Here is a 113,485-nt window from a genome sequence, read left to right on the forward strand (position 1 = left end):
TTCTGTTCGCTCGACTTGCATGTATTAGGCACGCCGCCAGCGTTCGTCCTGAGCCAGGATCAAACTCTCCGAAAAAGTACAAAACCGAAGTTTTGCTTTTCGCCAGTTTGACTGACTACCTATGAAGTATCATAGGATTTTTTTATAAAAACTCGAATTAACAGGTACGTTTTGTCTTGTTTAGTTTTCAAAGATCATGTTCAAAAATGGAGCGGGTGATGAGAATCGAACTCACGACATCAGCTTGGAAGGCTGAGGTTTTACCACTAAACTACACCCGCGTGGTTTGTATTGGCGCGCCCGAGAGGAGTCGAACCCCTAACCTTTTGATCCGTAGTCAAACGCTCTATCCAATTGAGCTACGGGCGCTTAATCAGGCGACTTAATTATCTTAACATATCGTTTTTATTAAGTCAACATCTTTTTAAAATTTGTTTGCCGCATGCGTGTGAACGTCTGTGTTTCAAATACGTCATCAGCGACGAATAAAAATATACCATGAATTATATAAAAGGGTCAATACATTTTTCTAAAAAAGTTTCATGTTTTTTAAAATTGATTTTTTCTTAGATCAATAGACATGTAATAGCCCTATTTTCTTTTCTTTCTTCATAATTCTAATGATTCTTAAATAAAATCTTTCTAAATACAAAGGAGGACAAAACATGACCACATAGAATTTTTATTTATTGGAAAATTCTTAATATTTTTCCAATCAATTAAAGGAGGTAGGAGATGATGAAAAAGTTTATCGCTTTTCAAATCATGATCGCTTTGGTGATAGGAGCTCTTATCGGCCATTTCTTCCCTGACTTCGGAATGGCGCTCAGGCCAATTGGAGATGGATTCATCAGGCTGATTAAAATGATCGTTGTTCCAATCGTGTTCTCTACCATTGTTATTGGTGCAGCCGGCAGCGGCGGCATGAAGAAAATGGGCAGCCTTGGATTAAAGACAATCATTTGGTTTGAGGTCATCACAACCATCGTTCTTGGGATCGGGCTATTATTGGCAAATGGGCTAAAGCCTGGCGTTGGCCTCGATTTCTCTAAATTAGCTAAGAAAGATATTGGGGAATTAGATGGTTATACGGAGAAGGTCGTTGACTTTAAACAAATGGTATTAGATATCATTCCAACCAATATCGTCGATGTTATGGCTCAGAATGATTTACTTGCTGTCATTTTCTTCGCCATCTTATTTGGTGTAGCGGCAAGCGGCATCGGTAAAGCTTCTGCTCCTGTTCTCACCTTCTTTGAATCAGTGGCACAAATCATGTTTAAGCTCACACAGATGGTGATGGTGACAGCACCTATTGGGGTTCTTGCATTAATGGCTGCTTCTGTCGGTCAATATGGCATTGTTTTATTAATCCCAATGATGAAGCTTGTCGGGACTGTATTTTTAGGATTATTCATTATTCTCTTTGCTTTATTCCCTCTGGTCGCACTGATCTTCCGTTTTAACTACTTCGAAGTATTAAAAATGATTTGGGATTTGTTCCTTGTTGCCTTCTCTACTACGAGCACTGAAACTGTCCTTCCTCAATTGATGGAACGAATGGAGAAATACGGGTGTCCAAAAAGAATCGTTTCTTTTGTAATTCCATCTGGTCTTTCTCTCAATTGTGACGGATCAAGTTTATATTTATCGGTTGCCTGCGTATTCCTTGCACAAGCATTTGGTGTCGATATGAGTCTGTCACAGCAGCTTTTGATGATGCTTGTTCTTGTGTTAACGAGTAAAGGTATTGCAGCTGTGCCATCCGGTTCACTCGTTGTTCTTTTGGCAACCGCTCATGCAGTAGGTCTTCCAGCAGAAGGCGTTGCCATCATAGCCGGTGTTGACCGAATTATGGATATGGCACGAACAGGCGTGAATGTTCCAGGGCATGCCGTTGCATGTATTGTCGTATCTAAATGGGAAAAAGTATTCCGTGAGTCAGCGTGGGAAGTTCCTAAAGCTGGTGAAGAAACAAAAGGGATGTAATGTTATATGAAGGAAAGGGTTCGCCCTTTCCTTTTTTATGCTAAAAATGTTTGCTTTAGTACGGCTTTTCCTTGAGGATGCAGCTGCACTTCTGCATATGCCCCATTAATCAGTGTCATTTGCGGCGGGACATGTCCACAATCTATGTCGTAAAAAATGGGGATTTGTAGTTCCTTTTGTAATTCTTCATATACATCCTGATACTGATACCCTTCAACAGGCACATCTACTGCACTTCGCCCAAACATCATACCTGAACAGTGATCAAACCACCCTGCTAGTTTTAATTGAACAAGTGATCTCTTCACGCTTGCAGCATTTAATGCGCAGTTTTCGAAATACCAGAGAATCGGTTCATCTTTTATGAATGTTTTCTGAAAAGTTTTTACGTCCCCATAAGGTGTCCCTGCTAAGTGACGTATAATATCAATGCAGCCACCCATCAGTCTTCCCTTCACTGTCATTTCTTGTTGATCAACCGTATGCCATGCGGTCGATTCTGTTAAATGAAAGACATGTTTACTCGGGTTGTCATGCTGCCATTCCTTTTGATACATAGATGAAGAAAACTGGGTTATCTCCGTCTCCCCTTTAGCGGAAAGTGTTCGTTCCCACATGGCAGTCGTTTGATCCAGCTCTTCTCCTCTTAGATCGACTAAGTTCGGTCCATGCGCTGTGGCAATGCCTGTTTTTAATGTTAACGCCAGCAGAAGTGCACTCGTATCTGAGTAACCAAGAATCCACTTTTTTTTCATCGATGAGAAATCAAGGTGCTCTAATACTTCCAAAAGCAGCTGTCCTCCCCATGGCGGGATGATGTGATCAATCTCCTCACATGTCATCATGTACTGAAGTTCGTTTGCTCGTTCTATCGCAGGCGCAGATTTTGCCTTTTCCTGCTGCCAGACCGTCTCTCCACATATGACATCATAGCCTCTATGTTTCATTCGTTCACATGAAAGCTGAAACATGTCATGCAAAGATGGCTGTACACCTGAGGAAGGTGCTGTGACGCCAATTGTTTGTCCTTTTTGCAAATGCGGAAATTGTATCATTCTGCTTCCCCCCAACCTCTACTCTCTTCCCTGTCCATTTTAAAGAAAATGCCCCTTTTATAAGGGACATCTCTTCTTATTCCTTTTGACGCAGTACAGTATAGACTCCTGCAAAGATACATAGAATCCCAATGAATGAGCGTATCCCCATCTCTTCACCTAAAAGCAGCCAGCCGAGAGCTGCCCCTACGATCGGTTGAAAGAAAAAGAACAGACCGCCGCTCGAGGCATCCATCAATTGAAGCCCTCTATTCCACAAAAAGAATGCTAGAGCTGTTGAGATGATGCCTAGATAGAGAATGCCGCCCCAAATCTCTGGCCTTGCCATCTGCTCCACATCTAGATAAGGTAAACGAAATAAAGCAGCTGGTGTTAAGACAATGAACGCAATGATGATCGCATATGTGGTCGTCACGACTTGAGGGTATTTTCCTGGAACTCGTTTCAGCAAAACAGACATCAGTGCCCAAGTTAAAGCAGCAAAAACTAATGAAAGACCGCCAACAAATTCATCTGTTTGCACTGCGACTGGTCCAATCATGAGCCATACACCTGCTGTCGCAAGCAGGATGGATGCGCACTTTCGAACAGTCATGGCTTCTTTTAATAGAAAGAACGCAAACAGCACCATAAAAGCAGGGGTCGCAGATGTGATCACAGCTCCCATTTGTGCCGACGTATACATGGTGCCAATTTCTTGGGTCACAATTGATAGGAAATTTCCGATCAATCCGATCATGACAACAAGCGGGATATCTTTTTTATCTAATCGAAAGGAATAGCCCAAGCGCCAAATGGTGCACACCAGCACGATTCCTGCTACAGCATATCTCATCCATACAAGCTCAAGCGGCGGAACCACCGCTACTGTTACTTTGACAACAACGTACATGCCGCCCCAAATACTTGCAGCGATTGCTAGGTAAAGGGCGCCTATATATTTTTCCTTCATCTTTTCCCCTCCGTTACTGGATATATTGATCGCCATATCCACAAACGGAGATCACTCTCCGTTATGGACGGAGGGTGTTTGGTACATCATGTTCAAATAAAGGCTTCCATAGCATTGTCGTCACCTCATTTGTTTTTATTTTCAGACTACTTTATAACAAATTCTGGTTGACTTCAATCCTTTTTTGTCACCATTTTTCTTCATATAATAGAAGATAAACGGATATTGACATGCTGAATTCGTTTTCATATAGTAAGTAAAACTATAGGTGGCCATGCAGAAAAGGAGTAGAGGACGTTGGATATTGAAGCGAGGAAACACATTCCCAGCACGGAACACGAACCGTTTCTTGAGGGAATAAAAGATTGTGTGCCAACCCTGCTCGGTTATATGAGTATTGGGTTTGCCTTCGGAATTGTTGGAATTAGCGCACAGTTAAGTATATGGGACATTGCGCTTTTATCGATTTTTATTTACGCAGGTGCTTCACAGTTTATAATCTGTGCACTGCTTGTGACGGGTAGTCCCCTTTCTGCTATTATTTTCACCACATTTATTGTGAATCTGCGTCATTTATTGCTCAGCCTGACGCTTGCTCCTCATTTTACACGCTACTCTGTGAAACAAAATATTGGATTCGGTCTATTGCTGACTGATGAATCCTTCGGTGTAGCGATGAATAAATTAGCGCAGCAAGGAAGGCTGAATAACAGGTGGATGCACGGACTAAACATAACGGCGTATTTATGCTGGATTGCAGCCTGCATACTTGGCGGCATTTTTGGACACTGGATTTCAGATCCTGAAGCGCTTGGTCTTGATTTTGCTTTATCAGCGATGTTTGCTGCACTGCTAGTCCTTTCGTTACAGACAGTACCAAAAAATAAGTTAACTCATCGCCTGTCGCTTGTGTTGTATATGGTCGTTGCCATGTTTGTTCTGCTTCATTTTGTTCCATCACATGTGGCTGTTCTCATAGCTACTGTACTTGTCGCAACCATTGGGGTGGTGACAGATAAATGATCAATAGCTTTATGTTATGGCTCATTGTTGGTTGTATGATCGTCACCATCATTCCAAGGGTCGTACCCTTTATATTTGTACGGAGTATTCAGCTGCCTGAAGTGGTGCTGAAATGGTTATCGTTTATTCCTATTTGTATCTTTACAGCTTTGATTGCAGAGCATCTCTTCATCCATACAACAACTGGCACAGGCGTCACTATCCACTGGATGTATCTGGCTGTATTGACTCCTACTATACTCATTGCTGTTTGGACAAAAAGCTTGTCACTTACTGTTCTTGTCGACGTCATGCTGATGGGCACTGCTAGATGGTTTTTCTAAAAGAAAAAGCTTAACCGCATGTGGTTAAGCTTTGTTTCATTTGACGATTCCGTATACAAATCCATCATAACCTTTTTCCCCAACAGTTTGAATCGCTGTTGCCTCTATTCTCGGCTCTTGTTTGAGTAAATCGAAAAATTCACGAGTTCCTTGTACTCGTTCATCCCCATCAGAGTCATGAAGGACGGCTCCATTTCTGACGACATTGTCTGCAATAATGACGGTTCCTTTTTTCGAGAAATCTAATGCCCACTTCAGATATTTCGGATTGTTCGGTTTATCTGCATCAATGAAGATCAAATCGAATGGAAGCACAGCCCTCTCTTTTAACTGAGATAACGTATCTAATGCCTTTCCTTGCAAAATGCTCACTCGTTCCGATAAGCCCGCTCTGCTGATGTTTTGCTGTGCGATCTTTACATGATGGCTGACAGCCTCTAATGTGATGAGTTCCCCATCCTCCTCAAGAGCACGCGCCAGCCAAATAGTACTGTATCCACCGAGTGTCCCGATTTCTAAAATGCGCTTTGCATTCTTCGTTTTTGCTAATAAATAAAGCATTTTCCCTTGGGCTGGTGACACATCAATTTCTGGCAGACCTGCTTGCTTATTATGAGTAAGGGCTTGCTCCAATACATCATCTTTAGGAATCAACTTGTCTGTGATATACTCGTCGACTTTCTTCCACACGTGCTCCATTTCATCCATCTCCCTTGATCATGTCTTCTCTCTCAAGTCTACATGATGATCGTGAGAACGTATAATCAATTCTTTTCACACATCTATTCATTTTTTTGATGAAAAACATGTGATGAGGAATACATGAAGCAACGCACTAGTTTCGGTTCTACTGGTTCAGCTTATTTTTGACATCCCCTTTTTTATCTTGAAGCTTTCCTTTTGCTTGATCCTTTTTCCCTTCTGCTTTCAAGTTTTGATGATCGGTTGCTTCACCAAGCTTTTCTTTGACTTGGCCTTTGACTTGATTTGTTTTTCCTTTCGCTTTATCCATATGTCCTTTTTCTTTACTCATTTGTTCCACCTCCACGTTTGATACTATTCATTTAGCCTTTTTGAAAGATACAAAACATCTGAGTGTGCGATGTACACGTTTCAGGTATGATAGACATTAGAAGAAGGGTTGGTGTTCTATTTCATGATCGTCTCTGAAAAGATATTCACAGTTCGTGGGGTGACCTATCGTATCCGGTCCGCTTCAGCGGCTGATGCCAAGCAGTTATCAGCTCTCAGACTGAAAATCGATGGTGAAACAGAATATTTAGACCGTGAACCAGGCGAAGCCTTTCTTGATGAAAAAGCATTTGAGGCTTTGATTCAAGAGGATAGCAAGCAAAGCCGGCATTTATTTTTGGTTGCTGCTATTGAAGGAAAAATTGTCGGTTTTTCAAGATGCGAGGGCCATTCACTCAAGCGCTCTGCTCACAAAGTGACATTTGGCGTCGCCATCCAGAAAGATGCTTGGGGCTATCATATCGGGAAAGAGCTTTTAGCCGCTTCAATTGACTGGGCAGATCAGCAGGGCATTCAGAAGATCTCTCTTCATGTGCTTGAAACGAACAAAAAAGCCATTCGGTTATATGAGAACCACGGCTTTTTGATTGAAGGCGTATTAAAAAACGATAAACGGCTGAGTGACGGATTATATTATGATACTGTTGTGATGGGCAGACAGCGGCCAAGCTCCTGACTACTTACATCACATAGCCCCATATCATTGAAATCGCACTGTATATCAGAAGCAGCCCCATCACATACTGGAAAGGTTTTTCGTAAGCAGTCAAAAACCGCTTATACAAAGAACCAAATAAGCTCCAGCTGAATGTACCGAGAAAGCCAATGAGTGCGAGAATCAGCGTCCATATGACATACTGCATATTAGATTGTCCATATGGCAAAACAAATGTTGAAATCACAGTCAATCCATACAAGATCGCTTTTGGGTTGATGAATTGCAGCATCATACCAGGGATAAAATGATTGTAGCGATCAAGTGTTTCGTCATCCCCGCCTTTACTTTTCATGATTTTGACCGCTAAATAAATCATGTATGCAGCTCCGATGAACGCCATGACCCAGCCTATTTTCGGCATCACTTGATAAAGAATGAGATTAAAGAAGCAGCTCAAACACAAAATAACGAGAAATCCGATACCCACACCTAAACAAAATCGAAACGTTTGCTTGACCCCAAATTTATTTGTAAAGACCATGGCCATGATGTTGTTTGGCCCTGGGGTAAAGCTGCTAACAAAAGCATAGATCAACATGGATACAATCAAGATGCCGCCTCCCTTATACGTTATTTAGACTTTAATTACTTTATTACGTATGTTACGTTTTATTGTAACGTTCGGTCTTTATAAAGTAAATAGAGAAAGGAGTTTTTTTCATGGAAGACGTACAATCGATTATTTCTAAAAATGTGAGGCTTCTTAGAGATCAAAAAAAATTAAGCCTCGAAAAGATGGCAGAATTAACTGGTGTCAGCAAGACGATGATTGGACAAATTGAAAGAGGAGAATCAACCCCTACCATCACGACTTTGTGGAAAATCGCCAACGGATTAAAGGTATCTTTTAGTGAGCTCATTCACGCACCACAGCCTGAAATCAAGGTAGTACGCAAGGAAGATGCACAGGTTTTAACTGAAGATGATGGAAAATATCGTGTATACACGACTTTCCCTTTCGATGACCGGGGGAAATTTGAAATGTACCGAGTGGAAATTGATCGAGGCGGGTCGCTTCGTGCGAGTGAACACATTGGGGGAACAGAGGAATTGATCACTGTTTTTGAGGGAGTCCTTGATTTATCCATTGGTGATGAACAATACACCTTAAAAGCCGGAGACTCTATTCGTTTTAAAGCGGACCGGACGCACACGTATCAACAAGCCGGGGAACAAATGGTCCGGATGCAAATGATTCTTTATTATCCTCATGAAAAAAGCTGACAGGCTTGTCCACCTGTCAGCTTTGCGTTTTATTTAATTAAATCCTGGATCGCGTACCACTGTTCCAGTAAATGTGACTCTATATTTTCCTAATCCTAATTCTTCAATAGAGGTTTGTTTTAAAATCCCTACCCAGCCATCCTCTGCATATACAATACTTTCTGGGATGTTTGATGTCGTATATGTTCTTGTTACTGAAACAGTTCGACTGGCCTGAGCCGTTACTTCACTGTTTGTTTGCTCCTTTGCTTCCACTGGAGCAGCTGTGACCCCAGCACCCGTTAAGACAATTGCTCCAACCAAAACAGAAGACATGACCTTTTTCACAAAAAAATCCCTCCCTTTTTTGTTGAACGTATAAACTATACCATAATTTAGAACTTTTGTAAGTTTATTTTTTCATTTTTTGAAAATTATGATATCATTGTCTTATGCTGGATAGAGTGCGTTACATACTTCTATGCATTTATCCTCACCTCAATCTAGTGAAACAATTGTGAACGGAGGTGATTTCATGAAAAAATGGCTCATCTGTTTTCAACTTGTTTTCCTCTTCTCCTTGGCGATCACACCATTTGCTTCTGCTGCCAAATGCCCTACAGTAAAACCATGTATCACTGATCCTTAAGCATAAGAAAAGGCCGATCAAACCTATTCTCTTGATCGGCCTTTTTATTTATTTTTGCTCTGCTTCCCAGCGGGCAACCTCTTCTCTTACTTTAGGAGCCACTTCTTTTCCAAATAGCTCAATGGCTTTCAGCACTTGATCATGCGGCATTGAACCAACCGGTACATGAAGCATAAAACGTGTGATGCCTACATTTTTTCTAAGGTGAATGACTTTCTCTGCCACTGTATCTGGATCTCCTACATACAGCGCCCCTTCTAAAGTTCTCGCTGCATCAAACGTAGAACGAGTATAAGGTCCCCAGCCGCGCTCTCTCGCTAATGTGTTCATCACATGCTGTGTAGATGGGAAGAATTGATCTGCTGCCAGGTCTGTTTCTGCCGCAACAAATCCATGAGAATGTGATGCTACAGTTAATTTCTCAGGGTCATGTCCAGCGTGCACTGCCGCTTGCTTGTACAGCTGAACGAGCGGTGCGAACTGTCTAGGACTTCCGCCAATGATGGCAAGTACAAGCGGTAACCCTAGTAATCCAGCACGTACAACAGATTCACGGTTTCCTCCACTGCCGATCCAGATTGGAAGCGGATCTTGAACAGGTCTTGGATACACCCCAACATCCTGAATGGATGGGCGATGCTTTCCGCTCCATGTTACACGCTCTGACTGCTGTAATTTGAGCAGCAAATCAAGCTTTTCTTCAAATAATTCTTCATAGTCATCAAGGTCATAGCCAAAGAGCGGGAATGATTCAATAAATGAACCACGGCCTGCCATAATTTCTGCACGTCCGTTTGATAGTCCATCCAGCGTTGCAAAATCCTGAAATACACGAACAGGATCTGCTGATGAAAGAACTGTCACTGCACTTGTCAGACGAATATTTTTTGTTTGTGTTGCTGCAGCCGCTAAGACGACAGCTGGATTCGATGCGGCGAAATCCTCACGGTGATGCTCACCTACGCCAAATACATCGAGACCGACTTGATCTGCTAAAATAATTTCTTCTACTACTTCTCGAATACGCTGTGCGTGACTGACTGTTTTTCCTGTTTGAAAATCGGGTGTTGTTTCAACAAATGTACTAATTCCTAGTTCCATGATGGGAACCCCCTATCTTATAAATATGTCACAAATTCAGAAACTGGCTTTCTATAGCCTCTCGCTTGTCTGCTCTCTACTTTTTCTTTTCCAAGTGTAATCATTAACACAGGAACCAAATCTGATTGAATGTTTAATACCTTTTTCATTGCTTCGGGATCAAAACCGATCATCGGACAAGTATCCCAGCCTTTATTTTTAGCGGCAAGCATAAACAGCATGGCAGATAATGAAGCATTGCGGATCGCCTCTTCCTTCTGGAAATTTGCTCCTCTCTGCACATAAAAGCTCATGGTCTCTCTGACCATTTCTTCATATTGCTGCGCATTGATAATGCCTAGCATTTTTAGGCCTTCATATATGTTCCCTGCGTGCTCATAAGCGTTTGGATCTCCGAGTACGATGATCGCTGCTGAAGCAGAGTGCACTTTATATTGTCCAAATGCCGCTTCTCTTACTTGTTCTTTCAGCTCTTCTGTTTGGACGACAACATATTGTGTATGCTGTAAGTTAAAAGCAGATGGTGCCAGCTTGACCTCTTCAAATATGCTGTTAAGCTCTTCTCTCGAAATCGAGATATTTGGCAAAAAATTTGATGCGGATCGTCTTTCACGTACCAACGTATCAAAGCTGAGTGTCATCTTGTTTCCCCTTTTCGCGAAGTTGTTTTGCACCTAAACCGACTTTTTTCAGTAATTCAATCAGCTGTTCTTTTTCTTCTTTTTCAATAAAGGCTAGATTTTGCGAAATGACATCTGTGTGTTTAGGGAAAATGTCATCAAACAATTGCTTCCCTTTTTCCGTCAGCCGTACGTGGAATACCCGCTTATCTGAAGGCGCACATTGCCTTTTCACCAGTTCTTGTTTTTCTAGTTTGTTTACGACATATGTCATGCTTCCACTTGGGATTGACAGGATATCGCTAATTTTTTGAACAGGCTGAGGCCCTTTACTGTAGAGCAATTCAAGGATCTGAAAGTTTTCAAATCCGATATCATAACGTTCAATGTCTTTTTGGATATTTGTAAAAAGGGCTTGATAGGCTTTCATCCACACGCGGAATAGCCTTAAATCTAATTCATGATCATGCTGCACCATGGCAACTACTCCTTTTTCAATAAATCCTAAAACTAGGATAAATTTATCCTAACACTAGGATATTTTCTTGTCAACGAGTTTATTTCATAAAAAAAGACCACCTTGGTTCAGTGGCCGTCTTCTTTTAAGATAAAATGCATTTCAGCAATTTGTTTATATTGTTGTACTTCCTGTAATGAGAACCTAGATTCCAGATCCGCTGGCGAAAAGAGAGGAATTCCTCTTCCAATCATGACAGGTACGATTTGAAGAAAAAGCTCATCAACCAATCTTTCTTTTATGAAAGATTGAAGCAGTCCCCCGCCGCCGACAATCCAAATATTCCGGCCTGTTTCATTCTTTAATTTTTTCACAAATGATAAGATATCTTCGCGAATGATATGGGTTCCTTCCAGACTGTCTTGTAAAGTACGTGACATGATATAACATGTCTTTCCTTCATAAGGAAACTCATCTGGTGACAGCTGAAGAACTTGTTCATATGTATTGCGCCCCATAATCAGCGTATCGACTGACGCATAAAAGGTGTCATAGCTCGTTTCTTCTTCGCCCTCTGTCCCTATCAGCCAATCGAGCCGGTGATCCTCTCTCGCTAAATATCCATCGATACTCATCGCCCCATAAAAAAGCAGCTTCCTTTTCTCACTCAATCCCACCACTCCCTCACTTCAAATAAGAACATATATTCTATTTTATCAAAAAGGAAAGACAAAGGCTACATAACTTTTTACGATTTCTGTTCCACCTTGAGGAGAAGCTCGTATAATTTATGCGCGAGCTTGCCGGCATCAATGGTCATTTCTTCATGAATCCATTCCTCGAGTACACCCACGACCCCAGACACGACAAAAGAGGCCTCTATTTGCTCATTCTCTGTAATCGGCCGCTGATCAAGCTGCCACTCTTTCATGATTTTTTCTTTGAAAAAGGCTTTGAATTGGTTTGTCGTTGGGCCATTGGGTTTTACAAATAACGTCAACATATATTGATTCTCTTTCAAGTACTCCGTCGTTTTGTTTAAAAAGGAAAGCATATCAAGAGGGTCCTGACTTGGAAAGGTTTCATCATATAACCCCCCGAGCTGATCGAATAGTTCTTTCTCAAGCTGTTCATATAAATCAAACACATCTTGATAGTGCAAATAAAAGGTTCCCCTGCCTAAATCCGCTTTCCTTGATAGCTCTGATACTGTAATCTGCTGCACTTCCTTTTTCTTTAACAGTTCAAGGAAGCTTTCCCGAATGGCTCTTTTTGTTTTGATTGTTCGTCTGTCCTTCATGACATTCCCTCCATTGCTGAACAATCAGGCGCCAAATGTCTATTTATGTACAGGATTTCATCCATTGCCGGTGTTCGATTGGTTTACTTCTTATTATAATCAACACATGTTCAATAATCTATATATGTTCAGTAAAGGAGGGCCATCTTATGTTTCATTTCAGACTTGCTAGAGAGGATGAACTGCCTCAAGTGGCAGAGTTGTTAGATGATTCGTTTCAGGAATATTCATTTTTTGACCTATTATGTGAAAAGGTCTCAAATCGGTCTGCTTTCGCTCGTCAGCTGCATTTGGTCAATACAAAGGTGTATTTTCAGCATCAAATCTGTTTGGTCGGGGTTGAGAACGAGAAAATTGTGTCTGCTGCCCTTTTAAAGCATCCGCGTCTTCCTGAACCAGGCGTCATGGATTATGTGTTGTCAGGTGGGTTAAAGCTGCTCTTCACTGGCGGTATATCGGCGATTCAGCATATGTTCCGTGTGTTAAAGGAGGCGAAAAAAGCATGTTCTTCCTTAAAGCAGCCTTACTGGTATTTAGAAGCACTTGTCGTGGCAAAAGACCAGCAAGGAAAAAAACTCGGAAGCCGCATGTTAAAGCAATGCCTTTTTCCCTTTATCGCCCGGCAAGGCGGCGGACTGTTTACACTGATGACACACAACGAGGCCAATCGTCAGTTCTACCGAAAAAATGGCTGGATGGAGTTTGATGAAAGGGTACTGCGCGGAAAGGAAATGTCCTTGGAAAGCTGGAGCTATAAAACCGTGATTAAATAAGGTATCCTCTTCAGGTGATGATATAATAGAGTCAGTTCAATCAATGATCATACTTGGGGGAGAGACTGATGATACGACGACTTGATCATATCGTGTTGACTGTACAACATATGGAGGACACCATTCGCTTTTATACAAAAGTATTAGGGATGAAGGAAGAAACTTTTGGTGAAGGCCGTAAAGCGCTTCGTTTTGGTTTACAGAAGATCAACCTTCATGAAGCTGGTCATGAATTTGAGCCAAAAGCGGCTCATCCTCTTCCTGGATCTCATGATTTGTGCTTTATCACCGATTTAGACATGGACAGTTTACTGCTGCACCTCCGGAAGCAAGTGGTCCCCATTGAAGAGGGGCCGGTCAGACGCACAGGTACATTAGGTCCAATTGAATCTGTTTATATCCGTGATCCTGATCTGAATTTAATTGAAATCTCTCGATATATAGAGGAGGGTGATCCGTCATGACTCGTATATTTTTGAGACCGATTGAAGAGCAAGATTATCCTGGTATTCAAAGAGGATGCCAGCATGCAGAAACACTTTATATGACTGGCACACGCAAAACGTTCACACTAGAAGAAATTCGCTCCGCCTATACCCGCTTTTTGCAAGATGACAGCAGACGAGATTTCGCCATTTGTCTGCTAGACACGAAAGAGATGATTGGAGATGCGGCGATTGTGGACATTGATCCAATCAATCATACGGCAAGCTTCCGCATTGCGCTTCACGGGCCAGAGCATTTTCAAAAAGGCTATGGCACTGAAGCTGTTCGGATGGTTCAAGCATTTGCATTTGACACATTAGAACTCAACCGTCTTGAGCTTGAAGTCTTTTCCCACAATCCAAGGGCCTTTCGAAGCTATGAGAAAGCCGGATTTCAATACGAAGGAAAAAGACGCCAAGCGCTCTATTTCAACGGTACATACTCAGATGTCATCATCATGGGCATCCTTCGAGAAGAATATAACCACATGATGAATACAGATGCTCCTGCTTAAGAAAAGTCGTCTTTTTTAAAAAATTGAATCCCAGTGACGATGATTAAACAAATGATGGAAGAGAGAACGATAGAGACACTCGCTAGACTAAGCGCCATGCCTTCCCATCTGCCAATAAAGAAACTGACAATCAATAAAACCAAACCAAATAAAATCAAGCATATAGGAACAATGAACCCCGCATGGCGCTGCCGGCGTCTTTTCCCTGCCCACCATGAGAGACACAATACAACGATTGTAAAAAAGGCGGTTTGCAGCCAGAACATGTGATATCAACTCCTAACCCATAACAATGGAGGTACTTCAAATGAACATTAGACCCATTGAGCAAAAAGACAATCCGTATATCGCAGCGATTATCCGCCAGTCACTAGAATCAGCGAATCTAGCGATTGAAGGAACAGCCTACACTGATCCCCAACTTGACCAGCTTTTCGAATACTATCAATCATTGACTCATGCAGCCTATTGGATTGCTGAAGAGCAGGGTGACATTGTGGGCGGTGTAGGGATTGCTCCATTTACAAATGGAGTATGTGAATTACAAAAGCTTTATTTAAGTCCAAAAGCACAAGGAAAAGGTGCGGGCAAAAAACTGATGGATACGGCGCTGGAGTATGCCTCTACATACTACGAAGCGTGTTATTTAGAGACCCGCCGGGAATTAACAGCGGCTATAGGCCTTTATCAGCGGTATGGCTTTTCTCTTCTTTCAGAACCGCTTGAAGGCTCTGAGCATTCTGCAATGGATGCTTGGTATCTCAAAACCTTCTCATCTTGAACCATAAAACAATCGATAGGTTTTGAGCCTCTGAAAGCCTAACTTCTCTGCCAGTTTGATTGAAGCTAGGTGATGGACATCGCAATCTTAATGCGGTGTCCTCTTTTTTTCAAGACAGGTGCTGATCATATGCTGAGCTGCCAGCAGCGCCAAACCTTTTCCGCGATAAGACTCATCTGTCCAAATATCTATCTCCGCACGATCCATACTTGAAAAAATAGAGACGCATTCACTCACCACGTTCTCTCCATTTAAAATGGCAATCCCGATTCCCTTTGATAGAAAACGAGCTGTTTCTCCCCAATAGGCTTCGTAATAGTTAGGAGGAAAAGCCCTGCTTGCAGTCATCACCCGCTCATTTGTCCGCTCTACTCTATAGCCTGGATGAGGCTGAGTGGCATGAGAATATGCCTGTGAATAAACGTACGCATGTCTTTCCATTTCATTCAGATGTGACCCAAGACATTTTTTCATCATCGCATCTGTTAATGAATTTGCTGAAAATAAGGTGAATCGGCCGTTTTGTCTTTTCTGCCTTTCGTACATATCCACAATGAAGGCTGAGCAGCGTAACAGCTCCGCTTCACTCCTTCCTGCCACATAATAAATACCGCATGAAGCTTCGAGAAAATAAACAAGCGGATGCGCTTCATCATCTACATAAAGATGTCCTTGTATGACGCCATCCATGACCGCATCTACAAACACTGGATATGCCGGATCAATCTGCCGAATTCCTTTTTTCATTGATGGTGTCTTTTGCCGTTCCAAGAGATGCACGATTTCTCCTCCTTTCCTTCCATTATAAAGAAATTATAAAGAAAAAGCTGCTAACATTCAGGTCTCTTTTCAGCAAAAGGAATTCTTCTGCATCAATGGCGCAATTAAAAAAAGAGACCTTTGTTAAAAGGTCTCTTACTTCTGCATGACATTATTCTGCCGCTGCCTCTTCTGTCACTTTCCCCTTCCAAATCAGAGTTAAGCCTAATCCAAGAAATAAGACAACACCTGCGAATAAAAATGGGAAATGAATATTTTGATCGAATAAAATGCCGCCAAGTGCCGGCCCGAAAATCGTACCTAGGCTTGTGTAGGTGGAGTTCATTCCTGCGACAAACCCTTGCTGGTTGCCAGCGATTTTGGATAAAAAGGTCGTTAATGCTGGACGTAATAAATCAAAGGCAAGGAAAATGACACATGTGACAATCAGAACAACCAAAAAACCTGAAACAACAGTTGAAACGAAAGCAAGGACAGCCCCGATAATTAGACATAGCTGAATGACTCTTTTTTCCCCAAGGGCATTTACTAATTTACCAAACACAAGTACTTGGATGATGACTGCCACAATCGAGCTGACGGTAATGATCACGGCAATATCTTTTGGACCAAATCCAAACTTATGATTTGTAAACAAGCTAAAGACTGTTTCATATGCAGATAGTCCAAATGCGAGGACAAACACAATGATAAAGGCGATAAGGTAGCTTGGATGAATTGATTTTTTCAAATCTTTAAAGAAAGTCGATTCTTTCACTTCATTCATTTGCTTCTCTCGCTCTTCTTTTGTTAAAGGCTCCTTCAGCATAAACATAGACGAAATGACGGCAATAAACGCAATTCCTGCCGCAAAGAAGAATGGCAGGCGTACGCCGTATTCTGCAATAAACCCGCCAATTCCCGGGCCAATGATAAAACCAGTACTAATGGCGGCAGAAACATAGCCCATCGCCTTTGATCTTTCTTGAACGGTCGTAATATCTGCGACATACGCAGTGACAGCCGGCATAATAAATGCCGCACTAATACCGCCTAGAAGCCTTGCAACATACAGAACATACACGTGTGTACCAAGACCAAAAACGAGTTCTGATAACGCGAATAGAAACAGCCCGGTCACAATCATAATCTTTCTTCCGTAGCGGTCTACCCATCTCCCTGCAATAGGTGATGCGATGAGCTGAGCAACGGCAAACGCCGCCACAAGGTATCCCATCGTACTCCCTGTTAGATGCATCACATTCATGAATAACGGCATGACAGGAATAATAAGACCAATGCCTAAAAACGCAATAAATATATTACTTAATAAAATCACGAGTACTGCTTTTTGCTCTCGAATCGGTTTTTGCATGATGTTTGTTTCCCCTTTACTGACTCACTTGTTACTCATGATGGTTGATTCCGTGAATAAACAATGAGATCGCCTCTTTTTGTAACTCTTTCTTCTGCTCGATGGTGTCATTTTTATATAACACGTCTAATCCATAAAAAACGGAAAGTAATATTTTCACTTTTGACTCCACCTGCTGGATCGACCAGCTGCCATCTTTGTTTCCTTCAAGTAAGATATCTCTCATCACATCATCAAAATCGACATCAATCTTGTTCAGCCGCTCCATGACTTCGTCTGATGTAAAAGCACTGGCGCAAAATTCCTCACTCGCTCTCATTAATGGGTAGTTAATGCCCATTTGGCTGAGCAGTTCTGCAAACCCGGCAAGCTTGTCGATAGCTCGGTTCAGTGTTTTCTTCTCCTCATGCCACGTTTCCATCATCAAACGATGATCCTCTTCCATAATATGAAGAAACAAAAACTCTTTTCCTTTGAAATGATGATAGAGATTGCCTTTACTCACCTCAGCAGCCTCTAAAATATCACGCACGGATGTTTCTGAATAACCTTTTTTTGCAAATAAATCACGAGAAGCGGTGACGATTTTTTGCTTCGTCTTCTCACTCTTTCCAGCCCCGCTTTGTGTACTTGTCATGTGTCACAATTCCTTTCTACCCTGCATTTCTTCATACGGACAAAATAAAACCGACCAGTTGGTTTATTTTTTTATTATAAATGGATTTTCCTCATAATACAATGAAAAAGGCATTGGACTTCATAAGGAGTGATTCATGTGAAAACAAACAAAATAGTCATTTGCGCTATCACCAAAAAGGACTTATATGTATTTTTCTTCTGCGACCTTTTAATGGCTACTTTGGCGTACTACGTGTTCAAATTCAAACCAACGACACTTTATGAATGTGCAGGGGTCATGGGAAGTATACTATGTCCCTTTTTGATGAAAAAGTGGATATACCGGTGATCTCCCTTTCAAGTATATCCGTCATTCATTTAACTTTTCTTTATATTTAACTTCACTTAAATATAAAGATTGCCCATAATAGAAGAGAGGTGAGGTGATGTCATTGGATGAGGAAATCATTCATTACGGTAAAAAGATCATTGAATACTCGAATGCTCTAGGCTCAATTTATGTAGAAGAGTATCAGCGATTTTTAAAACATGAGTATGCAGATTTATCAGCCAAACAAGAGCTGACGCTTGAGCTATTGCGCACGAAAACGAGAACAATCAATGAATTAGCTGATTACTTTTCGATTTCTGCCAGCGCAGCTAGCCAGCTTGTATCAAAGCTTGAGCAGCTCGGCTATGTCAAACGAGAAATTAATCCACATAACCGAAGAGAAATCATTGTTGATTGTGCTCAAAAGGGCCATGACTATCACAAGAATACGGAAGACATTCAATTGCACCTTATTCAAAAATATTATGCAAAGCTTCCAAAAGAAGATTTAAAAACATTACTATCTCTATACGAAAAGATCTATCAGATTGCAAAAGAAGCGCCTTAATACGGTGTTTCTCTCACTAACATTTAAGTTAGCTAAACTATTAAGGAGATGAAAATATGCAAAGCATTCATTTACAAGATGGCCGGTACATTGGTTTGACTCAATACGGTGATCTTGAGGGGTTTCCAATTTTCTTTTTTCATGGAACACCTGGATCAAGAGTGATGTTTTTAGATGATGATCCAATCTCTCAAAAGCTCGGCATTCGCCTCATCTGTTTGGATCGACCTGGATTCGGTTTATCCACCCCTCTACCTGACCGTACAATTTTAGACTGGGCAAAAGACGTGCTGGAAGTGGCAGATGATCTTGGCATTCAACATTTTTCAGTGATGGGTGTATCTGGAGGCGGCGCATTCGCAGCTGGTTGTGCCTATCAATTGCCGAATCGCGTCCTTTCAGCCGCTCTGATCTCAAGTACAACCCCTTTTCAAGGCGGAAAACCGCCGAAAAGTATGCTAAAAGAAAATAAATTAGCCTTTTTCCTTAGTAAGAAGTTTCCTTGGCTATTGAAAGCAAGCTATCGTTCCCAGAAAAAAATGATTGAGAACAAACCAGAGAAATTTAAGAAGCTGGCCAAAAACGGGAACAAGCATTTACATCCGTGGGATCGGCAATTCCTTCAAACCGATGAGCAGTTAGAGATGATGATGACACATTTATACGAAGCGACTCGTCAATCGGTGGATGAATGTATTCGTGAACCCATTTTACTCTCAAAACCATGGGCATTCGATATGAAAGATATTCAAATCCCTGTTGAAGTCTGGCACGGAAAAGAAGATACAATGGCTCCATTTGTAGAAATAGAAAAAATTGCTCAGGCGATTCCAAACGTCAAAACCCATTATATAGATCAAGCAGGGCACTTTCTTACTGATGTAGACGATATTTGGCGAGATATTTTACTCTCTTTAAAGGAGCGTGCTGAACATCAGGAACATGCATAAAAAAAGACCCAATATGACTTGGGTCTTTTTCTTCATTAATACTGTTCATAATACCTCTGTACTTTATCTGGATCCTTTGTCTTCGTCAGTGCCAGCATGAGCAGAATACGTGCTTTTTGCGGGTTTAATGAATCAGACGACACAAAGTGATGTTCATCATCCGTTTTTTCATGGGTGACAATTCCATTACCCGTACGGCTTGATCTCACAAGAACCACATCTTTTTTCACTGCATCTGTTGCCCCTTTGATGGCTTCTGTTGACATCGTTCCATTTCCTGCTGCAGCCACGACAATCCCTTTCGCACCTGCTTTGACTGCGGCATCATACATATATTTTTGATCATTTTGATAGCCGTATAAAATATCAACTTGCGGCAATTCTTTTATCTTTGATACATCAAATTCACTTTCAGTCGTATGTTTTCTTGTCGGTTCGTTATAAAAGGACACCACTTCACCAGTAACTACTCCGATGTATCCTTGCTCAAGTGACTTGAAGGCATCGGTTGTGGTCGTGTTTGCTTTCGTGATAAATCGAGCCGAAGCAATTCGGTCATTTAATGTGACCATGACCCCCTTGCCCTTTGCTTCTTTGGCTGATGCAATTTTCACCGCATGATACAAGTTGAGCGGACCATCCGCACTGATTGCCGATGCTGGTCTCATTGAGCCAACGACCACCACAGGCTTATCACTTTTGACAACCAGATGTAAAAAGTAAGCTGTTTCTTCAAGTGTATCTGTTCCATGCGTGATGACAATGCCATCTACTTGATCATCTTTTAATAGTTCATTCACTCGCTTGGCTAATTTTAAAAGAAGAGCGTTATCAACATTTTCACTGCCGACATTCGCAACCTGCTCACCCGTGACATTTGCAATATCTTTCAGCTGTGGAACTGAATCAATGACTTTATCAATGCCGAGTGAACCAGATTTATAGCCCGTCGTATCTGTATCACTGTCTGAACTGCCAGCAATCGTCCCGCCCGTGGCTAATACCTTAATATTAGATAAGGACTTATTCCCTGTTTCAACCGCCTTGTTTTTCTCTTTTGTTGCACTCGATACGTTCTCTTTTTCATTTTGACTATTCTCTTGAGTGCCCGTGTTCGCACAGGCTGCTGTCACCAGTAATAAAACAGAAAGAAGGACAGCACCTAACCATTTTGTCATGTTCATTGGATCATCTCTTTTCCTCATTTGATGGATTCATGGCTAAACTCTATCTATAGGATTTACTTTATACCATACATTCATTCATCGGCATGAGGCTAAAGGTATAGTACCAAATACTGGGAATGACCTTATGTTTTTAATGAATTACTTTAAAATATAAACAAAATTATAAAAATAACCTAATTAACCTTAAATTTACCTTAACAAAATTATTTATATATGGAAAAAGTTAATTACGTGAGTAGAATATACTATAAAGGAGGTAATATGAAAATAAAGTTTATTTTTCTTTTCTTGTTCATCATATTCACTATTGTTTTCATTTACATACCTAAAAATGATCACAACATTAAAATAGCAGTCATAGATAGCGGTATTGACGTAAATCATGTTGATGTTTCTGTTATAAAGCGCTTTGATAATAAAAAAACAGAGATGGATTCTTTCGGACATGGTTCTGCTATTGCTGAAATTATTAATAAAAACAATGAGAACATAGATTTTTATGATGGAAATATTTTAGACGAGAATGGAAACACAAGTGTAGAAACTTTAATCAAAGCATTAGATTGGTGTATTGACAACAAAGTGAATCTCATCAATATGAGTTTTGGTCTTTCTGAGAATAATGTAAAACTTAAAAAAAAAATTGACGAAGTCGTTAGTCATAATATTTTAATTATAGCTGCTGCAGGTAATAAATTTGGTTTAAAAAGTGATTATCCTGCTCGTTATAATAACGTGATTTCTATTTCTGCTGTTGATTCTAAAAATAAGATATATAAATTTGCAGCTAAAGGAAAAATCGACTTTGTTTCTCTTGGTGTAGATGTAGAAACAGTGAAAATAAAAAAATTGGCTGAAGTTAAAGTTTTAAGCGGTACTTCTTTTGCTACAGCAAATGCTACAGGGTATATTTCCAAGCTAATACCAGATGACTTTTCGCTACCTTTTAAAGATATTCTTCACAGATTAAAACAGAAAACTCAAACGCTGAATTTTGACGAACGAGATTCAACCTATGGTTATGGCCTATTATTAAATAAGAATTAGGAGTTTATGATGTTTAAGAATATTATTAAAGTAATATGTTTAGTAATGATATTTTCAATTATTGGACCTAGCATTTCTAATGCGACTATGAATTCAAATGAACATGACGAAATTAATTCAAATGCTATTAACACTCTACAAAACACGGGAGAATTGCATAGTACAGAGGTCATTAAAAACACGAATAATGAACAGGAACTTGAAGTAAGTGTTGAAAACGAAAATTTATTGATCAACAGTAAAGTGATTTTATCTCAAGAATCAGAACAATTACCAATGGTTGAGGCTGAAATTGTTGATGAAGACACAAAAGAGACTGTAAAATATAATTTTGAAATAGCAGATATTGATGTTGCTGAAAAAAGCGACCCTCATCTCTTATTAGTGGATATTGAAACTGGCGAAGAGTACACAGTAAGTGACTCACAAATTCATGCATCATGGTATCCTTTAGTAGTCGTAGCAATCTATATTGCTCGTGTTGGAATTAACCAAGCAATAAAGAAGTTTGGTAAAACTGCTGTTAAAAATGCTGTTAAAAAACATGGTAAGAAAACCACTACTTCAAACGCAGTCAAAAAAGTGAGTATGTCACGGCTAGACTATCATTATAAGAAACACAAAAAAGAATTTGGTAACATTACCAAATCTGAGTATTTAAATAAAGCACGCAAACTATTAGGAGCAAGTAAGAGCAACAATATTTTAGAAAAGAAAAGCAAGAAAAAATTTAATGGTAAACACCGTTATTATAAATATAATAAAAAAACAAATGAATTTTTATCTGTAGAGAAACAAAAAGATAAAGATGTCATTATCACTTTTTTCAAGCCTAAAAGAGGAATTAATTATTGGAAGGACCAGTAGAAATGAATAAAAACGTTTGTTTAATTTGTGGCTATAATGAATTAGAAGAAAGACCTTACTATTCCGATTTTGCAGGTAGTAACGAGATTTGTCCATGTTGCGGTTTTGAGTTCGGAGTAGATGATTTTGATTGTGATGAATTTGATCATGAAGGGTTAACAGACCAAGAAATTGTTGAAAAATCCCATATCATTTGGAGAAAACATTGGATTGAAAACGGACTAGAATTGTTCAATCCTCAAATCTTTTCTCCAGAATTTCGAAACGGTAAATTTTTAAAAAGAGATTACTTAGAGATTCAAATGAAAAAGAATCTTGGATTAGATTTTAATGACATTTAAATGGACAAAGACCACTCAGGTTTTATTCTGAGTGGTTTTCATATTTTAATATATGTCTTTACTACAGCAAAAAAGCATTTAATGTGTTTATCTCATTTATTATGCGTTTTCAGTGATCCAAATACGCTTGACCCAGCAGACATCTTTCAATGCAGTGAACACTGTTAAACTGGTAAGGGTAGCCGACATACCTCTCCACATATTACATACGTCACCAGATCCCCCTCCTATGCTTGACCACACAGCCAATCATGCCATAAAAAAATCACTAAGGAAATCTACCTCAGTGATGAGAATTGTTATTTCATACTTGTACCAGCGTGTGAAAAGATCGGATCTTTTAATTCAAATTCGAATGTCTTTCCGTCCACAATACCGACTGTTTTTTCACTGTCATAAAGCTCAAGCATACAAGCTGCCATTTCTTTTGATGTATGATATTTCTTGAAATTGCCTTCATATTCAAATTCGTCAACATCCAATGAACGCTTTGCAAATTCTGATTCTGTCGCGGATGGCGCTAATACTTTTGCCTGTAATTTGGCTCCTTTTCCTTTCAACTCTAGGGCCAGCCCTTCTGTAAAGGCGCTCACGTAAAACTTCGTTGCTGAATAGGTGACGGCATTGCCGACGACTGTATAACCGGCTCGTGAAGAAATGTTAATGAGCTGCGCTCCCTCTACTTGCTCATAATCACGAACAAATAAAGTGGATAGAATCGTTAATGCTTCGATATTCAGATGAAGCATATCCCCAATTTTACTTAAATCTTGTTCTCCTATAGAGCCAAAGTGACCAAACCCTGCATTATTAATGAACGTATCCAGCTCATAATCTGACAATGACTCATAAAATGAATACACTTGCTCTATGTTTGTTAAATCGACTGACTGTATGACTACTTTGATATCGGGATATTGATCATGAATCTTCTCCTTCAATTCTTGGAGTTTATCGAGCCGGCGTGCAGCTAATATAAGATTTTTCCCTCGTGCTGCAAAGGCGAGAGCCGCCTCATATCCAATACCTGAGCTTGCTCCTGTAATGACTGTATAGCCCATTTTATATCCCCCTATTCGTGTCTTCTAACTGGTTAAATTATAACGACAGCGTTTCGCTCAAGTCAATTTTGAAGAGAGTCAAAGGGCATTATGTCTAACTTAGATACAGCTCCTCAGTCACTTCCTTTTGAATCATTTTGGAGGATGTCATGTTGAGATTTTTTTGTTCATTTTTGAAAAATCAATTGGTAGGAATGTTCAATTAACTCCTCTACAAATGAGGAGGGAATGTCTGCATCAAGGTAAATGGAATTCCAATGAGTCTTATTCATATAGTAGCCAGGGATAATTCCTTGAGGAAAGATATCTGACCCTTTTTACATTCACTTTTCTTTTTCAGAAACAGTAATAAAAGCACAGGCCCATTGTCTCCTGTGCTTTTGAGTCACTCTGCTTTTTTATTCAAACGCTTTCTTTAATTGATCCCCCATCAGATGCCAAGCCTCTTCAGCTATGGCTAAATCTCCGGCGTGCGTGAAGCCGTGTGGAACGCCTTTAAATTGTCTGTACGTGACGTCTACCCCAGCTTCTTTTAACTTGGCAGCATATTGCTCGGCTTCTTCAGCCAGCGAATCCTTCTCTGCTGTGATGACGAGAGCTGGAGGCATTTGTGCTAAGGATGAACGATCTGCAAAAACCGGAGAAACGAGCGGATTGTGCGGATCTTGGCCTTGAAGATAGAAGGAATTAAAGAGTCTCGCCAATTCAACTGGAATCGCTTCTTCAAACACTGGCTTTTGTGCTGGATCAGTGGCTAGATCAAGCGGCGGATAATCAAGCACTTGATAGGCAATTGGGAGTGTATTTCCTTTTTGAATATTCAATAGACAAGCAGCCGTTGCCAAATTTCCTCCTGCGCTATGTCCGCCAATAGCTAATGCATTCCGATCGATTTGAAGCTCATCAGGATGTTCATACAGCCACTTCAGTACATCGTAGCATTCATGAAGAGCGGCTGGGAAAGGGTGCTCGGGTGCAAGCTGATACTCGACATTGACAACGATACATTGCGCCCTGTCTGCAATAACTGGACACCATGGATTATCCATTTCAGCACTGCCCATGATAAATCCGCCGCCATGTAAATTCACAAAAACAGGAAGCAGCTGTTTTGATGTGTTCACTGGCTTAAATACCCACACCTTTGTTTCGCCAGCACTTGTTGGAATATCATATTCCATTTTGTTCACTTCAGGAGGATTTACTGGCTTTAGTTCCGATTGACTCGCTAATGAACCTTCAGATGGCTGGCGTAATGACGTAGCGATTTTGATTTGTTCTTCTAAGTTCATGATCTCAGACTCCTATCTTATTCATTTCTTAGTTACTCATTCGTTTCCTTTTCCTCTTTTCCTCCTACTGAACCAACAGCAAATTTTCAATGTTCATTTTTTACCTATCTCCCCGTTTTCACTCTCTTTGAAACAAGCATGAAGCAAATAAAAAAGCACTGCGGCGCTATGCCCTCAGTGCTTTTCATTTCTCTCATGATACTTGTTGTTCTACCTTCACTCGTTTAATGAAGAAAGCAATAATTAAACCAACGATGGTCATGATCACTGCAAAGATAAATGCGTGCTGGACGCCATTTGTAAAGGCGAGCAGCTGATTCACCGGATTTGCGGGATCAGACACATTTTCCATAAAGCTGCGGGCGCCTGAAGAAAGGATCGAGATACCGACCGCAGTACCAATGGCTCCCGACACCTGCTGCAATGTATTCATAATCGCTGTACCATGCGGATATAGCTCTGGCGGCAGCTGATTCAATCCATTTGTTTGAGCAGGCATCATGATCATCGCGATTCCGATCATTAAGGTAATATGAAGGGTTACAATGAATCCAATCGACGTATTCACACTTAGATTCGTAAAGCCAAACATCGTCGCTGCGACAATGACAAGACCTGGAATGACAAGCCATTTTGGACCAAACTTATCAAATAGACCACCCATGATTGGAGATAGCAGTCCGTTGATAATTCCACCTGGCAATAGCATTAAACCTGCTGTAAATGTAGAAAGCGCCAAGGACGTTTGCAGATACAATGGCAAAATCATCATAGCAGACAGCATCACCATCATACACACTAAAATCAGAAGTAACCCAATGACAAACATTGGATATTTAAACGGGCTTAAGTTCAACATTGGTTCTTTCATGTTCAACTGTCTTAAGGAGAACACAAGAATTCCTATGACACCAACTACAATTGCAACGATGACATGCATACTGCTCCAGCCGCCGCCTTCTCCGGCACTGCTAAAGCCATATACAATTCCGCCGAAACCAATGGTTGAAAGCACAATTGATAAGATGTCGATTTTCGGTCTTGTTGGTTCTGTAATATTTTGCATAAAAATAAAACCAAATACGAGTGCAGCCATTAATAAAGGAAGTGAAATCCAGAAAATCCAATGCCACGTCAGCGATTTCAGAATAAGACCAGAGACGGTCGGGCCGACAGCTGGTGCAAACATGATCACAAGACCAATAATCCCCATCGATCTGCCTCGTTTATGAGGCGGGATGATGACCAAAATCGTATTAAACATCAATGGCAGAAGCAATGCTGTGCCGACTGCCTGCACGACACGCGCTACCATTAAAATACTAAAGACCGGCGCAACCGCCGCAATAAATGTTCCGATGATTGAAAAGACGAGCGATGTAATGAAAAGCTGTCTTGTCGTAAACCATTGAAGAATGAGTCCTGAAATCGGTACGAGAATACCAAGTGTTAATAAATATCCTGTTGTCAGCCACTGAGCAGTCGTCGCTTCAATTCCAAAGTCTAACGTTAAACTTCTCAGCGCCATGTTTAATGCCGTTTCACTGAACAGGCCAATAAATCCAGCTGTGATAAAAGAAATAATAATGGGCAGCGTTCGAATGTCAGAAGCTGCTGCTTTCTGTTTGTTCATATTAAGTTGGCTCCTTTTCTTTTTCAATTTAGATGAACCTTAGGAAGTCAGGGTGGTCAGAAATGAGCCACTTTAATGTCTATTGAAAGACGGATAAAATCTGTTTTTCTGCAGCAAATTGAGCAATTTTTTCGATTGAATAGCCAGATTCATGTATATAAAACATGAGCTCAGGCGTCATTGGAGAGGACATACATAACGTTGTCAGTTCTATATCCTGTATGTTCGCTTCTCCCTTTTCTCTCGCTTCTTCAAGCAAATCACGAATGATTTGTCTAAGTGATTGACTGTAATGACTCTCATACACTTTACTTGTCTGCTCTAAATTCCCAGAGATTGTGAGCATCCGAATCCAGTCTAAATGGTGACCGACGATCAGATGAATTTCTTCGAGAACGTAGCGCAAACGTTCACGAACCGGCTGATCACTTATTTTGCTCAAGTAAAGATGCAAAGCTGGGATCAGCTGTTCAAATCTCTCCCCAAGGATAGAAAGGCACAAATCACTTTTATTGGCGTAGCGGCGGTAAAGAGTACCCTGCCCAACACCAGCTGTTTTCGCAATTTTATGCATACTGACATTTTCTACACCAAATTCTTGAAACAAGGAGAAAGCGATCTCTTCAATTTCCTCCCCAATATCCTTTTCCACCATGCTCACCTTCTTTACCTTCATCCACATGACACTCATCTCTATGTGTTAAATCAAAACACTTTAGGTTTTTCTTAGGACAATTGTCCCGATATTATCTTACGGACAACTGTCCGCAATGTCAATCATTATTTTTTACTTATGATCCTTCTTTCAATTCTATTAAATAATGCACACTGTTTATCATTATTTAGACCGATTTTCCCTTTTGAAAGAATCATGTATGATCAATAAAGAAAGCGCTTCCATAAAAGGAGAGGAGAATGCGAATATGTACCGTATGAAACGAATGTTGATGCTGCTTGTCACTGGATTAGTCTTGAGTTTGTCCACATTTACAGCTGGTGCCTCGGCACAAACGGGTGGATCGTTTTATGAACCTTTTAACAACTATAATACGGGGTTATGGCAAAAAGCCGATGGATACTCGAATGGAAACATGTTTAACTGTACGTGGCGTGCAAATAACGTGTCGATGACATCATCAGGTGAAATGCGTTTATCGCTCACAAGTCCCGCCTATAACAAGTTTGACTGCGGAGAAAACCGCTCCACACAAACTTACGGCTACGGGCTGTACGAAGTCAACATGAAGCCAGCCAAAAATGTGGGGATCGTCTCTTCTTTCTTCACTTATACGGGACCGACTGATGGCACGCCTTGGGATGAGATTGACATTGAATTTCTAGGAAAAGATACAACAAAGGTACAGTTTAACTACTATACCAATGGTGTAGGAAATCATGAAAAGATCGTCAACCTTGGTTTCGATGCAGCGAACTCTTATCACACGTATGCATTTGACTGGCAGCCAAACTCTATCAAATGGTATGTCGATGGACAATTAAAACATACCGCCACCACTCAAATTCCTCAAACACCAGGGAAAATTATGATGAACCTGTGGAATGGTGCAGGTGTCGATGAATGGCTCGGCTCCTACAACGGTGTTACCCCACTCCACGCACATTATAACTGGGTGCGTTACACAAAAAGATAACTCTATCAAAAAAACCTGTGATTTTTCACAGGTTTTTCTTCGTTTAATTAGAATGAGTTTTCAGTTGATGAGCGAGTTTTTTCTCATGATTGTGGATAATATCTTCATAACTTTCTATTTTGAAATCCAATCGTTTAATGGTCTCTTCGATTTCCTTTTGTTTTTGGACGAGTCTTTCTCGTTCATTGACCAAAATGTTTTTTCGCGAAGATAACGTATGATCATCATCCTCAAAAAATAAGGCTGTATATTCTCTAAGCGCATCAATCGAGAGCCCTGCATTTCTCATACACTTGATAAATTCGATCCATTGAAGATCATCCTCCGTATAATCACGAATCCCATGATCGTCACGTTTGATTTCCCTAATCAAACCAATATTTTCGTAATATCTAAGTGTCGCAGTGGATAAATCGAGCTGTTTTGCTGCTTGTGCTATTTTCATTGTGCCCTCCTTCTTTCTCTTACCTTCCGATCTCCCTTTCCTCATCATCTCCATTTTGAAAAAGAAAGCAAGATGCTTTTGGCTCAATTCTTGATATCAAGAATGTTGTAACAGCCTGAATTTATTATTACAGAAGGTTTTCTGTTGACTTATAGTTCACTTTAAGACGTACAGTATAGAGGAAAGAATCGAATCTTATTTTTGAAAGGATGATCAAGAATGTGTCAGACGCACCAATCAAACGTTTTAAGTGTATCACATGCCAAAGCGAATTTTGAACGGACGACCATTGAACGAAGAGCGCTTCGTCCACATGATATTTTAATTGATATTCAATTTAGCGGGATCTGTCATTCAGATATCCACAGCGCTTTTGATGAATGGGGCGGCGGCATTTTCCCGATGGTTCCAGGTCATGAGATCACTGGAGTCGTTGCAGCTGTAGGGGATGATGTGACGAAATTTCAGATCGGAGACCGTGTAGGCGTTGGCTGCTTTGTGGATTCCTGCGGCACCTGTGAATATTGTCAAAATGGAGACGAGCAGTATTGCACAAAAGGGGTCGTCCAAACGTATAACAGCCGTGACTATGACGGGGAACCGACTTATGGCGGCTACAGTCAAAAAATTGTCGTGACTGAACGATTTGTCGTCAGCATTCCTGATCAACTGCCCCTTGATGCCGCAAGCCCTCTTCTCTGTGCTGGCATTACAACTTATTCACCATTAAAGCACTGGAAGGCAGGCCCTGGCAAAAAGGTTGCTATCGTCGGAATGGGCGGACTCGGTCATGTTGCCATTCAATTCGCGAGTGCTCTGGGCGCTGAAGTGACGGTATTGAGCCGCTCTTTGAATAAAAAAGAAGAAGCACTGTCATTTGGCGCAAAAGACTATTTTGCTACAAGTGATCCTGATACGTTTCAGACACTAGCTGGTCAGTACGACCTTATTCTCAATACGGTCTCTGCCAACATTAATGTGGATGCCTATTTATCCTTACTCCGTGTAGATGGAACCTTGGTGAACGTCGGTGCACCGCCTAAGCCGGATCAATTCCACGTCTTTTCATTAATTTCCGGCCGCCGCAGCATAGCTGGTTCACTCGTTGGCGGCATCCAAGAAACACAAGAAATGCTCGATTTCGCAGCTGCTCACAACATCGCACCACAAATTGAAGTCATCAACGCTAATCAAGTTGATGAAGCGTATGAACGGGTGCTGAAAAGTGATGTGCGTTACCGGTTTGTGATTGATATTTCGACATTATGATCGGATTCTATTTTGAAAGACTGGCTCAATGGCTGGTCTTTTTATATTGCAGCTATTTAACATAATTTCCTCACAAACAGCTGTTTACGTTTGAAAGACTGGATGACGGATATAAAGGGTGGAGTCCGAGCAGTAATTGTGGATATCCTGTTTTTCTTATAGCGAGGAGGATATGTTCAAATGAAAAAAATCACATCCAAAATTCCCACAAAATAACCTCCCTTTTTTAGAACAAAATTTATTGACAACAAATAAATAAACATGTTATTATTAAAAATTTGATTATTTAACCTCTAAGTGTGGTACCCTTAAAGTAGATACATTATGGAGGTGGATGATATGTTTCAAATTGGTGATAACATTGTTTATCCAATGCACGGAGCAGGTATAATTGAAGCCATAGAAGAAAAAGAATTCTCTGATGAAAAACAACAGTATTATGTGATTAAAATGGCAATCAGTCATATGAAAGTAATGATTCCAACACGGAAAATGTCAGGTTCACGTATTAGACCTGTTACAGATATACTGGCTTTAAAGGATGTAATGCACATTTTCCAGCATGGCAAATCAGATCAATTACTGACATGGAAAGAACGGCATACAATTAACACAAACAAAATAAAAACGGGTAACATCCAAGAAGGTGCTGAAGTTGTGCGTGATCTGATGCGTATGAAGAAAGAGAAAGCACTCAATGCAAGTGAAAAGAAAATGCTGGATGATGCCCATGAATTTTTGCTAAGTGAATTAGAAGTCATCAAAGGGATCACAGAAAAGCAAATCAAAAGTTTCTGTTAAGAACCTCTTCCACACTCACCATTTTTGAATACATGTTCTCTACGGACATTTCCATCCTGCAATTTATTAAAGAAAAAAAGAATTTATTTAGGCAAATTCCGCATATTGTAAATCCAATATGCTATACTGTTGATAAACCTTTGAAGCATGAATTTTTTTACGATTACCTTGTAACATCTCCCTACTTGTACGCTGAGTAGGGTTTTTTATTGAAAAAATGCGTGAAAGCATAAAAAAACAGGCTCTCTACAGAGAACCTGTTTTAAAAGGATGAAGATTAAGCAGTTTTTTGAACGTTAGCAGCTTGAGCTCCACGAGAACCTTGCTCTACGTCAAATGTTACTTTTTGACCTTCGTCTAAAGATTTGAATCCGTCACCTTGGATAGCTGAGAAATGTACGAATACATCGTCGCCTTCTTCACGTTCGATAAATCCAAAACCTTTTTCTGCGTTAAACCATTTTACTGTACCTTGTTCCATGTTTGTTGCCTCCTCGTGCGTATACCACACAATGTATTATACTATCCTTGCCCAAAGTATCCTCAAGACGAAAAGTCTTTCTTCATGCTATCCTTTACGCCGAACAAAAATAATTATTCTTATTGTAACATGAATCGGAAATAATTGCAATTTAGGATTAGAAAGAACATCACACATGATATCGTGACACTAATTAGGCAGGAGGAGCTTAATGATGGAAAGATTTTGGTTAAAAAGAAGAAACTCCTTTTTGGCGAGTCCCCTTGTGCATAAAGTCAGTTATTTTGAACACCAAAAGAGAGAACCTTCTCTAAATTCTCTCTAAAATTGACTTAACAAAATCAGTTTTTCCCTTTGCGTATTTGTGTTTGTCATTTTTATTTACACTTGATAGGTTAAGTTTAAATTGCTCGTATATTCACTTCTTGCTAGTTCGTTACTTCTCAGGTAATCCCTAAAATTTATTTGTTCGAGTAGATATCTATTGCCCGTTCGATACATATGGATTTGGTGTGTACGTGGTTCTCCTTTGCTGAAATAGTGTCTTTCAGGTAACACATTGATCCCTCTATAAGAATAACCCAGCCCTTGCAAAGCTGTTACGCAATGTTCTCCGTCAAGAAAATGATTGATTTCAATTGCAATATCAATAATGGGTTTCGCACTCAAACCATTTTATTGCTGTACTTCCAATATGGTGTACATCCACTATGTACTTTCCGATAACTTCTATTATTTGTTTCTTTTCACTTTCAAATTCTTTGACCCATTCAATAGACCAAGGTACTAAAAAAACTTCCCCTCTTGGTAATCCAAGCATTTACTCAACCCCACTTTATGATTTTGTTGTTTGGAAATTTTCATTATACATCACATTAGTAAAGAACATCTTACTAATAGTTGTGTAGCATTTCATCGGATTTACAATATAACCTTCTAAACAGTATTAGTATGATTGGAATGCATTATATAAAAATATTATTCTCAAACAAAAAGTCCACTCACTTAAGATGAGTGGACATTCATTTAGATAAAACTTACTTAACATTTTCCGACTCAAGTCTGTTTAACCAGTTATGGACTAATGAGTTAAATACATCGGGTTGTTCGATTTGCAGGTTGTGGCCAGCCATATCAAGCACTGCAAAAGTTGCCCTTGGATAGTCTTCGATCAGCCGCCACGCATCGTGATATCCGACTACATTGTCTTGACGCCCTGTGATAATGAGCGTGGGATACTGAAATTCAGATGAAATGTCAAAGGTATAGCCATACCCATTTTGAAGAATGTTATTGATGAATTCATGATTTGTTTGTTTAGAAGGAAGGTAAATTTCATCTCGAAACCTCTCCCATTCCGTTTTTCCTTGCACAACGGCCATGGAGCAAAATTCATCCGTCTCCTCTGGAGAGAGTTGTGATATCAAGCTGCTGTCACTTTTTAGAACAGTCTTCTCCGGCACGACTCTTTTATCTAATACAGGTATAGTCATTGGGGCCACAAGTAGTAATCCACGAACGGTTTCCCGGCGTGAATGAACAATACCTCTAGCTATGTACCCTCCATATGAATAACCACAAACAATAAACTGTTCATCAGGGATAATCTCGTCCAAAAGACGCAATACCGCTTCTAACATATCATCAGAATTCTGAATAGACGGATGCGGCTCGGAACGTCCCATCCCCGGTAAGTCTATGTATATTCTTTTCCAACCGCTTTGTTTTTCAAATACCGGTTCCAATGCGTGTAACATCACTTGATGGTCAAGTGTCCAACCATGCAATATAACGATCGGAAATCCTTCTCCAATGACTTTATGATAAATTGACATCTATTTATTTCCCCTTTTCTAGGGCTTCCCTAGTAATCTCAAGATTTTTTGTTGTTTTTCTTCATCATAGCTTAAAGTGAATAAAATCTTTGTTAGGAAGCTATGCTATGATTTCCCAACAAACAAATTTCTCACGGCAAGTTAAATGGACTTTATTATGCATTTGATTTTTCTAATTGGTTTTCGCCCCATAAAAGAAGTTGTTCAAATATAGGGGTCAGCTCTAGTCCTGCCCCAGTCAATGAATATTCTACTCTTGATGGAACTTCATTATACTGAACTCGTTGAACAATTCCGTTTTCAATCAGATCCTTTAATGATTGATTGAGCATTGTTCCTGTAATTCCATACACTTTACGCTTTAACTCATTATATCGGATCTCCTTGTAACTACATAGTACAGCTAAGATTTTTAAATTCCATTTTCCCGCTAATATATTTAATGCATAACTCGCTGGAGCTATCGCTTTATTTAGTTCACTTTCAGTCATATTTTATCCACTCCTTAGTCAGTTTTTCCTTCCTTAATCAGTTTATATTGCGTACTTGTTAAATCAATTCCATTTATTATAATCAAATATGTAAACCTTGTCATCCATGTATTAGAGAGCTAAATTGATTATAAAACCCTTCAAGTTAATACTTTTTCAAGGAGATGGAGTGAGTAAATGAAAAATGAAAAGATGCGTGCTGCACAATATACTAAATATGGATCACCGAAGGTTCTTTTTGAAGATTCTATATCAAAACCTGTTATAGAGTCTGGAGAAGTACTCATTCGTGTACATGGGTCGAGTGTAAACTCTATGGATACGCTGTTTCGATCAGGCAAGTTGAAACTATTAACGGGTAATCAATTCCCTAAAGGGACAGGGGCAGATTTTTCTGGAGAGGTTGTTGAAGTAGGATCGAACGTAAAAAGTTATCAATTAGGTGATAAAGTGTGGGGAGTTCTTCCTATGAATCTCAGGAGCCAAATTGGTAGTGCCGCTGAATATGTAGCTATATCACCTGAGAAAATATCTAAAACTCCTACAAAGATTGATCTCTTACAAGCTGCGGCATTGCCTGGCGTAGGTGCTACTGCAATTATTGCCTTAAAATATAAAGCTAAACTTAGAAAAGGCGAAAAGTTACTTGTACGTGGTGCAAGTGGTGGAGTTGGAAGCATTGCGATTCAAATTGGAAAAATGTTAGGTGCTCACGTAACTGCTCTTGCGAACCAAAAACATCTTACTTTTCTTCAAGAGCTAGGTGCAGATGAAGTACTTGATTATAAAAAAACATATCCTACTGATCTTAAAAAGTTTGATGTAGTCATGGACACAGTTGCTACTGACCTCAAACATTATAGGCGCCTGCTTACAAAGAACGGAAGAATGGTTACTATTGGATTTCCTAGTTTTTCGTCTTTCATATATATACTAGCTTCAACTACTTTCGGTTCTCGAAGAGTTCGCACATTCAGCGCAAACCCGAAAAATGAAATACTAAAAGAATTAGCATCATATGTAGATTCCAACAAGGTCAGACCAGTTGTTGATAGCATTTATCTTTTATCTGATGTTGCCAAAGCTCATCATTCCTTAGAAACTGGAGGTGGACGAGGAAAACGTATCATAAATTTACTTGATAAAAAATAAACATCAATTGGTATGACATTATTCAATTTTTCTGTTGCAAAAGGTGCATGCTTGGTAGCCATTTAACTCTTCCAACTCTTCTAAAGTATTCAGCTGGTTCTAATGCAAAATTATCAATATCACCATAATTTGTCTACTTTTAAAGAATAAGAAACTCTGGGCCAACAAATGCTTATCTTCTTTTATATAAAGCCCTTGAAGAATATTAAATTTCGAAATATACTCAACATCATTATTCATTCGAGCCAAAGAAATACTCTTTTTCACATAAATCTTAGCTTCGGTCCTTCTGTTATCCTTGCATAAGACATGAGACATATTAATAGTATTAAAATCCTTTTTCTAATTATTTTTGAATCTCATGTCCAGAATAGATTATGTCAAACGAACATTATTTCTCCTTTCCTTTTCGAAAAAAATCCCTACATTTCAAATATTTTACATGTTATGATAGGTTTGTAACAAAACCAAACTTAGGGGGAAATATTATGAATAAACTTTACAAGGGATTAATTGTTTCAGTATTATCAATTACTTCATTAACTCTTCCAGCTTTAACAAATCAAGCTTCTGCGCAAGAACCTGCAAAAAGTCACAATATAGCAAAGCCTACAAATGAAATTGGAACAGTCGATTTCCATATGTTAAGAAACTCAAATGTTGGACTGCTGTATGGCTATACAAGATGGGAAATCATCTCTGGCAGTCACCTTATCAGCATTAGTTCTAGTGGTGTCGTATCTTCTTACTCATCACTTGGCACGGCGTTGGTTTATGCCTATGATATAAACGATAACTACGTCATTTTTAAGATTACAGTTGAACCTCGATAATAAAAAAAGCCCACTTACTTAAGGTAAATGGACAGATTCATTTTAAGGTAATAAAAAAACCAAAGGTCTACAACCTTTGGTTTCTTAGATGCGGCCGAGAGGACTTGAACCTCCACGGGTTATTCACCCACTAGGCCCTCAACCTAGCGCGTCTGCCATTCCGCCACGACCGCGTGTATGATGTGCTCATATATTCATAAGTGCACTGTTTGAAAAAACAATGCGGGTGAAGGGACTTGAACCCCCACGTCATAAAGACACTAGATCCTAAGTCTAGCGCGTCTGCCAATTCCGCCACACCCGCGTGACAATGGTGAGCCATGAAGGACTCGAACCTTCGACCCTCTGATTAAAAGTCAGATGCTCTACCAACTGAGCTAATGGCTCATCTGCTATGCAGAAAAACATATAAAAAATGGCTGGGCTAGCTGGATTCGAACCAACGCATGACGGAGTCAAAGTCCGTTGCCTTACCGCTTGGCTATAGCCCAACGAATCAAAAAACAAAACATGACCCGTACGGGATTCGAACCCGTGTTACCGCCGTGAAAGGGCGGTGTCTTAACCGCTTGACCAACGGGCCATACAATAATGGCGGAGAAGGAGGGATTTGAACCCTCGCGCCGCTTACGCGACCTACACCCTTAGCAGGGGCGCCTCTTCAGCCACTTGAGTACTTCTCCATTATGGCTCCGCAGGTAGGACTCGAACCTACGACCGATCGGTTAACAGCCGATAGCTCTACCACTGAGCTACTGCGGAATAATAAGACATGTTTCATTATATCTATGCCAGAAAAATGTGTCAAGAATTTTTAAGTGTTTCATTCCTGTCTCATTAGCGACGGCTTTTATAATTTAACATATACTAATATAACAGTCAAGCCTTTCTTCCTTCCTTTTTGTTTTCTGTTTAGACATGACAGAAAGACCCCGACCTCTAATTGAAAGACCAAGGTCTCCTTGCTGCTGCGCTCCCTATGAGTTCATGACAGCTTATACTTCCGCATCCATTTGTAAAAGGTGCTTCTTGGCACGCCTGCTGACCTCGCTGCTTCTGACACATGACCTTTTGTTTTGTGAAGTGCTTCTATCACTGTTTGCTTTTGAATGCGTTCCCTTAGCGTGAGTTCTTTTGGATTCTCGGTATATTCTGGTAGATGCAGCTTCTGCTTTTTCTGATCCATCGTCTCTAATACCGCCGCATATTGCGATTCACCAATCCATCCTCCTTTAGGAAACAGTACCCTTATATGTTCAAACAGATTAAAAAGCTCTCGTATGTTTCCTGGCCAGTGGTACGCTTCCAGCTTACGAAAAAATGATTCAGGAAATGCTGCATTCCATTGGTGTTTCTTTTGGTAGTAACGATATAAATCAACAATGTCTTCTTTTCTTTCCCTAAGCGGCGGGATGTTGATTGGATAAACATGAAGACGGTAATACAAATCTTCACGTATTTTTCCTTCCTTCAGCAGTTCGTTCATATTCCGGTGTGTCGCTGTTATGATTCTAATATCCAAAGGGATTTCGTGTGTCCCGCCGAGCGGTACGACTTTTCTTTCTTCAATGACCCTAAGAAGCGCCACTTGCATCGCATAAGGGATTTCGCCAATTTCGTCTAAAAAGAGCGTTCCTTTATGCGCCTGTTCAAATTTCCCCTTTGCTCCATGACGTTTTGCCCCTGTAAAAGCCCCTTCCGCATAACCAAATAGTTCGCTTTCTAACAGGCTTTCAGGTATGGCTCCGCAATTCACGGCAATAAACGGTCCTTTATGTCTTTCACTAGCTAAGTGAATCGCTCGAGCGGCCAGTTCTTTCCCTGTACCTGTTTCTCCCCAAATATAGACATTTGCATCTGTTTGTGCCGCTCGTTTCAATTCGCTGAGCGTCTGCTGAAATGTCGTACTTGTTCCAGATTCCCCGGGAAATTGAGCAAAAGAAACGGTTATATTGCTCTTCGCTGCTTCTTCAAGAGAAAAAGACATCCCAAGCAGCTTTCCGTCTTGTTCTGACTGAATGATCTGCTTGTCCCGTGTAACAAATGTATCAGCCATGAGCAGCTCAACATCCATTCCGTACCAGTCTGAAAATCGATCTCTAATCGGCTTACTTGCCAAAACAATCTGCTTTTTCTCATTACAGACAACATACGGCTCGTCCGCTTCTACCTGCTGGAGACAATGATTGATCAGCTCCATCTCTTTCCTTTTTTGCTGGACCTGAATTTCTCTCTCTATGGCATATGCAACTGTTGAAGCCATTCCAAGCATAAAAGGATGCCTTTGATCCGCCATACAGGAGATATCAATGACTCCTATGATCGTGCCGTCTGCATCACGAATAGGGGCCGCTGAACAACTCCAATGGTGGGAAGCGACTGAAAAATGCTCAGTTCCGTTAATCGCTACAGCTTCCCCAATGACTAGTGCCGTTCCAATAGCGTTCGTCCCCACATCGGCTTCGGTCCAGCGCGCACCCTCCATAAAGTTTATTTTTTTCGCTTCTACCAGCGTCCTTTGGCTTCCTGTCAGACTTAGCACATATCCATCTGCATCAATGAGTAATGCCAGCATGTCAGATTCTTTTAATTGCTGACTGATTTTATTTAAGTAAGGAAGAGCGGCATTTAGAAATAGTGAGTACTTCTTTTTTTGAATACTGAATAATTCCTTTTCTAACAACGACTGTCCTTTATCTAAATACGGGTTCACATTTGCCTGTTTACATCTGTGCCATGACTCCATCACTCTCTTATCCAGACGAGATCTATCAAGCAAACCTTCACGAACAAAACGTTTCCAAGTATTTAAATAGCAAGGCGTCGGATTCATTCCATCCTCTCCTCTGGGGGCTTTTTATCCATTATAGATAATTATAAAAGCGCTTTCAATTATTGGCTGACCCAGGAAGTCATTTGGATAGAAAGTTTCTTTATCAGCAGTGCACCGCTCGTCCATTTGTTTGCAGCAAGGCTTCGTGTATCGCCTCAGAGAGTGTCGGATGTGCCGCAATAAACTGCTCTAATGTATCAGCTGTCAACTCTGTATGCATCATTACCGCCGCTTGTCCAATCAGTTCTGTTGCATTCGGCCCGATGATGGATACACCTAAAATTTCTTGATATTGCGGTTCGACAATGACCTTTACTTGACCAGCTGGCTGATTTAAGATTAATGCTTTTCCATTTGCAGAAAATGCGAATTTCCCTATTCGAATCTCCCCATATTGTTTTCTAGCATTCTCTTCATTTAAACCGACACTAGCGATTTCTGGAGACGTGTAGATGCACCTTGGAATCACTTGTTCATTGACCTTTACATCTTCACCTGATGCATGTGATGCCGCAATCGTTCCTTCATGAAAAGCAGCATGAGCAAGCTGAACGCCGCCTGTCACATCACCGCACGCATAGATATGCGGGAGTTTGGTTTGCATATGCTCATTCACACAGATGCCATTCCTGTCAAATTCAATGCCGATCTGCTCAAGATTCAGCTCTCCCAGCCTCGGTTTTCTGCCAATGGCGACTAAACAATGATCGGACTTGATTTCACAGCGCTCCCCATGATCTTTCTCAACCACCACTTTTTTTGAGATTGCATCAAGCTGTTTGACTGCTGCTGATGTCAAAATTTCCACACCTGCTTTTTGAAGCTGATCTTGAAGACAGTTAGCTGTATCGTGATCTTCTTCAGGTAAAATGTGTGCTGCCTGTTCCACCAAGACAACCTTTGATCCCATTCGGCTAAAGATGCTTGCAAACTCACAGCCGATCACCCCTCCACCAATGATACAAAGCGAATCTGGTATTGAAGGGAGCGTCATCGCATCCTTACTATCAATGATCCACTCTCTATCAAATGGGGCGAAAGGTAAAGCAGCAGGTTCTGATCCTGAAGCAATAATGATTTGTTTTGCCTGAATGATTTCAGATTTCCCTTCACTTTCTATCAATAGCTCATGTGCTGAAAGAAATGATGCCTTCCCATTTAACACGCTGATTTTGTTTTTATTCATCAAATAACGAACCCCATCAGTCAGCTGCTTGACGACTGACCGCTTCCGCTTTTGAACGGCCTCCCAATGAATGATAGGCTCCTTCCCTGGAAGCTCAATTCCAAAATGTCCAGCTGATTTGACATGCTCGTACATATCGGCGCTTTGCAAAAGTGCTTTCGTTGGAATACACCCTTCATTCAGGCAGGTACCTCCTAACAAGCCTTGGTCGATTAGTACAACCTCTCTGTCAAAACGGGCGGCTGTTATTGCCGCCACATATCCTGCTGGCCCGCCTCCTATAATGACAAGCGTCATTCATTTCACCTTCTTCCTATAAAAGAATGGATACTGGATTTTCTAAATACGTTTTAACAGTTGATAAAAATTGTGATGCCGGCGCTCCGTCCAGCACGCGGTGATCAAAGGTCAGACTGAGTGGCAGGATCGTCCCTTTACATAATTCATTCCCATGATAAACAGGCATGTGATCCGTTTTTCCAACGCCAAGAATACCTGCTTCCGGCGGGTTCAAAATCGGTGTGAAATGTTCCACACCATAGGCACCTAGATTAGTGATTGTAAAAGTAGAGCCTTCAATTTCATCGTGGAGAAGTTTGCCTTCACGTGCTTTTTTTCCATACGATTTGATGCTCTTCGCCAGCTCAATAAGTGAAAGTTTTTCCGCATGCCGAATAACAGGCACTGCCAGACCGTGATCTAAAGCAGCAGCGATTCCAAGATGAACATACTCAAAAGTTTCGACTCTATCATTCTGATATTGACTGTTCATTGCAGGATGCTCTAGCAGGGAAAGAACCACTGCTTTGGCTACAAAATCGGTCATGGTTAATTTCATATCGTGTCGTGCTCCAGCTGTTTCGTTCAACTCAGACTGTAATGCTGTCAGCTTTGTCACATCCGCTTTCATCGTTATTGTTAATTGTGCACTTGTTTGCAGGCTTTCCATCATTCGCGAGGCAATGGTTTTCCGCATCATGCTGACTGGCTGATGCTTTGTTGGTTCATTGTGTTGTTTTTCTTTTTCTTTTTCATCAGGAAGTGCCCGAAGCACATCCGCTTTCGTGATTCTCCCATCTGGACCTGTTCCCACTAATGTATGAATGTCCAGATTAGCGCTTTGAGCAATCTTACGTGCCACAGGGGAGATTTTCTTTCTCTCTTTCTTTTGTTTTGGCGGCAGGTCTTTTTCTTTCTTTTCCTCGATCTGTTCATTTCCTTCACCGATATAGCAGATGACTGTGCCAGGCGGTACACCTTCTCCCTCAGGCACTTTTATATCCAATATGGTTCCTTCAGCAGGTGATTCGATCTCCATTTCAATTTTTTCAGAGTTGATGCTTGCAATGCTTTCCCCTTTATTTACAGTTTCTCCGATCTCTTTATTCCAGACAGATACCGTTCCTTCTTTCATTGACATGCCCAATTTCGGCATCACAACCTCGACAGCCATCTCCCTCTCTCCTTTCTTTAGTTCAAGATCTTGTCATGACTCTTTCCAACCATCTCTAAGACGGTGTTCACAACCTTATCAGGTGTCGGCAAATAGATATCTTCAAGCGGTGGTGAAAACGGAACTGGTGTATGAGGAGCCGTCACTTTTTTGATTGGAGCGTCAAGTAAATCGAAGCCTTTGTCCGCAACCAAAGAAGAAATATCTGCGGCAATTCCGCACCTTGGATTTGCTTCATCTACAATGACAAGCCGATTTGTTTTTTCTACTGAAGTTAGAATGGCCTCTTCATCGAGCGGTGACAAGCTTCTTGGATCAATCACCTCTGCTTCAATTCCACGTGCAGCTAATTGTTCTGCCGCTTCGAGTGCTGTATGAACTTGTTTGCCTACTGCAAAAATGGTCACATCTGAGCCTTCTCTTTTCACATCTGCTTTGCCAAGCGGCAGCGTGTAGTATCGCTCTGGAACATCTCCTGTAATATTGTAAAGCGTTTTGTCTTCAAAAAAGATGACAGGGTCCTGATCCTCGATGGCTGCCAGCAGCAATCCTTTGGCATCGTATGGTGAAGAAGGCACCACTACTTTTAATCCAGGGATGCTTGTAAATAGCGCATACAAGCTTTGTGAATGCTGGGCAGCTGCTCTAAAACCCGCCCCATGTGTCGTTCTGATCGTGATCGGTACCTCTGCTTTTCCGCCAAACATGTATCGGAATTTTGCTCCTTGATTTAGCACTTGGTCCAGACAGGTGCCGATAAAATCATTAAACATGAGTTCTGCAATTGGCCTTAGCCCTGTGGAAGCAGCTGCCATGGCCGCACCTACATAGCCAGCTTCACTAATCGGTGTATCAAGGACTCGCTCACGTCCAAACTCCTGAACGATTCCTTTCGTTACACCAAGCACACCGCCCCATGCTTCATCATCTTGTAAGTGATCGACATGAGCGCCTCCAGCAACATCTTCCCCCATTAAAATGACATTCTCGTCTCTTCTCATGGCAAGTTTAATCGCTTCATTTAATGCACTAGACATGCTGATTTCTCTTGTCATTTTCCTCTCCCCCTTCTGGTTTATTGATACGAAACATATACGTCGGTCAATAATTCAGTCTGATCTGGATATTCACTTTCTTCACTGAATGTAACGGCTTCATCTATCGCTTCTGCTACAGCCGCTTCAATATTTGATAGCTCCCCCTTCGTCAGCAGCTGCTGCTTGATCAATTCATTTTTAAAAAGAGCGATCGCATCTCTCTCTTCTTGGTGTTCTGTTTTTTCTTGATTGGTTTTATAACGCTGGGCGTCTCCTTCGAAATGGCCATAATTTCGATATGTCATGCATTCAATTAATGTCGGACCTTCTCCATTTTTTGCTCGTTCAATTGCTTGTTCTGCGGCTTGATAAACGGCCATCACATCTTTTCCATCTACTTGAATCCCAGGAATGTCATAACCGGCCGCTCGATCCACGATTGATTTGCAGCTCGAAGCATAGGAAAATGGTGTCGCTTCCCCGTACCCATTGTTTTCTGCAATGAAAATGACGGGCAGTTTCCAGATGGCCGCAAGATTGATTCCTTCGTGGAAAGTCCCTTGATTGTTTGCACCATCCCCAAAAAAGCAAACGCTTACATTTTCTGTCTTTTTATATTTAGCTGTGAGGGCTGCCCCGCACGCAAGAGGAAAGCCCCCTCCAACAATTCCGTTAGCACCAAGCATTCCTTTATCAAAATCTGCAATGTGCATGGATCCGCCTTTGCCTTTACAGAGACCTGTTGCTTTCCCATAGATTTCTGCCATCATTCCTTTTAGATCACAGCCCTTCGCTATACAGTGGCCGTGGCCCCGGTGTGTACTTGTAATACTGTCTTTTTCATTCAGATGAGCACAGACTCCTACGGCAACAGCTTCTTCGCCAGCATAAAGATGGACAAACCCCGGCAAAATTCCTTTTGTAAAAAGCGTGTGCACCCGGTCTTCAAATTGGCGGATTTCCTGCATCTTTTGATACATCCATACGGCTTTTTCTTTAGTCAATGCCATTTCCATTTGGTAAAACCTCCTATCTTTTTTGCTTGCACTTCTATACAAGCAAAAATCGTGCCAACATGACGACGCATGAACACTTAGGATTTGACCGAATCACACCGATGAAAAAAGAGACAAAATGAGACATGCGTCTCTTTTTGTCTCAATATGTCCACACATCTATTGGAACAAAAAAAGCATCCCCATAGAGGAATGCTTATCACAATGAATCGGTTGTGCGCAGCCACTTTAATTTCCCTTTGCAGACGCCGCATACATAACGAGAGGTATCAAACCGTCTTTTCCTAATAAAAGACCGGCCGCATCCTGTGCAAATATATTCATGGCGTTTCTCCGCACGGCGCTTATTTTGCATGGTCTTTAGCGGTGTACAAAAACGCGGTGCTCCTACTTGTTTTAATAAGGCTTTAAAATCACGGTCACGATGCTGATAGCCCTTTCCCTCAAGGTGCAGATGATAATGACACAGCTCATGCTTGATGATCCCGATTAATTCTTCTCGCCCATGCTCCTCTAGGTATCGGCGGTTCAGTTCGATGTTGTGTGTACAAAGTAAATATCGTCCGCCTGTCGTTTTTAGACGGTCATTAAAAACAGCCTGATGGCGGAATGGCTTGCCAAAGAACTGCTGGGAAATGTGCTCTGTTAACTGCTGTAACTCTCTCTCGTTCAATCAAGATCGTTCCTTTCTATAAAAACCTCGAACGGGACAATTTCCCCTATGCATACATTGAAGGTACACCCACTGTTTCGATCAAAGGAGGAATGGGCGATGCCCAACTGGCTGAAAAATCAGATGCAGAAGGCATTTTATGAGAAAAATCATTATCAAATCAAATTGCTGAATCAATGCTGGTACTTCTATAGAAAAAAACATTCAGTCACATCAAGGCACACCCCATCCTAAGGTGCGCCTCGTTTTTTTGTTTACTCTGGTTTCAGCATGGAGAGGGCAACACGACCTTTTGCCTGGTCAACAGAGTCCACCCATACGGTCACAATGTCACCAACTGATACAACATCAAGCGGATGCTTCACAAAACGGTTGCTTAGCTTGGAAATATGCACAAGCCCATCCTGCTTTACACCAATATCAACGAATGCGCCGAAGTCTACAACGTTTCTCACCGTTCCTTGCAGCTCCATTCCTTGCTTCAAGTCTTCCAATTTCAACACATCTGTTTTGAGCAGCGGCTTTGGTACTTCATCCCGCGGATCACGCTCAGGTCTTGTCAGCTGATCAATGATATCTTGAAGTGTAATTGTCCCAATGTCTAGCTGCTGGGCTGCTTTGTCCAGTTTAACCTCAGCAATTTTCTCTTTTAACTGCTCTGTGCCAAGGTCGTCTGGCGTCATGTTAATCATGCGTAAAAACTGTTTTGTTTCTTTATAGCTCTCAGGGTGAATACCTGTACGATCAAGTGGGTCTTGTCCATCTGTAATGCGAAGGAAGCCGATACACTGCTCATATGTCTTAGCACCGAGCCTTGGGATATCCTTCAATTCTTTTCTGCTTGTGAATCTCCCAATCTCTTCGCGGCGCTTGATGATATTCCCTGCGACAGCTTTTGAAAGGCCTGATACATATTGCAGTAGCGCCTGTGAGGCGGTATTGACGTTTACACCGACTTGGTTGACGACTGTTTCTACCACAAAGGTTAACGAGCTGTTTAATTGCTTCTGGCTGACGTCATGCTGGTATTGGCCCACACCAACAGACTTCGGATCAATTTTCACGAGCTCTGCTAAAGGATCTTGTAATCTTCTAGCGATTGAGATGGCGCTTCGTTCTTCGACTTGCAGATCTGGAAACTCTTCTCGCGCAAGTGCTGATGCGGAGTAAACACTTGCTCCTGCTTCATTCACAATCAAATAAGACACCGGCTGATCCAGTTCTTGAATCAAGTCTGCAATGAATTGTTCTGTCTCTCTTGAGGCTGTTCCGTTTCCAATCGCAATGACTTCGATGTTTGATGATTGAATGATCTCTTTCACTTTTTGTTTCGCTTCCGCTTTTTTCTGCACGGGCGGATGCGGGTAAATAACGCCAATATGATGGACTTTGCCTGTATCATCCACGACAGCTAATTTACAGCCTGTCCGAAATGCGGGGTCGACTCCAAGTACACGTTTCCCTTTCATTGGCGGCTGAAGCAGCAGTTTTCTTAAGTTTTCAGCAAAAATATGAATTGCTTGTTCCTCTGCTTTTTCTGTCAGCTCTTTTCGTATTTCTCGTTCGATGGAAGGCTGAATGAGGCGTTTATACGCATCATCGATTGCCGCTTCAATAAACGGTCTCGCCGTCGTCTGTTTGCCTTTAAGAACTTGTTTGTCGAGATAAAAGCGAATATTTTCAGCAGGTGGTTCGATGGCTGCCTTTAAAATGCCTTCTTTCTCCCCGCGGTTGACCGCTAGTACACGGTGCGGAACAATCTTTTTGATTGGCTCTTGATAATCGTAATACATTTCATAGACGTTTTTCTCATCGCTTTCGACATCTTTTCCTGATGTGACCAGACTGCCCTTTTGGTACGTTTCACTGCGAATCCATTTTCGCATATCAGGATCATCTGCCAGCTGTTCAGCAATGATGTGCTGCGCACCTTCAAGTGCCTCTTCTACATTTGTCACTTCTTTTTCTTCGTTAATAAAAGCAGCTGCTTTCTTCTCGATCTGATCGCTTGGCAGCGTGAGTAAATATTCCGCCAGCGGCTCCAGCCCTTTTGCTTTGGCTACATTCGCCTTTGTTTTGCGCTTTTGTTTGAATGGCCGGTATAAATCTTCGACCTCTTGCAGTTTATGAGCTTGTTCAATTTTCTGTTTTAATTCATCGGTTAGTTTGTCTTGTTCAGCAATTAAGCGAATGACTTCTTCTTTTCGGTTCGTGACATTTTGGATATATGTATAGCGCTCTGAAATGGTTTGAATTTGCACCTCATCCAGTGAGCCTGTCTGCTCTTTCCGATAACGGGCAATAAACGGGACGGTGTTGCCATCCTCTAAAAGCTTGATCACACTTTCAATTTGTTTTGTTGAAAGCTTTAATTCTGTCGCAATTTGTTTCAATAAAAAGTCAGATGTCTTCATACTTTGCATCCTCTCACTGTGTCTTCTCTTTTAGTGTATCAAAAAAACCGGCAAAACAGAAAAAAGGTCAGCTATTTTACGTGAGCTGACCAAGTACATAGGTGAGATCGTCCTTTTTTTCTTGTGTGTATGTTTCAAGCTGTTTGGCAATGTCTTCAACTGAATGTCCATGCTTTAAACACATGCGCATGTTTGGCACATTCAGTCCGTCTGAATACATAATGAATATCGATCCTTTTTCGTAGGGATAGGAGTATGTTTTATATTTTCTAGGTTTTCCTGATAAGTATCCTGATGTCGGAAATGGATAAATATAATCGCCAGAAGGTGCATTCAAGATAAACCGAATATTACCAACCGAACAATAGGTAAATTGCTGCTGGGAAAAATTCACCTTTAATATGGCCACAGTGGCCCCGCGTTTATTTTTCATGGCCTGATTGCATCTGTCGATGAGGGTCGCCACATCCTCATGTCCATATTCTTCGACAATTTCGCTGACTAAAGAAGATGATTCATTGGCGTACTGGCCGCTGCCTAATCCGTCTGCTACAGCACAAATTAGTTCTTCATCATCTGCTTTAATAAAAAAACTGTCCCCGCAGCATGACTTTCCTTCTTTATTCGATTGATAGATAATGGCTTTTACATGCTCATGCTGTTCAATCTGTTTCATTACCCTAGCTCCATAGACGCATCTTCTGATAATGCATCTCGCAGTTTTTTCACTGCCTTCCGCTGCAGTCTTGATACATGCATTTGGGATATACCAAGTAAATCGCCTGTCTCTTTCTGACTCTTATTTTGCAAGTAAGTCAGATTGATAATCTCTTTTTCTCTATCCGACAGCACATGAAGCACACTCTCAAGCATCAATTTTTGGTTCACACGTTCGTAGCCCTCTTCCTGTGAGCCCACAACGTCTAAAATCGTCACAGTACTTCCTTCAGAATCAGCCTCTACGCCTTGGTCAACAGACAGTGCTTGATAGCTTTTGCCCATCTCCATGGTTTCAAGTACTTCTTCTTCTGTTACATCTAGGTATTCTGCAATTTCTTGGACTTTAGGTGACTTCTGTGTCTCTGTTGTCAAATGATCGACTGCCATTTTAATTCTTGGTCCAAGCTCTTTGATCCGCCTTGGTACATGAACACTCCATGTCTTATCTCGTAAAAAGCGTTTGATTTCCCCGATGATGGTTGGAATGGCAAAGGCTTCAAATGATTTACCGACGAGCGGGTCGTATCGTTTAATGGCGCCAAGTAAACCTATCATTCCAACTTGTCTAAGGTCCTCATGAAAGCTTTTTCCTTTAGAATATTTTTTCGCCAGCATATCAACCAAGTTTGTATAGCATTCGACCAGCGTGAGCTGCGCCTGCTCGTCTTGATTGGTTTGATAGCTTTGGATGAGGCGGTCTACTTCATCTTTAGTTAGTTTCATAGTTTTGGATGGTTGTGTCATGGTCAACTCGCTCCCTGTTTAAAAACTTTGTCATCGCCACGGTAACTCCGGAGTTTGCTTGCACCTCGACTTCATCCATCAATGTTTGCATTAAGTATAAACCAAGACCTCCTTCTGCCAATTGATCCACCGTATGAGCAGATGTGTACGGTCCGAGGTCTTCCTGTTTTTGCTTAAAGTCAAAGCTACCGCCTTTGTCAGCGACAATGATTTCTAGACGATCCTCGTAGACAAGAAAGCGAACAGCCACCTCTCCATCTTCGCCGTCTTCACCTTTGTAGGCATGCTGAACTGCATTTGTACAGGCCTCACTGACGGCAATTTTTAAGTCCTCAATCTCTTCATAGGCATAGCCCATCCGGCTCGCTACGCCTGACAGAGTCAAGCGAATGATGCCTACATATTCTGGTTTTGCCGGTATTTTCATCTCGATTCGATCTACTGATTCGTTCATTGTACCCCACCCTCTGACTTTGCAGAAATGTCAATGATGTCCTTTAATCCAGTGATTTCAAACAACCTTACAAGTCGTTCTGACAAGTTCTCAAGCTTTAATGTGCCACCTGCTTTTTGAGCCGCTTTAAACAGCCCAACGAATACACCTAAACCTGTGCTATCCATATACGTAACATCCTTTAAACAGATTTCAAGATCCTCTCCCGCCTCAGCTTTAGGCATGAGCGTTTCTCTTAGCTCAGGAGCGGAGTAGACATCAATTTCTCCGCTGACACTGATTTTCGTTTTTTGATCTATTTGATGCTCTTTTACAGACATATTCATTATGCATTCACCTCGAAATTCTTGTTTCCTAAAGTTTTATATACCCGCATGTTCACTTTCTAAACCTTTCTTTTGAGAACAAGTAAAGTAAAGTCATCGTGCAGCTGAAAATCCTGCAGTTTGAGTAAGCTGGCGTAGATGGCATCCACCATTTCTTGAGCTGAATAGGATAGGTGCTCTGATATGAGTGTTTTGATGTCCTCCCGCTCTAAGAAACCATCCTCTGACTTGGATTCTGTGACCCCATCAGAGAATAAGATCACCATGTCTCCTACGTCCAAATGCTTCTCATACTGTCTGTAGTCAAAGTCTGGTGCGATTCCAAGGACAAGCCCTTTTGCGTCTAAATCGTAAAATGTGTTCTCTTTTTTGCAATAGAAAAAGCCCGGCTCATGACCAGCCGATGCGTATTTAAACTCATGCGTTTCTTTATTATAGCTGCCATAGAACATCGTGATAAACATACTTGGGTCTACGTTTTGCTCGACTACACGATTCAGGGTTTTCAGCACCTTTGTTGGGCCGCTCCCTGACTCTGGCAAGGAATCCATCGCATATTTAATCATCGACATACAGAGCGCAGCCGGGATTCCCTTTCCAATGACATCTGCGATCGCGATATTGATTGTATCGTGATCCGTCACAAAGTGGTAATAATCTCCACTCATCTGTTTTGCCGGTACACTAATTGCACCAATATCAAAGGTATCTCCTTCTGGAATTTTCGTTTCCAGAAGGGTTTGCTGAACATTTGCAGCAATTTCGATTTCAGATTTTATTTCTTGCTGGATGCCTCTGAGTGTTAAATGTTCTTGGTAGGCAAGTCCGTACCCAATCATGACTTCAATTAAGAAGTCTAGTGAATGAAAAACATCTTCCGGCAAATCAGGGTGAAGCTCCTGAATCACTTTTCGGTGAACACTCACTATTTCTTCAGGAGGTATTTGATGCTCAATGGTTTTACGGCTAAATTTTTGAGCTTGATAAAGCGATGTTTCAGTTAAATCACTGATATAACGACTGAGCAGCTGATGGTACCGCTGCTCCATTACCTCCTTAAAATCCATGGTTTCCCTCCTAGCGAAGCCACTTAACAGCTTGTATCTCCGTTCCTTGTTCTGGTGCAGAATCTAATTTAAATTCATCCATCAGTCGTCTGACGCCCGGAAGACCTGCTCCGAGTCCACCTGATGTTGAAAATCCGTCTTCCATTACTTTACGTATATCCATGATACCTGGCCCCTCATCGGCTGCGATGACTTTGAGTCCACGCTTTCCGCGCTCCATCACTTCATCTATACAAATCTGACCTTTACCAGCGTATAAATAGATGTTTCGAGCTAATTCTGAAATGGCCGTCGTAATTCTTGCTTGGTCAACTGTTCCAAAACCAAGTTCTTTTGCAACATTGCGCCCCAATTGTCTTGCTGCGACTATATCCCATTCCGTCAATATTCTTACACAGGATTGGTCTTTCATATCTATTCCCCCAATTCCCGCTTCAGTGTCTCAAGCCCTTGTTCAAGATCTAGTGCTGTCTGAATTTCTTCAAGCGATATTCCAAGTTCAATCAGCGTCACAGCGACTGCCGGCTGTATTCCTGTTAATACAACTTTTGCTCCCATGAGCTTGGACATCGTGATCACATCACCTAATACCTTTGCAATAAAGGAATCAATCATGTCAACGGATGTAAGGTCAATGACAACACCGTTTGCTCCTGTTTCATGAATTTTATTCAGCAAGTCTTCTTGAAAGTGGAGAGCTGTTTGATCATCAAGCTCCCACTGTATCGAAATCAGAAGACAGTTATATAGTTTTAAGATTGGAATCTTCGGGTGATTTCTCACTGGGTTATCCCTCCAATGAAACAATTTTTCGATTTGTCATTTCCAAAGCAGTTTGAATTCCTTTTTGAAGGGTATTCTTTGTTGTAACTTGAGATAAATCAATTCCAAGGTTCACAATGGTTTGGGCTATTTCTGGACGAATACCGACAAGCAAGCACTTCGCACCTACTAATCTCACAGCCTCTGATGCTTGAATGATATGATGCGCCACCATTGTGTCAACGACAGGTACACCCGTAATATCAATCAAGACGACCTGTGAGCGATGTTTGACGACACCGTTGAGCAGGTTCTCCATAATTTTTTTCGCACGATCTGTGTCAATTGTTCCAACAAGCGGCATGACGGTAATGTGCTCAAATACTGGGATGAGCGGGGCAGAAAGTTCCTGCAGCGCGATTTTTTGAAGGTTGACTGTTTTCTCCCATGAGATGGAATACTGGTTTAAGATCTCGTTATGAATAGGTGTGATGAATCGATCAATTTGCCAGATGAGGTCATGACTTTCTTCTGTTGTATCTTTGTCATCGTTCATTTTTTGATATAAATGTGAACGGATTTCTGTTAGACCATTTGCCAGTAACTTAAGTGATATACCCATTTGAACAATTTTTAAAGCAAAAGTTTGCACTTTTTCTTCAAAATCTTCAGCATACCCTTCTGAAAGTGATGTAATGATTAATTGAACATATTCCGAACAGATGGTTTCATACATATTGTCGTTCAGCATCATGTCCGTTTCTTTTTCTCCGAGTCGTCTAAAAATGTCCGTCCACTCTTTTTGTAATTCCTCTCGATGCTCTCTTGCAAAAGCTAACACGATATGATTCGACATGTTTTACCCCCTACGTACATAAACAGCACTTCTTTTATTCTTTCTTCATTATAACGTTAATAAAAATTGAACACAAAAAAAAGTTGCTCCCAAGAGAGCAACCAAATCTCACCATATTAAAAATCAATAAGAGCCAAACTCACTTGTAAGGCTTCATCAACCTTCTCCATCATCTCATCATCAAGATGTGTGATTTTATCTGTCAATCTTTGTTTATCGATTGTACGAATCTGCTCCAAGAGAATGACAGAATCTCGTTCAAAGCCGTAGCGCTTTGCATCAATTTCGACGTGAGTCGGTAATTTCGCTTTTTGTATTTGGGCTGTTATGGCTGCAACGATAGCAGTCGGGCTGAAGCGATTTCCAATGTCATTTTGAATCACCAATACTGGGCGAACCCCGCCCTGCTCGGAGCCAACAACAGGAGATAAATCAGCAAAGTAAACATCACCGCGTTTAACAATCAAATGTTTAACCCCCGCTGACTAATCGCTCAACTGTATTCTCAGCCTCAAATTCTGCGTATTGTGCCTCTGAAGAGATATTCAGATTAATTTTCGCCATCTCCATGTAGCCGCGTCTCATCGATTCACGATTTTGTCGAATATTACGTTCACGAATATACGTTTTTGTCGCTCGGTAGATCAATTCATTTCTTGTTACCTTATCCTGCTCTGCTACTCGTTCGATTTCAGACATCAAAGCCTCCGGTAGTCGAATCTTCATTTCGTTTGTTGCGCTGGATTCAGACAAAAAACATACACCTCCACAAAACTTACGGATACCGTTTCGATCCATTCCAAGACTAATCATACCATTATTCAATGCGCAAGCAAAGCTGTTTTTTCATGATTTCTTATTAGAACATGAAGCGGCTGTTCACCCGTAAATCAAAGATGATAATGGAGTTCCTCTTTCACATTATACGCTTTTTTCCGAAAATCATACGGTATTTCCAAAATCTCTAAAAAAGGGAGAATGTTTACCCCTTTTTTGTCGAATAAAAAGGAACGATGTCAGTTTGACGATCGTTCCTGTGAAAGCTGCTTAGAAAAAGCTTGACCCGCCTTGAAGCAGCGGATTCCGCACATGCACCCTTTTGCCGTCTTCTATATATACTCTTGGGACGCGATGGCCAATGGAGCAAGTGACTTCATAGTTAATGGTTTCAAGCCTTTTTGCAATTTCATCGACTGATACCATTTCTTCACCTTGTCCACCAATCAAAACGACTGGCTCCCCTGCTGGAAGGTTCTCTTTCAGTTCAACCATGAATTGATCCATACATACCCTTCCGGCAATCTTCCGGCGCTTTCCGCCAACAAGTACTTCCGTGCCTGCCAGCTTCCGGATCCACCCGTCTGCATAGCCGACTGGTACCGTACCGATCCATGTATCTTGATTAGCTGTATACGTCGCCCCATAGCTGACACTCTCACCCTTTTGAATAAGCTTCACATGGGCAAGCTTTGTATGAAGAGACATGGCTTCTTCCAGCTTGAAAGGAAGTTCATCTTTGATTTCCTCTGATGGTGACAGCCCGTACATACTGATGCCGAAGCGAACCATATTAAACAACACTTCTTTAAACCTTAAACCCGCTGCACTATTGGCACAATGAACGAGCAGCTTTTCCGTATGAAGCGGCTGAAGCAGGGTTTGAAAGGTGTCAACCTGCCGATCAAAATAGTTCTCATCCTTTTCATCCGCGGTCGCAAAGTGAGTAAATACTCCTTCCAGCTGTAAATAAGTATGCTCGCTGACGAGCTTCTTTACTTCGCTGACTTGCTCCAACGTTTTCACACCTAAACGGTTCATTCCGCTGTCTATTTTCAAATGAAAACGAATGGGTTGTCCCATCTGCCCTTTCACCATGTGGGCGACTTCCCTCAGCCACTCTATGGAGTAAGCAGTCATGATCACATTGTATCGAACAGCGGTTTTGACATACTCCGGCGGTACTGCGCCAAGTACAAGAATCGGTGCTTTAATGCCTTGATTTCTTAAAGAAATGGCCTCATCTAAAAAGGCTACAGCTAACAAGTCTGCTCCTTCTTTGAGTGCAGCTCTTGCCACTTCTATATCTCCATGTCCATATGCATTGGCTTTCACAACAGCCATCAATTGAACATTTTGACCGATATGATCTTTCATATGTGAAACATTGTGCTTGATTGCTGTTAAATTAATTTCTGCCCATGTGTCTCTATAAAAGGCATTTGTGTCCATCAGTCACACTTCCCTATTGAATGATTCAATCCCTTCATATGATACTAAAAATCAAGAATAATGTGAAACAAATCAAAGAAAATCAGCCCTTGCACAGGGCTGATGCTTCATTTATTAAGGCTTTCCGCCTGAGAACTTCATTTATTTAGCTGACTGGCCTTCTACACTCTTTGCGACCATCAAAAGCTCTTCTTTCGATAGATCACTTGAGGAAATTAAGTAGTCAACTCCGTCAGATGTCCATGAGAGGGATTGATCTGTCAGAACCCCTACTGTCATACCAAGATCGACCGGCTCGCCGTTCATCGTGACAGGCGTAGACGCTTCAGCTACTCGCGCTTTTTCCTGAATGAGTGTGAAGGATTTCTTGCCGCCGTACGTAATCACATAACGCTTCCCAGCATCTGTCGTCATTTCTTTCTCTTCCATCTTCTTCACGCCTTCTGGCATATCAACTGGTGTTTTCACCGCAAAGCTGTCAGATGGGTCTGCACTTGTGGCAACATCCATTTGAGAGAGTGTCATGTTTTTCTTCTCATCAAATGCATCTTTGTCAAAAGATTTATTGAATTCAAAGTGAGAGAATTCCACTTTCACCATTGGCTTTTTGTCGCTATCCAGCACTTTCACACTGGCAGGCGCCATTGTTTTCTTATGAAAGGTAATCTCTTGGGTAGGCAGCATTTGGTTGTGCTGATAATTGGTCTTCGTTTCGAACACATACTTTGACTCTTTCGCTTTGAACTGAGCTGCGCTGTCATTTTTAATATCCTTCACAAGTGATTCGAATAAATAGACCTGACTGCTATTATTCGGCCAATCACTATGGAAACGGAAGCTCTTGTTCAATGAAGGTGTCAGCACAAACACACCATTGCCATTTCTTAAAATGACTTGACTCTGATCCTTTTTCGGATTTTCTAAATAGACACGGTAAAGCTCCGGCTTTTTGTACCAAATTTCTACCTGGTACTCCTGCGGGTCATTTCCTGTCTCAATGGTCATTTTTGCTTTGGCTTTGTATGATGTCATTTCCTCTGCCTTTTTGTTTAAATCTCCAACGATATCCTGCTGAGATTTTTGACCGCATGCGGAGAGAATCAGTACAAAAAGGATTCCCGTTACAAGCAAAACAAAGCTTTTTCTCACCCTTTTCAACCCCTTCGTTAATTGTGTTAAAAGGAAGAAACCGCTTGTTTGACTTTAACAGTACGCCTCAAGAGTTAATTGCGTACCGCGAACCATCAAAGCCTGTTAGCAACTCGCCCTTCCTTATCGCACTACCCAATATATGAAGGGGGGACAAACAATATGCAGACTAGCTTGACAACCTTTCAATTAAAACTTGTGCAGCAGCATATTCCTTTGTATGGGTAATGGACACATGAACCTGATCTCCCTCTGCTTTCTTGCTTTTGATGAAGGGTTTTCCCTTAACGTCTTTTTGAATGTCTATGTCATGAAAGCTTAAATGCTGACCGATTCCTGTTCCATATGCTTTAGCGAAAGCTTCCTTTGCCGCAAAACGCCCTGCCAAAAATTCCAGCTGTCTTTTTTCATTGAGTGTACGAAAGACGTCCTGTTCACTTAAAGTCAAAATTCGTTCCGGTAAACGAGGCTGTCTGCTGAGCACTCGCGAAAGACGGTCGATCTCTACAATATCAATGCCTATTCCTTTGATCATGAGGTACCTCCTATGATACTCGTACTAATTTGAGTGTTCGCTTCATAAACGTGTTACTATAAACTTACCATTATCTAGTCAAAAGGGGTTTGTTATGTTTATTCGAACGGAGAGCTTTCAACAATTTATTAGATCGTATCCAATCGTAACAGCGATCCTTGCTTTACAAATTGGCCTGTGGCTTATATTTGCGGTTCCTATCCCTATTATACAGCTTGGACAGGATCATCTCGTCGGTTTCAATTATGGTGTAGCGGCTGGAGAATGGTGGCGGCTCGTCACACCTATTTTTCTTCACGGAAGTCTCACGCATATTTTATTTAATTCCATGTCCCTTTTCTTATTCGCCCCAGCGCTTGAACATTTGCTTGGGAAGGTTCGATTTCTGATCATTTATCTTGGTGCAGGATTCATTGGCAATCTCGGAACCTATTGGGTGGAGCCTTTAGAGTATGTACACGTTGGCGCTTCTGGTGCGATCTTCGGTTTGTTTGGTGTTTATCTATACCTTGTCCTGTTTAAACCGCACATGATGGACCGCGGAAATTCACAAGTGATTTTAACGATTCTTGCTGTTTCTGTCATCATGACGTTCGTCAATTCGAACATCAATATCATGGCTCACTTATTTGGATTGATCGGCGGTATGATTCTAGCACCGATTACGCTGCTTTTCCATTCGAAAAAAAGACGCTATTGATCTCATAAAAAATGTCGATCACTCCTCAAGCAGGAGCTGATCGACATTTTTCGTTTAAGACGATTGATTTTTTTCATACGAATACCAATCAAATACACGTGCCGCATCTTCTTCCTCAAGGTGATGCACACCAAAGGAATCAAGCAGCGCAGAGGATTTCACAAAGGTATGAATACTTGCGACCCGGCCTTTCTTTTGGAAAAAAGATTGCGTCATCGTATAGTTTTGCATTCGTTTTCTCAAGACAATGCCAGTGGTCTTGCCAATGCCTCTTGATGTCATTTGAATCAATGAATCTTTGATTGTATATCCTGATTGTTCATAAGCTAAATAGCCAAAGAATAGAGCTAGTGGTAACGGAATGAGTCCCAAATATCCCCATGGCGGAAAGCGTACCGACAGGATGACACCTACAAGTAACGGCACAAAACCATATGAGATCAGGTAGCGTTTGAGTGAACGTTTTGGCACTTTTTTCAGCTCTGTTTCTGGTGCTACATGATAATGATCGGTGAATTGTGACAGCAATTCATTTATTTTTTTCTTCCGAATGAGCGGAAATAAGACGGAAGAGGTTTCTTTCTCTGTCATTGAACCTCCTGCACTAACAAGCATCACCGTCGCAAAACCAAAAGGCTCACGGATCATATTCTCTTTGATTTTCACTGCTTGAATTCTCGCAAGTGGAATGGTCATTTGATGTCTCTCGATGAGCCCTCTTGTAATGATGATGTCATTCCCTTTTCGTTTTGCAGCAAAATTTGCATACTGAAGTGCTGTTACCCCAACACTCAGGATCCAAGCGATCAATACGGCAAGAAATATTAAAATCGCATAGATTTCAATGCTCGCATGACTTAAAAAAGAGAACTGCTTGAAGAACCCGTCCAAAGGGAGAATTTCATCTATTTGCGTGTAGATGGCGAGACACCCGGAGATAATGACACCAATACCGCTTGAAGTGGTCGCAGCCAAAAGCAATTCTGGCACACCCATACGATAGGAGACATTGATTTCTTCCTGCATAGGTTTTTGCGCAGTCAAATGGCCAGGCAGAACACCTGCTTCATCCGTCATTTCTTCTTCCTGCAAGCTTTTCTTCCGGTTGAAAATCGACTGCTTTAATTGTTCCGCTTCTGCTTTTGTAATCGCGGTCAGGCTCACTTCTGGACCATCCGTTCCGCCTGCCGTTTCGATTTGAACCCGCACTAAACCGAAAATCCGCTGAAAAATGCCTTCACTTGTATTAACCGTTTGAATTCGTTCTAACGAGATATATTTTTTCTTTTTCGTAATCACACCCGATTCCACACGAAATTCATCGTCTTCCATCCGGTAAGTGAATCGTCTCCATTCTAAAATGGTAAAAACGGCTTTCCACAAAAGAAGCACACCAAGAATGATAAATGCATAAAAGCGAATGCTCGAATTCGAGTTCACAAAAATCAACACGAAAAAAGGGATAATGAAGTTTTTGATCATGGATACAGCATCTGCTATAAAATCAATGAACATCGAAATGGGATGTACACGTTTTGGTTCAGACATCATCTTCCGTCACCCTTGCTAAACGAGATATGTAATCACGAAGCTCATCTGCCTCTTCTAATTCTAGCGCTGGTATATCATGAACTGTGGCAGCAGTCGAAATTTGAACAGATGCCAAACGGTAGCGCCTTAAAAGCGGCCCTTGAGATGTATCAACATGCTGAACACGAACCATTGGCACAATGACACGTGTGACGCGAATGAGTCCATGCTGTATTTCAATTTCATTTTCGAATACTTCGTAGCGCCAGATGTGGTGGCGGATTTTTGGTATGAGCCAAATGCCAAAAATGACCTGTAAGACCCATAAACCAGAAAGGATCGCTCCAATCCAATATGGCCATTGAAAATAGTAGCTAGCAACAAATACCCCAATGATGATGAGTAAGAAAATCAATGAGATAATTCCATTTTGAAGACGCCATACCTTTAAACCATTTAAACTAATTTGACGTTGCGGCTGTTTTCTCACATTCTTCCCCCATTCTCTTACTTTTCTATCAATATATTACGTAACAAAGCCTAAAAAGTTTCAATTTCAGCCTGTTAAAAAAAGCGAACCCTGCAAAGGATTCGCTCTTGTATGTTAGTTGTTATAAGATTTCTTTTGACGACGATCATTAGAAGAACGATTGCGGTCATTTGAAGAACGCTTTTTATCACCATAAGATGAACGGGTGTTCTTACCTTTTCCACGGTAGCCTCCGCCACCGCCGCCGTCTCTGCGTTTAGAAGAGCTGCGGTTGTTACGATGACGTTTAGAAATCATCGGTGCTTCATCTGTTAAACGAACAGGCGTTGCATCCGGCTCTTTTGTCATCATTTTGATCGCAGCTGCAACCACTGTTACAGAATCATGATCTTCCAACAATTCAGCAGCAGCTGTCATGTAGAAGTTCAAGTTGTTTTCACTGATGATTGTTCGTAGACGGTCAACTGTTACTTGCTGTTGTCCTTCAATCGCCTCATCTAGTGTAGGTTCTTTCATACGATCCATTTTACGTTTAGTCGTTTGCTCAATCGCACGAAGCATATCTTTTTCACGTGGTGTGATGAATGTCATCGCCATACCTGTACGTCCAGCACGTCCTGTACGTCCAATACGGTGCACGTAGCTTTCTGGATCTTGCGGTACGTCAAAGTTATACACGTGTGTTACGCCTGAGATATCAAGTCCACGTGCTGCAACGTCTGTTGCGACAAGCACATCGATTGAACCCTCTTTGAATTTACGAAGCGCAACCATACGTTTTGCTTGAGTCAGGTCACCATGAATTCCTTCAGCTGTATAACCTCTAAGGTTAAGTGCTTCAGTCAATTCGTCAACACGGCGTTTCGTACGGCCGAAGACAATTGAAAGCTCAGGTGATTGAATGTCAAGAAGACGAGTCAATGTATCAAACTTTTTGCGTTCGTGAATATCCAAATAGAACTGTTGGATGTTAGATACAGTCATTTCTTTCGCTTTTACTTTCACGTGTTCTGGGTTTGTCATGAAACGCTCTGCAATGCGCTTAATTGGTGCAGGCATTGTCGCAGAGAATAAAAGTGTTTGGTGTTCACTTGGTACATTTGAAAGGATCGCTTCAATGTCTTCGATGAAACCCATGTTTAGCATTTCGTCTGCTTCATCTAGCACAACTGTTTCAACGTTTTGAAGACGCATTGTACGACGGTTAATGTGATCGAGTAAACGTCCTGGAGTCCCTACGATGATATGAGGATTTTTCTTGAGCGAACGGATTTGACGGCCGATATCTTGTCCACCGTAAATAGGAAGTACGCGTGCACGCTTGTCTTGGCCGATTTTATATAGCTCTTCAGATACTTGAATCGCTAATTCTCTTGTTGGCGCAATAATAATCGCTTGGATATTTGGAGACGCTGGGTCGATTTTTTCAACCAGAGGAATACCAAATGCTGCAGTTTTTCCTGTTCCTGTTTGTGCTTGTCCGATGACATCTTTATTTTGAAGACCGAGAGGAATCGTTTCTGCTTGAATCGGTGTTGCTTCTTCAAATCCCATGCGGTTAATAGCCTTCATGAGACTTTCGCTTAATTGAAAATCTTGAAACGTTATAGTCAATTTATTCAAACTCCTTCTAATTGCTGTTTCAGTAATCTCGTGAATGATCATTAAAAACTGCCCTTTTCTGAAAGGACAGGTCCATTATATACAAAGCCCGAATTACCCTACCTTATATCTTACCATTACACTATTTGTTTTTCAACAAGACAGAAATGGATATATCTACTGTTCTACAATGACAGATTCACCTTCACTTTGATCTCCGTCCATCCATTTCCACTTTTCAAACAGTTGAATTTTTCCGTTATCCAGCTGCTTTGGAGTGGAATTGCAAGTCCCGCTTCTCATACTGCCGTCCTTGCTTACATGGTGGTATCTAAAATGAAGTGTTCCATCCTCATTCACAGTTCCTACAAGTACGCCAGATATAATACTGCCGCCTTGATATGTGCCCGTTAATATATTCCCGTCCTGACGATATTGAAATATGGTTCCTGCTGATACTTCTCCGTTACTCGAATTAGATTGCGGGATAAAGGTTTTTCCGTCATATTGAAACAACCGAATCAACCACCTTTTCTTTCCTATTGTACCATATGCCTGTCACTCATTCGACAAAAATGATGCAAATTTTAACAAGTGGGATTCAATTTATATTAGTTTAGCCACATTTTAGCTTTTCTATATATTAAATTGCTTTTTTTAGAAAATGTTCTACTTTCTCAAACAATTGCTGGGCACATGGCTCATGACAAACATGATGTTTACAATCGGGCAAATAAAACATTTCTTTCTGGCGAGACGGGACTTTATGATAAATAAATTCTGCACTTGAAGCGGGCACAATTCCGTCGCTTTCCCCTTGAACAATTAACACAGGCAGATGAAGCTTCTCAAGCGAATTCTTCGTTTGCTTTACCAGCTTCATAAATTCTATCGCAGCTGACAGCGGCGTGCTTGTGAGCTTATGACGATATCGATCATACAAAGGGTTTGTATCAATTAACCCAGACAGGGACTCCTTTACCATCTGCCTTGTGTCTTGCATCATTTGTTTTGGGTTCACATATTTAGCCGCAGCACTTAATAGGACGAGACGGGCAACTGGGTACTTCGCTGCTAAGTAAGAAGCAATCATTCCGCCCATAGAAAAGCCAATCAAATACACGGTGTCACAAGTTCGATAAAGGGATAGAAGTTCGAGTTCAGCTGTCGCTATCCATTCTTGATAAAGAATGCCTTTTAACTGAAGCTCATCCCCATGCCCCGGAAGCGTGACAGACTGCACTTCCCAATCTGCCGTCTGTTTTAAATATTGCGCCAGCGGTTCTACTTCATAAGGGGCACCCGTAAAACCGTGGATACATAAACAGCCAATCATTCTGTCACCTTCTCACTTTTATAGTGCAGTAATGACTTCTTCCAATTTCATACCGCGTGAGGCTTTGACAAGCACAACATCGTCAGGCCCTGCCACTTCAGCTAGTTTTTTCTTCAGGTCCTCTTTGTCCATAAAGGAGAATACGTGCTCAGCTCCGAATGATTTTTTCGCTCCTTCAGCAATGAATGCACCTAGACGGCCATACGTCATAACATGATCAATAAATTCCGGCTTGATGTAACGGCCAAGTTCATAATGATACATTTCTTCTTCACTGCCCATTTCGAGCATATCTCCAAGTACAAGAATACGATTGGCGAAGCCGTCCATATCCCCTACAAGATCAATAGCTGCTTTCATAGAAGTAGGACTTGCATTATACGCATCATTAATGACAGTGATTCCTTTGTCTGTTTTAAACAGCTCAAGACGCATCCCCGTCAATTTCGTTTGCATCAGTCCTTGGGCAATTTGTCTTTCATTCAGCCCAAAATGCTGGCCTATAGCAATAGCAGCAAGTGCATTCTTCACATTATGTTTCCCTAATACAGGAATGAGAAAACCTTGGGCATACCCTTCGACCTGAAATTCTGTTCCTTCTGCAAGCTGGTTGATGTGCGTTACCTTGATATCACAGTCCTCTGCTTCTCCAAAGGTTTTTACACGCTGAGAGAGTGAACTTGCTCTTTCGCGAAGCAAAGGCTCATCACCTAAGTAATAAAAGATGCCGTCTTCTTTTAAGCCTTTTACGATCTCACATTTTGCATCAGCAATGGCTTCTCTTGATCCTAAATCTTGCATATGAGATTCCCCGATATTTGTGATGACTGCTGCATCCGGCTCAGCGAGGTCTGATAAAAATTCGATTTCGCCTTTTGCACTCATGCCCATCTCCAAAACCGCAATATCGGTTCCTTCTGGCATTGCAAGAATGGTGAGCGGAAGACCGATATGATTATTAAAGTTACCGTCTGTTTTATGAACTTGATACGCTGTTTGCAAGACGGAATGAATCATGTCTTTCGTTGTGGTTTTCCCATTACTTCCTGTAATACCGACAACACGAGGGTTTTCTTCTTTTAAGTATGATTTCGCCAGCTGTTGAAGCGCAGCTAGTGTATCCTCTACAAGAATTACTGGAACGCCTTCTGGCGGATTGGCTTCTTTTTGATTCCAAAGAACAGCTGAGGCTCCTAGCTCCACTGCTTTTGAAGCAAATGTGTGACCGTTAAAATGTTCTCCGATAAGCGGGATAAACAGGGCGCCGTTTGATACTTTTCGTGTATCTGTTGTCACTCCGTGAATCTGCTCTTCGCCAAAAGCTTGATTAGATAGGGTTCCACCAGCCATTTGGGCGATTTGTTTCACTGTACGTTTGATCATGATTTTTCGCCTCTCTTTCTCATTTCACGTTTGAAGGAAAAGAGACACTACCTAAGGATAGTGTCTGCTTGCTGCTCACATTAAAAAGTTGTTTTAATGGTTTGTTTTTCTTGATGACGTTCAATTGCAAGTGACACCAGCTTTTCAATTAACTCTGGATACTCTACACCAGTGTGTTTCCAAAGTAATGGGAACATACTAAATGGTGTGAATCCAGGCATTGTATTCACTTCATTGATCAACACTTCACCTTTTTCTGTAAGGAAGAAGTCTGCACGTACGAGACCAGATCCATCGAGGGCTTTAAATGCCTTAATCGCCATGTCATGAATCGTCTTATATTCATCCTCTGACACACTCGCCGGAATGATCAAATCTGTATCGCCATCTTCATATTTTGCTTTGTAATCATAAAAATCTGTTTTAGGCGCAATTTCACCAACGACAGAGCATTTCGGCTCATCATTGCCTAATACACCAATCTCGATTTCTCTTCCAACGACGCCTTCTTCTACGACCACACGACGATCATATTGGAAAGCGAGGTCAAATGCAGTCTGCAGTTCTTCTTTGCTGCGGCATTTGCTAATTCCAACACTTGATCCCATGTTGGCAGGTTTCACAAAGCATGGATAGCCCAGTACTTTTTCCACCTGTTCTAAGCTGTCTGGTGTCGCTTTCTCGTAGTCTTTTTTATTGAAAGAAAGGTGCTTTGCTTGTGCAAGTCCTGCTTGTGCAAAAACATCTTTCATCATGACTTTATCCATACCCGCGGCAGACGCGAGAACGCCGTTGCCGACATACGGGATATTTAACAGTTCAAGTAATCCTTGCATTGTGCCATCTTCTCCATTTGGTCCGTGCAGCAACGGGAAGACAACATCAATTTTCTCATCAGCCGATGCAGGCTGTGGAAACATGCTTTCATTTAAAGAAGTTGGTAAAAACGTCTTTGCGTTCTGTTCAAATTGAAGCATTTTGACGTTTGATACTGGTTCAGTGAGTTTTTCTCCTCTTAACCATTCACCCTCTTCTGTAATATAAATTGGATGTATATCGAACTTCTCAGTGTTAAGTGCTTTTGTAACTGCAAGGGCTGTTTGCAGTGATACATTATGTTCGGCTGACTTTCCGCCGTAAATCAATCCTAAACTTATTTTCAATGGATACTCCCCCCACTAAAATTCATCTTTACTATCTTATCACTTTCAAGCAAAAATGCTCTAATTAATTTTTGTTGTTACGTAATTGAAATGATTTGTAAAGGTTGTAAGCGCCTCCCGAGCATTTGTATGTCATTCGCCTTTATTTTATATTAAAATGACATTGAAAAGGAGTTGTGACAAATTGAAAAAAATCACAAGTACTGAACAATTCAATGAAATGATTCAATCAGACAAAGAAGTCATCGTTAAATTCTTTGCAACATGGTGTCCTGACTGCACAAGAATGGACATGTTCATTCCAGACATCCTAGAAGCTTATGCTCACCATGAATGGTTTGAAATAAATAAAGATGATTTCCCAGAATTAGCTGAAACGTATCAGGTAATGGGCATTCCAAGCCTGTTAATTTTCAAAAATGGTGAAAAAACAGGTCATTTACACAGTGCAAACGCAAAATCGCCTGAAGAAGTGACAGAATTTCTTCAAGAGCACGTTTCTTAATTGATGAAACGAAGGACATCAGCAAACTCTTGCTGATGTCTTTTTTCTTTTTAAATCTCTTCATAAGACGAGCTGCACAGCCAAAACGTTTCAAATTGATGTTTTACTTACGACAAGTCATGACAAAATTATTTCCTGGGAAAGAATGCAGCGTCGAACGAGCTTGGAATATGTCGGTTACGTGAATTTTCTGAATTGAATCTTTACTTCTGACATTTGTCTTTGTATAATGGAATTGCTAATTGAAAATGATTATCAATTTCATCTATGTGAAATCCTATAGACGTCCATTCTTATTAAGGAGCGATGAGTCACATGTCTAAGAAGAAAATTAAAACCTACCAGCAATTGATTGAAGAGAACAAAAAGGCCATCATGCGCGATCCTCAAATGATGGAAAGTATTTACGAAACCATCGACAAAAAACACCAGAAGCAGCTTGCAGCTGCTGGGCGTGAATCATAACTATTAGGAGCAGTCATCACTGACTGCTCTTTAGTCTGCTTCAAAAAATAAAAAAGCCGATAAAATCTGTTATTCGATTTTATCGGCTTTTGTTTTAATGTGATTTCGCTACACGGTCCTGCTTCATTCCTAAATAAATGAGCATATATGTGAGATAACCCATTGTCATCGTTAAACCACCGAAGAAAAATTGAGAAAAGACTGGTTCCTCAAATGTCGTGACGGCAGCAAGAACGATCCAGCTCGCATATAAATAGACCATGAACCATTTCATGTTTCTTTTAAGTGTATAGAGAAAGAAAAGACCCGCTAACGAAAAGATCCCCAGCGCTAGTCTGAAATAAACAAGGTGATCAAACTGGAAGGCAAAAGACACAAACGAAAACGACAGCAGCAACAAAATTGGTAAAGCCGTAATGAAATTTTTCACGATAGTGCCACCTCCATGACTCCTTCTTATTATAAGACAAAATCAGCCGGTTATCGTGAAATACAGACTCGTTTTCACAAAGATGTCACGAATTTTTCTTGTTATTTGACACAATTTTTACACATTTACATCACGTTTCCAAAAAAGAATCCAAGCCGATCCAATAAAGAAAACAAAATGCGCCCCTACTATAAATAGAGAAAACAAAAGGCTCATCCCATGAAAAGGAGGCGGTCCTTGAAAGCTGTACTGAGTAAAGTCCGTATTCGCAAAAAGGAGGATTTTCCCCCACTGATTTTCTAAGAGAGACATGATGGGTACAAGTGATTTCGCCGCATATAAAACAAAAAACGAGGTCACAAGGGCAACAAGACTATTTCTAAACAAACTGGAACACATAAAAGCAAAGCTTGCCATCATGATCACTTCCACCCACTGAGATCCAATGACGGCAAACGTATGCTGAAATAATTGCCCCGTTCTTTCATCAAAATCAGTACCGAAGAAAATAAGACCAAATAGAAAAGCCAAAACATAATAAAAAACAAACAAATAAATGACTGTCAGCACAAGTGTGATGTATTTTGACAGAAAAATGTGCAGTCTTGTTTTTGGCCGGATCAATAAAAACTTGATCGTCCTTTTCTGAAACTCTGTTGAGATCAAGGTCGCGCCAATAACGACAGCAAGCACCTGCAAAATAAACACGACGTTCGTGGAATAAGCAAAATAGTTCGCGACTGTGTCTTGTCCACCAAAGCTTGATATGACTCGTTTCAAGGTTAGAGCCATGGCCAGTTGAAATACAACGATCAATAAAAGAGCAATGAATGTGATCTTTTTCTTCATGATTTTCTTATGCTCATTTTTGATGAGGTTAAGCATCTGTCGTCCCGCCTTCCGTCCATTTCATAAATGCCTCTTCAATTGACTGCTTTTGAGGCATCATTTCAAGTACATCAAACCCCGCCAGCACAAGCTGTTTGTTCAGCTCTGGCACACGTTCTTTGTTCAGTTGAAGCAGTACACGCGCTCCATTTCGTTCATATGTATAGTCGTGTGCGTCAAGCCATGAGACCGCCTTTTCTACTGGCTGAATATTCATCAGCACCTGCTCTTTCCCCTCCATATCCCGGAGATGAGTACTAGCTTTGATCTGTCCCTTTTGAATGATAATCATGCGGTCACATAGCTCCTCTACCTCATGCAATAAATGCGTCGCAAATAACACCGAGGTTCCTTCTTCCTTTACAAGCATTTGTAAGTGCTCCCGGAATTCCTTCATTCCTGCAGGGTCCAGTCCATTTGTCGGTTCGTCTAAAATGAGCAGGTTCGGCCGATGCAAAATAGCTTGTGCAATCCCAAGCCTTTGTTTCATCCCTAGTGAATACGTCTTGACCTTCTGATGAATGGCATCCTCCAGACGAACTCTTTCCACCACTTCCTGAATGCGTTCCTCGGTCACGCCATCGTGCATCGCTGCATACATTTCAAGGTTTTCAAAGCCTGTTAAATACGAATAAAATTCTGGGTTTTCTATGATCGCACCAACAGATGACATCGCTTTAAGAAAATCCTCATCTTGTGAATATCCATTGATCATGATGTTGCCATTGTTTTTTTTCATCAAGCCAACGATCAATCGAATCAAAGTTGTTTTCCCAGACCCATTGGGTCCAAGTAATCCAACAATTTCTCCTTGCCCAATGTCTATAGAAATATCCTGTAAGATCATTTTCCGGCCAATTTGTTTATCGACTTTTTCTACTTTTAAAACAGCAGACTGCAAAGTAGTTCCTCCTTCTGATGTAAACCTATGGCGGCATGTATGGCCGCTCATTCTGTTAAAAGTATATCACGCAGGACAAGGGACTCCATGAAAAAAAGGGCTGATCAAATCAGCCCTTCTTTCACATTACATGGATAGATTCGGTGAAGCTGTATCTTTCTCATGTTTTTTCTCGGTTTCTGTCACGATCACCGCACATGCTGCGTCACCTGTAATATTGACAACGGTTCTTGCCATATCTAGTAGGCGGTCGATTCCAAGAATAAGCGCAATGCCTTCGACAGGAAGTCCAACTGAATTCAAGACCATCGCAAGCATGATCAAGCCAACGCCTGGTACACCGGCTGTCCCGATACTGGCTAAAACTGCCGTTAATACAACTGTGAGCATTTGCATCAGCGTTAGCTCCACACCAAACACTTGAGCAATAAAAATGGTTGCAACCCCTTGCATAATCGCTGTCCCATCCATATTGATCGTAGCGCCTAACGGCTGTACGAAACTAGAGATCGGCTCAGGTACTTTCAATTTCTTTTGAGCGGTTTCCATTGATACAGGGAGAACTGCACTACTGCTGGACGTACTAAAGGCTACGACCATGGCAGGTGAAAAGTCTTTAAAGAATGTAAATGGATTCCTTTTTGCAAATATAGCCAACGTTGAGCCGTAAGTGAGAAAGAAATGCACCAATAGCGCTACTAACACCACTGTAAAATAAAGTCCCATGGCTTTAATGGCATCAAGACCTTGACTCCCAATCGCCGTCACAATTAAGCCGAATGTTCCGTATGGAGCAAATTTCATGACCACACCTACAAGGTACATCATGAGTTCATTGCCTTGTTCTAATATTTTAAGTAATCCTTCTGTCTTTTTACCTAGCACTGCAATTCCTAGTCCTAAGAAAACACAGAATACAATAATTTGCAGCATATTTCCTTCGACTAAAGATTGAACTGGATTTGATGGAATGATGTTTAATAAAGTGTCGGTCGTTGATGGTGCTTCTTGAGGTTTGTATTCTGCCCCTTTCGTATCGAATGAACCAAAGGAACCAGGTTTGATCAATAATGCCAAAGACATCGCAATGATAATAGCGAATGTTGTGGTCAGTAGAAAATATAAGATGCTTTTTGCGCCAATTCTGCCAAGCTTTTTTGGATCGCCGAGGCCTGCCACACCAAGTGTAATGGAAAAGAAGACGATCGGTACAACTAGCATTTTGATTAGATTTAAGAAGATTTGACCTAGAGGTGTGAATAGATAAGGGTCTAACGTTTTGAATACATTTGGAGCGAAAATGTTAAGCAAAAGTCCCGTGATTGCACCTACAATAAGGGCAATAATAATTTTTGTAGCCAGCTTCAATAAAATCTCCCCTTCCTCGTCAAAAAGACCCACGAGAGAGTTTTCTCGTGGGCCTGCGTGTCCTTACGTGTACCACTGTCTACTCTCTTCACGCTGATGAGGTTAGCTGACGGGTTAGGACGAAGAGATGTCCTTTTTTCTCAGATAAGAAAAATTCACCCCAAAAACATGGGTCCCCCATTCCTTTAGAAGGATTAAGCGTGTGGTAATATGATATTTTCATACCATTTATACCTTATTTTTAGAAAATTGTAAACAGGTTCATATGAACTTTTTAATTACTTTCTTCCCTATTTGTAACTTCAAGAATATCTAAAATAAAGACAAAGATTGGGATACCGATGATAAGTCCCCAAATGCCAATATAGTGTTCAGAGAAAATCAGCACAATAAACGTGAAGAAAATAGGGAGTTCTGTTTTAGCTGACATGAGCTTCGGATTCAAGAAGTATGCTTCAATAGCATGGATAATCACAATCACCAGCACAATATACAGGACATACATTCCGCCTCCGAGTGTATACGCAATGATGCTGAGTGGAATAAGAGAGATAACCACACCCGCTACTGGGATTAAGCCTAGCAAAAAGACCATGACCGCTAATCCAAATAACTGCGGAAAACCCATAATGCCTAGCGCAATGGTCGTTAGCACACAATTAACGGTTGCAATAATAAACTGAGCTTCAAGTACTTTTCCAAACGTTCGGGAAAATTTACGTCCAAAGAAGGCAATTTCATGATAGAACACGGAGATTTTACTCGTTTTGAACTTGTTCATGAATTGAATGAGGCGTTCTTTTTCGAACAGGAAGAACATGCTTAATATTAAGGACATAATGACCTGGATACTGAACGTGCTGAAATCGGTTATGTATGTATAGAGGAAATTAAACCCTTTCTCAAAGAAAGCTGATATTTTAAAATCTCCGAATACGTTCGTGATGACGTCAAAGAAGGGTAAATCTTGTGGGTGATCTGCAATTTTCTTTCCTAAACGGAATAGCTGCTCTACCTGTTTGGCGATGATTGGCACAAAAACGAATCCGCCAAATGTCAATCCACCAGCCAGAAGAATATACAAAATGGTAATGACCGATTTCTGTCCTATTTTCAGGAAGCGATTTAAAAAGCCTCTAATGACCTCTTCTAACCGATTCATCAAAAAGGTGAAAATGAAGGTCAAAAGGATTAAATTCATCATTCCTCTTAATAGATATAATGCTGTGGCTAATACTACAAATACTGAAAACCGCTTAACACCGGGTTTTTCGAACAATTTTAAAAATGCCGTCATTACGTTACACACCTGCCAGGACTAAAGTCTATTTTTCATCGTATCTGATATACATTATATCGGATCTTTCTGTAAATTATATAATAAAAGGTCAAAGAGGTCTTACGATTTGTATTAATTTTATTGGTTTTTCTTTTTTACACAAAAAAACCGAACCCATGTAGAACATAAGGTTTCGGTTTTTGGTTGTTTTTATACTAAACAGCCTGCTTCATATTCCGCATTTCCTGAAGTGCTGTTTTGCTCTTCGCTTCGTCAAATTCACCTTCACTCTTCGCGACAACAATTGTTGCGATTCCATTTCCAATGAGGTTTGTAATCGCTCTTCCTTCACTCATGAAGCGGTCAACCCCAAGCAGCAGTGCTAGACCCTCTAACGGAATGACCTGTAGTGCCGCAAGAGTAGATGCAAGCACGATAAATCCGCTTCCTGTCACCCCAGCTGCTCCCTTTGATGTAAGCATCAGAACAAGGATAATAGTGATCTGCTGACCGATCGACAGGTCTACACCAAACACTTGCGCCAAGAAGACGACGGCCATTGATAAATAGATTGAAGTTCCGTCTAGGTTAAAGGAATAACCTGTTGGAATGACAAGACCAACAACAGACTTAGAGCACCCGTAGCGTTCCATTTTATCCATCATTCTTGGCAGCACGGATTCTGAAGAACTTGTGCCAAGAACAATCAAAATTTCATCCTTGATAAACCTTAAATAACCTAGCAGGCTGAAGCCATACATTTTACAAATGATGTTCAGCACAACGAAGATGAACAGGAACATCGTCATATAAACGGAGAGCATCAAACTTGCCAGCGGTTTAATCGATGCCAGCCCAAAGTGTCCGATTGTATAAGCCATTGCCCCAAACGCACCGAGCGGCGCAGCACGCATGATATATCCAATGATTTTAAAGAAAACAAGTGACAGCTTATCAAGCCATTCGATGATGCCTTTCCCCTTCTCGCCAAGAGCAGCGAGCGCAACACCGAATAAAATAGAGAAGAATAAGACCTGTAAAATATCACCCTTTGCGAAAGCATCAACCATGTTAGATGGCACGATGTGTGTAACAAATTCCATCCAGTCGATACCCTGTCCGCCATTTTGGGTATATTGTGAGACATCCCCTTTTTCAAGCTTGCTATAGTCAAGACCTGCACCCGGCTTCATGATATTCACAACAAAAAGACCGATGACCAGAGCAAGTGTCGTGACGACTTCAAAATAAATAAATGCTTTTCCCCCAACTTTTCCAACCTTTTTCATATCCCCCATCTTGGCAATACCAAGAACAATGGTTAAGAAAATAATTGGTGCAATGACCATTTTAACGGCATTGATAAAGGTATCACCAAGCGGCTTCATTTCTTTTCCAACGTTTGGCCAAACCATCCCGACAATGATCCCGATGATGACAGCTGCAATCACCTGAAATGTCAGGTTCTTCAAAAGCCTTTTCATAAAAAATCAACTCCCTTACCCTTTGATGTAAACGCTTAACTATTATCTGTAGATAAATGATAGCGATTTCATCAAAGGCTGTGAAGCTTATGGACATATCGTACATTTTGGTCTTTTTGGTCTCTTAGTCAGAATGTACGATATATTTATTCACAGGCCGTCCAATCCCCCCATATTGCATATCTAATTTCAGCTCGCCTTCTTTGACGAGGAAGTCTAAATACCGGCGTGCCGTGACGCGGGCAATGCCAAGTGCATTGGCGACTTCTTCTGCAGACTGCGCGCCTTCCTGCAAGCCCATATACGCTTTAATTTCGTTCATCGTATGCACATTCAGCCCTTTAGGAAGCCAAGTATCTTCCTGCTTAACAGCAGGCTTTCGTATGATATCATCGAGCATCTCCTGAGAGAATTCTGCTGCAGTTTGGATTTTTGATTTAAACGCCTTATAGCTTTCAAGTGATTCTTTCATTCGTTCAAATTTGAATGGTTTAATAATATAATCCCGCGCACCATTTTGAAGCATGATGCCGATGGTCTCTTTGTCCTTCGCTGCTGAAATGACAATCACGTCCACTTTCATCTTCTGTTTTCTGATGTCTTGCAGCGTTTTGACGCCATCCTTTTTTGGCATATATACATCAAGTACCACGAGGTCTGGACGAATTTCTTTGATCAGCTGGATGCCCTGCTCCCCATTCCCAGCGACAGCTGCAACTTGAAAGCCAGGAACACTCATAATGAACTCTTTATTCACTTCTTGCACCATCGGGTCATCTTCAATTAACAGCACCTTAATCTGAGTCATCTGTCTCTCTCCTCTATGGTCATTGGGAATTCGATTGAGAAGGTGGTACCAATGCCGATGCTTGATGTGACCTCTACACTTCCCATCCCTTTGTCGATAATCGTTTTTACAATATACAGGCCATAGCCTGTTCCGCCCTCTTTGCCGTGTGTGAAGCCTTTATCGAAAATAGAAGGAATCAGTTCCTCTTCGATGCCGGAGCCATTGTCTTCAATTAAAATCGCAAGAACATCCTCCGTTTGATCGATACTAATGGAAATGACTTTTGTGTCTCTTTCTACAGTATCATACGAGGCAAAGGCGTTCTCAATGAGATTTCCAAGCAGCTTCGTCATATCATGCTGATCAAGCCGTTCAGGGAAATCACGCAGACAGCTATGTTCATCTACTTCGACCATGATGCCAAGCTCCTTGCCCCTTCTGATTTTGCTCATCAATAACCCTGCGACAGCATCATGCTCTATGACGCGATGAAGAAAGTCCGTCACATGTTCCTGCTCCTCTGTCGTTTGAAAGGCTAGATCGAGCGCCTGATCGGCTTTACCAAGCTGAATCAGCCCGGCAATCGTATGAAGCTTATTCATATGTTCATGGTTTTGCACCCGCAAACCGTCCACAAAGTTCTTAACCCCTGTGAGCTCCTCCGCCAATTTTGCTGCTTCTGTCCGGTCCTGAAAAATGGCGACCGCTCCGATGATCTTCTTTTTCATGACTATCGGAATCCGGCTGCTCATGATCCGCTTTCCGCTCATATGAATTTCTTCATTGTAGACAGGTTCTGCGCGATCAATAATTTCAGGAAGTCTCGTATCAGACAGCACACCCCAAATATTCCGGCCCACGACATCACCTGTTACGCCAAAAATCTGCTTCGCCTTCTCATTAAAAATGGTGATCATGTGCTGATTATCAATGGCGATGACCCCTTCATTAATAGAGTGAAAGGTTGCAGTGCGTTCCTCTAGCATTCTGACAATCTCATGCGGCTCCAGCTTAAACATTTGCTGTTTAATATGACGGGCGAGCAAAAATGAACCCACAAGCCCAAAGCTGAGCGTCAGCAGGAGAATCATGAGGATATCCTGCTTCATTTCTCCTAATATATCTGCCATACTTGGCAGAGTTCTTCCTACAAGCACAACCCCTGTTTGATTAAATTGATCATCCTTGACTGGATAAAAAGCTCTGATGGCTGTTCCAAGCTCTCCCTCTGCTTCTGAGAAATAAATATGCTCTGCAAAAGCCGGCTCTTCATCAGTTCCTTCTGAGCGCTGGCCAATCCTCGTTTTCACTGGATGCGTTAATCTCACATGATCCATATCCATCACGACAATATAGTCAGCATCTTGAATAATCCGAATCTCTTCGATTGCATGCTGTAACTGATCACGATCCTTTGTCTGATCAGCTAACGCCCGCTTCACCTCATTCATCTCAGCCACGGTTCTCGCCGTGTTCATGAGTCTTTTTCGAAGCTCCCGTTCCTCTGTTTGCTGAATTCCCCCAACAAGAACAATTCCTCCGATTAAAAGGGCGAAAATGACAACGAAATATGTGAGGATGGTAAGCTTCCATCTAATAGATAATTGTTGTAATTTCAATTGATTTCTCATCATTTTTTCACCTGTATCTTTACGAATTCTCCCTCTGTCAAGTATGCTTGACATAAGGGGGATCTGACGCATGAAGAATTTACTCGCTTATACACTATTGCTCATGATCGGTTTTGTAACCGCTTTATACTTTGGTTTTTATCATATGATGCCAAAATCAGCGACAACCTTTGATGATGAACAGACAGGGCTGAAGGACCAGCTTGTGTTCAAATTCAGCCATGTCGTGGCAGACAATACACCTAAAGGACTTGCCGCAAAGAAATTTGCTGAGCTCGTGCACGAAAAATCCGATGGAAAGATCAGCATTCAAATTTTCTCCAACGGAAGCCTTTATTCTGATATTGAAGAGATTAATGCACTCGAAGAGAATCAAGTTCAATTTATCGCTCCGTCTACCTCGAAGCTCGGCATGCTGTCCCCTGAGTGGCTGGCACTTGATCTTCCCTTTGCTTTTTCAAATTACAATGCGGTTCAAGAAGGCCTGCACGGTGCAATTGGACAAAGGTTGTTTGGCACGCTGCAAAAAGATGGATTAAAGGGAATGGCTTATTGGACAAATGGCTTTAAGCAAATTACCTCTAATAAAGGGCCCATCCAACAGCCGGCTGATTTAAAAAACCAGTCTCTCCGCATTATGCAAAGCGACATGATTGAAAAACAATTCAAACTCCTTGGCGCAAAGCCCTATCAGGAATCATTTAATTCAACGTTTCAGCTATTAGAAACCAAAAAAGTAGACGGCGAAGAAAATACCATTTCAAATATTTATTCAAAAAAATTCTATCATATACAAGACTATATGACGATCAGCAATCACGGGTATTTAGGCTATGTGGTCTTAACAGATCAATCCTTCTTTGACCGCCAGACACCCGAAACGAAACGAATTTTACTTGAAGCCATGGAAGAAACAACGGCTTGGAATGAAAAGCACGCAGAACAGATGAACAAAGATCAGCTGGAGGACATTAAACGTGAATCGCCGATTGCCATTCATGAATTGACGCCAGCTGAAAGACAAAAATGGATGAAAGCCCTTGATCCTTTGTATGATGAAGCCGAAAAAACGATCGGCTCCACCCTCATCAAACAGATTCGCGAACTGCGTGCACGTTATGAACACTCACCTATTCATGCTTTTCAGGAAGAGGATGAGAGCAAATAAAAAATCCCTTTGATATGGGATTTTTTTTATGCGCCGGACTCACTCTGTTCTTGCTGCGTGAGCTCTTCTAATCTTGTTAAAATTCTTCGCTTTCGGTATTGCATCATGCCTGTTTCGGCAATTCCTTTTAATTGTGAGCGGTTCGAAACGGCACCAAACAAAATCCCAGCAATGGGCACAAGCTGAAATAGTTTCTTCCAGCCGAACGAATCCCGGTAATTATAGACGACCTCACGCCACCCTTGGATTTGGGAAATCATGTTTTCATGTTTCCCTTCGGATGCATGATAGCTTTTCAGCTCTTTTAGAATCGATTTCTTTCCAACGACATCCGCAGAGTTCAGCTGCAAGCATTTAATGATGAAGACCCGCTCCTCTTTGTTTTTAGGATCATAGCCATAGGTGACGGCAATATCCTGTAATGTTTTCAGAGAGAGACCCAGCACCGCAGGAATATCAGCGGCTAGCGTAAACATTCCGCCGACACCAGTTGTCGCCCCTTGCACCGTCGCGAGATTCGTTCTGTTTTTCCCCATATGTTCACTAATGGCATCCATCATTTCGATCGGGGCCTTTCCAATATCCTCTATGCGCTGAATGGATTCGCCCTCACACTTCTTTTGAAATTGATGAATGATGCTTTTTTCCGACGTCAAATAGGCACCGCCAGATTGAATGTAATGACCCATTTCGTCTAGCAGCACACCGATTTTTTTCTGAATAAAAGCAGGCGTCAGCTTGTCCAGCATTTGAAATGGAAGGCGGCTGAGCTTCTCCCAAAACCATACCTTTTGCTGGTCTTTCTCCCACTTTTCAATCTCCTTTAATTGTGCTTTTAGCCATTCTCTTTCCTCCATGTCATATGCCTCCTTAGATGCCGCTGAAGTATTTGTCTGTTATTATACACAATCCTTGTCCATCATACGTATAGAACATTGAAGCGGTTCCGAAAGGTTTTAATCTTTTTCAAAACGGTTATTGCTTAATAAACAAACAAAAGAGGAGTGATCAACATGTTAGGATTTCTAATTTCATTAGTTGTGGCGATTGTCATCGGTCTCATTGGGAGTGCACTCGCTGGAGGCAGTGTACCAGGAGGATGGATCGGCTCAATGATTGCCGGGTTTGTAGGCGCTTGGATTGGTCATGGATTACTTGGAACGTGGGGTCCTAGTCTGGCAGGCTTTGCGATCATTCCAGCGATCTTAGGAGCAGCAATCTTTGTCATTATTTTAAGCCTGATCTTCCGCAGCGTGGGATCAAGGGTATCTTAAAAAAACAAATAAAAGAGGAAGCAGTAGGGACACCGTCTAAGGGGCGGTGTTTTTTATGTTGCGCGTTGACAAGGTATCTATTTTTTTCACTTACATATGATAAACAAACCTATTAGTTCAGATAGTTGACTTTTCATGAAGATGGGCATATGATGATTAAAAATTGCATGAAGGAAACTTTTTGTGCCCAAGCAAAACTTTGTAGAATCTAGGTGATGACATATGACAAACAAATACATCGAGGCACAGGCACACATGTCAGCGGCAGCTGAGCGTGCACTTGAAGGTAAGGTCAAAGGATTTAGAAGGCTTCTTCCTTTTCTAGGCCCTGCTTTTATCGCTGCCATTGCATATATTGATCCAGGGAATTTTGCCACCAACATTGCGGCTGGCTCTAAGTATGGATATCTTCTCTTATGGGTCATTCTTATATCAAACCTTATGGCGTTGCTCATCCAATCCTTATCCGCAAAGCTTGGAATAGCGACAGGGAAAAACTTACCTGAAATCGCACGTGAAGAGTTTCCGAAACCCGTCTCCATCGGTTTATGGATTCAGGGCGAACTCGTTATTATTGCCACAGATTTAGCTGAGTTTATTGGAGCGGCACTTGGTTTATACTTGCTCTTTCGGATTCCTTTGCTTGAAGCATCTATTATTGCAGCCATCGGATCATTTGCGATTTTAGAATTGCAAAGACGGGGATATCGAGCATTAGAAGCCGGCATCACCGGCATGCTGTTCGTTGTCGTGATCGCTTTCGCTGTGCAAACCTTTGTCGCCAAGCCTGATATGGCAAGTGTCGCAGGCGGGCTTTTCATTCCAAAATTTGATGGCGCAGATAGTGTACTGCTTGCAGCTGGAATTTTAGGTGCCACTGTAATGCCGCACGCGATTTATTTACATTCAGCATTAACCCAAAGAAGAGTCGTCGGCAGAACGGAAAAGGAGAAAAAACAGATTTTTCGCTTTGAGTTTTTAGATATCCTCATTGCGATGCTAGTTGCTGGAGCCATCAATGCCAGTATGTTGATTGTGGCAGCCGCTCTATTTTATAAAAATGGTCTTTTTGTTGAAGATCTGGATGTTGCGTTCCAGCATTTTAACACACTCGCAGGTCCTGTATCAGCTATCTTATTTGGTGTAGGCCTGCTTGTAGCCGGACTATCAAGCTCTTCTGTCGGTACATTGTCAGGCGATATCATTATGCAGGGTTTTATTCAATACCGCATTCCACTGTATGTCCGCCGGCTGATTACCATGATTCCCCCTATTGTGATCATTGCATCTGGGGTGAATCCGACATCCGCACTTGTGATGAGTCAGGTGGTCTTATCCTTTGGTATTGCCTTTGCTTTAATTCCGCTCATTTTATTTACAAGTAAAAAACGAATTATGGGCGAATTAACGAATGCCCGCTGGGTAACAGGAATATCTTGGGTGATAGCAGCTCTCGTTGTCGCACTCAATCTCTTTTTAATTGTGGATACGTTTATGTAAAAGACAGTAGTGATGCTGTCTTTTTCTTTTCATATGGTTATGGTAAAATTCCCCTGAGAGGATGTGGGCACATGTTTTTTTATCAGGATCAAGAGATAGCTATGCGGCTGCTTGAGCCAAGAGACGCACGAAGTCTATATTTGCTCATCCAGCGGTCAAGAGAGCATTTACGTGAATGGATGCTTTGGGTGGATTCAACGAAAACAGAGGAAGACAGCATGGCGTTCATTCAAGGCGCAATGCAGCAAGCCTTGCAGAACAACGGTTTTCAAGCGGGCATCTGGTCACATGGAGAGCTTGTCGGGATCATCGGCACCCACCAAATTCATTGGATCGACAGGACTGTTTCAATTGGCTATTGGCTCGGAGAAGGCTATCAAGGAAAAGGCATCATGACAAAAGCGTGCAAAGCAGTCATTCGTTATTTATTTGAAGAATGTGGACTGCACCGCATTGAAATCAGGGCTGCTGTCGATAACCTGAAGAGCAGACGCATCGCAGAGCGATTATCCTTTTCGCTTGAAGGCATTTTGAGACAATGTGAATGGCTGGGCGACCGCTTTACGGATCATTGTGTATACGCCCTTTTGCAGCCTGAATATATGAAAGAAAAAACGCATTCTATGAATCAGCCCACGTAATTGTGTCGATTGCATGAATTATTTTACAAAGTGAAGCTTTGTAGTATCGGTTGCGATCAGCATCTGATAAAATAGAAGGAAAAATCGAGGTATGAAGTATGTCTCTTATTATTTTATTTTACTTATGGATTGTCCCTTTATTATTTGGCATTTTCTTCTCATTCTTAACAAAGAAAGCCACCTACAAACGCCGCTTTGTCCCATCATATAGCATGGCAGGACTCAGCATCGTTTTTCTCATTCTGGCACTTGTCTTTTCAGCCAGCCATTTTCTATTCATTTGCGGTATGTTCCTATTTGCCACAACCCTTGTCGGCACAGGCATTCCTTTATTTTTAGCCTTTACAAAAACACCATCATAAACAAAAACCACCTTTTCGCAATGGAAAGGTGGTTTCTTTTTTATTGATTTGGCATTCTGTAAGTCACAGTGGCATCTTGATTGGCTTCAATCGTTTTCACAATGTCTTGAAGGACCTCTGCTGCACGATCATTTGAGTCATACTTACCGAGAGTCTTGACCCAAGTATCGCTTCCTGCGATCATCCCTTCAATCTTTTTGCCGGCTACTGTGATTTCGTGGACATGAACGAAACTTTGCTGGTTTTGTGTGAAAATCCATAGCATGGTTTTAGCTCCTTTTTTGTGGTGATTGGATTAGTTTAACATGTAATTTCCAATTATGAGTGGGTGATTGAGTTTGCAAGTGCATTTTCAGTTTAAAAAACCTTGATATTTCGTAAAAAAATCAAGGTTAACATAGTATCGTAATCTTTTAGTTTTTATGTCATCATTTAGACGTTAAAATTACATAGGTTCTTTTACTGGCAAAGCTCCATTCATTATTCTTTTATTAATTGTTCACTTTCACTCATCAGATATAGCATCGTCGTAATCCTGTAATTCTTCCATTATTTCTTTTAATCGCTCAATACTATTGATCAATTCATCGTAAGAAATTTCTTGATAATTAAATATTCCTTCACCATATTCATCACTATCAAAGATTTTCACATCCGCTCCCAAATTCAGTAAAGCATCAACTAATTCCTTTAAACTTTCCATACTATCAATATCATTTGCATCCGTTTCGGAAAAAAAGTCCTTGTTTTCAATCCCACTTTTTATATCTGTAATTCCTAAACCGGTGTACTTTCTTAAAGGTAATACATATTTATTAATTGGACCTTTTGAGCTTATCTTAATAGCTATCTTACTCATATTTTTCCTCCCTATTAAAATTCCTCTAAATAATCTGGATTAACAGGTCTACCAGGTGCATTTTTGCTATAACTTCCTCCATGCCAACCCTTTAAATGTTCTCTTCCAGTCACAGGATAAATTAATTCTCCTCTATTACTGATATGTGGATAATTCATAGCATTGTAAGTATGGTGTCCGATAATGGATTTCCCATTATATTGTGGTTTTTTGCTTTTTAAAATCTCTTGTTTTTGTTCATTAGTCCAATTCCTTGTTGTAGATTCTCCATCTAAAATTCTTTTCTTTTCTTGTTTCCAGAATTCAGTAACCCCTGCAGCCCTTCTTTTGGAGAATCTTTTATCCCATTGATATCGTTTATACTCTTCCTTTGTAACAGTACGATTTTCAATCTTTTCCTTTATTTTCTTCTGCTGATTCCGACTTAACGATTTGTAAGGTGTAACTTTTGTAGTTAAATCTAATTCTACTTTCTGTACCCTCTGAGCAATAATTTCTTCACCTACTGCTACTTTTTTATTACTCAAAGTTTTTTCTGTACTCTTAATCCCCATCTTCCCATGAAACCCTTTAGCCCCAAACGGCAAAAGCATCCCCAGAGCCGCGTTCATACTCGCTTCCTGCTGTTCTTTTGAGATCTTGTTTCCAAACATATCTCGGCCTGTGATCGCTTCGCTGAAGCCGTTGGTGGCGGTGAGGCCATATAAACCTTTTTGAGATGTTTTCAGGGCGTCAAAGGATTTTTGTGATGTCTTGTAGATATCGACCGCCCTGACTGCGGCTGATGTGGCTTGGGTCGTTTTATAGACAGCTTTCCCGCCTTTGAAAATGCGCCCTGCCCAGCCGACGATTGGGATGTAACCTGCTGCTGCCATGCCGCCTGCAGCGACTCGCTGTCCTGCGGTGAGTTCCTCGCCTGTGATTGGATCAATGCCCGTTGCGGCACGTTTTGCATCGTTCACACCTGTCAGTTCATTCACGATGTTTCCACCATAATCGAGTGCTTTTTCATACCAAGGACGGTTGGCGAGCGCTTCTTGTTCCTTCGCAATCTTTCGGGCTTCTTCTTGTTCTTTTTTGATTTTCAGATATTCAGAAGTTTGCTTCTCAATATCGCTTTTTGCCTTGTAGATGTCGCTATTTTGATACGCTTTCTTATCAAAATTCATAGGCGAAATCGCTTTTCCGTCATTTGTCGCATTCATCATTTCAGCGTACAATGCCATTGTAGCTTGCTGCTCCGTCTCTGACAAAGCATATTCATCTTTTAAATTTTGATCAAGCTCTCTTAGTTCTTTGACTGTCTTTTTTCGTTCATCTTCCGCATCTTCTATTTTTTCATCAAAGGTTTGGCTATCAAATACCTCTAGGGAAATGAGGTCATCAATATCTTGAAAAATCGTTTTGAGTGCCTTTTTTTGATCCTTCACAATGCTTTTGGCATTCTTGATGCCCATATGTACTGCGTTGTCTAAAAAGTGTTCTTCTACAAAGGTATCGCCGCCAAAGCTCGTATCATCCAGTGTCCCAGAAACACCTTCATGAAAGGCTTTTTGTTTATCAATGAAGCTGATAAACATGTCTACATTTCCAGCAAGCTCTTTATAGAAACTTTTAATATTATCTGCACCTTTCCCAGTGAAATCATCACCGAGATTGGCCACACCTTGTAATGCCTTTTTTAAATCTACCATTTGTTCGCGGAGTTCCTGGTAGTGTTTTGCCCTTGTGTCCATGGCACTTGTTAGTGCTTTTGCATCAAGTATCTTGCCCAGAAGAAGTCACTCCCTCCATTATTGATCATAAAGTCTATTTTACCTTTCTCAGCGAATTGGAAAAATAGGCTTTAAGTTACAAAAATAATTTCCATATATTTTTAGAGGAAATAAAACAAGTGATAATTGAAATATTTTTTCTTTCATCACAAAAAAGTCAGTCCTCTTTTGAGAGGACCGACTACATTTTGTTTAGAAAAAGCGTTTTAAACTTTTCTTGAGTGGAGGGATATCCAGCTCGCCTTTTTCAAAGAATTTTTTCAGTAAGTACTTACTAAAACCGGCTGCTTGTGTGTACGTAATTTTCCCAGGTAACGGCGGTTCATTGGTGACAGCAACATCAATAATGACGGGTTTATCAGATTGAAGGGCTTCACTAAAAGCTGGAGCTAGTTCTTCATGTGATGACACGGAGATTCCTTTGCCGCCGCATGCTTCTGCAAACTTAGCAAAATCAATATCTTCCAGCTCTATACCATAATTGATGTTTCCTTTTACCTGTTGTTCATATTCAATCATTCCAAGGTTGTTGTTGTTTAAGATCACAACAACGATTGGCAGTTTATATTTTACCGCTGTCACAAAGTCTTGCATGACCATTGTGAAGCCACCATCACCACAGACAGCAACCGCTTGACGATTCGGTTCATTTAACTTAGCAGAGATCGCTCCAGGCAAACCACAGCCCATTGTGGCAAGCCAGCTGGAAATGATGAAATCCTGCTGTTTCATTTCGAAATGTCGTGCCATCCATACGGTCACATTCCCTACATCAACAGAAAGAATGGCGTCGTCTTCGACTGCTTCTTCTAGTCTAGCAATGACTTGCTGCGGTTTAAGCGGTGATGTGGCAACGGATTTTTCCTTATCCATTTCTTCTCGCCATTTCATCATATGCTCTGTACAAGCTTCAAGGAAACCACGCTGCTCTTTATATTCAATGTAGGAGGTCAGTTCCTGCAAACCACTCTTGCTGTCACTCACGATTCCTACGTCTACTGGATATCTTTTACCGATTTGATCTGGTTTAATATCCAGTTGAATGGCAGGTGTGTCCTCTGGTAAGTAGTCTCTATACGGAAAGGAAGTTCCAAGCATAATTAAGAGATCACACTCTTCCATCGCTTCATAAGCTGGCTTCGTTCCAATTTGACCTAGGTTTCCTAAAAAGTATGGATGCCTGTCTGGCACAACCCCTTTTGCAGGAAGTGTGATGACAATAGGTGCAGCAGCCTTTTCTGCAAATGAAAGAAGCTCTTCTTTTGCATTTCGTAATCCTTTACCTGCTAAGATGACTGGCTTCTTCGCATTGTTAATTAGCTGTGCTGCCTTTAGCAGTTGATCTTTCTTTGGCCGTACCTCTCCCTCAACATAAAGAGGAGATGTATAAACAGGCTTACGCTTAATTTTTTGAGAAAATAAGTCATCTGATACGGTGAGAACAGCCACCCCTTTATGGGTATAAGCTGCTTTAATGGCTTGATTCAATAAATCAGGCAGAGCTTCTGCTGTTTGTACCTGCTGATTAAAGACAGCGACGTCGTCAAACATCCGCTCTAATTTGATTTCTTGAAATGTGTCTCTTCCTACTTCATTCGACGCAACCTGCCCTGCAATTGCTAAAACGGGTGCGCCATCTGCTTTTGCATCGTATAGTCCATTTAATAAGTGGACAGCACCCGGTCCAGCGATGGATAAGCAGACACCGAGCTTACCTGTTAGTTTGGCATCAGCCGCCGCTGAGAGTGCCGCCACTTCTTCATGTCTCGTTTGTATAAATTGTATTTGGCTTGATTCATGCCTAAGCTCTTCAATCAATTCGTTTATGCTGTCGCCGGGCATTCCATAAATATGTTTTACGCCCCACTCTTCCAGTAGCGCTGTTACTTCTTTTCCTGCGGTTCTTTGCGGCATGTGAGAAAACTCCTTTTTTCTTACTCCATACCACCGCACCCTTTTGATCAAACGTTTCAACTTGCTGCTACTTTTTAAAATGATATGGAAGGGTGGCGACCACAATATCCCGTTTCCATAATAGACGGAACCTTAATAAAAAGGCAGATTGGTTATGCAAGATCGTATGCCATCTTTTTTTCGGGATAAATTGAGGCACAAGCACCATCACTTTATATTGATGCGCATTTGCTTTTGCCTCAACCGTTTCAAGAAATTTATCAAGCGGATGAATAAGACTTCGATAAGACGAATGCAATATCACAAGCCGCACACCGCTGTTCAGTTTTTCCCAATCCGCTTCAATTTTCTTATCTTTTTCTTTATCAAAAGATACATGAACTGCTATGACTTGCTCTGATAAGGATTTTGCATATTGAACAGATTGCTCGACGACACGTGTTACTCCTGCTATTGGCACGATGACCACATTTCCTTTTATCTCAACAGGCTCTGTTTCATTCATTAAACGCAATTGTTCTCCAACAGACAGATAATGCTTTTTAATGGAATGAAAGATCAATAGCACAATTGGCATGAAAACAAATACTGGCCATACAAGATGGAACTTGGTCAAAATGAGAATCATGAGAACGGTGAAAGAAATCAGTGCTCCGACTATATTGATAGGCATTTTCGTTTTCCAGCCCTGCGGTTTTTCACGAATCCACTTCACACACATACCGGTCTGTGACAACGTAAATGGAATAAATACACCGACGGCATATAGCGGAATGAGGTGTTCCGTTTTCCCATCAAATAACCAAATGAGCAGCATAGAAGCTACACCTAAAAAGATAATGCCATTAGAGTAACCGAGTCGATCCCCTCTTACAGTAAACATGCGCGGCATATATTTATCCTTTGCTAAGTTGACCGCCAATAAAGGAAAGGCGGAAAAACCGGTGTTTGCCGCTAATATCAAGATTAAAGCTGTGACAGCCTGAATGACATAATAGAAAAATGTACGTCCAAATGTATCTGATGCAATTTGTGATACAACCGTTTCTTCTGGCTTTGGTGAGATGCCAAAACCAAACGCAAGCAATGTTACACCCACAAATAAAACAGCTAGTAATCCACCCATCATCAATAATGTTCTCGCTGCATTTTGTGCAGCTGGTTTTTTAAAAGATGGAATGGTATTTGAAATGGCTTCTACCCCAGTCAGTGCTGAACAGCCAGACGAAAATGCTTTTAATAAAAGAAATAATGTAATGCCAGGTACATGTGTGCCGATCGCTGTATGCTCAGGTGCTGGCGGGATGCCTCCTGTTAATAATTTAAAGCCTCCGACTCCAATTAGTATAAGGAGTGATAATACAAACAAGTATACGGGATAAGCCAAAATAGATGCTGATTCTGTCAATCCACGAAGGTTAAGCACCATAATCAAGATGACCAATACAATTGAAATCAACACATGATATGGATATAGTGCCGGAAAAGCCGATGTGATGGCATCAGTACCCGCTGATATGCTCACTGCTACAGTCAAAATATAATCTACAAGCAATGATCCGCCAGCGACCAGTCCTGGTTTTTCACCTAAGTTTCTGCTAGAGACAACATAGGCCCCTCCGCCTTCTGGATAAGCATAAATAATTTGACGGTAAGATAAAATTAACGCCATTAAAAGAATTAATACACAACCTGCAATCGGGAGTGAGTACCAAAATGCAGCTGCACTAACGACTGAAAGAACAATCAAGATTTGTTCTGTACCGTATGCAACGGATGACAATGCGTCTGATGACAATAATGCCAATGCTTTGATTTTTGATAGTTTTTGTTCTCCTGCTGCCTGTGATTTTAATGGTTTCCCAATTAAAATACGCTTCATCAAACTGTACATGTGATGCCCGCTCCTTTAGTGTCAAACGTTTTATGTTACAAAAGATGGATCGCCAAAAAGACACAGAGGCAATAGAATGCCCCTGCGTCTATTGTTTAGATCACAGGTTGGTCTTTGCTCTCTTTAACGCTTACGAGGTTAGCTGACGGATTCGGGCGCATGAGACTTTGCCCTACCTAAAAAGGATTCACCCCATGTGGTGTCTTGCACCACTAATGGTTCCCCCGCTCATCGAAATGATTCAGCGATTGGTCTTTTATAAAAGAGATCATACTCCCGTTTGACACCAAAGTAAAGACATTTTTTCATGGTCTTTTGATCGTTTATCAATCAGTCTTATTGCGGTTTTTTCGCAGGAAATAAATAATCAGCCCGACCACAAAAATAATCAGCACAGCGATACATGCAAAGTAAATCCAAGAATCATCGATGCCTTGCTTTTCATCTTTTTGGAGATCATTTGTTGTGCTGCTGACCGTTTGATGATTAGAGAACATGTCTTTGTTTCTGCTCTCGATTGCGACTGTTGCCGTTTCCGTATTGGTTTGCAGGAAATGAAGCACTTCATGTGAAAGATCAGCATCAGCTGCATTCATTCCTGAAAAGACGGTCATTGTCTGTTCTTTATTCCATACAGATGGCTGCGTCCATACAATTCGAGCAGTCGTTTCGTTGATCATGCCAAAGGAGGATACATCATACTGATCCTTTTTCACTGGAACGATGAGATCGCCTGCCTTTTCTTTTAAAAGAGAGAACGTTTGAATGCCCCCGATGAAAATGAGAGAGTGATCTTTCAATTGATCTTTTGTCACATTTGAATCTTTGATCAAATGATATTGGGCAGCTTCCGGCTGACTAAATGATTCTGTCAGCATCGCCATTTGATTGATCGTTTCTTGCTTGATTTGATCTGGCATGATGATCAATGTTTTTCCTTGCTGCGTTTTTGATGTGAAAGGAAGCGGCCATGCGGCTAAATCCGGTGTATCACTAGTCGTACCTTCTGGTATTTGAAGAGAGCTTTTCTTATCAATGTAAATCCAGCCTTCTTCATCCGTATGTCTGCAGGATTCCATGTTTTTAAAGCCTGTAGTAACAAATTGCAAATCAATATATTCGTTCTTTTGGAGTACTTGTGAATCTACTGGAATTGACACATGATAGAATCCATTCTCATCTTTGTTTCCTAGTTTTGTTAACGGTACATCGTGTGGCTCGTTATTCATCATGACTGTTAAGCGTTCCGACTTGTTCGCTGTATCAGATTTTTTAAATGATAGATTTAGCTTTGCACCTGATTTTTGATTAGCGATCAATGCCTTCGGATAATAGTAATGTTCAGACGACGTCTTTTTGGTTCCAACTGTGACATCCTCTCCACCGAAATCTTTTAAACGAATTTGATGAGATGGTTTTGATGCTTTAGCCGTAACCTTTTGAAGCAGTAAATCGCTACCAGTGAGCTGACCAGTCAGTTCTGGTTGAGTCAGGACATTGATTTTTTCAGCAATTGTTTTTGGCTGTTCAGCAGTGACAAATAAAATGGGCTGTTCTTTTTTCTTTCCTGTCAAGGTTCTCACCGCTAATGTGAGCTGATTGCTTGCTGTTTTCATTTTTGCAGCTTGCTCGATCGATTTCACTCGTCCATCCCAGTTTCCTTTTGCTCCCACAGCAATGGTTGGATGCGCGATTTGCTTGATGTCCTTTTCTTGGACAATTTTGAGGGATGCTTGGCGGTCTTTGTTTTTCAACGTACGGTATACTTTCATAGCCGCTTCTAATTCAGCTGCTTCCGGTGAATTTGGAATCACAATATCTGTTTGTTCTTTCTGATCACCAGTTTGAATGAAAGGTGAAGGGAAGCTGTCTAACGTCACGTCTTTCGTTTGAGTTCCTTTGAAAGCCAGCTCACTTTCAGGATATACTTTCAGCCAGTTGGCAGGTGTCTCTTGGTTGATACACACACCTTCTTTTAACACGCCATAAAATGCGAGCTGAATTTGATGAGAACCTTTTTTCAATTGCGATTTGCTCAATTTGATTTGAATCGACTTCTTTTGGTTTTTCCCTGTTACAGGAATGGTTTTTTCAATTTCTCCATCAATCATGACTGTGAACGATGATGGCGAAATGAGTAATGGTGATGCCTCTATATTCAATGTAAGGATGCTAGACTCTACTTTTTCTTTCTCTATTTGATAGGAAAATTCAGTGCGGTCTTCTTGTCCATACAAGGTCACTACATCTTCTGATAATGCTTGCGTTTCTGTTTGACTTCCTTTTGACGAGCGAATCCAGTCATCTTTCACTTGTACTCGATTTGATTGTGCCATTGCTTGACCCGCCATGAAAAAAGGCTGAATGGCAAGGGATATCATCAATATAAAAATCATCCATTTTACCGATTTCAATTTGTCACCCGCTTTTCTTTTGTTGTTGATCGTATCGCTCAGTTTTGTACCATTTTACTTCTTGTTTGAATAGACGGCTCTTTACCTCTACACATAAGGAGTACACGACTAGCGCAATCCATACTTGAGAATAAGTGAAGTACATGAGCGCCACAATGAGTATATTTTGTTTGGTGAGCTCTGTTTTCTCAATACTTAGTGTAATCATCACTTCTGTTAGAAAGAGGAAGAAGGCCAATCCCCACAGGATCAGTGCAACAGCTCCTACAGATAAGTGAAGGTCAACAAATAGGTTCACGATAAAGATCCCATTTGAGAGCAGGACACCGAAGAAAAATAAGAAATACGTAAAGAAGAAATAAAACAAATCAAAAATCATTCGTTTTCGTTTCAGCTTCATAAACTGTTTTAAAAATTTGAGTACAACATATTGATTACCTCGTGCCCAGCGCGTTCTTTGCCGCCACCAGACTTTCCACGTCTCAGGCTCTTGTTCCCATGTAATCGCAGCCGGGAAAAATCGAATGACATAGCCAAGGTTATAGACACGAATCGTTAATTCGGTGTCCTCAGCCAACGCATGAACATCCCAGCCGTCAAGCTCTTCTAAAATGTGCCGGCGGATGGCGAAGTTGGTGCCCGGTATTGTCGCAATGCCAAACCACTTCCATCTTCCGCCCTGCGCCATCCATTGAAAGCAGATGGTCTCAATATTAATAAATTTGGTCAGGAGATTTTTGGCTGCATTGATGACCCTGAATTTCCCGACAACAGCGCCTGCTTTTGGGTCATTCAATAAACCAAGAACCAAATGATAGACGGCCTTTTGTTCGGGCATGTTATCTGCATCGTATACGCAGATAACTTCTCCTGTTGAAGCCTTTAAGCCTTCATTCAGTGCAGTGGATTTTCCCTTTCCTGCAAATGGCGGCTTCGTTTCAATCATATGGACATGATCATATTGTTCACTGAATGACTGCACGATGTCCCCTGTTCCATCAGAGGAATTGTCATTAATCACAATGATTTCAAGGAGATGTTTAGGATAGGATAGCTGGACCATTGCTTTTAGCGTTTGCCGGATGACAACTTCTTCATTATGTGCAGGAATCAGAATGCTGACGGTCGGCAGTTCTTTCCCTTGTTTCGTCCATTCAGGCAGCACTTTTTCGTAGGTCAGGTAGTGCTGAAAGCCGCCCTGCATGAGAAACATGTGGTATAGGAGCATGATCCAAATCAATATTAATGAAAGATAAAATAAGACATCAGCCACCTAATTTTCTCTCCTTAAAAATTCGTTTTTTCATTGTCAGCCTTAAATACAATGTGTAAAAAGCAAATGCCGCAATAAACAGCATCACCACGACTGTGAGAATTCGCAGCATATTTTCCATGCCGCTTCGTTTAACTGTTTTGGTTTCTGCTCTATTGGATTGTTCTACTTGAATATGTCCATTCCCTGATGTTTTGATTTGTACATGTGGTGTTTGGACTGTTTGTTTTGTTTTCTTTAAATCCAGCCATTCACTAGAAGGAATTGCATCCATCAGCGTCATCAGATTCTGCAATCCAGTTATTCCCGATTCCACATCATAGGACAGCCCGATTGCGGCTGATTGAAGATGCTGGATGGATTGAATCTTTTGTTCTGTTAAAATATTTGAACCTTCTTGGTCAGACGCTGGCTCTACTGATTGCTGAGGATATAAGGTCATGCCATGAAGCATGGCGGGCTTCGTCACGAACGGCGGAGCACCGGCTGTTTTCCAAGTATGGTCCGACAGCTGTACCTGTCCAAACAGACTGGACACATGCCTTGATATCACTTCATAGCCTTGTTGAGATATGGCATCATGCGGCACCTCGAATGCCAGTGGATAGAGACCTTGCTGCGCAAGAAACTCAATGCCTTTTGTCAGTTTTTCTTCTGTATAGATGGTTTCTTGCTGCTGATTCGATCTCGTATAAGCATGGAAGTCTTTTTCATTCGAAAAATGGCTTTCACTTAGCTTCTTCTCGATTTTTTTTGGGTCATTTGACGTAATGGACTGATCATTCTTTGCATCCCAGAACTCAAAGTCCTGACCAGAATCCTCTGTTCGATACGTACGGCTAAATCCATGAAGAATAATGCTGGCTCCATTACTTTGCAATTGTTTTAACACTTTTACGAGCTTCGGGCGGTCACTCAGTGTCACTTCATCGCCTGTTGTTCGATCCACCCAAACAGGGGTTACCGCTATCAGAAACGGGATATGCCGAGTGGATACATATTGTCCAAGCTCAAGCAGCTTCTTTTCGTCAGTGACAGGACTGATGTTCCCAAGCCTTAAGTACTTTGTGGTCAGCTGATTAGAAGAAGGCAGGTGTTTTTCTAGCACTTCTGCAAGAAGCTCGCTGTGCTGCACGACATTTAAGAGTCCAATATAGGCCGCACCTTCCTTTGTTTGAATCACAAATGGAAGATCAGCTTCATGCTTCTTCAATAGAAATTTCCTTTGCAAGTCTGCCCCTTGAACCGTTAACGCAATGATCCTTTTCTCTAGCTGACGGTATGCTTTATCATCTGTATATTTGATTTGACTCGTGTGTTCTTGTTTATGAAAAGTAAGCTTGGAAAATGGGCGCAGCTGGTCCGCATTGTATCCAATGGCTATGATCTTCTGTGCTTCGTTCATTACACGAATGGTCTGTTTTGGTAAGGTTCTCTTTATTTCCCCTAGATAGATGACTTGCTGAAATTCACTAATCTTCTTTTCAGCCAAATGTTCATCAGATACAATCGTCGTCTGTTGGGAAAAATGTCCGGCGAGTAGATCCAGCATATGCACTGCTGGAGTCACTTCTCCTGATTCTGTCGAATAAACGATCAGGGTATCTGGCTTGGCAAGAGCGTCGGCTGAAGCCATATATTGAAACGAAAGAATCAAAAAAAGAGCAATCATCAAACAGCATTTCATTAAAGAATTAAAGTTCATTCATCATCATCTCTTTTTCTAGTTCTTCTAAAAATTGTTCTGGCGTGCGATACTCCGAACTGCTTGTTAAATGACAGACATGAAATGTCAAGGTGACTTCACGACCGTTTAACAGCACATGCTTTTTCAATTTATCCTTTAGCTTCTCAAGGACGACAGAGACATTTTCTTCGGGTGTGTGAGTAAGCAGCAGGCCTATTCGTTCTTCAGATAATCGAAATTTCTTATCGGTTTCTCTGACACTTTCGCGAATCTTGTTACTTAATTGCTGAAATAGGTGCTGCATTTCTTTTTCTCCATATAACGATTTGAATTCTGCTGCATAATGGATGTGAAGAAGGATAAAAACGAATGGCTGTTTGTAACGTTCTGCCCGTTTCATTTCCTCAGACAATTCCAGCCTCATCCGTTCTGCATTGTCAAATCCAGTGGTCGAGTCAATCGCCACAAATTGTTTCATCGCCTGCTTTTGTTGTTCAATGGTTTGCCGCATCGTCTTGATCCGCTCATGCAAGCTTCCTGCTGAAATCGCGAAAAAGAGGAGGGCTGCGCCCCAAATCACCACATCTTGCAATGTTTGATTGGAAAATAAAGGGTTTGTGTGGCCAAGCTCTGTAAAGAACATAGCGCTTCCTATAAAGAACAGCATCAGCAAGGTAAAAATTAATGCTGGTAAGATGCCAAATAAAATCCCGCATCCTAACACGACAAAAGTCAGTGTAATCATCAAAAAGCTCTCTGCATCATGTACGCCAAGGTAGCCCATAAACAAAATAAGACCTGCAAACGTGAGGAGCAGAGAATAGTATAAACGATACGTATTACTGAATAACCGATTCATTAAAAAGCTCCCTTTCTGCAATGAGAGGCAATAAATTGTCAAATGAGTGTGTGTCTTTTTCGTTCATGTACCCTCCATAATAATCCTTGAGAGGATCTTGAATTTGTAATTCTTTCATGCGGTCATACACCTCTTTTGCGAATTCCGGTTCGTTTCGTTTAAGAGCATACAAGATGACCAGTGCATATACAGAAGGCGATTCATACGTCACTGCTGGCTGCAATGTGCTCAGTTTATATCTACCGTACAGCTTTCCTTCTTTTTTAAAAGTCGTTTTAAGCCATTTCATGATCGCGGACGTACTCACCTTTGCACGATCGGCATGTAGAGCCGTATAGAGTTGATCAATCATATTGATTTCTCGATCAAATGAATAGGCTTTTTTCTTTATGTCATAGGATTTAGGAAAGAATCCTTTTTTTCTCGGTGCTTGTTTTAGAATGGTCAATTGGTTACTCGTCATTTGTTTCGTGAATATTTTGAGGGATTCCAATTCTTTGATTGCTTTTGGGTCTAAATATGAGAGTGTGATTGTGTGTGAAGGTCGATTTGTTGATGCATCATAATAATCGGACAAGATGCCTCTATACATATTTTTGTCTTTTAACGCTTGTGCGATTTCTTTTGCTGTGGTTTGATACGCTGCATTCTTCCATAAACGATCTGCCTTTTGAAGTGCCGCCACTACCCGTAAATCATCAACCAAGGCATTGGCCTTACTTTTTTGATCAGATTCGATTTGCCAGCTGAGAAGATGATGATCTAGTAAAAATTCATCTTGCAGGACACCAAATTGTTGGTCAAACGAATTTTGGTCTTTTTTTCGAACAAGATAATCCATCCAAAGCCCAAGCGATTCAGATAAGTAGATGTGCTGCTCTGCAAATGAAGTGCGAATCATGCCTTGATCTGTCATGAGGTGATGAGTAATAAAATATTCTCCAGGCAATACAGGCTGTGGTGATACTGGATAAGCTGATTCCTTCTGCTGCTTCCAGGTACATCCGCCTAGTAGAATGACAATGAGTAAAACAATACCTATGCGATGTATGGGTGTATCCATTCGTATCCCCTTTCAACTCCCGTTCTCTTAGCATTCCAACGATTTATTATAGATTGTTTCTGTTTAAATTTAAATAAATATTTTATACCAAATTACGAGTCTTTTCGCATAGACATTCCCATTTTCAGAAAAACAATATGTCGATATGCTTGATTACATTGAAAAACCCATGCGTTTCCGCATGGGTTTTTATACTACTATTGATCTAATTTTAATTTCTTTAATTGCTCAGCCAGTGCGTTATTGATTGGTTCTTCCACTTTCTTTTGTTTCTTCATATATTTAGACACATCGTGCTTACTGGCTTTCTTTTGATTGGATTGTGATTTGCGTTTTTCGAAAACAGACAGTTTTTCTCTATGTCCGCACACACAAGCAAAGATTTTGCCATCGCCTTCTCCGCGCAACTCGAGCTTTTTATGACAGTTCGGGCAGCGTGCGTTTGTTTTCTTCGCCACATTTTTACGGTGGCCGCATTCTCGGTCTTGGCACACGAGCATTGTGCCATGTTTTCCGTTCACTTTCAGCATCAGTTTTCCGCAGTCCGGACAATGGGTGCCAGTGACATTGTCATGCTTAAAGGTTTGGTTCGTCTGTTTGATTTCAGATACGGCTTGTTTTGCATAGGACTTCATTTCACTCATGAATTGAGAAGCCTTCAGCTGTCCTTTTGCGATTTTAGAAAGCTTTTGTTCCCATTCCGCTGTTAACGCAGGAGACTTTAAGTCTTCAGGCACTAAGGAGAGCAGCTGCTTCCCTTTCGATGTGATGAAAATATCTTTGCCCTTTTTCTCGATTAAGAAGCTGTTGAACAGTTTTTCAATGATATCGGCTCTTGTGGCCACTGTCCCTAGTCCGCCTGTTTCACCAAGGGTTTTCACTAAATCCTTTTCCTGATTCTGCATAAATGCCGCTGGGTTCTCCATAGCAGATAGCAGGGTTGCTTCATTAAAACGAGCAGGAGGTTTCGTTTCTCCTTTTGTTTCTTTCAGCTGGCGCACTTCAAGTGATTGCCCTTCGGAAAGTACCGGCAGATGCTGATCTGCTTCGGCTGATTCCTCGTCTTCATATGATTCATCGTACACGGCTTTCCAGCCTGCTGATTGCACGGTTTTTCCTTTTGCTGTGAATGTTTCACTGCCTATTTTGGCGATCACCGTTGTTTCCTCGTATTCAAAAGGATTCATAAGTACAGCAAGGAATCGTTTGGCAATCAGATCATATAATTTACGCTCTTTATCACTTAATGCACCAGGATACAGCTCTTCCTCGGTTGGAATGATCGCATGGTGATCTGACACTTTTGCATCGTTAACGAAGCCTTTGTGCGCTTTCACGCCTGATTGTAAAATGCGGTTCACATGCTGTGCGTACGGTCTGACGTTCATTCCTTTTAAACGATCTTTTAATGTAGGAACGATATCCGCTGAAATAAATCGTGAATCTGTACGCGGATATGTCACAAGCTTATGCTGCTCATACAACCGTTGAAGCGTAGATAATGTTTCTTTTGCTGAGAAGCCATAGCGTTTATGCGCATCACGCTGCAATTCAGTCAGGTCGTACAGCCCTGGAGCAAAAGCTTTTTTCGCTGTTTTTTTCAATGCATCGATCACTGCTGGTTTCCCTTTGCAGCCTGCCAAACGCTCTTTTATAACATTCTCTTGGAATGTGCGGTTTTGCTTTGTTTTGGCATCCTGCCATGTCAAGGTAAGTCCATCTACTTGTGCAGTCATTCCATAGAACGGCTTCGGCTGGAATTGCTGAATGTCTTCTTCTCGTTTGGCGATCATGGCAATCGTTGGTGTTTGTACCCGTCCGCAGGAAAGCTGCGCATTGAACTTGGTCGTCAGCGCCCTTGTTGCGTTGATCCCTACAATCCAGTCTGCCTCTGCACGTGCAACCGCTGAGCGATAAAGGTTATCATATTCTCTGCCGTCTTTTAATCGTTTGAAGCCTTCTTGAATGGCTTTGTCCGTAACAGATGAGATCCATAGTCGTTTTAGCGGCTTTTTCACATGTGCTTTTTCAAGAATCCATCTTGCGACAAGCTCCCCTTCACGTCCAGCATCTGTTGCGATGACAATGTCTTTTACATCTTTTCTTGCAAGCTGCGCTTTCACTGCTTGAAATTGTTTGCCTGTCTTTTTCATGACGACAAGCTTGAGCGGCTCTGGAATGATCGGCAAATCCTCCAAACGCCAGGATTGATATTCTTTTCCGTAGCCTTCTGGATCAGCCAGTGTGACCAAATGTCCAAGGGCCCACGTTACAATGTATTGATCTCCTTCTAAAAAACCATTTCCTTTTTTATGACACTTCAGTACACGTGCTAAGTCACGTCCTACTGAAGGTTTCTCTGCTAATACAACTGTTTTTGACACTAGATTTCACATCTCTTTCTTCTATCCATCCTTTTATTATAGCAGACGTGGAGATGTGGTTCTAATGACGGATTATTTCTTCAAGCGCGTGATGATTTCGTTTGTGATTTCTTGTGTTTGATAAGCCCCGCCGATGTCTGCCGTTAAAAAGCCGTCTGCTGTGACTGACTCGATGATTTCGAGCAGGTGTGTACCCAGTTCTTCCTCACCGAAATGATCAAGCATGAGTTTAGCGGTCCAAATTTGACCGATTGGGTTGGCGATTCCTTTTCCTGCAATGTCTGGGGCTGATCCATGTACAGGCTCAAACATGGATGGATATTTGCCATTCACATTGATGTTGGCGGCAGGCGCCACGCCAATACTTCCCATAATCGCAGCCCCAAGATCAGTTAAAATATCGCCAAATAAATTGCTGGCAACAATCACATCGAATTTCTCTGGTCTTGTCACAAAGAAGGCTGAGAGCGCATCAATGTGCTGCGAGTCTGCTGTCACCTCTGGATAATCCTTTGCTACGTCTTGAAACACTTCATCCCAAAATGGCATTGTATGAACGATTCCATTCGATTTGGTTGCACTTGTCACATGCTTTCGTCTTTTTTCTGCTAATTGAAAAGCAAAGCGCATGGCTCGCTCTGTCCCTTTTCTTGAGAAAACAGCATTTTGAATGGCAAACTGATCTTCCCCTTGATAGATGCGGCCTCCGATTTCACTATATTCACCTTCACCGTTTTCTCTTACAACAAGAAGATCGAAATCCTTTGGCTGAGCAAGCGGGGAGCGAATACCGCTCAGCTGTTTTGCAGGTCTAACGTTTATCACCTGCTCAAATTCACGTCTAATTTTAATCAGCAATCCCCAAAGCGATACATGATCTGGCACTAAATTGGCATCTCCGACTGCCCCTAAGAAAATGCTGTCAAAGGCTTTCAGTTGTTCCAATCCATCCTTTGGCATCATTTCGCCATGCTCTAAATAATATTCACAGCTCCATGGAAAATCCTGAAAGGTGAAAGACAGACCGCCATGTACATCTGATATCGCTTTCAAAACTCGGATGGCTTCAGGCACAACTTCCTTTCCAACCCCGTCTCCTGGTATTGCTGCAATTGAAACATGCTTCATTGATTTTTCCCCCTTCGTCATCGGTCGACCGTCGACCATTTAATTCGAGTTTACTAGAGAGTGTCTGTTCTTACAATGGACAAAAGACGCTTTTTTGATCAAAGCGCCTCTTTATCCTGCATCAGCACACGGGGCTTCTGTTTCTTTCTTCCCGTACTTTTTTTATCTGAAAGCAGCAAACCTCCTAAGGTCAGTGCCGTTCCAAGCGCAGACATAAAGGTCAATCTCTCATGAAGAACGATCATTGAAATAACCATCGTAATAAGGGGCACTCCATAAATATACACACTCGATTTCACCACACCGAGCGTTTTCACGGAAAAACTCCATGTCAGAAAACAAATGGCAGATGCGAAAAGGCCTAAAAACAGCAAGTGGAAGGCAAACGATGGATTCGTCAATCGTTCCCAGTCTAAACGAATTTTAAAATGCCAGATCAGTGGAATCATCCATAGCAGTCCGTAAAAGAAAACACGCCTTGTCACCTGAATGATATGGTACCCATATTGGTTGATCATCTTCGATAAGATGGAATAGAATGCCCAAACGATGGTGGCCGTTAATGCTAACGCATCACCGAGTGGATTCAATTGAAACGTCGTCATTCCATTCATGCTAATCAGCACAATTCCCGTCATCGCGATGAAAAAGCCTATGAAAAACCGGCTGTGCAGCGGCTCATCTTTTAATAAAAAATAAGCCAATAAAAAAGAGAAGAATGGGACAACGGAGCTGATGACACCTGCATTCGAAGCGAACGTATAAGTAAGTGCGACATTTTCTAAAAAGTAATATAAGACCACACCGCATAAACCTGCCAGCGCAAACATCCCTTCATGCTTTTTACTTCGCACCTTCATGGTGACTGGATAGATGATCATCAGAGCCAAGTACCCTATAAAAAAACGGAAAAATAAAATCTCTGTTGGAGAAAAAGCCGTTAATAATATTTTGGTAGAGATAAAGGTAGATCCCCATAAAAAAATGGTGAACATGGCCGCCAAATGACCAAGCAGCTGTTTATTTTTCATCAGCAGTTACCTGCTTTACAAAAATTTGCTGATACTGCCCTGGCGTGAGTCCAATAAATTCTGAAAAGAAATGACTCAAATGACTTTGATCAGAAAATCCAGCGGAGGCAGCCGCATCTACAGGCTTCACTCCTTGGGCGAGAAGCTCCTTCGCATAGTTCACCCTGACTGTCTGTAAATAACGGTACGGCGTGATGCCTCTGAACTTTGTAAAAGCACGCAGCAATGAATATTTGTTCATAGACACAAGCTCACCTAAGTCATCTAACGAGATATTTTCCGTGAGGTGTGTTTCGATATATTGCTGTACGTCTTGGACTTTTTGTTCGTTGGCATGTGCGGCTGATACTTTTCCCCCTGGGGTATCAGCATAGGCTTCAATCAATTGTTTCATAAAGAAATAGAAGGTTTCCTGTTTATTCAAAGCAGGCGCTTCTTCTGTGATCATTTGATGTAAATCATATAACGGCTTTGTTCGTTCACTTTGTGAAAACACAGGGGCTTTAAAATGCGGCTTGTGCTGAAAGATTTTTTCCAGCACCTCTGCTTCAATATTTAAACAGCGATAATCAAGTGTCCTGTGATCAATTTGTTCACATGCGTGATTATCATACGGATTGAAAAGAAGGATATCACCCTTTTCAATGATGTATTCTTGATTTTGGCAGATCAAACGTCTTTGACCGTCTTCAATAAATCCAATCACATAATATGTATGAAAATGATTCGGGAACTTTTGCATGATGCCATGAAAGCGATACGCCTCTATTTGCAAGTCTTGATCAAAATGTACAGTTCGTTCCTCTTGTGTGTTCATGTCGATCCCTCTTTTCACTGAACTGATCATTAGTGTAGCACACCCTTTTTCTCTTGGATTGTACGATATTGACTTTTCGATGCAGGCTTGCCTAGAGGGAAGAACTTGGATAACATGAGACAAAAGATGATGTATAAAAGAGGGAACGATGGTATGAATTCATTCGAGTTGGAAAAACCAGCACCGTATCACATGCAATTTTATGAACAGCTGAAGCAAATGATATTTGATGGCCAGTTTCAGCCAGGAGAGCGCATCAATGAAACACAGCTTGCCAAGCAATTTGGCGTAAGCCGATCACCGGTAAGAGAGGCGATGAGGCTGTTAGAAAAAGACGAGCTTTTAATCGCGGATCATCGCTCAGGCTATTCCGTCTATACATTAACAGAAAAAGATGTCGAGGAGCTTTATCAAATTCGGGCGGCCTTAGAAACACTTGCTGTTGAGCTTGCCTGTAAGGAAGCCTCGCAAAGAGAAATGGATGAAATTGAGCAGGTTCTCACGCAGGCAGGCGAAGCGATCAAGCAGCAGCTGCCATCTAAAGAGATCGTCCAGTTACATGAAGCCTTTCACCAAAAAATCATGTTGGCGAGTCACAATGACCGCTTATCCAAACAATTGAATCACGTGAATGCACTCATTCACTATTGCCGCATCTTCCATTTTAGCGGCGGGGCTCGTGCTGAAACCATTCAAAGAGAGCATACAGCCATCTATTCTGAAATAAAAGAGCGCCGCTCCAGAGAAGCGGTTCAAGCAATGACAGAGCATTTATTACATGATGTTATGCACTTAAAGCAAGTACTCTCTGAAACAAACAAAGAGTAAAGGACTTTTCCCATTTTTTAAGCATTCCATGAACATATTTTGAATTTTTCGTAGATTTTAGCATGTCCAGATGATCTTTCGTTTATATTAGAAGATGAGAAACTAGCTTTTATACAGGAGGATTTGTATATGCATACAAGTATTAGCCGTCTTCGACAGGCGGGTTTTATTGAGGGTATGTCTCTTTTAACCCTTCTTTTAATTGCCATGCCTCTAAAATATTTTGCGGATATTCCGATGGCAGTCACTATTGTAGGCTCTCTTCATGGCGCATTGTTTGTCATCTATATGCTCATTTTGGCATATGTGACTTTTAAAGTTCGCTGGCATTTGAAATGGTCCATCGCTGGTTTTTTTGCGGCTTTCATTCCTTTCGGTAACTTCGCCTACGATAAGGTGCTCCGCCAATATGATACAAAAGCTTAATCAAAAAGGGCTGAAACGACATTCGTTTTAGCCCTTAGTCTTCACGCTGAAGCGTCCTGATAAAGGAACGCTTTTTTATATTGATGCATATTTCACAATGGCTGCTCGACGCGTTATGTCGTGATACGCCACCCATAATTCATCACCAGGCAAGACGCTAGTGATTGGATCGATTGGCTGTTTCACTTCATACATCATGCCATTTCTCTCAACCTGAATGATCGCTAACGGCAGATTGCCGATGACGCCCGCAAATTCAACATTGGTCACTTTTGCACTTCCTTGTTTCTCTTGCATGAGACCCATTTCTCTATCCAGCTCTTCTTTCTTTGTCTGGATCGTGATTTGAGTGCCCGCTGCGACCTGCATATGATCAGGGATAAACTGGCTAACCGTTTTTGTGATGGACTCATCTCCGTTTGAAACCGTCACATCAAGCTGAATAGGCTTTTGTTCATGGATGGCCATTGGATATTGCTTCACACGCTGGATCGTTCCTGTTAACGTCACATCTTTACCCGATCGATTCCGCACTTCATGGCCATAGGCTGCCATTTTGAGCTGGCCGTTGATGTCGACGAGATCGGCTTTTTCTCCTGTTGTAAATTCAAAACCAGCGGCTTGAATCATTGGAATGATATACGTTTTCTGATCCAATTCAAATGTGAGTGATAAGACAGTACCTCGTCCTACGGTTCCATATGATTCTATATTTCTTAAAACAGCACCTTTGATGAACTTTGGCTGACTTGGCTGCGAGAAGTCACCTTCTTTTAAGAGCATTGCCTTTTTCTTCTTCGGATCATAGTGAATGACAATACGCTGTCCCGGCTGCGGTATCTGGGTGTAGGATACAACCGTTTTAACCGTCTTTTCTATGCGCTGCCCTTCATATTCAAATTGAAGCCGCATGCTGACAACTGGCTGTTCGTTAATGTAGGTGCCCGTTTCTTTAACAGACACAATATTGGCTTCTAATGTGACACTGTCCTTTATCTTGTTTCTCCTCACCAGTCTTAAAATCGGCGGCAGGAAGATCGCTAGCACAAATAATAATAGCGGGATCAAGATCCATATCGCCCAGTTAAGAATGAGCGGTCCGCCCTTCATTACATATTGCGTAAAGGTATCAACAGACGTTTGGTGGGCTGGACTGGCGTTTTCAATTGAGATGACCTTTTGCAAAGGAAATTCCTTTAGCTCTTTGCTTTTCGTCTCAAAAGCACCCGTTAATTGATTGTCAAATGAATAATAGAGCCAGTCGCTCTTCACATTTTTATTGAAAGAGAGCCCTTCTTTTTGTAAAGATTCATATGAAAACGACTGCAAAAGCTTGCTGGCAGACGTCGCCTTATTCGTGCGATGATTATAAATATAACCAGTCAGTTTGCCTTTTGCTTCGTCCTTTGCTGTCGAGCCTGCCAGAAGAACTTCTTCTTCATTAAGCTGGTACACATTCGTTTGGTAAATTGGCTTTGGTGTTGGAACGACTTCTTCAAGCCTTCCCTCTGCATTCACTTTCCTTGCCCTTTTTGGATATTCCGATTCCACGGCGACAGCAAAGTTTTGTGATGATCCAATCGTTTTTTGCAGCCGCTGCTCAACTGTATCTTCTACAAGGCTAAACGGTTCAGCGTTTTTGGAGACATAAACCCCAAGCTGATGCTTCTCGTTTGAGATTCCGCTGACATACGCCTTCTGATCATTTTTCAAAGTTACTTCAAATATAGGAATTGGCGTCTGCCCTCTAAAAGAATTCATGACGACATCGATGGAAACGGGTCTTGCTGGCAGCTTTAGGTCGTTCAGATTGTGCACATGAAACTGACCATTCTTCAACTCACCGATGACCGCAGCAGCGCCTTCCATTTCTCCTGTAAATACGAGCCGTCCATTCCATTGGTATGTATTCGTTTTTAAAAATGAGGGAATCTGCAGGTTATTTTGAACGAGCTCTTTCTTTTTTCCGCTTGGTGTTAGTTTCTCGATCAACAGCTTTCCGTCTTTATTTTTTAAAGCCAGTAAGAGATTGTTTCCTTGAATGGATGGCAGCATTTCATGAAACGTATCACTTTCTGTGGTCCATTCACTGATTCTTTTTCCTGATTGAGGATCATACATTGCAAAATGGAGCTGCTGGTCTTTTGATACAGCACTCACCACTCGTTTTCCTTCATCAAAAGTAAACATTCCTTTGACGTCATACTCTGTTACTTTCCCATCTGATAAATCATCTTGGTAATGGTTCCACACCAAGACACTGAGAATGATTGCTGGAATAAAGAAGACAATATATCTGAGGAAGATGACTGGTACTCTTTTCACTTGATCGCTTCCTTTCATGAGGTTCCTTTCACTTATACGTCAGTACAGCGAAAATGTTTCATGCTAGAAGAATACCATCAAAGCCTCTAAAATCCATATTTTACAAACTTTGTTGTTTACGATAAAATCCAATCAGATTCAAAAAAGGAGTTATCTCATTGGATAAGCTATCATCAATCATTCTAGCAGCTTGGCTGCGTGTCCCTCGCTGGTTCAAGCAATGGGTACTCGTATCCATTTCCATTTTCTTTTTTTATATGTGTTTTGTAAAGGGGCTGCTGACTAGCTGGCACACCTTGCCGCCTGTCACTTTGCTCTCATGTGTGATTGGTTCCTTCATCATTTGGCTGATGTGGCTTAAGGGTCAAAAAAAGAAGTGAAAAGAGGACAATGATGAAAAAATTGATTCTATATTTTGCGATCTCTTTTGTGCTGCAATTCGTTTGGTTTGGTCTTGTGCACCCAAATAGAGGCGTGACAATGCTGGACATGTTCATGTTTTCTATTTTGTTTGCGGTCATGTTCTTTTTTATTGAGCGGATTTGGCAGTATCAGAAGAAAGGACGAAGTAAATGATCATGAAGCTCGCTTTATTCACTCTGATTATTTGTGCATTTATCGGTCTGCTGTTAATGTCAAACCCTTTTGGGGCGGACGCTATGCGATTGGTTTGTATCTTCATCTTCCCTTTTCTTGGGCTTATTGGTTTCGGGTTCCTATTGTTTGCCCTAATGAAAAAGGCTGCCAAATAGATGGCAGCCTGTTCCTTACTCTTTTCATGCAAATAAATAATCAATGTTTAATCTCCGTTACGGAGTGTATGAATTAAGATTCGATCATATCAGTGTGTCATATGTGTTCCGAGTGAACCTACGTTTGAAAGTAAACGCCATGGAAGTTCTGGATAACAAGACAACGAAAGCCCTACCTCTCATTCGTCCTTACGGCTCCGAAGCCGTGCCAGTGTGAATTGTAAATCAAAACGTCTTTTTTCCATTCTTCCGCTTTTATAGGGGGGCGGGTGCAGAAGGAAAAGAATAAGTTTGTTCGCTTTGACAGCGTCTCGTTCTTATCAAGTAGAAGCTCTATTGCTTCTCATTATGTCATAGAAAAAAGAAAGTTTACTTTCTTTATTTATTTGCTTATTTCAACACTAATATAAAACTATAACACATTCCCCCTGCTTACGCAAGTGTTAAAGTGATAATTCTGCTGGAGTACGGCTTCCTTCATTCATATAACGAATGGAGGTTGGCTCAATCTTCAGAATCACTAGATTCGGATCCTCTTTTCCTTTAAACCATTTCTCCATCTCATCAGACCAAAGACGGTCAATCAGTTCCGGATCGTCGGTTAATGTTGCGGTGCCTGCAATCTCTGCATACGTATCACCGAATCCTTCGCCTGAATATCCAATGAGAATATGAACTTTCGGATTTTTTTCAATTTCTTCTGCTTTATGTGTTTCTTTACTCGTTGGTGTATATAACGTCAAACCTTCATGAAAAAAAGTCATATAGCGGGTATGCGGCTTATCCTGTTCAACAGTCGCTAGTGTTCCCACCTTTTGTTCATCTAACAGGTTTAATACCTTTTGTTTTAATTCTTCTTGAGACATATCGTTTCACTCCTTCAAAATTTCATCCGTATGCTTAGGTTTCCACGACAGCCCATTCATTAAACAAAGAAATGTGTTTTTCATAAAAAGAGACCTTCTGGCTGATGCTATAGAAAACAGGTTCAATGAAGGGAGAAATTGAACATGCATCATGAAACGATGTTCCATTTGAGTTCACTTGTCATTGCGGCAGTTGTTGTAGGCATTATCGTATGGTCTGTCATATCTGTGCAGAAGAATCGCAAGAAATACTAAAAACACCGCCCAATCAAAGCTGGGCGGTGCCGCGGTAGATCATGTATTCATAAAGGAACCGCCATTGACATGAAGTGTTTGTCCTGTCATATAAGACGATTCGTCAGAAGCCAGCAGGACAAAGCAGCCGACATGCTCAACAGGCTGTCCTGGTCTTCCCATCGGAGTTTCTGCTCCGAAGCTTTCCACACTGTCTTCATCAAATGTAGATGGAATGAGCGGCGTCCAAATTGGACCTGGCGCTACACCGTTCACCCGAATCCCATCTTTCACAAGCGATTGTGCCATAGAACGCGTAAAGCCGTTAATGGCTCCTTTTGTCGCCGTATAATCAATCAGCACTGGGTTACCCCGATATGGGTTAATGGATGTTGTATTAATGATGGAGCTTCCCGGTTTTAAATAATCCAGAGCCTTTTTCGTAAAATAGAAATAGGAATAGAAGTTGGTTCTAAAGGTTTGATGAAGCTGTTCACTCGAAATATCTTGAATACGTTCTTGCGGATGCTGTTCAGCCGCATTATTTACTAAAATGTCTAATTGACCAAAGGCTTCAACTGTTTTTTCTACTGCTTTCTCACAAAAGGCTTCGTCACCGACATCTCCTGCAATCGTTAAGCATTTGACGCCTTCCTGTTCTACACATTTTTGCGTATCCTCTGCATCCTCATGTTCATTTAAATATACAATGGCGACATGTGCACCTTCCTTTGCATAGGCAACAGATACTGCCCGTCCAATTCCACTATCTCCGCCTGTAATCAGGGCCACTTTTCCTTTTAGCTTGCCAGAACCTTGATATGATTCATCCTCAAAGATCGGTGCTGGATTCATTTCTCTTTCACTGCCTGGCTGCTGATCCTGCGTTTGGCGCGGAATGCCATTTGTTAAATATTTACGTAAATCCATGTGTAAGCTCCTCCTTGATTTGTTGATGTATCCTTTCATTACCACCTCATTTTTTCACTCAAACATCATGAAGCTGTACTGATGTGTTCCCGAAAATCAGCATGTTTGAAGAGGAGGAAAATCGGTTACATGATCATCAAAAAGGAGCGTTCTCACATGCTGTCTACTATTTCGAAAACCTTTAGCAGACCAAAAGGCTGGCTCGGAAGTATTGCTGGGCTCATTATGGCAAATGAAAATAAAGCATTGAATCAGTGGGCCATCCGCCACTTAGATTTGACAGATGGTGAAAACATTCTGGAAATTGGCTATGGACCCGGCTACAGTATCAAACATATGCTCAAGCATTATCAAGATCTTCACATTGATGGGCTTGATGCTTCTTCCACCATGCAAGAGCAAGCACAGTCCCGCGTCAGCAAACGGGCAAAAGACAAACAGGTTCGTCTGTATGTCGGCAAAATCGAGAAAACACGTCTTCCCGGAGAGCAGTATGACAAAGTGCTGTCTGTTAACAATTTTACGATTTGGGATGATCCAAAAACGGGCTTACTCAATCTTTATCACACCTTGAAACCAGGCGGAACACTCGTTATTGTGATGCAACCAAGAGAAAAAGGAGCTGATACCAATCGGACAAAAGAGATGGGTGAAAACATATTAAATGACTTGCAGTTTGCAGGGTTTGACGAATTTTCTATTGAGTATGAAGAAATTCGCCCCACCCTTGCTGTCTGTGTCACAGCAAAAAAGCCGAGAAGCGACTAAGCTCTCGGCCTTTTTCTTACCACTTTGCCTCTTTGACAAATTGATAGAAAAGCTGATGTAATTTCTGTTCAATGTCTTCCTTTGTTCCTTGTCCATAAAGCGCCATGCTTTCTTCACTTTCAATGATGGATGAACTGATCAGGCTAAACATTTCTGATCCTTCCTTGCCCAGCTTTTGCGGTGCAAGCATCATGAGCATTCGTGACATCTGCTGCTGCCCGCCATCCATGCTTTTAACCTCGTATGCCTGATCAAGATCGTAAATATGAAAGATTGGTTCCTTGATGAATGTATGTTTTAAATGATAAAGAGCAAATTTAGTGCCAGGTATGCCTAAGCCGCCTTGCTGTTCACGTTCCAAAAGGCCGCCCGCTACATCATCCGCATGTATGATAAACCCTTCCTCTTCAAGCTGACGAAGCAGTTGCCTGATGGTGTCATCATGCTGCGGCATCGTCTTTCTTTTTTCGATGGTAAAATGGGACAAGATGCTGCGAATCACAAACATATAATTCGTCACCTGCTCTGCAACCGCCATCATATCAACAGTTTCTTGCACCAATTCTTTAGGAGATTCTTTTGTTCTTTTTTTCTCGATGATATAAGGAATCTTCCGTTTAATATGAGCCTTCACACGCATGGCATCATCCTCGTTTAAAAGGGGGCTGACCATAATGTAATCGATATGCTCATATGGAATCGGAACGGTCGAGACAATCATGTCATAGCTCGATGCATCGATTTCCTTTAGCTCCATCAAGGAGGATAGATCGAATTTGGCGATCTCCGGCAGTTCTTTTTTCAACCGGGAGGCGAGCATTTTAGATGAACCAATCCCGCTTGAGCAAACAACCAGCGCATGAATTTTTGTTTCTTCTTTTTTGATTTCAAGCACTGAGCCAAAGTGAAGCACAAGAAAGGCAATTTCATCCTCTGGAAATTCAATCTCTGGAAAGAAACGCTCGACTCCTTCTTCAATCGCCATAAACAGCAAAAAGTAGTCTTTTTTTATTTGTTGTGTGAGCGGATTATAGATTCTCATCTTTTCCTTTAGACGGTTCATGGCAGGCTCAAGATGAGACACGAGCCCCTCATACAATGAATCATTTTCATTGAGATGATAGCCGGTTTTATTTGAAATAAAATCAATGAGCTTTTTCGTTCTCAGCGCTATATCCAGCTCAATTTCATCAATACGGTATTCTGCCCCAAAGCTGCGATTTGCACTGCGTAGATGGATGGTCATATAACCGACCTCCGCTTCAGGAATTTCCACATTAAACATGCGTTCAAGTGCTCTTGCCATTCGAAGTGATGATTCAAATTCCTTCGTCCGCTTTAATTCCAGCAGCTCTTCCTCTTCCATTCGAATGGTTTCCCCAAGCTGAATACGTTCGATAGCATAGGTTAAGTGAACAACAAGTGCAATATAGGCACTATCAGATAAGGAGAGTGACAGTCGATCTTTCAAATGAAAGAGCAGCCTTTCTACCTTAAGCAGCTGCCCTCTGCTGACAACGCCAAACACCTTTTCCGTCGCTTTCGTTCGATGTTTGATATTCATTTCAATCGTTTCTAAAAATAATTGAATGTCGAGCCGGTCAACAATGAGATTGCCGACAATTTTCCGTTTTGCTTCCTCCGGCCCTTTTAATTCAATGCCGTACCCGCGCTTGCGGATAAGCTGCAAACCGTATGGAGCAATCCACTCCGTCAGTTCATCTAAATCATAGCTGATCGTCGCATTTGTTACCTGCAAGTCAGCTGCGAGTGTGTATAATTTCACCGGTTCCTTCGCTTCAAGTAGCGCACATAGGATTAAGAGTTTTCGTTCATCTGAACTATATTCGATTTGATCCTCATTTGACATATGAGCAAGAAGCCGCTGTTTATCCTCCTGTTCGCCGACTGCCTTCAAACCTTTCCCCGGCTGTTTATCTAATGAAAGATGATAATCTTTTAATATTGGTTTAATGGATTTTAGTTCTCTATGGATCGTTCTAGTACTCACCTGAACAGAATCGGCTATCTCACGAATGGTGACATAACGATTTTGCTGAATGATGTATTTAATGACTTTCTGTTCTCGTGCCGTTATGTACATGAAATGCCTCCTTCTGTATAAATAGGTCTATTGTCACACCTTAATATAAAACGCTTTCAATGAGCGATGCAATCTTAAGTTGATCTGAATTTGGCACAGCGGCTGTGACAAAATATAAACAAGGGATCATCAGACACTTCTCCAAAATGAAGGTCCATAATCCTTTTGATGAAATTGAACCTTTCGTTCTTGAAAAGGCAGTGAACCCCCGGCTTTTAAAGAATAAGTCGGATTGTATACTGGAGAGCCAAAGCAATAATCGATTGTGCCTTCTTCTGGACGGAACATGACGGTTCGCATCGTTCCAAACAGCTCATCATAATTGTGCACAGTCAGACCATCAGGATATTCTGTCTGGAACAGTTTCACAAGAGAATCACTTGATCGTTGCTCTTTTAAAGCTTCCATTAACATATCGTATCTGACAACAGAATGATGTTTGGTCATCCCTTTTGCTGTTTGAGCAGCTACCGGATGATTCGTTGCAGCAATATAACCTCTCTCCGGTTTTCTCACCCTTTTTTGACCATCAATGATTTCAATCACAGCCGCCTTTCCTTTTCGATCGGCAAGCATGATATGAACATTTGAGGCAACGGGCATTTCCTCGATAGAGCGAATGGCTTCCTCGACCGTTGAACAGGATTCCAGAACAGAGCGAATCACATGATACACCTGCAAACCGGCGACTGCTGGAGGCTTTAAACCGGGTTCATTGCCAACCGGCGGACCGCAAGCAGAGAAAGTCACTGCAAGACCATGCTCATTCATTCCATCAGATCTGCCAAACAACAGCAGCGACGAGCCTGTATGATATGCCGAGCCTTTCACATGTGTCGTCACAAGACGCATATCATCAAAAATCGGAGAGAAATCATAGTTACGCAGCATGACCGTTTGTTGGCCTGCCGCCATATTCCCTTGCCTCACACAGTGGGAACAGCCTGGCTGAAGATGAGATGAATAGAAAATGGTCAAATAACGCTCATCTAATTGCATTTCATCACATAACCCAGCAATCTCTTCATCTAATTGAGGAAGAAAGGGACGGATCAGCTGCTTCGTTTCTTTCACAGCCTGTTGTGTTACCGGTTCTGTTCGAATATATTGTGTCTTTAGCAACGGGTTCTCCTTAAGCCAGACAGCCTGCTGTTTTCCTACTTCATAAGCCGTTCCTGTCATCTTTTGAAAAAACGCACTGATTTCCTCCATGCCTGTACACCTCTTTCACCTTCGTTTCTTTTATCATATCGAAACCGTCATATATTGAAAAGGATGAAAAAAACTGCAATCCCACGGATTACAGCTGTTTACAGTATGCTTTAAACAATGCTTCTGCCATCGCTTCATACCCCTTAGGATTCGGGTGAAATTGATCAATCGATAAGTAGGCTCTTTCATGTCCTTCAAACGCCCGGTACACATCCACAACTTCTACATGTGGATTCGCAGCAAGCAAACGAAGCTGTTGATTATATTGCTGAAGCCACCGCCCGGCTATTGGTATTTCTGGAAATGGGTTATATAAATTCATGAAATACACGTAGTAGGGCTGATGCTGTCCTCTTTTAATTTGAGCAATTTCTTGAATCATCTTGCTAAAATTCGCCTGACAATGTATGACTGCTTGCAGCAGTTTCTTTTCATCTTCACCTTCTTCATACTGCTGAACAGCTTGAACAAGGTCATTCCCACAGCCTGTGATGGTGATGATGTCAGCTGCCGCAATCGCACGTCTCACCTCTGACCGTTTGAAGAGCTGTAAAATCTGCTCAGTCGTTAACCCTGATTTTGCAAATACGGACAGCTCGACCGGTGCATGCGTCTTTTTTTCAAGCATCCACCAAAACCGCTGAACAAATCCTCCGCCAAATAAACGTGCCCCCACCCCAACTGTTAAGGAATCTCCAATCGCAACATAGGATCGTCCCACTCTTATCCCTCACTCTCTCCTGCCTTCTCTTATATATACGAATTCGAAGAACAGATGCTTGTAGCAGATGACTTAGGGGCATTCATTTTTTTTTGAGATGCAGCGCCTTTACAAACTCTTTACTTGCGGTATCGAACGATTTTTTGTTCAATAAGAGTAGGCTTTTTGCGCTGAAAACTGCGTGTTTACGCGTTCCAGAAAAATTTACAAACTTTTTATCTTGATTTCGAGACTTTATACCTTGACTTCAAACTACATTGTGATTACAATGAAAATATCAGTTTTCATGTAACTGTGCTTGTTACATCTTTTTCATAGCATTCCAATATGATTAAAGATGCCACATATTCAGTGTACCTTTGGGATACGCTAAAAAAATAACCGAAACAGAAAGGATTGAATGAACATGGCAAAAGTTTTATACATCACTGCACATCCGCATGATGAAACAGTTTCTTACAGTATGGCTACTGCTAAGGCATTTATCGAATCTTATAAGGAAGCAAATCCAAGTGACGAGGTTGTACATATCGATTTGTACAAAGAAAACATCCCTCACATTGATGCAGATGTATTCGCTGGCTGGGGCAAACTTCAATCTGGCGCTGGTTTCGATACACTTTCAGCTGAAGAGCAAGCGAAAGTTGCTCGTCTAAACGAATTAAGTGATCAATTCGTTTCTGCTGACAAATATGTATTTGTTTCACCACTTTGGAACTTCTCATTCCCACCAGTTCTTAAAGCATACATCGACTCTGTTGCTGTAGCTGGTAAAACATTCAAATACACTGAGCAAGGTCCTGTTGGATTATTAACAGACAAAAAAGCTCTTCACATCCAAGCACGTGGCGGATACTACTCTGAAGGTCCTGCTGCTGAACTTGAAGCAGGTCACCGTTACCTTGGTACAATCGCTAACTTCTTCGGAATTCCTTCTTTCGAAGGTCTTATCGTTGAAGGTCACAATGCTGAGCCTGCGAAAGCAGAGCAAATTAAAGCAGATGCAATCGAACGTGCGAAAGCTTTAGGAAAAACTTTCTAATAACTGCACGCAAAAAGCCAATGATCTTTACGGTCATTGGCTTTTTATTTGTTCAGAAAAACCTAATTCTCTCGAAATATCACTGGCGGCTTTTTTCACCTGTTGAATTAAGTAAGGTAAGCGTTCTTTTTGATAGCCTGCTTCAAATCCTGCAATGCTAATACCTGCTGCCACTTCCCCCAGATGATTGAAAATAGGAGCTCCAATCGCAGCTGTATAGTTTTCAAGCTCAGAATAGCTTAGCGTATATCCCCGCGCATTTGATTCTTCCAGCATGTTTCTTAGAACCTCTTTATCTGTGATGGTCCCAATCCCGATCTTCCCCAGCTCTATTGAGTCAATATAGGCAAGTCTCTCGCTCTCTGGCAAAAAGGAGAGAATACTTCTCGCACAGGCACCCGCATATAGGGGAGACCGTCTGCCAACGGCGGTGTAGAGACGAACAGGCTGCGTACCTTCAATCTTTTCCACGTAAATGGCTTCGTCGCCCTCACGAACAATGAGCTGTACAGCTTCTCCTACTTCATCCCGTAAGCTTTCCATAAATGGTCTTGCAATCCTTCGAATATCAAGGCGGTCCGCCACAAGCTGACCGTATTCAAGGAACATTAATCCTAATCGATACACACCTGTTTCTTGCTTTTCTAACAGTCCCATATCGGCTAAAGAGCTCGCCATACGATGGACAGATGTTTTCGGCATACCGGAAAGCTCGATCATTTCATTTAATGTTAATTGATCGTGAGCGATAAACAGCCGCAAAATCTCCATTGATTTCACAACCGTTTTATTTGTGTTTTGCATCTTCTTCACCTTTTCTAAACGAGAATGCTTCCAGCTTGATTCTTGCGGCCAGCTCCCTCAGTTCTGCTTCTTGCTTAAATAACGCCTGCTCTGCATCCCGATGATCTATTTGTTCAAAATACAGCTTTGCCCCAGGCATCGCCTGTGCAATAAGCGGCAAATCAACAGTCGCTACTTCTCCAATACGCGGGTATCCGCCTGTCGTCTGCCGATCTGCCAGCAGAATAATCGGCTGGCCATCGGGTGGAATTTGAATAGATCCAAAGGCGACAGCTTCTGAGATCAATTCCAGCTTTTCTTTTAAATGAACCGGCTCTCCCTTTAGCCGGCAGCCCATGCGATCTGATTGAGGTGTGACCTGATAAGACTGCTCAAAAAACGCGGTTTGAGATGTTTCTTGAAAATGAGAAAGATGCCTGCCTGCCAGCACACGAATCACTGGTGATTTCCGCAGCGGTAAAAAATGATCATGACTCACTGTCCAATCGGGTGCGCCATATCCCGCCTGATTCACTTTATTTTTTAGCCTATCAAACAAATGATCCGCTACGATAGACGGCTCTCCAATGGATAGAACGTCACCTTTTTCAAGCGGTCGTCCTTTCAGTCCACCGATCCCTGCTCTGACATAGGTGCTTTTGCTCTGCATGACTGGTTCCACATCAAATCCACCTGCCACAGCAAGATAAACGCGGCAGCCTCTCTTACAAAGACCAAAGGTGATCGTGCTTCCTGATCGGACAAAGAGCGGCTTCCATAATGGTGCCCGCTCTCCATCAATATCAATCTCAACATCAGCACCAGTGACGGCGATGAGCTGATCCCTCTCAAATGTGAGCACAGGCCCCGGCCCCATCAACGTCACTTCCAGCACGGCTTCATTTTCTTGGTTGCCAGTGAGAATGTTGGCGATTCTAAGTGAGAGCGGGTCCATGCCGCCGCTCGTTAAGACGCCATACTTTTGATAGCCTTGCCGCCCTTTATCTTGAATGGTTGTGTAGATCCCTGGCTTGATGACATGAATACTCAACGTTCTGCCTCCTTCATGCTGAAAAATTCCTTTTCAGACATTTGGACAAATCTGACCTCGTCCCCTGCTTTTAATAAACTCGGAATTTCCTCGTCTGGGCGAAAAAGCGGCAGCGGGGTTTGTCCAATGAGCTGCCAGCCCCCGGGTGTGGAAATTGGATAAACGCCTGTCTGCTTTCCTGCAATACCAACAGAGCCTTTTGGAATGGACATCCTTGGTGTTTCTCTGCGTGGTGCTGCGATCTTTTCAGACAGCCCGCCTAAAAACGGAAACCCTGGGGCAAATCCAACCATATAGACAAGGTACGTACCGGCAGTGTGAATACGCACGACTTCCTCTGGCGTTAAACCATTGATACGGGCAACCTCTTCTAAATCAGGGCCCAGCGCTCCCCCGTAACAGACTGGAATGTCAACGATGCGTCGCTTCACCTGAACTTCATCTTGCCATTTGTCTTCAAGAAGTTGTTCAATATAGCCTTTGACCCATTCATACGGAGACAGGTCATGTGTTTGAAGCTGGGCCGATTGATGAACGGTATAAGGCTCGTAAAAAACAGTCACGTTTGTAAAGGCTTGAACTGCTTCTACATACCCTTCAAATGGGTGCTGTTCAATACATGCAAACAGCTGCTCAACCCGTGCATGAATCTCCTCACGTATGTCAGCTCCAGCTTGGATGACGATCGCTGCATCTCCCAGCGGGTGGTAGGTGATAGAATCTTTTATCGTTGAAAAAGCCACTTGAGGACACCTCTCTTTCTACAGTACACCGAGCTTTTGATCTCTTCGATCTGTGATGAACATATGCCCAGGTGCATGAGTAATCGCAATGTCGGGTTTTGTATGCATGACAATGGCTTGCGGCGTCACACCACATGCCCAAAACACCGGGACCTCTCCTTCTTTGATCACAGATGGTTCTCCAAAGTCAGGCTGATTCACATCGGAAATGCCAATCACCGCTGGGTCCCCTATATGGATCGGACCGCCATGGACTGATGGAAATCGAGATGTCACTTGAACACTTCTTGTGACTTGATGCGCCGGAATGGGTCTCATGCTGACCACCATCGGGCCGTGAAAGACTCCTGCTTTTTCACAAGCTATATTCGTTTGATACATGGGTACGTTATGACCGTCTTCAATATGGCGGACAGGAATGTCATTCAGCATAAGCGCGTGCTCAAACGTAAAACTGCATCCAATGAGAAAGGCAACCATATCACCCTCCCAATAAGCAGTGATATCTGTAACCTCTTCTTCAAGAATCCCTTTTCGGTAAATACGGTACTTAGGAAAGTCCGTACGAATATCCGCTTGAGGCGCCGACCGTCTTGGCACTGGATCACCTGGGTCCAGTACATCAAGCAAGGGACATGCAGCCGGATTCCGCTGACAAAATAAAAGAAAATCAAAGGCAAGTTCCTTTTTGACAATCATTAAATTGGCCTGAGCAAACCCTTCTGCAAAGCCAGCCGTTGGTCCTGTGATCTTTTTTTCGCGAATCAATTCTCTCATCTGTGATGGCTCATATGTTTGATAGACATTCATCTGAATCAGCTCCATAATTTAGGGATTTCATTCATGATGGTATAGCCGCCCATCATCGCCATAATGACCACAACAAATGCACCTGACACTGTCAAAAAGAATGGATGACGATAATCTCCGACAATGTCTTTCTTATAGGCCGCAACGAGTAATGTGCCAAGGGCGAGCGGCAAAATCAATGCATTGATCGCTCCAACTAATATCAAGATGTTCACAGGTCTTCCGATCGTGATAAAACAAAGGGTTGAAAGAGCAATAAAACCAATGATAATGCCACGCTGGTTTTGCTCAATTTTTGGTGAGAAGGTTTTGAAGAAAGAAACAGATGTGTATGCGGCTCCAATGACAGACGTAATCGCCGCAGCCCACATAATAATCCCGAACATTTTATATCCGATATTTCCTGAAGCTAATTGAAAAACAGAGGCAGGCGGGTTGGATGGATCAATCTGCAAGCCTTTTGAAACAACTCCTAATACGGCAA

At 41.5% G+C, this 113,485-nt stretch carries 119 protein-coding genes, 9 tRNA genes, 1 rRNA gene, 2 pseudogenes and 2 riboswitches (1 of these 133 cut by a window edge); of the genes and pseudogenes, 34 read left to right on the forward strand and 97 right to left on the reverse strand.

Going from position 1 to position 113,485, the window contains the following annotated elements:
* From AAZR19_RS10975 to AAZR19_RS10985, 3 genes are all read right to left on the reverse strand, one after another.
* Window positions 1-75, reverse strand: a 16S ribosomal RNA gene (locus tag AAZR19_RS10975); the annotation flags it as partial.
* 132 nt (window positions 76-207) lie between these two features.
* A tRNA-Gly gene (locus AAZR19_RS10980) sits at window positions 208-281 on the reverse strand.
* 11 nt (window positions 282-292) lie between these two features.
* Window positions 293-369, reverse strand: a tRNA-Arg gene (locus AAZR19_RS10985).
* A gap of 369 nt (window positions 370-738) precedes the next feature.
* On the opposite strand from AAZR19_RS10985, the gene gltP reads away from it, so the two are divergent.
* Window positions 739-1,989 (forward strand): glutamate-aspartate/proton symporter GltP, encoded by a 1,251-nt coding sequence (gltP, locus tag AAZR19_RS10990; RefSeq protein WP_024425437.1) that lies wholly within the window; start codon window positions 739-741, stop codon window positions 1,987-1,989.
* Window positions 1,990-2,024: 35 nt separating this feature from the next.
* Here gltP and AAZR19_RS10995 read toward each other — a convergent pair whose 3' ends face one another.
* Both AAZR19_RS10995 and AAZR19_RS11000 read right to left on the reverse strand, forming a co-directional pair.
* A complete protein-coding gene (locus AAZR19_RS10995; protein WP_041106450.1) occupies window positions 2,025-3,044 on the reverse strand; it encodes a S66 family peptidase in 1,020 nt (339 codons plus the stop codon).
* Window positions 3,045-3,120: 76 nt separating this feature from the next.
* Window positions 3,121-3,996, reverse strand: a complete 876-nt coding sequence (locus tag AAZR19_RS11000) for a DMT family transporter (protein WP_041106448.1) — start codon at window positions 3,994-3,996, stop codon at window positions 3,121-3,123.
* 297 nt (window positions 3,997-4,293) lie between these two features.
* Between AAZR19_RS11000 and AAZR19_RS11005 the strand changes: the two genes are divergently transcribed.
* Together AAZR19_RS11005 and AAZR19_RS11010 are read left to right on the forward strand one after the other, a co-directional pair.
* Window positions 4,294-5,019, forward strand: coding sequence for an AzlC family ABC transporter permease (locus AAZR19_RS11005; protein ID WP_041106446.1), 726 nt, complete (start codon window positions 4,294-4,296; stop codon window positions 5,017-5,019).
* Window positions 5,016-5,342: an AzlD domain-containing protein gene (locus AAZR19_RS11010; protein WP_076840801.1), complete on the forward strand. Its 327-nt coding sequence runs from the start codon at window positions 5,016-5,018 to the stop codon at window positions 5,340-5,342. The genes AAZR19_RS11005 and AAZR19_RS11010 overlap by 4 nt, the downstream gene beginning before the upstream one ends.
* Window positions 5,343-5,378: 36 nt before the next feature.
* Here the strand turns inward: AAZR19_RS11010 and AAZR19_RS11015 are convergent, their stop codons facing one another.
* Window positions 5,379-6,041, reverse strand: a complete 663-nt coding sequence (locus AAZR19_RS11015) for an O-methyltransferase (RefSeq protein WP_041106441.1) — start codon at window positions 6,039-6,041, stop codon at window positions 5,379-5,381.
* A 148-nt stretch (window positions 6,042-6,189) separates the two neighbouring features.
* Entirely contained in the window at window positions 6,190-6,375 is a 186-nt protein-coding gene (locus tag AAZR19_RS11020; RefSeq protein WP_024425431.1) for a CsbD family protein, read from the reverse strand.
* A gap of 123 nt (window positions 6,376-6,498) precedes the next feature.
* Between AAZR19_RS11020 and AAZR19_RS11025 the strand changes: the two genes are divergently transcribed.
* On the forward strand, window positions 6,499-7,050 hold the full coding sequence (locus tag AAZR19_RS11025; RefSeq protein ID WP_041106459.1) for a GNAT family N-acetyltransferase: 552 nt from the start codon (window positions 6,499-6,501) through the stop codon (window positions 7,048-7,050).
* A 4-nt stretch (window positions 7,051-7,054) separates the two neighbouring features.
* Here AAZR19_RS11025 and AAZR19_RS11030 read toward each other — a convergent pair whose 3' ends face one another.
* On the reverse strand, window positions 7,055-7,642 hold the full coding sequence (locus AAZR19_RS11030; RefSeq protein ID WP_041106439.1) for a LysE family transporter: 588 nt from the start codon (window positions 7,640-7,642) through the stop codon (window positions 7,055-7,057).
* Between the two features lie 110 nt (window positions 7,643-7,752).
* On the opposite strand from AAZR19_RS11030, the gene AAZR19_RS11035 reads away from it, so the two are divergent.
* Window positions 7,753-8,316: a helix-turn-helix domain-containing protein gene (locus AAZR19_RS11035; RefSeq protein WP_041106437.1), complete on the forward strand. Its 564-nt coding sequence runs from the start codon at window positions 7,753-7,755 to the stop codon at window positions 8,314-8,316.
* Window positions 8,317-8,349: 33 nt separating this feature from the next.
* Here AAZR19_RS11035 and AAZR19_RS11040 read toward each other — a convergent pair whose 3' ends face one another.
* From AAZR19_RS11040 to AAZR19_RS11065, 6 genes are all read right to left on the reverse strand, one after another.
* Entirely contained in the window at window positions 8,350-8,643 is a 294-nt protein-coding gene (locus AAZR19_RS11040; protein WP_041106435.1) for a hypothetical protein, read from the reverse strand.
* 349 nt (window positions 8,644-8,992) lie between these two features.
* Window positions 8,993-10,045, reverse strand: coding sequence for an LLM class flavin-dependent oxidoreductase (locus AAZR19_RS11045; RefSeq protein WP_024425426.1), 1,053 nt, complete (start codon window positions 10,043-10,045; stop codon window positions 8,993-8,995).
* Between the two features lie 17 nt (window positions 10,046-10,062).
* Window positions 10,063-10,686 (reverse strand): nitroreductase family protein, encoded by a 624-nt coding sequence (locus AAZR19_RS11050; RefSeq protein WP_041106433.1) that lies wholly within the window; start codon window positions 10,684-10,686, stop codon window positions 10,063-10,065.
* A complete protein-coding gene (locus AAZR19_RS11055) occupies window positions 10,670-11,143 on the reverse strand; it encodes a MarR family winged helix-turn-helix transcriptional regulator (protein ID WP_041106431.1) in 474 nt (157 codons plus the stop codon). The genes AAZR19_RS11050 and AAZR19_RS11055 overlap by 17 nt, the downstream gene beginning before the upstream one ends.
* 107 nt (window positions 11,144-11,250) lie before the next feature.
* Window positions 11,251-11,793, reverse strand: coding sequence for a dihydrofolate reductase family protein (locus AAZR19_RS11060; RefSeq protein WP_139336393.1), 543 nt, complete (start codon window positions 11,791-11,793; stop codon window positions 11,251-11,253).
* A gap of 77 nt (window positions 11,794-11,870) precedes the next feature.
* Entirely contained in the window at window positions 11,871-12,422 is a 552-nt protein-coding gene (locus AAZR19_RS11065; RefSeq protein ID WP_041106427.1) for a TetR/AcrR family transcriptional regulator, read from the reverse strand.
* Window positions 12,423-12,571: 149 nt separating this feature from the next.
* On the opposite strand from AAZR19_RS11065, the gene AAZR19_RS11070 reads away from it, so the two are divergent.
* The 3 genes from AAZR19_RS11070 (at window position 12,572) to AAZR19_RS11080 (ending at window position 14,195) form a co-directional block, all read left to right on the forward strand.
* Window positions 12,572-13,195, forward strand: a complete 624-nt coding sequence (locus tag AAZR19_RS11070; RefSeq protein WP_434703166.1) for a GNAT family N-acetyltransferase — start codon at window positions 12,572-12,574, stop codon at window positions 13,193-13,195.
* Between the two features lie 68 nt (window positions 13,196-13,263).
* Window positions 13,264-13,659, forward strand: coding sequence for a VOC family protein (locus AAZR19_RS11075; RefSeq protein WP_434703168.1), 396 nt, complete (start codon window positions 13,264-13,266; stop codon window positions 13,657-13,659).
* Window positions 13,656-14,195 (forward strand): GNAT family N-acetyltransferase, encoded by a 540-nt coding sequence (locus AAZR19_RS11080; protein WP_254806192.1) that lies wholly within the window; start codon window positions 13,656-13,658, stop codon window positions 14,193-14,195. Before AAZR19_RS11075 ends, AAZR19_RS11080 begins: the two co-directional genes overlap by 4 nt.
* Here AAZR19_RS11080 and AAZR19_RS11085 read toward each other — a convergent pair.
* Window positions 14,192-14,461, reverse strand: coding sequence for a YesK-like family protein (locus tag AAZR19_RS11085; protein ID WP_034284090.1), 270 nt, complete (start codon window positions 14,459-14,461; stop codon window positions 14,192-14,194). The genes AAZR19_RS11080 and AAZR19_RS11085 overlap by 4 nt on opposite strands.
* A 41-nt stretch (window positions 14,462-14,502) precedes the next feature.
* On the opposite strand from AAZR19_RS11085, the gene AAZR19_RS11090 reads away from it, so the two are divergent.
* A complete protein-coding gene (locus AAZR19_RS11090; RefSeq protein WP_163115550.1) occupies window positions 14,503-14,976 on the forward strand; it encodes a GNAT family N-acetyltransferase in 474 nt (157 codons plus the stop codon).
* Window positions 14,977-15,063: 87 nt separating this feature from the next.
* Here the strand turns inward: AAZR19_RS11090 and AAZR19_RS11095 are convergent, their stop codons facing one another.
* The 3 genes from AAZR19_RS11095 to AAZR19_RS11105 all read right to left on the reverse strand — a co-directional run bounded on the left by AAZR19_RS11095 (window position 15,064) and on the right by AAZR19_RS11105 (window position 17,747).
* Window positions 15,064-15,756 carry a GNAT family N-acetyltransferase gene (locus tag AAZR19_RS11095; protein WP_434703170.1) on the reverse strand — a complete coding sequence of 231 codons (693 nt, stop codon included), beginning with the start codon at window positions 15,754-15,756 and terminating at the stop codon, window positions 15,064-15,066.
* A gap of 151 nt (window positions 15,757-15,907) precedes the next feature.
* Entirely contained in the window at window positions 15,908-17,110 is a 1,203-nt protein-coding gene (locus AAZR19_RS11100; RefSeq protein WP_163115552.1) for an MFS transporter, read from the reverse strand.
* A gap of 31 nt (window positions 17,111-17,141) precedes the next feature.
* Window positions 17,142-17,747, reverse strand: a complete 606-nt coding sequence (locus tag AAZR19_RS11105; RefSeq protein WP_041106413.1) for a TetR/AcrR family transcriptional regulator — start codon at window positions 17,745-17,747, stop codon at window positions 17,142-17,144.
* Window positions 17,748-18,174: 427 nt separating this feature from the next.
* On the opposite strand from AAZR19_RS11105, the gene AAZR19_RS11110 reads away from it, so the two are divergent.
* Both AAZR19_RS11110 and AAZR19_RS11115 read left to right on the forward strand, forming a co-directional pair.
* Window positions 18,175-18,627, forward strand: coding sequence for a MarR family winged helix-turn-helix transcriptional regulator (locus AAZR19_RS11110; protein WP_041106407.1), 453 nt, complete (start codon window positions 18,175-18,177; stop codon window positions 18,625-18,627).
* A gap of 56 nt (window positions 18,628-18,683) precedes the next feature.
* Window positions 18,684-19,577: an alpha/beta fold hydrolase gene (locus tag AAZR19_RS11115; protein WP_163115554.1), complete on the forward strand. Its 894-nt coding sequence runs from the start codon at window positions 18,684-18,686 to the stop codon at window positions 19,575-19,577.
* Window positions 19,578-19,612: 35 nt separating this feature from the next.
* Here the strand turns inward: AAZR19_RS11115 and AAZR19_RS11120 are convergent, their stop codons facing one another.
* Window positions 19,613-20,761, reverse strand: a complete 1,149-nt coding sequence (locus AAZR19_RS11120; protein ID WP_254806194.1) for a type II asparaginase — start codon at window positions 20,759-20,761, stop codon at window positions 19,613-19,615.
* Between the two features lie 264 nt (window positions 20,762-21,025).
* Between AAZR19_RS11120 and AAZR19_RS11125 the strand changes: the two genes are divergently transcribed.
* Genes AAZR19_RS11125 through AAZR19_RS11135 form a run of 3 tightly spaced genes read left to right on the forward strand, consistent with a single transcriptional unit; the run spans window position 21,026 to window position 23,019 of the window.
* The gene (locus AAZR19_RS11125) at window positions 21,026-21,811 is read left to right on the forward strand and encodes a S8 family serine peptidase (protein ID WP_052462933.1); all 786 of its coding nucleotides are present in this window, start codon (window positions 21,026-21,028) and stop codon (window positions 21,809-21,811) included.
* A gap of 9 nt (window positions 21,812-21,820) precedes the next feature.
* Window positions 21,821-22,678, forward strand: coding sequence for an SAR2788 family putative toxin (locus AAZR19_RS11130; RefSeq protein WP_432244505.1), 858 nt, complete (start codon window positions 21,821-21,823; stop codon window positions 22,676-22,678).
* The gene (locus AAZR19_RS11135) at window positions 22,663-23,019 is read left to right on the forward strand and encodes a hypothetical protein (RefSeq protein WP_051627378.1); all 357 of its coding nucleotides are present in this window, start codon (window positions 22,663-22,665) and stop codon (window positions 23,017-23,019) included. Before AAZR19_RS11130 ends, AAZR19_RS11135 begins: the two co-directional genes overlap by 16 nt.
* Window positions 23,020-23,318: 299 nt before the next feature.
* Here AAZR19_RS11135 and AAZR19_RS11140 read toward each other — a convergent pair whose 3' ends face one another.
* The 5 genes and pseudogenes from AAZR19_RS11140 to AAZR19_RS11160 form a co-directional block, all read right to left on the reverse strand.
* Window positions 23,319-24,080, reverse strand: a complete 762-nt coding sequence (locus AAZR19_RS11140) for an SDR family NAD(P)-dependent oxidoreductase (RefSeq protein WP_432244504.1) — start codon at window positions 24,078-24,080, stop codon at window positions 23,319-23,321.
* 167 nt (window positions 24,081-24,247) lie between these two features.
* Window positions 24,248-24,376, reverse strand: a pseudogene (locus AAZR19_RS11145) (MmcQ/YjbR family DNA-binding protein); the annotation flags it as partial.
* A gap of 102 nt (window positions 24,377-24,478) precedes the next feature.
* Window positions 24,479-25,372, reverse strand: coding sequence for an alpha/beta hydrolase (locus tag AAZR19_RS11150; RefSeq protein ID WP_262090553.1), 894 nt, complete (start codon window positions 25,370-25,372; stop codon window positions 24,479-24,481).
* 193 nt (window positions 25,373-25,565) lie between these two features.
* On the reverse strand, window positions 25,566-27,005 hold the full coding sequence (locus AAZR19_RS11155; protein WP_034284109.1) for a DHA2 family efflux MFS transporter permease subunit: 1,440 nt from the start codon (window positions 27,003-27,005) through the stop codon (window positions 25,566-25,568).
* A gap of 79 nt (window positions 27,006-27,084) precedes the next feature.
* A complete protein-coding gene (locus tag AAZR19_RS11160) occupies window positions 27,085-27,681 on the reverse strand; it encodes a TetR/AcrR family transcriptional regulator (RefSeq protein WP_235046690.1) in 597 nt (198 codons plus the stop codon).
* A gap of 247 nt (window positions 27,682-27,928) precedes the next feature.
* On the opposite strand from AAZR19_RS11160, the gene bglS reads away from it, so the two are divergent.
* Window positions 27,929-28,657, forward strand: coding sequence for a beta-glucanase (bglS, locus tag AAZR19_RS11165; protein ID WP_046313988.1), 729 nt, complete (start codon window positions 27,929-27,931; stop codon window positions 28,655-28,657).
* Between the two features lie 43 nt (window positions 28,658-28,700).
* On the opposite strand, the gene AAZR19_RS11170 is transcribed toward bglS, so the two are convergent.
* Entirely contained in the window at window positions 28,701-29,102 is a 402-nt protein-coding gene (locus tag AAZR19_RS11170; protein WP_008346757.1) for a MerR family transcriptional regulator, read from the reverse strand.
* A 219-nt stretch (window positions 29,103-29,321) separates the two neighbouring features.
* Between AAZR19_RS11170 and AAZR19_RS11175 the strand changes: the two genes are divergently transcribed.
* Both AAZR19_RS11175 and AAZR19_RS11180 read left to right on the forward strand, forming a co-directional pair.
* Window positions 29,322-30,371 carry an NAD(P)-dependent alcohol dehydrogenase gene (locus AAZR19_RS11175; RefSeq protein WP_008346759.1) on the forward strand — a complete coding sequence of 350 codons (1,050 nt, stop codon included), beginning with the start codon at window positions 29,322-29,324 and terminating at the stop codon, window positions 30,369-30,371.
* Between the two features lie 339 nt (window positions 30,372-30,710).
* A complete protein-coding gene (locus AAZR19_RS11180) occupies window positions 30,711-31,172 on the forward strand; it encodes a CarD family transcriptional regulator (RefSeq protein WP_139336392.1) in 462 nt (153 codons plus the stop codon).
* A 277-nt stretch (window positions 31,173-31,449) separates the two neighbouring features.
* On the opposite strand, the gene AAZR19_RS11185 is transcribed toward AAZR19_RS11180, so the two are convergent.
* From AAZR19_RS11185 to AAZR19_RS11200, 4 genes and pseudogenes are all read right to left on the reverse strand, one after another.
* The gene (locus tag AAZR19_RS11185) at window positions 31,450-31,653 is read right to left on the reverse strand and encodes a cold-shock protein (protein ID WP_003214229.1); all 204 of its coding nucleotides are present in this window, start codon (window positions 31,651-31,653) and stop codon (window positions 31,450-31,452) included.
* 310 nt (window positions 31,654-31,963) lie between these two features.
* Window positions 31,964-32,473 (reverse strand): annotated as a pseudogene (locus tag AAZR19_RS11190) (GrpB family protein).
* A 217-nt stretch (window positions 32,474-32,690) separates the two neighbouring features.
* Window positions 32,691-33,488, reverse strand: coding sequence for an alpha/beta fold hydrolase (locus tag AAZR19_RS11195; protein WP_434703178.1), 798 nt, complete (start codon window positions 33,486-33,488; stop codon window positions 32,691-32,693).
* A gap of 155 nt (window positions 33,489-33,643) precedes the next feature.
* A complete protein-coding gene (locus AAZR19_RS11200) occupies window positions 33,644-33,979 on the reverse strand; it encodes a winged helix-turn-helix transcriptional regulator (protein WP_326148870.1) in 336 nt (111 codons plus the stop codon).
* 177 nt (window positions 33,980-34,156) lie between these two features.
* Here AAZR19_RS11200 and AAZR19_RS11205 point away from each other — a divergent pair, with 177 nt between their 5' ends.
* Window positions 34,157-35,131: an NAD(P)-dependent alcohol dehydrogenase gene (locus AAZR19_RS11205; RefSeq protein WP_326148869.1), complete on the forward strand. Its 975-nt coding sequence runs from the start codon at window positions 34,157-34,159 to the stop codon at window positions 35,129-35,131.
* A 488-nt stretch (window positions 35,132-35,619) separates the two neighbouring features.
* Window positions 35,620-35,964, forward strand: coding sequence for a hypothetical protein (locus AAZR19_RS11210; protein WP_144472928.1), 345 nt, complete (start codon window positions 35,620-35,622; stop codon window positions 35,962-35,964).
* Window positions 35,965-36,053: 89 nt separating this feature from the next.
* Here the strand turns inward: AAZR19_RS11210 and AAZR19_RS11215 are convergent.
* The 13 genes from AAZR19_RS11215 to AAZR19_RS11275 form a co-directional block, all read right to left on the reverse strand.
* A tRNA-Leu gene (locus tag AAZR19_RS11215) sits at window positions 36,054-36,137 on the reverse strand.
* A gap of 48 nt (window positions 36,138-36,185) precedes the next feature.
* Window positions 36,186-36,268: transfer RNA gene (locus AAZR19_RS11220), tRNA-Leu, on the reverse strand.
* A 7-nt stretch (window positions 36,269-36,275) separates the two neighbouring features.
* Window positions 36,276-36,351, reverse strand: a tRNA-Lys gene (locus AAZR19_RS11225).
* A gap of 29 nt (window positions 36,352-36,380) precedes the next feature.
* Window positions 36,381-36,455: transfer RNA gene (locus AAZR19_RS11230), tRNA-Gln, on the reverse strand.
* 20 nt (window positions 36,456-36,475) lie between these two features.
* Window positions 36,476-36,547: transfer RNA gene (locus AAZR19_RS11235), tRNA-Glu, on the reverse strand.
* Window positions 36,548-36,556: 9 nt separating this feature from the next.
* Window positions 36,557-36,647, reverse strand: a tRNA-Ser gene (locus tag AAZR19_RS11240).
* A 4-nt stretch (window positions 36,648-36,651) separates the two neighbouring features.
* Window positions 36,652-36,726 (reverse strand) — tRNA-Asn (locus AAZR19_RS11245).
* A 223-nt stretch (window positions 36,727-36,949) separates the two neighbouring features.
* Window positions 36,950-38,797, reverse strand: coding sequence for a sigma-54-dependent Fis family transcriptional regulator (locus tag AAZR19_RS11250; RefSeq protein WP_434703181.1), 1,848 nt, complete (start codon window positions 38,795-38,797; stop codon window positions 36,950-36,952).
* 103 nt (window positions 38,798-38,900) lie between these two features.
* On the reverse strand, window positions 38,901-40,280 hold the full coding sequence (gene lpdA, locus AAZR19_RS11255) for a dihydrolipoyl dehydrogenase (protein WP_254806200.1): 1,380 nt from the start codon (window positions 40,278-40,280) through the stop codon (window positions 38,901-38,903).
* Window positions 40,281-40,296: 16 nt separating this feature from the next.
* Window positions 40,297-41,436 carry a dihydrolipoamide acetyltransferase family protein gene (locus tag AAZR19_RS11260; RefSeq protein ID WP_041107432.1) on the reverse strand — a complete coding sequence of 380 codons (1,140 nt, stop codon included), beginning with the start codon at window positions 41,434-41,436 and terminating at the stop codon, window positions 40,297-40,299.
* 17 nt (window positions 41,437-41,453) lie between these two features.
* Window positions 41,454-42,491 (reverse strand): alpha-ketoacid dehydrogenase subunit beta, encoded by a 1,038-nt coding sequence (locus AAZR19_RS11265; protein ID WP_041107434.1) that lies wholly within the window; start codon window positions 42,489-42,491, stop codon window positions 41,454-41,456.
* A gap of 20 nt (window positions 42,492-42,511) precedes the next feature.
* Complete coding sequence (locus tag AAZR19_RS11270) at window positions 42,512-43,489, reverse strand: thiamine pyrophosphate-dependent dehydrogenase E1 component subunit alpha (RefSeq protein WP_041107436.1); 978 nt, start codon at window positions 43,487-43,489, stop codon at window positions 42,512-42,514.
* A gap of 199 nt (window positions 43,490-43,688) precedes the next feature.
* The gene (locus AAZR19_RS11275) at window positions 43,689-44,162 is read right to left on the reverse strand and encodes a SprT family protein (protein WP_041107438.1); all 474 of its coding nucleotides are present in this window, start codon (window positions 44,160-44,162) and stop codon (window positions 43,689-43,691) included.
* Between the two features lie 99 nt (window positions 44,163-44,261).
* Here AAZR19_RS11275 and cmpA point away from each other — a divergent pair, with 99 nt between their 5' ends.
* A complete protein-coding gene (gene cmpA, locus AAZR19_RS11280) occupies window positions 44,262-44,396 on the forward strand; it encodes a cortex morphogenetic protein CmpA (protein ID WP_008346893.1) in 135 nt (44 codons plus the stop codon).
* A 20-nt stretch (window positions 44,397-44,416) separates the two neighbouring features.
* Here cmpA and AAZR19_RS11285 read toward each other — a convergent pair whose 3' ends face one another.
* The 14 genes from AAZR19_RS11285 to acpS form a co-directional block, all read right to left on the reverse strand.
* Complete coding sequence (locus AAZR19_RS11285) at window positions 44,417-46,576, reverse strand: Tex family protein (protein WP_041107440.1); 2,160 nt, start codon at window positions 46,574-46,576, stop codon at window positions 44,417-44,419.
* Between the two features lie 76 nt (window positions 46,577-46,652).
* Window positions 46,653-47,252: a PP2C family serine/threonine-protein phosphatase gene (locus tag AAZR19_RS11290; RefSeq protein ID WP_041107442.1), complete on the reverse strand. Its 600-nt coding sequence runs from the start codon at window positions 47,250-47,252 to the stop codon at window positions 46,653-46,655.
* A complete protein-coding gene (gene sigB, locus AAZR19_RS11295) occupies window positions 47,252-48,040 on the reverse strand; it encodes an RNA polymerase sigma factor SigB (protein WP_024425394.1) in 789 nt (262 codons plus the stop codon). The genes AAZR19_RS11290 and sigB overlap by 1 nt, the downstream gene beginning before the upstream one ends.
* Window positions 48,006-48,494, reverse strand: coding sequence for an anti-sigma B factor RsbW (gene rsbW, locus AAZR19_RS11300; protein ID WP_041107445.1), 489 nt, complete (start codon window positions 48,492-48,494; stop codon window positions 48,006-48,008). The genes sigB and rsbW overlap by 35 nt, the downstream gene beginning before the upstream one ends.
* Window positions 48,491-48,820, reverse strand: coding sequence for an anti-sigma factor antagonist (locus tag AAZR19_RS11305; RefSeq protein ID WP_041107446.1), 330 nt, complete (start codon window positions 48,818-48,820; stop codon window positions 48,491-48,493). The genes rsbW and AAZR19_RS11305 overlap by 4 nt, the downstream gene beginning before the upstream one ends.
* Before the next feature lie 59 nt (window positions 48,821-48,879).
* Window positions 48,880-49,887 (reverse strand): PP2C family protein-serine/threonine phosphatase, encoded by a 1,008-nt coding sequence (locus tag AAZR19_RS11310; RefSeq protein ID WP_434703187.1) that lies wholly within the window; start codon window positions 49,885-49,887, stop codon window positions 48,880-48,882.
* A 10-nt stretch (window positions 49,888-49,897) separates the two neighbouring features.
* On the reverse strand, window positions 49,898-50,299 hold the full coding sequence (locus AAZR19_RS11315; protein ID WP_024425390.1) for an anti-sigma regulatory factor: 402 nt from the start codon (window positions 50,297-50,299) through the stop codon (window positions 49,898-49,900).
* Between the two features lie 2 nt (window positions 50,300-50,301).
* Window positions 50,302-50,670, reverse strand: a complete 369-nt coding sequence (rsbS, locus tag AAZR19_RS11320) for an RsbT antagonist protein RsbS (RefSeq protein ID WP_003214235.1) — start codon at window positions 50,668-50,670, stop codon at window positions 50,302-50,304.
* Between the two features lie 4 nt (window positions 50,671-50,674).
* The gene (locus tag AAZR19_RS11325) at window positions 50,675-51,505 is read right to left on the reverse strand and encodes an RsbT co-antagonist protein RsbRA (protein WP_202739425.1); all 831 of its coding nucleotides are present in this window, start codon (window positions 51,503-51,505) and stop codon (window positions 50,675-50,677) included.
* A gap of 116 nt (window positions 51,506-51,621) precedes the next feature.
* Window positions 51,622-51,972, reverse strand: a complete 351-nt coding sequence (gene ndoA, locus AAZR19_RS11330; RefSeq protein ID WP_024425388.1) for a type II toxin-antitoxin system endoribonuclease NdoA — start codon at window positions 51,970-51,972, stop codon at window positions 51,622-51,624.
* Between the two features lie 4 nt (window positions 51,973-51,976).
* Entirely contained in the window at window positions 51,977-52,258 is a 282-nt protein-coding gene (locus AAZR19_RS11335) for a hypothetical protein (RefSeq protein WP_003214273.1), read from the reverse strand.
* A gap of 294 nt (window positions 52,259-52,552) precedes the next feature.
* Complete coding sequence (gene alr, locus AAZR19_RS11340; protein ID WP_218677439.1) at window positions 52,553-53,734, reverse strand: alanine racemase; 1,182 nt, start codon at window positions 53,732-53,734, stop codon at window positions 52,553-52,555.
* Window positions 53,735-53,875: 141 nt separating this feature from the next.
* On the reverse strand, window positions 53,876-54,892 hold the full coding sequence (locus AAZR19_RS11345; protein WP_087975235.1) for an outer membrane lipoprotein-sorting protein: 1,017 nt from the start codon (window positions 54,890-54,892) through the stop codon (window positions 53,876-53,878).
* Between the two features lie 160 nt (window positions 54,893-55,052).
* A complete protein-coding gene (gene acpS / locus AAZR19_RS11350; RefSeq protein WP_163115575.1) occupies window positions 55,053-55,418 on the reverse strand; it encodes a holo-ACP synthase in 366 nt (121 codons plus the stop codon).
* Between the two features lie 94 nt (window positions 55,419-55,512).
* Here acpS and AAZR19_RS11355 point away from each other — a divergent pair, with 94 nt between their 5' ends.
* Window positions 55,513-56,118: a rhomboid family intramembrane serine protease gene (locus tag AAZR19_RS11355; RefSeq protein ID WP_041116754.1), complete on the forward strand. Its 606-nt coding sequence runs from the start codon at window positions 55,513-55,515 to the stop codon at window positions 56,116-56,118.
* Window positions 56,119-56,172: 54 nt separating this feature from the next.
* Here AAZR19_RS11355 and AAZR19_RS11360 read toward each other — a convergent pair whose 3' ends face one another.
* From AAZR19_RS11360 to AAZR19_RS11390, 7 genes are all read right to left on the reverse strand, one after another.
* Window positions 56,173-57,669, reverse strand: coding sequence for a PH domain-containing protein (locus tag AAZR19_RS11360; RefSeq protein ID WP_218677438.1), 1,497 nt, complete (start codon window positions 57,667-57,669; stop codon window positions 56,173-56,175).
* The gene (locus AAZR19_RS11365) at window positions 57,659-58,138 is read right to left on the reverse strand and encodes a PH domain-containing protein (RefSeq protein ID WP_024425383.1); all 480 of its coding nucleotides are present in this window, start codon (window positions 58,136-58,138) and stop codon (window positions 57,659-57,661) included. The genes AAZR19_RS11360 and AAZR19_RS11365 overlap by 11 nt, the downstream gene beginning before the upstream one ends.
* Window positions 58,139-58,252: 114 nt before the next feature.
* On the reverse strand, window positions 58,253-59,752 hold the full coding sequence (cshA, locus tag AAZR19_RS11370) for a degradosome RNA helicase CshA (protein ID WP_034283956.1): 1,500 nt from the start codon (window positions 59,750-59,752) through the stop codon (window positions 58,253-58,255).
* Between the two features lie 165 nt (window positions 59,753-59,917).
* A complete protein-coding gene (locus AAZR19_RS11375; protein WP_046313963.1) occupies window positions 59,918-60,256 on the reverse strand; it encodes a glutamate synthase in 339 nt (112 codons plus the stop codon).
* A 127-nt stretch (window positions 60,257-60,383) separates the two neighbouring features.
* The gene (locus AAZR19_RS11380) at window positions 60,384-61,076 is read right to left on the reverse strand and encodes an alpha/beta hydrolase (RefSeq protein ID WP_041107465.1); all 693 of its coding nucleotides are present in this window, start codon (window positions 61,074-61,076) and stop codon (window positions 60,384-60,386) included.
* 18 nt (window positions 61,077-61,094) lie between these two features.
* Window positions 61,095-62,459 carry a UDP-N-acetylmuramoyl-tripeptide--D-alanyl-D-alanine ligase gene (locus AAZR19_RS11385; RefSeq protein WP_041107467.1) on the reverse strand — a complete coding sequence of 455 codons (1,365 nt, stop codon included), beginning with the start codon at window positions 62,457-62,459 and terminating at the stop codon, window positions 61,095-61,097.
* Window positions 62,460-62,539: 80 nt separating this feature from the next.
* Window positions 62,540-63,622, reverse strand: coding sequence for a D-alanine--D-alanine ligase (locus tag AAZR19_RS11390; RefSeq protein WP_041107469.1), 1,083 nt, complete (start codon window positions 63,620-63,622; stop codon window positions 62,540-62,542).
* A 184-nt stretch (window positions 63,623-63,806) separates the two neighbouring features.
* Here AAZR19_RS11390 and AAZR19_RS11395 point away from each other — a divergent pair, with 184 nt between their 5' ends.
* The gene (locus tag AAZR19_RS11395; RefSeq protein ID WP_034283964.1) at window positions 63,807-64,127 is read left to right on the forward strand and encodes a thioredoxin family protein; all 321 of its coding nucleotides are present in this window, start codon (window positions 63,807-63,809) and stop codon (window positions 64,125-64,127) included.
* Window positions 64,128-64,442: 315 nt separating this feature from the next.
* Entirely contained in the window at window positions 64,443-64,592 is a 150-nt protein-coding gene (gene fbpB / locus AAZR19_RS11400) for a Fur-regulated basic protein FbpB (protein ID WP_065215285.1), read from the forward strand.
* Between the two features lie 94 nt (window positions 64,593-64,686).
* Here fbpB and AAZR19_RS11405 read toward each other — a convergent pair whose 3' ends face one another.
* From AAZR19_RS11405 to AAZR19_RS11440, 8 genes are all read right to left on the reverse strand, one after another.
* Window positions 64,687-65,022 carry a hypothetical protein gene (locus AAZR19_RS11405; protein WP_017366657.1) on the reverse strand — a complete coding sequence of 112 codons (336 nt, stop codon included), beginning with the start codon at window positions 65,020-65,022 and terminating at the stop codon, window positions 64,687-64,689.
* Between the two features lie 117 nt (window positions 65,023-65,139).
* Window positions 65,140-65,907, reverse strand: coding sequence for an ABC transporter permease (locus AAZR19_RS11410; RefSeq protein WP_041107471.1), 768 nt, complete (start codon window positions 65,905-65,907; stop codon window positions 65,140-65,142).
* A complete protein-coding gene (locus tag AAZR19_RS11415) occupies window positions 65,900-66,811 on the reverse strand; it encodes an ABC transporter ATP-binding protein (RefSeq protein WP_025093589.1) in 912 nt (303 codons plus the stop codon). Before AAZR19_RS11415 ends, AAZR19_RS11410 begins: the two co-directional genes overlap by 8 nt.
* Before the next feature lie 126 nt (window positions 66,812-66,937).
* Window positions 66,938-68,179, reverse strand: coding sequence for a dicarboxylate/amino acid:cation symporter (locus AAZR19_RS11420; protein ID WP_041107474.1), 1,242 nt, complete (start codon window positions 68,177-68,179; stop codon window positions 66,938-66,940).
* A gap of 77 nt (window positions 68,180-68,256) precedes the next feature.
* Window positions 68,257-68,390, reverse strand: a riboswitch (cyclic di-AMP (ydaO/yuaA leader).
* Between the two features lie 63 nt (window positions 68,391-68,453).
* Window positions 68,454-69,476 (reverse strand): AI-2E family transporter, encoded by a 1,023-nt coding sequence (locus AAZR19_RS11425; RefSeq protein ID WP_041107476.1) that lies wholly within the window; start codon window positions 69,474-69,476, stop codon window positions 68,454-68,456.
* A gap of 197 nt (window positions 69,477-69,673) precedes the next feature.
* Window positions 69,674-70,942 (reverse strand): C4-dicarboxylate transporter DctP, encoded by a 1,269-nt coding sequence (gene dctP / locus AAZR19_RS11430; protein ID WP_041107478.1) that lies wholly within the window; start codon window positions 70,940-70,942, stop codon window positions 69,674-69,676.
* A 124-nt stretch (window positions 70,943-71,066) separates the two neighbouring features.
* Entirely contained in the window at window positions 71,067-71,750 is a 684-nt protein-coding gene (locus AAZR19_RS11435) for a response regulator (protein WP_034283970.1), read from the reverse strand.
* Window positions 71,747-73,366, reverse strand: a complete 1,620-nt coding sequence (locus AAZR19_RS11440) for an ATP-binding protein (RefSeq protein ID WP_434703198.1) — start codon at window positions 73,364-73,366, stop codon at window positions 71,747-71,749. Before AAZR19_RS11440 ends, AAZR19_RS11435 begins: the two co-directional genes overlap by 4 nt.
* Window positions 73,367-73,433: 67 nt before the next feature.
* Here AAZR19_RS11440 and AAZR19_RS11445 point away from each other — a divergent pair, with 67 nt between their 5' ends.
* A complete protein-coding gene (locus AAZR19_RS11445; RefSeq protein WP_434703200.1) occupies window positions 73,434-74,531 on the forward strand; it encodes a DctP family TRAP transporter solute-binding subunit in 1,098 nt (365 codons plus the stop codon).
* A gap of 26 nt (window positions 74,532-74,557) precedes the next feature.
* Here AAZR19_RS11445 and AAZR19_RS11450 read toward each other — a convergent pair whose 3' ends face one another.
* Window positions 74,558-75,388 carry an EcsC family protein gene (locus tag AAZR19_RS11450; protein WP_434703202.1) on the reverse strand — a complete coding sequence of 277 codons (831 nt, stop codon included), beginning with the start codon at window positions 75,386-75,388 and terminating at the stop codon, window positions 74,558-74,560.
* A gap of 156 nt (window positions 75,389-75,544) precedes the next feature.
* On the opposite strand from AAZR19_RS11450, the gene AAZR19_RS11455 reads away from it, so the two are divergent.
* The 4 genes from AAZR19_RS11455 to AAZR19_RS11470 all read left to right on the forward strand — a co-directional run bounded on the left by AAZR19_RS11455 (window position 75,545) and on the right by AAZR19_RS11470 (window position 78,308).
* Window positions 75,545-75,805, forward strand: coding sequence for a GlsB/YeaQ/YmgE family stress response membrane protein (locus tag AAZR19_RS11455; RefSeq protein ID WP_024427360.1), 261 nt, complete (start codon window positions 75,545-75,547; stop codon window positions 75,803-75,805).
* 222 nt (window positions 75,806-76,027) lie between these two features.
* Complete coding sequence (locus tag AAZR19_RS11460; protein WP_218677436.1) at window positions 76,028-77,305, forward strand: Nramp family divalent metal transporter; 1,278 nt, start codon at window positions 76,028-76,030, stop codon at window positions 77,303-77,305.
* Between the two features lie 71 nt (window positions 77,306-77,376).
* Window positions 77,377-77,946, forward strand: coding sequence for a GNAT family N-acetyltransferase (locus tag AAZR19_RS11465; protein WP_041107486.1), 570 nt, complete (start codon window positions 77,377-77,379; stop codon window positions 77,944-77,946).
* Window positions 77,947-78,044: 98 nt separating this feature from the next.
* Window positions 78,045-78,308: a hypothetical protein gene (locus AAZR19_RS11470; RefSeq protein ID WP_008346966.1), complete on the forward strand. Its 264-nt coding sequence runs from the start codon at window positions 78,045-78,047 to the stop codon at window positions 78,306-78,308.
* Between the two features lie 40 nt (window positions 78,309-78,348).
* On the opposite strand, the gene AAZR19_RS11475 is transcribed toward AAZR19_RS11470, so the two are convergent.
* The 14 genes from AAZR19_RS11475 to AAZR19_RS11540 all read right to left on the reverse strand — a co-directional run bounded on the left by AAZR19_RS11475 (window position 78,349) and on the right by AAZR19_RS11540 (window position 97,406).
* A complete protein-coding gene (locus tag AAZR19_RS11475; protein WP_041107488.1) occupies window positions 78,349-78,573 on the reverse strand; it encodes a hypothetical protein in 225 nt (74 codons plus the stop codon).
* A gap of 240 nt (window positions 78,574-78,813) precedes the next feature.
* On the reverse strand, window positions 78,814-79,167 hold the full coding sequence (locus AAZR19_RS11480) for a hypothetical protein (protein WP_041107490.1): 354 nt from the start codon (window positions 79,165-79,167) through the stop codon (window positions 78,814-78,816).
* Between the two features lie 14 nt (window positions 79,168-79,181).
* Window positions 79,182-80,942 carry a T7SS effector LXG polymorphic toxin gene (locus AAZR19_RS11485; RefSeq protein ID WP_434703404.1) on the reverse strand — a complete coding sequence of 587 codons (1,761 nt, stop codon included), beginning with the start codon at window positions 80,940-80,942 and terminating at the stop codon, window positions 79,182-79,184.
* A gap of 192 nt (window positions 80,943-81,134) precedes the next feature.
* Complete coding sequence (locus AAZR19_RS11490) at window positions 81,135-82,856, reverse strand: pyruvate oxidase (RefSeq protein WP_041106467.1); 1,722 nt, start codon at window positions 82,854-82,856, stop codon at window positions 81,135-81,137.
* Window positions 82,857-82,923: 67 nt separating this feature from the next.
* On the reverse strand, window positions 82,924-84,750 hold the full coding sequence (locus AAZR19_RS11495; protein WP_024425576.1) for an APC family permease: 1,827 nt from the start codon (window positions 84,748-84,750) through the stop codon (window positions 82,924-82,926).
* A gap of 112 nt (window positions 84,751-84,862) precedes the next feature.
* Window positions 84,863-85,007, reverse strand: a riboswitch (cyclic di-AMP (ydaO/yuaA leader).
* A gap of 69 nt (window positions 85,008-85,076) precedes the next feature.
* On the reverse strand, window positions 85,077-87,164 hold the full coding sequence (locus AAZR19_RS11500; RefSeq protein WP_326349986.1) for a cellulose biosynthesis cyclic di-GMP-binding regulatory protein BcsB: 2,088 nt from the start codon (window positions 87,162-87,164) through the stop codon (window positions 85,077-85,079).
* Window positions 87,165-87,168: 4 nt separating this feature from the next.
* Entirely contained in the window at window positions 87,169-88,392 is a 1,224-nt protein-coding gene (locus AAZR19_RS11505; protein ID WP_302852357.1) for a glycosyltransferase family 2 protein, read from the reverse strand.
* Between the two features lie 37 nt (window positions 88,393-88,429).
* Window positions 88,430-90,142 (reverse strand): DUF2334 domain-containing protein, encoded by a 1,713-nt coding sequence (locus tag AAZR19_RS11510; protein WP_076840760.1) that lies wholly within the window; start codon window positions 90,140-90,142, stop codon window positions 88,430-88,432.
* Window positions 90,132-90,983 (reverse strand): diguanylate cyclase domain-containing protein, encoded by an 852-nt coding sequence (locus tag AAZR19_RS11515; RefSeq protein ID WP_076840759.1) that lies wholly within the window; start codon window positions 90,981-90,983, stop codon window positions 90,132-90,134. The genes AAZR19_RS11510 and AAZR19_RS11515 overlap by 11 nt, the downstream gene beginning before the upstream one ends.
* Window positions 90,964-92,046 (reverse strand): glycosyl hydrolase family 8, encoded by a 1,083-nt coding sequence (locus AAZR19_RS11520; RefSeq protein WP_087975245.1) that lies wholly within the window; start codon window positions 92,044-92,046, stop codon window positions 90,964-90,966. The genes AAZR19_RS11515 and AAZR19_RS11520 overlap by 20 nt, the downstream gene beginning before the upstream one ends.
* A gap of 197 nt (window positions 92,047-92,243) precedes the next feature.
* Window positions 92,244-94,430 carry a DNA topoisomerase III gene (locus AAZR19_RS11525; RefSeq protein WP_434703208.1) on the reverse strand — a complete coding sequence of 729 codons (2,187 nt, stop codon included), beginning with the start codon at window positions 94,428-94,430 and terminating at the stop codon, window positions 92,244-92,246.
* A 72-nt stretch (window positions 94,431-94,502) separates the two neighbouring features.
* The gene (locus tag AAZR19_RS11530; RefSeq protein WP_434703210.1) at window positions 94,503-95,558 is read right to left on the reverse strand and encodes a tartrate dehydrogenase; all 1,056 of its coding nucleotides are present in this window, start codon (window positions 95,556-95,558) and stop codon (window positions 94,503-94,505) included.
* A gap of 98 nt (window positions 95,559-95,656) precedes the next feature.
* On the reverse strand, window positions 95,657-96,589 hold the full coding sequence (locus tag AAZR19_RS11535) for a DMT family transporter (protein ID WP_326148855.1): 933 nt from the start codon (window positions 96,587-96,589) through the stop codon (window positions 95,657-95,659).
* Complete coding sequence (locus AAZR19_RS11540; RefSeq protein ID WP_087975295.1) at window positions 96,579-97,406, reverse strand: AraC family ligand binding domain-containing protein; 828 nt, start codon at window positions 97,404-97,406, stop codon at window positions 96,579-96,581. The genes AAZR19_RS11535 and AAZR19_RS11540 overlap by 11 nt, the downstream gene beginning before the upstream one ends.
* Window positions 97,407-97,559: 153 nt before the next feature.
* Here AAZR19_RS11540 and AAZR19_RS11545 point away from each other — a divergent pair, with 153 nt between their 5' ends.
* Window positions 97,560-98,234 carry a GntR family transcriptional regulator gene (locus tag AAZR19_RS11545; RefSeq protein ID WP_254806215.1) on the forward strand — a complete coding sequence of 225 codons (675 nt, stop codon included), beginning with the start codon at window positions 97,560-97,562 and terminating at the stop codon, window positions 98,232-98,234.
* Window positions 98,235-98,363: 129 nt separating this feature from the next.
* Entirely contained in the window at window positions 98,364-98,660 is a 297-nt protein-coding gene (locus tag AAZR19_RS11550; RefSeq protein WP_008347156.1) for a DUF3817 domain-containing protein, read from the forward strand.
* A gap of 75 nt (window positions 98,661-98,735) precedes the next feature.
* Here AAZR19_RS11550 and AAZR19_RS11555 read toward each other — a convergent pair whose 3' ends face one another.
* On the reverse strand, window positions 98,736-100,985 hold the full coding sequence (locus tag AAZR19_RS11555) for a hypothetical protein (RefSeq protein WP_254806216.1): 2,250 nt from the start codon (window positions 100,983-100,985) through the stop codon (window positions 98,736-98,738).
* Window positions 100,986-101,143: 158 nt separating this feature from the next.
* Between AAZR19_RS11555 and AAZR19_RS11560 the strand changes: the two genes are divergently transcribed.
* Together AAZR19_RS11560 and AAZR19_RS11565 are read left to right on the forward strand one after the other, a co-directional pair.
* Window positions 101,144-101,365 (forward strand): hypothetical protein, encoded by a 222-nt coding sequence (locus tag AAZR19_RS11560; RefSeq protein ID WP_076840754.1) that lies wholly within the window; start codon window positions 101,144-101,146, stop codon window positions 101,363-101,365.
* Between the two features lie 13 nt (window positions 101,366-101,378).
* Entirely contained in the window at window positions 101,379-101,561 is a 183-nt protein-coding gene (locus AAZR19_RS11565; RefSeq protein WP_041106487.1) for a hypothetical protein, read from the forward strand.
* 619 nt (window positions 101,562-102,180) lie between these two features.
* On the opposite strand, the gene AAZR19_RS11570 is transcribed toward AAZR19_RS11565, so the two are convergent.
* Both AAZR19_RS11570 and AAZR19_RS11575 read right to left on the reverse strand, forming a co-directional pair.
* Window positions 102,181-102,603: a pyridoxamine 5'-phosphate oxidase family protein gene (locus tag AAZR19_RS11570; protein ID WP_076840753.1), complete on the reverse strand. Its 423-nt coding sequence runs from the start codon at window positions 102,601-102,603 to the stop codon at window positions 102,181-102,183.
* 294 nt (window positions 102,604-102,897) lie between these two features.
* Window positions 102,898-103,767: an SDR family oxidoreductase gene (locus tag AAZR19_RS11575; RefSeq protein ID WP_218676931.1), complete on the reverse strand. Its 870-nt coding sequence runs from the start codon at window positions 103,765-103,767 to the stop codon at window positions 102,898-102,900.
* Between the two features lie 129 nt (window positions 103,768-103,896).
* Between AAZR19_RS11575 and AAZR19_RS11580 the strand changes: the two genes are divergently transcribed.
* On the forward strand, window positions 103,897-104,535 hold the full coding sequence (locus AAZR19_RS11580) for a class I SAM-dependent methyltransferase (protein WP_226015161.1): 639 nt from the start codon (window positions 103,897-103,899) through the stop codon (window positions 104,533-104,535).
* 16 nt (window positions 104,536-104,551) lie between these two features.
* Here AAZR19_RS11580 and AAZR19_RS11585 read toward each other — a convergent pair whose 3' ends face one another.
* The 3 genes from AAZR19_RS11585 to AAZR19_RS11595 all read right to left on the reverse strand — a co-directional run bounded on the left by AAZR19_RS11585 (window position 104,552) and on the right by AAZR19_RS11595 (window position 108,572).
* Window positions 104,552-106,639 (reverse strand): BglG family transcription antiterminator, encoded by a 2,088-nt coding sequence (locus AAZR19_RS11585; protein ID WP_076840751.1) that lies wholly within the window; start codon window positions 106,637-106,639, stop codon window positions 104,552-104,554.
* A 129-nt stretch (window positions 106,640-106,768) separates the two neighbouring features.
* The gene (locus tag AAZR19_RS11590) at window positions 106,769-107,851 is read right to left on the reverse strand and encodes a C45 family autoproteolytic acyltransferase/hydolase (protein WP_218676932.1); all 1,083 of its coding nucleotides are present in this window, start codon (window positions 107,849-107,851) and stop codon (window positions 106,769-106,771) included.
* An 88-nt stretch (window positions 107,852-107,939) separates the two neighbouring features.
* Window positions 107,940-108,572: a GDSL-type esterase/lipase family protein gene (locus AAZR19_RS11595; RefSeq protein WP_076840749.1), complete on the reverse strand. Its 633-nt coding sequence runs from the start codon at window positions 108,570-108,572 to the stop codon at window positions 107,940-107,942.
* A 406-nt stretch (window positions 108,573-108,978) separates the two neighbouring features.
* On the opposite strand from AAZR19_RS11595, the gene AAZR19_RS11600 reads away from it, so the two are divergent.
* A complete protein-coding gene (locus AAZR19_RS11600; protein WP_024425558.1) occupies window positions 108,979-109,614 on the forward strand; it encodes an FMN-dependent NADH-azoreductase in 636 nt (211 codons plus the stop codon).
* A gap of 33 nt (window positions 109,615-109,647) precedes the next feature.
* On the opposite strand, the gene AAZR19_RS11605 is transcribed toward AAZR19_RS11600, so the two are convergent.
* The 5 genes in view from AAZR19_RS11605 to AAZR19_RS11625 are tightly spaced (at most 18 nt apart) and all read right to left on the reverse strand, a layout consistent with a single transcriptional unit that may run on beyond the window.
* Window positions 109,648-110,418: an IclR family transcriptional regulator gene (locus AAZR19_RS11605; protein ID WP_076840748.1), complete on the reverse strand. Its 771-nt coding sequence runs from the start codon at window positions 110,416-110,418 to the stop codon at window positions 109,648-109,650.
* A complete protein-coding gene (locus tag AAZR19_RS11610; RefSeq protein ID WP_076840747.1) occupies window positions 110,402-111,448 on the reverse strand; it encodes a biotin-dependent carboxyltransferase family protein in 1,047 nt (348 codons plus the stop codon). Before AAZR19_RS11610 ends, AAZR19_RS11605 begins: the two co-directional genes overlap by 17 nt.
* The gene (gene pxpB / locus AAZR19_RS11615; RefSeq protein WP_075622361.1) at window positions 111,445-112,191 is read right to left on the reverse strand and encodes a 5-oxoprolinase subunit PxpB; all 747 of its coding nucleotides are present in this window, start codon (window positions 112,189-112,191) and stop codon (window positions 111,445-111,447) included. Before pxpB ends, AAZR19_RS11610 begins: the two co-directional genes overlap by 4 nt.
* An 18-nt stretch (window positions 112,192-112,209) precedes the next feature.
* On the reverse strand, window positions 112,210-113,001 hold the full coding sequence (locus AAZR19_RS11620) for a putative hydro-lyase (RefSeq protein ID WP_434703218.1): 792 nt from the start codon (window positions 112,999-113,001) through the stop codon (window positions 112,210-112,212).
* Between the two features lie 5 nt (window positions 113,002-113,006).
* Window positions 113,007-113,485 carry the final stretch of an NRAMP family divalent metal transporter gene (locus AAZR19_RS11625; protein WP_434703220.1) on the reverse strand. 739 nt of this gene lie beyond the right edge of the window, so only the last 479 of its 1,218 coding nucleotides appear in the window; its start codon lies beyond the right edge, outside the window; the stop codon is at window positions 113,007-113,009.

It is taken from the genome of Bacillus sp. Je.9.29.b, from assembly GCF_051129925.1.
GTDB lineage: Bacteria > Bacillota > Bacilli > Bacillales > Bacillaceae > Bacillus > Bacillus safensis.

Excerpts from the sequence above, each read along its gene's own strand:
- gltP (WP_024425437.1), top strand. The coding sequence starts at position 739 with ATGAAAAAGTTTATCGCTTTTCAAATCATGATCGCTTTGGTGATAGGA.
- AAZR19_RS10995 (WP_041106450.1), bottom strand. The coding sequence starts at position 3,044 with ATGATACAATTTCCGCATTTGCAAAAAGGACAAACAATTGGCGTCACA.
- AAZR19_RS11000 (WP_041106448.1), bottom strand. The coding sequence starts at position 3,996 with ATGAAGGAAAAATATATAGGCGCCCTTTACCTAGCAATCGCTGCAAGT.
- AAZR19_RS11010 (WP_076840801.1), top strand. The coding sequence starts at position 5,016 with ATGATCAATAGCTTTATGTTATGGCTCATTGTTGGTTGTATGATCGTC.
- AAZR19_RS11015 (WP_041106441.1), bottom strand. The coding sequence starts at position 6,041 with ATGGAGCACGTGTGGAAGAAAGTCGACGAGTATATCACAGACAAGTTG.
- AAZR19_RS11020 (WP_024425431.1), bottom strand. The coding sequence starts at position 6,375 with ATGAGTAAAGAAAAAGGACATATGGATAAAGCGAAAGGAAAAACAAAT.
- AAZR19_RS11025 (WP_041106459.1), top strand. The coding sequence starts at position 6,499 with ATGATCGTCTCTGAAAAGATATTCACAGTTCGTGGGGTGACCTATCGT.
- AAZR19_RS11035 (WP_041106437.1), top strand. The coding sequence starts at position 7,753 with ATGGAAGACGTACAATCGATTATTTCTAAAAATGTGAGGCTTCTTAGA.
- AAZR19_RS11045 (WP_024425426.1), bottom strand. The coding sequence starts at position 10,045 with ATGGAACTAGGAATTAGTACATTTGTTGAAACAACACCCGATTTTCAA.
- AAZR19_RS11050 (WP_041106433.1), bottom strand. The coding sequence starts at position 10,686 with ATGACACTCAGCTTTGATACGTTGGTACGTGAAAGACGATCCGCATCA.
- AAZR19_RS11055 (WP_041106431.1), bottom strand. The coding sequence starts at position 11,143 with ATGGTGCAGCATGATCATGAATTAGATTTAAGGCTATTCCGCGTGTGG.
- AAZR19_RS11065 (WP_041106427.1), bottom strand. The coding sequence starts at position 12,422 with ATGAAGGACAGACGAACAATCAAAACAAAAAGAGCCATTCGGGAAAGC.
- AAZR19_RS11070 (WP_434703166.1), top strand. The coding sequence starts at position 12,572 with ATGTTTCATTTCAGACTTGCTAGAGAGGATGAACTGCCTCAAGTGGCA.
- AAZR19_RS11075 (WP_434703168.1), top strand. The coding sequence starts at position 13,264 with ATGATACGACGACTTGATCATATCGTGTTGACTGTACAACATATGGAG.
- AAZR19_RS11080 (WP_254806192.1), top strand. The coding sequence starts at position 13,656 with ATGACTCGTATATTTTTGAGACCGATTGAAGAGCAAGATTATCCTGGT.
- AAZR19_RS11085 (WP_034284090.1), bottom strand. The coding sequence starts at position 14,461 with ATGTTCTGGCTGCAAACCGCCTTTTTTACAATCGTTGTATTGTGTCTC.
- AAZR19_RS11090 (WP_163115550.1), top strand. The coding sequence starts at position 14,503 with ATGAACATTAGACCCATTGAGCAAAAAGACAATCCGTATATCGCAGCG.
- AAZR19_RS11100 (WP_163115552.1), bottom strand. The coding sequence starts at position 17,110 with ATGCAAAAACCGATTCGAGAGCAAAAAGCAGTACTCGTGATTTTATTA.
- AAZR19_RS11105 (WP_041106413.1), bottom strand. The coding sequence starts at position 17,747 with ATGACAAGTACACAAAGCGGGGCTGGAAAGAGTGAGAAGACGAAGCAA.
- AAZR19_RS11110 (WP_041106407.1), top strand. The coding sequence starts at position 18,175 with ATGTCATTGGATGAGGAAATCATTCATTACGGTAAAAAGATCATTGAA.
- AAZR19_RS11115 (WP_163115554.1), top strand. The coding sequence starts at position 18,684 with ATGCAAAGCATTCATTTACAAGATGGCCGGTACATTGGTTTGACTCAA.
- AAZR19_RS11120 (WP_254806194.1), bottom strand. The coding sequence starts at position 20,761 with ATGAACATGACAAAATGGTTAGGTGCTGTCCTTCTTTCTGTTTTATTA.
- AAZR19_RS11125 (WP_052462933.1), top strand. The coding sequence starts at position 21,026 with ATGAAAATAAAGTTTATTTTTCTTTTCTTGTTCATCATATTCACTATT.
- AAZR19_RS11130 (WP_432244505.1), top strand. The coding sequence starts at position 21,821 with ATGTTTAAGAATATTATTAAAGTAATATGTTTAGTAATGATATTTTCA.
- AAZR19_RS11140 (WP_432244504.1), bottom strand. The coding sequence starts at position 24,080 with ATGGGCTATACAGTCATTACAGGAGCAAGCTCAGGTATTGGATATGAG.
- AAZR19_RS11150 (WP_262090553.1), bottom strand. The coding sequence starts at position 25,372 with ATGAACTTAGAAGAACAAATCAAAATCGCTACGTCATTACGCCAGCCA.
- AAZR19_RS11155 (WP_034284109.1), bottom strand. The coding sequence starts at position 27,005 with ATGAACAAACAGAAAGCAGCAGCTTCTGACATTCGAACGCTGCCCATT.
- AAZR19_RS11160 (WP_235046690.1), bottom strand. The coding sequence starts at position 27,681 with ATGAAGGTAAAGAAGGTGAGCATGGTGGAAAAGGATATTGGGGAGGAA.
- bglS (WP_046313988.1), top strand. The coding sequence starts at position 27,929 with ATGTACCGTATGAAACGAATGTTGATGCTGCTTGTCACTGGATTAGTC.
- AAZR19_RS11170 (WP_008346757.1), bottom strand. The coding sequence starts at position 29,102 with ATGAAAATAGCACAAGCAGCAAAACAGCTCGATTTATCCACTGCGACA.
- AAZR19_RS11175 (WP_008346759.1), top strand. The coding sequence starts at position 29,322 with ATGTGTCAGACGCACCAATCAAACGTTTTAAGTGTATCACATGCCAAA.
- AAZR19_RS11180 (WP_139336392.1), top strand. The coding sequence starts at position 30,711 with ATGTTTCAAATTGGTGATAACATTGTTTATCCAATGCACGGAGCAGGT.
- AAZR19_RS11185 (WP_003214229.1), bottom strand. The coding sequence starts at position 31,653 with ATGGAACAAGGTACAGTAAAATGGTTTAACGCAGAAAAAGGTTTTGGA.
- AAZR19_RS11195 (WP_434703178.1), bottom strand. The coding sequence starts at position 33,488 with ATGTCAATTTATCATAAAGTCATTGGAGAAGGATTTCCGATCGTTATA.
- AAZR19_RS11200 (WP_326148870.1), bottom strand. The coding sequence starts at position 33,979 with ATGACTGAAAGTGAACTAAATAAAGCGATAGCTCCAGCGAGTTATGCA.
- AAZR19_RS11205 (WP_326148869.1), top strand. The coding sequence starts at position 34,157 with ATGAAAAATGAAAAGATGCGTGCTGCACAATATACTAAATATGGATCA.
- AAZR19_RS11210 (WP_144472928.1), top strand. The coding sequence starts at position 35,620 with ATGAATAAACTTTACAAGGGATTAATTGTTTCAGTATTATCAATTACT.
- AAZR19_RS11250 (WP_434703181.1), bottom strand. The coding sequence starts at position 38,797 with ATGAATCCGACGCCTTGCTATTTAAATACTTGGAAACGTTTTGTTCGT.
- lpdA (WP_254806200.1), bottom strand. The coding sequence starts at position 40,280 with ATGACGCTTGTCATTATAGGAGGCGGGCCAGCAGGATATGTGGCGGCA.
- AAZR19_RS11260 (WP_041107432.1), bottom strand. The coding sequence starts at position 41,436 with ATGGCTGTCGAGGTTGTGATGCCGAAATTGGGCATGTCAATGAAAGAA.
- AAZR19_RS11265 (WP_041107434.1), bottom strand. The coding sequence starts at position 42,491 with ATGACAAGAGAAATCAGCATGTCTAGTGCATTAAATGAAGCGATTAAA.
- AAZR19_RS11270 (WP_041107436.1), bottom strand. The coding sequence starts at position 43,489 with ATGGAAATGGCATTGACTAAAGAAAAAGCCGTATGGATGTATCAAAAG.
- cmpA (WP_008346893.1), top strand. The coding sequence starts at position 44,262 with ATGCCCAACTGGCTGAAAAATCAGATGCAGAAGGCATTTTATGAGAAA.
- AAZR19_RS11285 (WP_041107440.1), bottom strand. The coding sequence starts at position 46,576 with ATGAAGACATCTGACTTTTTATTGAAACAAATTGCGACAGAATTAAAG.
- AAZR19_RS11290 (WP_041107442.1), bottom strand. The coding sequence starts at position 47,252 with ATGAAACAGATTGAACAGCATGAGCATGTAAAAGCCATTATCTATCAA.
- sigB (WP_024425394.1), bottom strand. The coding sequence starts at position 48,040 with ATGACACAACCATCCAAAACTATGAAACTAACTAAAGATGAAGTAGAC.
- rsbW (WP_041107445.1), bottom strand. The coding sequence starts at position 48,494 with ATGAACGAATCAGTAGATCGAATCGAGATGAAAATACCGGCAAAACCA.
- AAZR19_RS11305 (WP_041107446.1), bottom strand. The coding sequence starts at position 48,820 with ATGAATATGTCTGTAAAAGAGCATCAAATAGATCAAAAAACGAAAATC.
- AAZR19_RS11310 (WP_434703187.1), bottom strand. The coding sequence starts at position 49,887 with ATGGATTTTAAGGAGGTAATGGAGCAGCGGTACCATCAGCTGCTCAGT.
- AAZR19_RS11315 (WP_024425390.1), bottom strand. The coding sequence starts at position 50,299 with ATGAAAGACCAATCCTGTGTAAGAATATTGACGGAATGGGATATAGTC.
- AAZR19_RS11325 (WP_202739425.1), bottom strand. The coding sequence starts at position 51,505 with ATGTCGAATCATATCGTGTTAGCTTTTGCAAGAGAGCATCGAGAGGAA.
- alr (WP_218677439.1), bottom strand. The coding sequence starts at position 53,734 with ATGGACACAAATGCCTTTTATAGAGACACATGGGCAGAAATTAATTTA.
- acpS (WP_163115575.1), bottom strand. The coding sequence starts at position 55,418 with ATGATCAAAGGAATAGGCATTGATATTGTAGAGATCGACCGTCTTTCG.
- AAZR19_RS11355 (WP_041116754.1), top strand. The coding sequence starts at position 55,513 with ATGTTTATTCGAACGGAGAGCTTTCAACAATTTATTAGATCGTATCCA.
- AAZR19_RS11360 (WP_218677438.1), bottom strand. The coding sequence starts at position 57,669 with ATGATGTCTGAACCAAAACGTGTACATCCCATTTCGATGTTCATTGAT.
- AAZR19_RS11380 (WP_041107465.1), bottom strand. The coding sequence starts at position 61,076 with ATGATTGGCTGTTTATGTATCCACGGTTTTACGGGTGCCCCTTATGAA.
- AAZR19_RS11385 (WP_041107467.1), bottom strand. The coding sequence starts at position 62,459 with ATGATCAAACGTACAGTGAAACAAATCGCCCAAATGGCTGGTGGAACC.
- fbpB (WP_065215285.1), top strand. The coding sequence starts at position 64,443 with ATGTCTAAGAAGAAAATTAAAACCTACCAGCAATTGATTGAAGAGAAC.
- AAZR19_RS11410 (WP_041107471.1), bottom strand. The coding sequence starts at position 65,907 with ATGCTTAACCTCATCAAAAATGAGCATAAGAAAATCATGAAGAAAAAG.
- AAZR19_RS11425 (WP_041107476.1), bottom strand. The coding sequence starts at position 69,476 with ATGACGGCATTTTTAAAATTGTTCGAAAAACCCGGTGTTAAGCGGTTT.
- dctP (WP_041107478.1), bottom strand. The coding sequence starts at position 70,942 with ATGAAAAGGCTTTTGAAGAACCTGACATTTCAGGTGATTGCAGCTGTC.
- AAZR19_RS11435 (WP_034283970.1), bottom strand. The coding sequence starts at position 71,750 with ATGACTCAGATTAAGGTGCTGTTAATTGAAGATGACCCGATGGTGCAA.
- AAZR19_RS11440 (WP_434703198.1), bottom strand. The coding sequence starts at position 73,366 with ATGATGAGAAATCAATTGAAATTACAACAATTATCTATTAGATGGAAG.
- AAZR19_RS11445 (WP_434703200.1), top strand. The coding sequence starts at position 73,434 with ATGAAGAATTTACTCGCTTATACACTATTGCTCATGATCGGTTTTGTA.
- AAZR19_RS11450 (WP_434703202.1), bottom strand. The coding sequence starts at position 75,388 with ATGGAGGAAAGAGAATGGCTAAAAGCACAATTAAAGGAGATTGAAAAG.
- AAZR19_RS11455 (WP_024427360.1), top strand. The coding sequence starts at position 75,545 with ATGTTAGGATTTCTAATTTCATTAGTTGTGGCGATTGTCATCGGTCTC.
- AAZR19_RS11460 (WP_218677436.1), top strand. The coding sequence starts at position 76,028 with ATGACAAACAAATACATCGAGGCACAGGCACACATGTCAGCGGCAGCT.
- AAZR19_RS11465 (WP_041107486.1), top strand. The coding sequence starts at position 77,377 with ATGTTTTTTTATCAGGATCAAGAGATAGCTATGCGGCTGCTTGAGCCA.
- AAZR19_RS11470 (WP_008346966.1), top strand. The coding sequence starts at position 78,045 with ATGTCTCTTATTATTTTATTTTACTTATGGATTGTCCCTTTATTATTT.
- AAZR19_RS11475 (WP_041107488.1), bottom strand. The coding sequence starts at position 78,573 with ATGCTATGGATTTTCACACAAAACCAGCAAAGTTTCGTTCATGTCCAC.
- AAZR19_RS11480 (WP_041107490.1), bottom strand. The coding sequence starts at position 79,167 with ATGAGTAAGATAGCTATTAAGATAAGCTCAAAAGGTCCAATTAATAAA.
- AAZR19_RS11490 (WP_041106467.1), bottom strand. The coding sequence starts at position 82,856 with ATGCCGCAAAGAACCGCAGGAAAAGAAGTAACAGCGCTACTGGAAGAG.
- AAZR19_RS11495 (WP_024425576.1), bottom strand. The coding sequence starts at position 84,750 with ATGTACAGTTTGATGAAGCGTATTTTAATTGGGAAACCATTAAAATCA.
- AAZR19_RS11505 (WP_302852357.1), bottom strand. The coding sequence starts at position 88,392 with ATGCTCCTATACCACATGTTTCTCATGCAGGGCGGCTTTCAGCACTAC.
- AAZR19_RS11510 (WP_076840760.1), bottom strand. The coding sequence starts at position 90,142 with ATGAACTTTAATTCTTTAATGAAATGCTGTTTGATGATTGCTCTTTTT.
- AAZR19_RS11515 (WP_076840759.1), bottom strand. The coding sequence starts at position 90,983 with ATGAATCGGTTATTCAGTAATACGTATCGTTTATACTATTCTCTGCTC.
- AAZR19_RS11520 (WP_087975245.1), bottom strand. The coding sequence starts at position 92,046 with ATGGATACACCCATACATCGCATAGGTATTGTTTTACTCATTGTCATT.
- AAZR19_RS11530 (WP_434703210.1), bottom strand. The coding sequence starts at position 95,558 with ATGAAGCATGTTTCAATTGCAGCAATACCAGGAGACGGGGTTGGAAAG.
- AAZR19_RS11535 (WP_326148855.1), bottom strand. The coding sequence starts at position 96,589 with ATGAAAAATAAACAGCTGCTTGGTCATTTGGCGGCCATGTTCACCATT.
- AAZR19_RS11540 (WP_087975295.1), bottom strand. The coding sequence starts at position 97,406 with ATGAACACACAAGAGGAACGAACTGTACATTTTGATCAAGACTTGCAA.
- AAZR19_RS11545 (WP_254806215.1), top strand. The coding sequence starts at position 97,560 with ATGAATTCATTCGAGTTGGAAAAACCAGCACCGTATCACATGCAATTT.
- AAZR19_RS11550 (WP_008347156.1), top strand. The coding sequence starts at position 98,364 with ATGCATACAAGTATTAGCCGTCTTCGACAGGCGGGTTTTATTGAGGGT.
- AAZR19_RS11565 (WP_041106487.1), top strand. The coding sequence starts at position 101,379 with ATGAAAAAATTGATTCTATATTTTGCGATCTCTTTTGTGCTGCAATTC.
- AAZR19_RS11570 (WP_076840753.1), bottom strand. The coding sequence starts at position 102,603 with ATGTCTCAAGAAGAATTAAAACAAAAGGTATTAAACCTGTTAGATGAA.
- AAZR19_RS11575 (WP_218676931.1), bottom strand. The coding sequence starts at position 103,767 with ATGGATTTACGTAAATATTTAACAAATGGCATTCCGCGCCAAACGCAG.
- AAZR19_RS11580 (WP_226015161.1), top strand. The coding sequence starts at position 103,897 with ATGATCATCAAAAAGGAGCGTTCTCACATGCTGTCTACTATTTCGAAA.
- AAZR19_RS11585 (WP_076840751.1), bottom strand. The coding sequence starts at position 106,639 with ATGTACATAACGGCACGAGAACAGAAAGTCATTAAATACATCATTCAG.
- AAZR19_RS11590 (WP_218676932.1), bottom strand. The coding sequence starts at position 107,851 with ATGGAGGAAATCAGTGCGTTTTTTCAAAAGATGACAGGAACGGCTTAT.
- AAZR19_RS11600 (WP_024425558.1), top strand. The coding sequence starts at position 108,979 with ATGGCAAAAGTTTTATACATCACTGCACATCCGCATGATGAAACAGTT.
- AAZR19_RS11605 (WP_076840748.1), bottom strand. The coding sequence starts at position 110,418 with ATGCAAAACACAAATAAAACGGTTGTGAAATCAATGGAGATTTTGCGG.
- AAZR19_RS11620 (WP_434703218.1), bottom strand. The coding sequence starts at position 113,001 with ATGAATGTCTATCAAACATATGAGCCATCACAGATGAGAGAATTGATT.